The following is a 115,343-nucleotide window of genomic DNA, read 5'->3' on the forward strand; positions in this document are numbered from 1 at the left end:
AAAATCTCCGATTCTGAATGAATTGGCTGTCTGATTACCAGCTTTAATCATATTAACAAGGTCTGTATTTCCTTTCCCGCTTTGAATATGATAACGTCCTGCTTTGAAATTAGCAATCAGGCCCTTGTCTTTAGCCACCACTTCAAAAGATTCACGGTCTTTGATATATGGAGCAATAGAATCCATGATCTGATTAAAGTTTGCCTTATGAGGGATCAAAACATAACCGTCCTTTTCTACATTGTTTCCGAAATACTTATTATAAAATCTCAATCCAAAAAATCCTGCTACTACAAAAACAAGCAGAATGATAATGAGAATAGCTTTTTTCATTCTTATATTATTGATTAAAAGTTTTTGATTTTAAAGAATATCTACTTTACCTTTAAAAACTTGCTTTGCAGGACCTTCCAGCCAGATGTTGCAGAAAGAATCACCACTTTTTTCAGCATATACTTTAAGATTTCCACCTAAAGTTTTAACTTTTACGGAAGTTAGATTGTCTTTTTGTAGAAAAGTTAAAGCAGAAGCTGTAACTCCTGTTCCACAGCTGTAAGTTTCATCCTCAACGCCTCGTTCATAGGTTCTTACAAATATCTCATTGTCTGAAATTTTTTCTACAAAGTTGACATTAATCCCTTTTTCTTTATAATTTTCTGAATTTCTGATGCCGTGTCCTTGGGTATAAACGTCATAATCTGCAATATTTTCTACATATTTTACGTAATGAGGAGAACCGGTATTTAGAACAGCGTCATTTCCATCATATGAAACGGTGTCTACATCAATCATTTTTAGTTTAATGATCCCGTTGTGAATTTCTGCTTCGTGCTCACCATCTATGGCAATAAACTTACACTTATCTTCAAAAACGTCAAGGAAAAAAGCAAAAGCTACAAGACATCTTCCGCCATTTCCACACATTGTACTTTCTCCGCCATCAGAATTATAGTATACCATTTTAAAATCATAATCAGGATCGTTTTCCAGTAGGATAAGCCCATCGGCACCTATTCCGAAACGTCTGTCACATAGTTTTTCAATGATGTTTTTGTCTTTAGGAAACTGAAGGTCACGGTTATCTACCATTACAAAATCATTTCCCGTTCCCTGATATTTATAAAATTCCATATTGTTTTTTGTCTAAATAAAGAAACAAAATTAATATATTAAAACGAAAAACGAACAGTGTTAACTGTTCGTTTTCTTATTTATAATCGTTATTTATAATTGTTTTATCTAAAGCCACCACTGCTCTGTTGTCTCACTGAACCTGAGCTTGAATTGGAGCTAGAACCTGAGCTTTGGCTGCTGCTTGAGCCACTTCTGAATCCACCATTTGATGATGATTCCACTCTTCCAGTGTTACTGTTTCCTGAACTTCTGAAACCACCAGAGCTTGTTCCTCTGTTTTCAAAGGTGCTGTTCTGATTTCTGAACCCGCCACTGCTTTGATTATTCTGATTTCCTTGATTGTTCTGATAACCGTTGTTAGAGTTTCTGAACCCACCATTGCTGGTATTGTTTGAATTTCTGTTACTATTGTTATTGTATCTTCCGTTATTATATGAATCACCATTATTACGGAAGCCATTACTTGGTCTCTGCGAAGTAACTGTAGTTTTTCTTTCTACATATACTTTTCTTCTTGAATTATTATAAGTGTCATAATAGTAAGGAATACCATTATCATAGTAATAATTAACGTTGTTTCTATAATAATAGCCATCATTACCATAATATCCGCCACTACCATAATATCCGGAAGGGGCATAGTAATAACCATTGTTATAATATGGATCACCATAACCATTGCTGCCATAACCATCTGTGTAGGCAAGACAGGATGTTAAAGTGCTTATAGCAAAGATACTAACTGCTATTTTAAATAAATTTTTCATAACTTTATTGTACTTTTTTTTCTTTAAAACTTTTTTTCCAACTAAGGTATCCTAAGATAGCCATTATAGTAAATACCAAATATTGAACCGAAGTGATACCAAGACCCTTAAAAATCATCATAGGCATGCAAATAAAATCTCCGATGATCCAGAAAATCCAATTCTCAATACGCTGTTTAGCCATAAACCACATTCCTACTAAAAATATTGAAGTGGTGAAAACATCCATCCAATTCGCCCAATCTAAATGATATAATCCAAGGTTGGTTCCCTCCATTGAAAAATGATTATCAATATAAGGTTTATAATAATAAATAAGAGTAACCAGTCCCAGACTCAGAATAAAAAGAATGATGGCGTAATTCCATTCCTTTTTCGTAGCCCACGTAACATCTACGTGTATATGATCTTCCGAGTTTTTAGCCCACAAAATCCAACCATAGACACTCATTACCGTATAGTATACATTAATCAGGCAGTCTCCCAGCAATCCGAAGTTGAAAAGAATATATACGTAGATCAGGGTTGAAATAATGCCGGTAGGGTACACCCATATATTTTTCTTAATGGAAAAATATACGCTCAAAGTTCCGAAAATGGCACCAGATGCTTCCAGCATAATCTGTAAAGAATCGTAGCTTTCATAAGGCTTTACAAAAAGATCATATAAATTCATGCGATCAAAAATAAGCAAAAATATGGACTTTTTAAAATGAATTAAATAATGTGTTGTTCAGGTTTTTAAATACTTTAATGTAAAATAAATGATGAAAGTTTACCGATAAACGTGGGAGTTCCTAAATTTTTTATATTTTCGTAAATCCTTAATAAATAAAAAAACATGTCGAAAATTTGGGTTAAAAAACCACTAAGTGCCTATGAGGCAGATATGAAGAAAAGTGAGCTGAAAAAAGTCCTTGGAAAATGGAGTTTAACAGCAATTGGAGTAGGTGCTATCATTGGAGGTGGAATCTTTGTTCTTACGGGAACAGGAGCCTATTACCATGCAGGGCCAGCACTTGCAATATCCTTTATTATAGCAGGAATTGCCTGCGTTTTTGCAGCGTTATGCTATGCTGAGTTTGCATCCATTATTCCTGTAGAAGGGTCTGCTTATGCTTATGCATACGGAACAGTAGGAGAAATTTTTGCATGGGCCATGGGGTGGTGTCTCATCCTCGAGTATGCCATGGCAAGTATGGCGGTCTCCGTGAGCTGGTCCGGATACTTTAATAAATTTTTGAAAATTTTCAATATTCATTTGCCCGCTTATCTTACATCAGATCCGTCAAGTTATACAGGAGACGGTTTTTCAATGAACCTGCCTGCGTTTATTCTTGTTCTTTTGATTACCGCGTTATTGGTAAAAGGAACGAAAGAAGCAGCAGGAGCCAATAACCTGATCGTTTTGATGAAAACGTCTGCCGTTATCTTTGTAATTATTGCAGGGATATATATTATCTTTTCTAATACTGATCTTTATAATGCAGTAGATGGTGTTAAGAACTGGAAGCCTTTTATTCCGGATCAGGTTAAGATTAAAAATTCTGAGGGAGATCTGGTCTCGGCTTATGGTATTAAAGGGATTATTTCCGGAGCAGCAGCTATTTTCTTTGCTTATATTGGTTTTGATGCTGTTTCTACGCAGGCTGGAGAGGCTATTAACCCTAAGAAAGATGTGCCTTTTGCAATTATCGCTTCATTATTGGTGTGTACGGCTTTATATATTTGTGTATCTCTTGTATTAACAGGGATGATGCATTATACAGACTTTAACCCGGAAGGTAAATATCCTGATGCGATCAAAGCTCCTGTAGCCTATGCTTTTGAAATTGCAGGGAAACACTGGGCTAGTAATGTGGTAACAATTGCTGCTACTGTAGGATTAATTTCAGTAGTAATGGTAATGATGATGGGACAGTCAAGAATCTTCATCGGAATGGCAAAAGACGGATTGATTCCTAAATTCTTCGGTGATCTTCATCCAAAAACAAAAACACCTTACAAAGGAATCATTTTGTTGGGAATTGTTGTAGCATTAATCGCTGCATTTACCCCTATTTCAACATTGGCTGATATGACAAGTTTCGGAACCCTGTTTGCCTTTACACTGGTTTGTATTGCCGTTTGGGTAATGAGAAAAAAAGAACCTAATTTGATCAGACCTTTCAAAGTTCCTGCTTACAAAATAGTTGTGGCACTGGGAGTATTTATCAATATTTATTTGATATTTAACTTAAGTGCTCATGCATTGGAGCTTTCGGCTGTATGGTTATTCTTAGGTGGTTTAGTATATTTCCTTTATGGAAAATCAAATAGTAAACTTAATAATCCTGAAAAATATCAGAACCAAGATTAATAATAATATAAACCGCTTCGGCGGTTTTTTTTGTCTTACAATATGTCTATGAAAAAGATTTTCTCCATTGCATTCCTTTCTGTAGGAATGGTTGCATTTTCACAACAGGTGGAAAGCATTGAAACAATTTTTAATGATAAAATTAGCATCAGAGCTCTTGAGTTATATGATAATAAAGTTTGGTACAGTGGCTCGGAGTCTAAATTCGGGTTTGTAGATCTTAAGGATGCTAAGAATCAAAAACAAATTAAGCTTTCTGATGATAAGCTTGAGTTTAGAACTCTGGCACAGGATAAAACCTCCTTCTATGCGATCAATATCGTAAGCCCGGCTCGCTTTTTTAAAATTGATAAAAGGGATTTAAAATCACAGATTGTTTATAAAGATTCTGCAAAAACGGCTTTTTATGATGCTTTACATTTTGTGAACAGTAAATTGGCTTATACCTTCAGTGATTCAGACAGTGATCTGTTATTAAAGTTAGCCGTTTATAAAGATGGCAAATGGGGAATGTTTAAAAATAATATAAAGCTGAATGAGGGAGAAGCGGCTTTTGCAGCCAGTAATACCAATATTTCTTCCACGAAAAAAAATCTTTGGATTGCTACAGGAGGGAAAGCTTCAAGAATTTTAAGACTGAATCTTAAAAGTGAAAAACTGGAAGTTTTCAAAACACCTTTTATTCAGGGAGAATCTTCACAGGGAATGTATTCCATAGATTTTAGTGATGACCAATTCGGAGTTGCAGTAGGAGGTGATTATACCAAGCAGGATGCTAATATTAATAATATTGCTACTACACATGATGGTGGAGAAACCTGGCAGATTCAGGCTTCAGGGCAAAATGCAGGATATATGACTTGTGTGAAAATCAAACCCGGTTCAAAAGGGAAGGAAATGATTGCTGTAGGTGATCAGCATATCAGCTATTCTTCAGATTTTGGAAAGACATGGAAGAAAATTTCTGATGAAAAAGGATTGTATGTTGGGCAGTGGATTGATGGGAATAGAGCAGTCTTTGCGGGAAAGGATAGGATTGTGGTAATGAAAATAAAATGAGAGATAGTATTTCTTAATGGATATCAGATTTCGGATCAATAAAATAAATGGTACTGATAGAATTTATCATTATTTCCGTAACAGGTTTAAATAGTGTATTTAGACTCATTCTAAACTATAACCTAATATAATTCATAGGCAGAAATTCATAACTAATGGTTAATTTTGTAGGATGGAATTTTAATAATGTTAAACTTCCTCACCTTATAAAATTTTTTATTCAAAATGAATTCTTTAATAGATAAGTATAATATTCCCGGGCCACGTTACACGTCTTATCCTACGGTTCCATATTGGGATGAATCTACATTTTCACCGGAAAGTTGGAAGGAGAGTGTAATCAGGTCGTTTCATGAAAGCAATGCAGAGGAGGGGATTTCTATTTATATCCATTTGCCTTTCTGCGAGGCATTGTGTACGTTCTGTGCATGTCATAAACGTATTACGAAACAGCACAGTGTTGAAGTTCCGTATCTGGAAAGTGTTTTAAAGGAATGGAAACTTTATCTTAAGCTTTTTAATGAAAAGCCAAAACTGAAAGAATTACACCTTGGAGGTGGTACTCCTACATTTTTCTCACCTGAAAATCTGAAAACTTTGTTGGAAGGGATCTTTTCAACGGTGGAGATTGCAGAACACCCTGAATTCTCATTTGAAGGACACCCGAATAATACCACGAAGGAACACCTTCAGACTTTATATAACCTCGGATTCAGAAGAGTGAGCTTCGGAGTTCAGGATTATGATCCTAAAGTACAAAAAGCCATCAATAGAATTCAGCCTTTTGAGAACGTGAAAAACGTAACGGAATGGGCTAAGGAAATTGGATACAGAGGAATCAGCCACGATTTGGTTTTCGGACTTCCACACCAGACTTGGGAAGCAATGGAGCATACCATCAGAAAAACAATGGAGCTGAAGCCGGATAGGCTTGCATTTTACTCTTATGCACACGTTCCATGGGTAAAAGGAGTTGGACAGAGAGGTTTTGATGAAAATGACCTTCCTAGTGGAGAAGAAAAACGCCGTTTGTATGAAGATGGTAAAAAACTGCTTCAGGATTTGGGATATATTGAGGTAGGAATGGATCACTTCTCTTTAGAACATGATGATTTATATCAATCTCTGATTCATAAAAAACTTCACAGAAACTTTATGGGATATACTTCAAGCAATACTCAATTGATGGTAGGACTTGGAATGTCTGCAATTTCTGATTCATGGTATGCTTTTGCTCAGAATGTGAAAACGGTGGAAGAATATCAGACGATGGTAGAGGAAGGTAAAATCCCTGTTGTGAAAGGACACGTTCTGAATGAAGAAGACCTGATTGTAAGAAGACATATTTTAAATCTGATGTGTCAGCTTGAAACCACTTTTACTATAGATAATTCTTTCCCTGAGCTGGATAATGCATTAGACATGCTGAAGGAAATGGAAAATGACGGGTTGGTTGAAATTTCAGGTAAGGAAATTAAAATTACAGAAGCGGGTAGAGCTTTCACCCGAAATGTAGCAATGGTTTTTGATCTCAGAATGATGAGAAATAAACCGGAAACAAGAATTTTCTCAATGACGATATAAAACAAAAAGCGATTCAACACTGAATCGCTTTTTTATTTGTTTAAAGTTGTATTTTACTTTTTGCTATAAAGTAATAAAGCTTACATAGTTTCCAGTTTTTTAACGCATTGCTCGTAGAGGTATTTCTACGTTATGTAGTATTTTTTCGTTCGCAGAGGCACTTCGTTTAGCAAGGGTTGTCTTGGCTGAGTGTAACGTCCTTGCGAACTTTTTGAAAAGTATTATTGTTAAAATACTTAGTGCTCTTTAGCGTTAAAACCAACTGTTTCTACTTAATAACAATTTTCTGGCTGTAAGATGTATAATTTCCTGATTTCAGATTGATAAAATAAACCCCTGGAGTAATTCTGGAAATATCAATTCCTTTTTCATTAGTAATGTGGTTTGTTTCTAAAACCCTTCGTCCCTCGGCGCTAATGATCTCTGCCGTTACCTTTTTATCTTTAATTCCACTGATGAAAATTTCTTTTGAAGCAGGGTTTGGATAAATTTTTATCGTTTCTGAAAGGAGATTTTCTTGGGTACCCAATGATCCTGTTGTAATTTTGAAAATCTTCCCGGTATTCAATGCGGCAACATAAAGTTCTTTTTGGAGATCCTGTCCGAAAGAAGAGAAACCGTTTCCACTGTAGGCAGATGTCCATGTAATAGAATTATCAGCATTCAGTATGCCTATCTGGTCAGAACAAAAGTCTGCAAAGAAATATTTTCCCTGAAGTGATGGGTAGAGTGAGCCTCTGTAAACATAGCCACCGGTAATAGAGCATTTTCCACCGGAATGATCATATACGGCAATAGGAAATGTCATTGAAGATTGAGGCGGACATCCTGTAGTCGTATTGTAAAGAGTATTTCCTTCATAACAGCGCCATCCGTAATTGATTCCTGCTTGTGAAAGTGGCATTCTGTTAATCTCTTCAATTGCTCCTTGACCAACATCTGCAATCATGGCATTTCCGGTAGTGAGATCAAATGAGAACTTCCATGCATTTCTTAGACCATAGGCCCATACTTCATCAGCTCCGTCAACACCAGCACCTGCAAAAGGATTGTCGGATGGAATATTGTATGGGGCTGGATCTGTGACATTCACATCTATTCTCAGCATTTTCCCTAGCAATACATTTTTATTCTGAGCATTGTTATTAGGATCTCCGCCGCTTCCACCATCTCCTGTTACCACCCAGAGTTTTCCATCAGGTGCAAAATGAATACTTCCACCGTTATGGTTGGCAAATGGTTTGGGAATATTCAACAGTATCTTTTCAGAACTGGAATTAGCAACGTCCGGATTGGTTGAGCTAACGCTGTACCTTGCCAGGATAATATTTCCTGCGGTGTTGTTATAATACACAAAAAAATACCCATTGGTTGAGTATTGCGGATGGAATGCGAGTCCTAAAAGACCTCTTTCTCCATTAAAAATAATTTTTGAAGAAATATTAAGGAAATTAGTTGGGTTAATACTCCCATTAGGCTGAATTATTTTTATCATTCCGTCCTGTTGAACCACAAATAACCGGCTGTCATTGGCGTTTGTTATCTCGACGGGACTGGTAAGTCCACTGGCAAATTCTTCCAAATTAATACTTTGAGCATTAACGAATAAAGAAGAAAAGATACTTAGGGTAAAAAGTAATTTTTTCATAATATTTTGATAGTTAAGGTGTTGAAATATGAATGAAAATTTTATACCAATTAAATTTTGTAAACTTCACTAAGATACCCTAAAATAATTGTTAAATCTTAAATAGAACTCAGAATACTGATATATCTGAAAATAAACCATTTCTGTTGTTAAAAATTCATAAAATACAAGAAAATCATTATATTTGCCGACTTAATTTAACGTAGTTATAACAAAATGCAAGGAAAAGGACTTATTACAATTGTTGCTATTGTCCTGGGGTTGATTTGCTTAAACGAGCTATTACCAACCTGGTACGCCAGCAAAATTGAATCGCAGATCGAAGCTGCGAAAGGAAACGAGAAAGAGATCAAACGAATCAAGGAGGATACTCTTAATCTTGGGTATACGAAGCTTTATTATTCAAAAGCTAAAGACAAGGAAATGAAATTGGGTCTTGACTTAAAAGGAGGGATCAACGTTCTATTGGAAATCAACCAGAGAGATTTGGTAAATGATTTAACCAATTTTTCTACAAATCCTGTTCTTATTGAGGCTTTAAATAAGACTGATGAAGCTCAGAAAAACTCAACAAAATCTTACATCGACAACTTCTTTGAACAGTTCGATGCGGTTAACAAAGCAAAAGGTACAAACCTAAAGCTTGCTGATCCGGAACTTTTCGGGAACACAAACTTATCTGAAATCAAGTATAATACTACTGATGAGCAGGTAAAAAGTATTGTTAAGAGAAGAATTGATCTTTCTGTAGGAACAGCTTTCGAGGTAATCAGAACGAGAATTGATAAACTTGGAGCAATCCAGCCAAACGTTCAGAGAGTACCTGGTACAGCTAGAATTTCTGTAGAGATGCCTGGTATGAAGGATATCGACAAGGTAAAGAAAATGCTTCAGACTTCTGCAAAACTTCAGTTTTGGGAAGTACAGCAAGTACCTGAAGTGGCTCCTTATTTCCAGACATTAACAACTATGGTTGCTGCAAAAGGAGATTCTATGGGAGTTGCAAAGAATGTAAACTTCATGAACCTTTTACAGCTTGACAAATTAAGAAGTAATGGTGTTGCTAACGTAAAATTGTCTGATACTGCTGCTGTAAACAAAATCTTGAACAGCAAAGTAGGAATGGCATCACGTCCTGCAAACATTAAATATACACAGTTCATGTGGGGTTACAAACCTGAAGCTACAAGTCCTGATGATTTAGTATTGTATGCAATCAGAAGTAACATCAACCAAAAAGCTCCGGTAGACGGTGCTGTAGAAACTGCAAACATTAGCTACGACGAACTTGGAAGAGTAGTGGTAGACATGCAGATGGATTCTAAAGGAGCTAAAGAATGGAAAACTTTAACGGAGAAAAACGTTGGAAAACCAGTAGCTGTAACACTTGATAACAGAGTATATACTGCTCCAAACGTTGTAAATGCTATCCCTAACGGTAGAACTCAAATCTCTGGTAACTTCTCTCAGGAAGAAGCTAAGGAATTGGTTGACGTTTTAGGTGCTGGTAAATTACCTGCAGGTGCTAAGGTAGTTCAGGCTACTCAGGTAGGTCCGTCATTAGGACAGGAATCTATCAACGCTGGTATGATTTCATTTGCAATCGCATTCTTAATTATCATTGTTTATATCATTTTCTATTACGGAGGTGCCGGAGTGTACGCTGTAATTGCGATGGTAATTAACCTTTTCTATATTTTCGGAATTATGGATTCCGGAGACTTCACACTTACGCTTCCTGGTATCGCGGGTATCGTGTTAACGATGGCCATGGCGGTAGATACGAACGTAATTATCTATGAAAGAACGAAAGAAGAATTATTTGCTGGTAAGAGTATCTTAGAAGCTTATAAAGACGGTTTCAAACACGCATTAAGCGCAATTATTGACGGTCACTCTACTACGTTACTTACGGCGGTTGTATTGTTCTTCTTCGGAACAGGACCTATTAAAGGGTTCGCATTGACATTGATGATCGGTATTATCATGACATTGTTTACTTCTGTATTATTATCAAGAGTAATGATCTTCAGCAGACTGAACAAAGGTAAGACCCTTTCTGTATGGACTGCTCCTACGAAGAACTTATTCAGAAATACATGGATTGATTTTATCGGAAAGAGAAAATATGCATACATAGTCTCAGCTGTATTAACAGTAATTTGTGTTGTTTCTATTGTAACTCACGGATTCAAATATGGTATCGACTTTACAGGAGGTAGAAACTATGTTGTAAGATTTGATAAAGAAGTAAATGCTAATGATGTTGAAGAAAAATTAGTAAAACTATTCAAAACTGAAGATGGTAAGAACTCTTCAGTAGAAGCTAAAACTTTCGGAAACTCTAAGCAGTTAAAAATCTCTACTGATTACCTTATTGAAGATGAATCTTTAAAAGCTGACCAGACTATTGAGCAGAAATTATATGAAGGATTAAAAGGAGATCTTCCTGCTAGCCTTTCTTTAAATGAATTCAAATCTGCGGATAAAGATCACGCTGGTATTATTTCATCTGAAAAAGTAGGACCTACGGTTGCTGATGATATCCAGACACATGGTATTCTAGCTGTAGTAGCTGCTTTAGGAGGTATTTTCTTATACATCTTATTCAGATTTAGAAAATGGCAGTTCTCTTTAGGTGCAGTGGCAGCATTATTCCACGATGCGGTAATCATTTTAGGAACGTATTCATTACTTCATAAATATATGCCGTTCAACATGGAGATCAATCAGGATTTCATTGCTGCAATCCTTACAGTATTAGGATACTCTATTAACGATACGGTAATTATCTTCGACAGAATTAGAGAATACCTAAGAGAGAAGAAATCTTTAACGTTAGCTGGATTATTTGATGACTCTATTTCAAGTACGTTGGGTAGAACATTCAACACTTCATTCACTACGATTTTGGTAATCCTTGCGATCTTCATCTTCGGTGGTGATAACCTAAGAGGATTCATGTTTGCTATGTTAATCGGTATTGGATTCGGTACTTATTCATCCATCTTTATTGCATCGGCAATTGCTTATGACTTCCTTAAGAAAGGAAAAGAAGATGAAGTACACGGAAAAACAACTTCCAATAAAGAAGAAGTACTTGCTTCAAAATAATACAAACTACAATAAATTAGTAAAAGCCTTTCGAAAGAAAGGCTTTTTTTATTTCCGGCTTTAAGATGTTGGAAATAATATAAAAACTAAAGGTTTTTTAATATGATTCTATCAGTTAGTGTTATACTTCTTTAATATTGTATAATTTATAATCATTATTTTTAAGATTTGATTAATTTTGCAGTATCATGGAAAATTCAAAGAAAAAAGCAGCTATAGGCTTTATATTTATTACTTTACTGATTGATATTACAGGATGGGGAATCATAATTCCTGTAGTTCCTAAATTAATTGAAGAGTTGATTCATGCAGATATCAGTGAAGCCGCAAAATATGGTGGCTGGCTGGGTTTTGCCTATGCATTTACACAATTTATTTTTTCTCCACTGGTTGGAAACCTGAGTGACAAATATGGACGTCGGCCTATTATTCTGATTTCGCTTTTTGGGTTTGCCATAGATTATATTTTTCTGGCATTGGCTCCAACCATCTGGTGGCTGTTCCTGGGAAGAATTATTGCCGGGATCACAGGGGCAAGTGTAACCACTGCGAGCGCTTATATTGCAGATATTTCCACGGATGAAGACAGAGCAAAAAACTTTGGACTGATAGGAGCTGCCTTTGGTCTAGGATTCATAATAGGCCCGGTTCTGGGTGGTGTGTTAGGACATTATGGAGCAAGAGTTCCTTTTTATGCAGCAGCAGCTTTATGTCTTCTTAATTTCCTTTATGGCTATTTCATCCTTCCTGAAAGTTTAGATAAAGATAAAAGAAGAGCGTTTAACTGGAAGCGCGCCAATCCTGTGGGTTCGTTCAAGTTTTTAGGAAAACATCCGGAAATCTCAGGACTTATTACTGCTTTGATTCTGATCTATATTGCAGGACATGCTGTACAGAGTAACTGGAGTTTCTTTACCATGTATAAATTCAACTGGACCGAAAGAATGGTAGGTATTTCATTAGGAGTGGTAGGCTTACTTGTTGGTTTGGTACAGGGACTTTTAATAAGATGGACTACACCCAGATTAGGGGAGCAGAAGAGCATTTATTATGGTCTTACCATGTATGCTATAGGATTGTTACTGTTTGCTTTTGCTTCAGAAGGGTGGATGATGTTTGCCTTTTTAGTTCCGTATTGTTTAGGAGGAATCTGTGGTCCTGCCTTGCAGTCGGTGATAACGAAAAGTGTACCTGCTAATGAACAGGGTGAACTTCAGGGAGCGTTAACGAGTTTAATGAGTGCTACTTCAATTATTGGTCCTCCTATGATGACTAACCTGTTCTACTTCTTTACGCATGATGAAGCACCGTTTGAGTTTTCAGGAGCACCATTCTTCCTTGCGTTTATTTTAATGGCCATTAGTGTAGTTATTACTTATTCTGCTTTTAAGAAAAAAGGAAAGATTTAATAAACCTGACTTTTAGCTGGATGAGAATTCAAAACCATTATTTTTAAGATATGGCTTGTATTGCTGAATACAGGCTGAATGAGTTTATTTCAAGCAGAAGGGTAGAAGTATGAACGTAAATCCCTGAATAGATCATAAGTTTCCAGCAATTGGATTGGCGTAAAAAAATATATTATTGGATTTTCTTTCTTCATATAAATTTTTATCGTAATATTGCGATATAATTATTCAAACTATGGGAGCAACTAAAACAGACCATTTCACCGATGAGCAAAACAAGATTGCTACAATTGCAAAAGCATTAGGGCATCCTGCCAGAGTTGCTATTATTGAATACCTGCTAAAGGTAGACACTTGTATATGCGGTGATATTGTTAATGAACTTCCATTGGCACAAGCAACAGTTTCCCAACATCTGAAAGAATTAAAGAATGCAGGTTTAATCAAAGGAAATATTGAGGGGACGGCCATCTGCTATTGTATTGATGAAAATACCTTTGGAATATTAAAAGATTATTTTTCAAAAATAATAGTGACTGTTTCCAATCAGAAATGCTGCTAAGCATTTTTTTTTAATTTACATCTATCGTAATATAGCATTTAACCAATAAATAAAAAGACAATGAAATTATCTGAAATCAAAGCAATTTTACCAACATTAGCTAATGTTGAATTTCAATTAGAAAACGGAGATTTTGTTCCGGAGCATTTTCATGTTACAGAAGTAGGAATTGTAACAAAACATTTTATTGATTGTGGTGGGAAAATCCGAAATGAAAAGGTAATTAATTTTCAGTTATGGAATGCCAATGATTTTGAGCACAGATTAAAACCTGGAAAGCTTTTGCATATTATTAACCTTTCAGAAGAGAAATTGGGGATAGCAGATGATGAAATTGAAGTGGAATATCAAAATACAACCATTGGGAAATATGATTTAGAGTTTAATGGAAAAACCTTTGTTCTTAAAAATAAGACAACAGCTTGTTTAGCTCAGGATGCCTGTGGAATTCCTGTAGAGAAACAGAAAGTGAGGTTATCAGAACTATCTTCAAATCAAACTTCTTGCTGTACACCAGATTCCGGATGTTGCTAAAACTGAATAACTCAAAACAAACAAACAATGTATTCCAAACTATTAGAAACAATAGCGTTATTAAAAAGTCAAGAAATTAACGAGGATAGAAAAGCTATACTGAAACCATTAATTGATTTTATTCAGGAAAATCTTGACAACAAGAAAACCATTGATCTTAACTTTATCTGTACCCACAACTCGAGGAGAAGCCATTTATCACAAATTTGGGCACAGGCTGCAAGTATATATTTTGATATCCCAAAGGTGACCTGTTATTCTGGAGGAACCGAAGAAACGGCAATGTTTCCTAAGGTTGCAGAAATATTGATGGAACAAGGTTTTTTTATCATGAAAATTTCAGATACGGAAAACCCTGTATATGCTATCAAGTATGATGAAGATCTGCATCCCATTATAGGGTTCTCTAAAAAATATGATAGTGTATTTAATCCCACAAATGGTTTTGCCGCAATTATGACCTGTTCTCAGGCAGATGGCGGATGTCCTTTTATTCCAGGAGCTGACAAACGTATCCCTATTACTTTTGAAGATCCCAAAATTTCAGACGGAACTCTTGAACAAGAAAAGATTTATCATGAAAGAAGTTTACAGATAGGTGCAGAAATGTTGTATGTGTTTTCACAAATAAAAAAATAAAATGAAAATAATTTCTATTGATAGGGATCATTATCAATCCATTTCCAATTAATGAAAAGAAGAAGCAAAGTACTAGGAACAGATTAAATACATATTATGCAGCCAAAATTAAAATTTCTGGATAGATTCCTTACGCTTTGGATATTTTTAGCCATGTTTTTAGGAATAGGATTAGGCTATTTCTTTCCAGAGATCTCAAGTATTACCAATTCTTTGTCTGTTGGAACTATAAATATTCCGCTGGCAATAGGTTTAATAGTCATGATGTATCCACCATTAGCAAAGGTTGATTATTCCTTATTACCAAAAGTTTTTACAGATAAAAAAGTTATAGGCATTTCCTTGTTGTTAAATTGGATAATAGGGCCGGTATTAATGTTTGTATTGGCTATTGTTTTCCTCAGAAATGAACCGGATTATATGATCGGTTTAATTCTCATTGGCTTGGCAAGGTGTATTGCAATGGTACTTGTCTGGAATGATTTAGCAAAAGGTAATCGAGAGTATGGAGCATTATTAGTTGCCTTGAATAGCATATTTCAAGTATTTAGTTACAGTTTTATGGTTTGGCTTTTCATCAACATTCTGCCAGAAAAATTAGGTTTGGCTAATTTTAATATATCGGTATCAATGAAAGAGGTTACAGAAAGTGTATTTATATATCTGGGTATTCCTTTTATAGCAGGTTTTTTAAGCCGTTATTTATTAATCAGATTAAAAGGTCTGGAATGGTATAACAGGAAATTTGTTCCTAAAATTTCTCCACTCACTCTGTATGCTCTTTTATTTACAATTGTATTAATGTTCAGCCTGAAAGGAGATAAGATACTGGAGTTGCCATTAGATGTTTTAAAAGTAGCCGTGCCTTTAATAGTATACTTTGTTTTGATGTTTTTTGTAAGTTTCTTTATCAATAAATCATTCAAAGTTCCTTATGATAAAAATGCTTCCATAGCTTTTACAGCAACAGGGAATAATTTTGAATTAGCTATTGCGGTGTCTATTGCGGTATTTGGAATTCATTCTCCACAGGCATTTGTTGGAGTGATTGGGCCATTGGTAGAAGTACCAGTTTTGATAGTACTTGTAAAGATAAGCTTATGGTTAAAAAAGAAATGTTATTAGAAAAAAGGAATAAGTTCTCTCAAGTCTCAGGAAATGATTGATTTACTCTATTAATAATAATGATGTGAATTTCTAAGAAATTTTCTCAGACATTTGCTAATATAAAATAATAAAAGTCAAAATCATGAATGATTTAAAATTAGAAAAATACCTCAAAAGGATTCATTATTCCGGAGATTTAGGAGCGAATATGGAGGTTTTAAAAAAAATCCACCAGCTGCATCCTCAATATATCCCTTTTGAAAATATAGATTCTTACACGGGGAAAGTTCCATCACTGGATCTGGAAAATGTTTTTCAGAAACTGGTGGTAGAATCCAGAGGCGGATATTGTTATGAACAGAATCTTCTTTTAAGCGAAATATTGACATATCTTGGCTTTAAGGTTGAATTGCAGTTGGGAAGGGTATTGTGGAGAAAGGACGAAAATAGCACTGCCGCCAAAACACATCTATTGCTGATTGTAGAATTAAATAATCAAAAATATCTTGTAGACTGCGGTTTTGGAACCGCAACACTTACAGGACCTTTGCTTCTGAATGAAGAAGCTGCGCAGGACACCCCGAATGAACAGTTTAAAATTTCGCAGAAAAATGGAGCCTACACACTCTGGACCTGGAGAGAAAAGTGGTTGCCAGTGTATCGTTTTGACTTGGAGTATGTAGAACCTCTTGATCTTGAAATCTGTAATTGGTACCTGACTACTTACCCGGAATCTAATTTCAGAAAAAATCTGGTTTTTTCAAAGGTAGATGAAAATACACGGTACACCTTTAGCAATCATACATTAAATGTCAGAAAAACAACAGGGGGAAAAGAATCTGTTGCTATTGAAAATGATGTTCAACTTTTCCAAATGCTGAAGGATGTATTTGGTTTGAACGAAAATGCTATTGAACTTTTGAAACAGAAAGCATAAAAACAAATGATCATCATTGATTGTAATGATACAAATAAAGGGAAGCTGCTAACAGACTTCCCTTTATCATTTAAAAAATTTTATATTCTATGAAACTAAGGATATAATGATTTGTATCCATTGCTAACCATATTACTCCCCAATCCTGAGAACGAAACAGAAAATTTGCTGGCATTAAAGCTTAAAGATCCTGTTGGAGTACAAAGTCCCAATGCGTATTGACATTGTCCGTAAGCCCCTGTTTTTTTAGTAATCTTACTTTCACTTTTTGCTTTTCCTAAACTGATGTTGGACCAGTCGTTAACATCTGCGTTAGATACAGATGAACCAGTATAATAGATGGTAATCTGATATCCCATTTCACCTCTTTTAGATCCCCAAAGCCAGTTGGCTGTCCACCATTCTTTATACCATTTTGAGACTACTTTTGCAGCTGCTGTATTTGAGTTTTCTACAGTTCCTCTTGTATCCATCATAATTAATCCTCCAAGAACATTATCCCAGATAATTCCGGAATCATTATAAAAGCAAAGTGTTGTAAATTTTCCGTTTTTGTTGCTCCAGATTACTTCCATAACGTTGGTTCCTGTTTTTATTTCTTCAGTCACCATTTCTTTTAATCCGGTTTGAGCGATGCTAAGATCATCACCTGCATAAAGATCACCAATTCTTCCTAATTTTACAGTAGAAAGGTCCATAAGATTCCCCACAGCAATAAACTGGTCCTTGTCAGATATAAGACTTTTTGAAATTTCAATTCCTTTTTGTGTCGAAATTTGTCCAATCACTTTCACACCAGCCATTTGTATATCACTTTTTAGATATTTTTCAAGGCTTTTTTGTGATTCATCTAACTGGGCCTGTACAGTGCTGGGAACAGCTTGTGAAATAGAAGTAGTTTCTTTTTGCAAATCAGCAGTGGTGATTTTTGTCTGGACAGCTTCCTGTTTGGAAATTTCATTGTTCTCATCACTACAGCTGCTAAGTGATAATACCGATAAAACGGCCATCAATTTAAAGGCAGTAACTAATTTTTTCATAATATATTTAATTTAGGTTGTGCGTAGTAAATATACTTAAACCTTGTGTAATTCTCAATATTTTGAATTAATTATTTGTTAATTTGCAATCATAAAGTGGTGAATAGGAGGGATTAGAGAAAATAAATTAAGGTATGAGAAAAACTACTCATTTTATACGGTTAATAGCACATTGTAAGCCTTTAAACCTGCAATTTTTAGCTGAGTTCTCACCAAAATCTTAAAATTTGTTTAAATTTTTAGTTTACAGCAAATAAATGTATAATCTTTTGTAATTTTACAGCATGGAATTAAGCATTGGAGAAATGGCACTGATTGCAATCGCAATCGTTGTATTATTCGGCCCGGATAAACTGCCTCAAATTGCACGTGACTTGGGTGCAGGTGTTAGAAAAATGCGTGGTGCAGTGGAAGATATCAAAACTGAAATCATGAAGGAAACAGACAACCCTGTTTCTGAGATTAAACGTGAAATTGAGAAAGTGAAAGATGCGGCGAAAGATTTCAACCCAATGAAGGATATTGAAAAAGATGTTCTTACAGAACCTGCTTCTACTACTCAGGAACCTCCAAAACCAAAGCCTGCCGATGATGAAACTCACGAAGGACCTGTAAGCAGATAATGTATGGAGGAGATCATTCAGGAAGATAAGCAGGTATTTCTATACCTTAATAATTTGGGAGACCCGGCCTTTGACCAGTTCTGGATGCTGATATCCAGTACATGGATTTGGGTACCTCTTTATATTATATTCCTTTATTTTTTATACAAAAATTACAAACTAAAATCTTTAGTTTTTATCCTTATATTTTTAGCACTTGGAGCAACGGTTTCAGACCAGCTTGCAAGCGTTTTCAAATATGGAGTGGCAAGGTTAAGACCATGTCATGATCCCAGTTTGGAGCATTATATGAGAATTGTGAAGTGTGGGGGGCAGTATGGATTTTATTCAGCACATGCGTCAAACACATTCTTTTTAGCCGCCTTTTTAAGTATTTTGCTTAAAAATAAACTTAAATGGTTTCCTTATGCTATATTTGTATGGGCTATAGTGGTTTCCTACAGCCGAATATATTTAGGAGTGCATTTTCCAATTGATATTTTGGTGGGGGCGTTTGTTGGATCTTTATTGGGAGTGATATTTGGTGCACTCGCCAGAAAAGTGATCAACAAACAAAATATAACTTCATGAAAAAATCTTTATTAGTTTTAGCTTCCCTTAGTTTCTCATTAAACATCTTTGCCCAGGATAAAAAAATGGCTGAAGAATGTTTTAAAAAAGCAGATTATAAATGTGCTGAAGAACAGTATTCCAAACTGGTAGAGAAGGAGCAGATCCGAAAAATTCAATCAGAATATTATAATTATCTCGGAACAGCGCAAAGAAGATTAGGAAAAACCAGTCTTGCTTTTAAATCATATGATATGGCCTTAAAAACCAATCCGATGTCGGTTTCTATCTATGAAAATCTTTCTTCATTATACAGTCAGAAAGGAGATAAGAAAAAAGCATTGGAATATATTGAAAGTGGGCTTAAAGTGGATGATAAAAGCCCTGATTTATATCTTACCCGTTCCAAAATCTATGAAGCTCAGGACAAAAAAGATTTGGCTAAAGCAGATCTTAATCATATCCTGACTTTTGCCCCAGATAATATTTTTGCCAAAACCGGTTTAGCCAATCTGAAAAAAAATAATGGTGAGCTGGAAGATGCCTTGAAAGATTATAATAAACTTATTTCCGAAAAACCTGAATCTTTACTGTATAGCGGAAGGGCAGATGTTTATTTGAAAATGAAAAGAAATAAAGAAGCAATTGCAGACGTTAATAAAGCAATTTCTATTGATCCGAAATTTGCCCAGGCGTATGTAACGAAAGCACTGATCTTATTTAATACAGCGAAACCAAAAGAAGCTTGTGAAACCCTTGACAAAGCCGTTAATTTTGGCTATGAAAAAGCTATATTAGCTGAGTACTATACTAAATGTGCTAAAAAATAAGATAAATTACATCATTTACCTGCCAACAGGTTTTTTTGTATTGAAATCATCATTATTAATCATCAAAAAAAACAGCTGAATACTGCAATATGCTTACTTTTAGCTGTTTTTATTTATATAAAAAATATACATGTTAAATGTCGTTCTTGTAGAACCCGAAATCCCAAATAATACAGGGAATATCGGTCGCTTATGTGTGGGAACAGAATGTAAACTGCACTTAGTTCATCCCTTCGGATTTATAATTAATGATAAAAATCTGAAACGCTCAGGATTGGATTATTGGGTACATCTTGATGTTACTGAATATACCAATGTTGAAGAATGGATAAAAAGCATCCCAGACCCGTCACGAGTGTTCTTAATGAGTTCCCATGCAGATAAATCATATCTGGAAAACGATTTTCAAGATGGTGACTGGTTAGTTTTCGGAAAGGAAAGTGTAGGGCTGAGTCAGGAGGTTTTAGAACAATTTGAAAACCATTTAACCATTCCGATGTCTAAGCTGATCCGAAGCTTTAATATCGCCAATTCTGTAGCTTTTGTAGTAGGAGAAGCCAAAAGACAGATTGGTTTAAAAGGATAGACTGCTATTTACAGTTAAACAAATAAGTGACTTTTAATCATTATGATAAGGCTTTCCCTGAAGAATCTGATCTGCACGGTAAAGCTGTTCCACAATAAAAAGGCGGATCATCTGATGAGTAAAAGTCATTTTAGATAACGACATTTTTTCATTGGCCCTGTTATACATATCTTCTGAAAAACCGTAAGCACCGCCAATAAGGATATGTACTTTTTTTACCGAAGAATTCATCCATGTATCGATTTTCTGAGAAAATTCACGGCTGGTAAACTGTTTCCCTTTTTCGTCAAGAATAACAACCAGATCGTTTTTGTCAATATGATTAAGAAAAAGCTTGGCTTCCTCTTTTTTAAGAAGATCCGATGATAGGTTTTTGGCATTTTTAACATCAGGAATCTCAGTAATTTCAAAATTCCAGTGCTTGGGAAGGCGGTTAAGGTAATAATTAATCAAAGATGTAATTTCCTTATCATCTGTTTTGCCGATACAAAGTAAGCTGATTCGCATTAGTAAAAAGTTTCAGGCGGCAAAGATAGTGATTTTTACTGGTTAGGATTGGCTCATAAATATCTCAAATCCCTATCTAAAGACTATAGATTTTCTTTAATCAATCAAATTACCCTTGTATTTATTTTTGTAATCAATAGGAGTTAGGCAGGTTACTCGTTTGAATAGAGTTCTAAATGTTTTCAGGTTACTGTAGCCAATGTTATAAGTAATATCAGCAATATTAGATTCTCCGGTTTCCAATGCTTTTTTGGCTGCTTCTACCTTTACCTTCTGAATGTATTCTATAGGATTCAGTGTGGTGGCATTTTTAAATGTTCGGAACAAACGAAGTTTGTTCATATTAATCCGACCGTCAATCTGGTTTATGGGAAATATCGATATTTTTGTTTAAAAGGATTTAGACCATCATTTGCGGTAGTTTAATGTATAGCGGTCTGAACACATTTTTAATTATTTTAATAGTCTGCCGTAATTTAAAAAAGGGTCATAACGATAAGAGGGAAATGGTCAGGATTTTTATGATGAAAGTCAATAAGTCTTCATTCTATATAATTCACATGAAGGAGCAGGAGAGGGAAAATGTTTATATTTGTAAGAGATAGAGAAAATATCTATAAAAACTCATCATTTGGGTTTGGTATTTGATCTTTTGACTAATCACGAAATTGCAGCATTAGATGAGTGTAAAAGTTCCCAGATTTATCCTGAAGGTTCAGGAGTTTTTTGATAACATCCATATTCCTGTTTTAGGAATATCGCTTTGGCAGATGTTTCAGATTTATATATCGGGGATTTTTAAAGGAAAGATAGGACGAAAAGCCGCTGCTATTTCCTGGAGTTTTACCATAAGTTTATTTCCATTTATACTCTTTTTGCTTTCGGTCTTGCCTTATATGCCGCATTATGATAAACTTCAGTTCTATATTTTTGATGTTCTGATGCATAATGTTTTCCCATCTAATATGGAAGGCGACGTGAGAGGCTATATTGAAACCAATATCATTCCCAATATGAAAGGGATCAGTAATCTTACCATCGTACTGGCACTCATTTTTGCAACGAATGGAACTTTCTCCCTGATTAACGGATTTAATGAGAATACAGAAGAAAAACTCAGCGATGTAAAAGAGTTTATCCTTTCATTCTTTATTACGATAGGCTTTATTACCATTGTATTTTTAGCCCTTTTCGGAGTCTATTATGTAGAAGTTGTCATGAAGCTTTTTACACCTGCTTATGACGTAAGCTGGCTGGTAGATAATCTTTCCAGTATCATCGGGTTTGTCTCGTTTCCGCTGTTTTATTTTATTCTTTTAACCTTATTCTACTGGTTGGGAACAGTGAAAATTACAAGATTCAGACAGGCGGTTCCGGGAGCAATTCTTACCACCGTATTATTTGTGCTTACTACCTATATTTTTGCGATTTATGTGAAAGATATTGCCCGCTACAACGTGCTTTACGGATCTATTGGAAGTATGATCCTGCTGATGGTTTGGGTGAATGTAAATGTTTATCTTTTACTTTTTGGGAATGAGCTGAATATGGCGATCAGAAAGCTGAGAATAGAGAAGTTGTTGTCTGATGAAATTCAGAAGGAAACAGTTCACTATCATACTCTGATCACAGAGCCGGATTTTGACAGTGATGAACAACATCGTAGAAAGCTGGAAGACCAGAAGAAGAATTAATCTTCCTCCGGTTCCATATTTCCTTTAGAACTTAGACTTAAGATCGTAAATCCTAGAATGGCTGCAATAAAAGACGCAATCAGAATCGCAAATTTAGCTTCATCCTGAATGACAATTTCTCCTTTAAATGATAATAAGGCAATAAAAATGGACATCGTAAATCCGATTCCGGCCAAAAGACCCACCCCAATCATCTGAGTCCAGTTACTGTTTTGAGGTAAAGAACTAAGTTTTAATTTGATAGCGATTAAAGAGAATAAATTAATCCCAATCAGCTTCCCAAGAATCAATCCGCAGATAATTCCTAATCCTAATGTACTTGTAACACCTGCTACCATTTCACTTGAAAAAGTAATATTGGTATTGGTTAAAGCAAAAATAGGCATGATTAAAAAGCTTACCGGAATATGAAGCTGGTGTTCCAGTTTTTCCAATGGTGAAATTTCTACATTAGAAGCATTGGTAGGAATTGAAAACGCCAGTAAAACTCCTGCTATAGTTGCGTGAATTCCGGAATGATGCAGGAAATACCATAAAAACAATCCCGGAATAAGATAAAATATAGTTTTGGTTACTTTTAAAAAGTTCAAGATAAATAACAAGGCTGTTACTGCAAAAGAGAGTAGAAGATAAATCCAATGGATTTGGTCTGTATAAAAAATAGCAATCACGAGAATAGCTCCTAAATCATCTACAATAGCTAATGCAGCTAAGAAAATCTTAATCGAATTAGGTATTTTTTTTCCCAGCATCGAAATAATCGCCAAAGAAAAAGCAATATCAGTAGCCATCGGAATTCCCCAGCCATTGCCGTATTCCGTTCCGGCATTGAAAATGCTGTAAATAACTGCAGGTACCAGCATTCCGCCTACTGCAGCAAAAATAGGTAATGAAGCATTCTTGAAAGAAGAAAGTTCGCCTTCTACAAGCTCCCTTTTAATTTCCAGTCCTACCAAAAGGAAGAACACGGCCATCAAGCCATCGTTAATCCAGATGCTGACAGGATAGTTCAGATCAAACAAATAAGTTCCTACTTCCTTGTCTAAAAAGTTCTGAAAACTTCCGGCAATAGAAGAGTTCGCAATAAGTAACGAAATAAGCACACAGAAAATAAGAATGATTCCTGAGGCTTGACTGTTGTTAAAAAATTTTTTAAAATAAAGTGATAAATTCATGTTTAAGATTGTAGTCGTCTCACTCTCGAGACTCCATTAATATTCTTGAGCTTCTTGAAGGTTTCCTCCAATTGCCCCTTATTCTTGACTTCAAGATTGATGTTTCCGGTGAAGACTCCGTTGTTGGATTCAATAGACAGGCTCTTCATATCCATTCCCATACTTCCACTGATGACCGTAGTAATATCGTTAATCATTCCCATTCTGTCAAGGCCTTCAATCTCTATTTTTACTCTGTTCTTGAAGCTTTCTTCATTCACCCATTTGGCTGGAATGACACGATAATCATATTGTGCTCTAAGGTTGATGGCATTCGGACAGTTGTCGCTGTGTACTTTAATTCCATCGGAAATGGTAATGAACCCGAAGATTTTGTCTCCCGGAATTACTGTACAGCATTTTGCATAGCTATAATTCAGCTTTTCCTCATCTTTTCCAAAGACGATCATGTCGAGGTTTTGCTCTTTCGGCTCCTCATAATGAGTATTTTTGGATGGAGATTTCCTGAATCGGGAAAGTAAGTTGTTGAATACGTTTTTACTTTCAATATATTTTCTTAAACTACTGGCATCCAGTTCGTTGGTTTGGAATTTAAGAAATAGTTCCTGTGATGATTTTAAATTAAAGAACTTTTGTAATTTATTAATTTCTTCATCATTAAAGTTGATTTTCGCATGACGAAGTTTTCTCTGTAAGGTTTCTTTTCCTTCCTCCACCAGCTGGTTTTTCTGAGAATTCAGGTAACTTTTAATCTTGGATTTGGCCTTAGATGTTACTACAAATTCCAGCCAGTCCGATTTAGGTTTCTGATTCTGAGAAGAAAGAATATCTACTTGATCTCCATTTTGAAGAACATAGGAAATAGGCACCAGCTTTCCGTTAATTTTAGCTCCCAAACACTTCATCCCAAGGTCGGAGTGAACTGAAAATGCAAAATCCAGTGCTGTAGCATTGGTAGGTAAAATCTTGATTTCTCCTTTTGGAGTAAATACAAATACTTCTTTTGAATAAAGATTCAGTTTGATATTATCCAGAAGCTCGGAAGTAGAAAGGTTTTGCTGTTGTTCAAGCACTTCACGGATCTCTGTAACCCATTTTTCAAAATTACGGTCATCTGAACTTTGTTTATAGCCTTCTTTGTATTTGTAATGCGCTGCAACCCCTTTTTCAGCAATTTCATCCATACGTTCGGAACGAATCTGTACTTCAATCCACTTTCTATCAGGGCCTAAAACTGTCAGGTGTAAACTTTCATATCCTGTAGAGCGGGGCTGAGTGATCCAGTCACGCATTCTTGACGGATTACTGTGATAAACATCCGTTACGATAGAGTAGATCTTCCATGCCAGGAATTTTTCGTTTTTAGCATCCGATTTATAAATAATTCTGATGGCATAGTTATCAAAAACTTCTTCAAAGGAAACTCCCTGCTTCAGCATTTTTCTGTAAATAGAAGAAATAGCCTTTGCACGGCCTTTGATTTTAAAATTTAAACCTTCTTCATGAAGTCTTTCAGAAGCTTCTTTTTTAAATTCTTCAATATACCTTTCACGGCTTTCTTTGGCCAATTCCAATTTCTCCGTGATTTCATTGTATACTTCCGGATTATTGTATTTTAAAGAAAGGTCTTCCAGCTCGGATTTGATATTGTACAATCCAAGACGGTGGGCCATCGGAGCATAGATATAAACCGTTTCTGAAGCAATTTTTTTCTGCTTGTCCGGAGCCATGCTTTCCAAGGTCCTCATATTGTGAAGACGGTCCGCAATTTTAATCAGAATAACCCTGAAATCTTCAGACAGTGTCAGCAGCAATTTTCTGTAGTTTTCCGACTGTACAGAGATGTTCTGGTGGTTCATGATGGATATTTTTGTTAATCCATTCACGATACTGGCTATTTTTTCACCAAAGATCTTTTTCAGATCCTCATAGGTGTAGTCAGAGTCCTCAATCACATCATGCAGCAATGCACAGGCAATAGAAGTTGCCCCCAAACCAATTTCCGTCGCTACAATTTTGGCTACAGCGATAGGGTGGTAGATGTAAGGCTCCCCGGATTTTCTCCTTTGGTCTTTGTGAGCATCCAATGCAATATCGAATGCTTTCCGGATAAGTTTGTTGTTTTCCTCATCCAGAGTCCTGTATGTATTAGAAATCAGATCCTTATACCTTGCAAGAATCTCTTTGTTCTCTTGTTCTAAATCGTAACTCATTTGTGCAGATGCCTATATTTAGACGAAAATACGAAAATTTTTACTTTTTTCAAACATAAAAAATCCGTAGCACGCACTACGGATTCCCGGTTATTTAGTTTTATGTTGATTAGAATTTCACCTCTGAATTCATGCCGTCGCTTGCGGTCTTAATTTTAATATCAGGACTGTTGTGAATCTCTGCCCTGTTTCTGGCATCAATGTACTTTTTAATCGTATCATAATTGGCCTGATCGATGCTCATATTTTCGAATAAATAAGTTTTTATAACTGCATTTTGTGAAAAAATGCTCCGGACACTATCCACCTGGTCATTATCCTTTACCGCCACACTTGCCAGGTATTGGGCGTTACTTGCTTCACTGTTAAGGTATACAATGTAATCAGAACTAGGGATTCCCGAATTTTCTAGATCACTCTCAAGCTTTTTGTAATCGCTATGGTGCTCAAATAGCCCAGCTAATATATTTGACATAATTAATGGGTTTTAAAGTTGTTATTAAAGATAATAATAATTTTCTTATTTATTTGATATAAAGTCAATAAAATTTATCTATTAATATTTTATCTATAATATAATGTTAAAATGTTTAAAAATATCTATTGAACATGTGTTTAAATTTATAGATTTACTAATTTTTTTTTAAATTCTCAAAAACAATTAAAACTCATCAATCCCTCTGATAAAAGTAGTTGCCAAATTTTCTTGTTATTTAACTCTAATTTTTTTGATTTTGATTAATGTATTGCCCACGCAGATTTAGCAGATCACGCAGATTAAATAATGGGTAGATTATATTTTGTCTTCTGTCATTCTGAATGGAGCAAAGCGGAGTGAAAAATCTCTTAGATTCTTCAATATCATTGATTTGAACTTGTGAATATTCTTAAACGCAAAGGTTTTAAAATAAAGCAGTGGAAATATATTTCTTTGCGTTTATTTTCATCTCGCGGATTTTGCAGATGAAGCAGATTTAATAACTAACTTGTGTTCACTATAATCTATTTCGTTGGTTACAGCACAATCATCTGCGTAATTTGCGAAATCTGCGAGATATTATTTTAAGGATGCAAGAGAATTCAAAATCCTTACATAAAAAAAGAAGAGATCATTTCCAAGCGAAAATGATCTCTTTATCTTACAATTTGAAATTAAATTTAAATTCTTTCGTTTTTAATTTCCTCTACAATTTCCGGGTTCAGTAAGGTGCTGATGTCTCCGAAGTTGCTAAAGTCTCCTTCTGCAATTTTTCTAAGGATTCTACGCATAATCTTACCGGAGCGTGTTTTCGGAAGCCCTGAAACGAACTGTATCTTATCCAGTTTGGCAATAGGTCCGATCTGATCTGAGATCAATTGGTTAATTTCCTTTTTAAGATTCTCCTTATCACGGCCTTCTCCGCTTTCTTTAAGCATCACATAACCATACAAAGCGTTCCCCTTAATATCGTGAGGATAGCCTACAATAGCAGATTCTGCAACGGCAGGGTGTTGGTTGATGCTATCTTCAATAGGAGCGGTTCCCAGATTATGTCCGGAAACGATGATCACATCATCTACGCGTCCTGTAATTCTATAATAACCTACTTCATCTCTCAAAGCGCCATCTCCTGTGAAATATTTTCCGGGAAAAGCGGTAAAGTAGGTTTCCTTATATCTTTGATGGTCGCCCCAGATTGTTCTTGCGATTCCCGGCCATGGAAAACGGATGCATAAGTTTCCGGTTACCTGATTTCCTGTAATTTCATTACGCTTATCATCCATCAAAACAGGCTGTATTCCTGGTAGAGGAAGAGTTGCATAAGTAGGTTTGGTAGGCGTAACGAAAGGAAGTGGCGAAATCATAATTCCTCCTGTTTCTGTTTGCCACCAGGTATCAACAATAGGACATTTTTTCTTTCCAACATGATCGTTAAACCAGTGCCATGCTTCATCATTGATAGGTTCTCCCACAGATCCAATCACTTTCAAAGAGCTCAAATCATGCTTATCTACCCATTCTGCACTTTCTTTAGCTAAAGAACGAATAGCGGTAGGAGCAGTGTAGAACTGAGTGATCTTATGTTTTTCAATCACTTCCCAGAAACGATCCGGTTCAGGATATGTTGGAACTCCTTCGAAAATAACTGTAGTGGCTCCATTCAATAAAGGGCCGTAAAGAATGTAGGAGTGGCCGGTAATCCAGCCAATATCTGCTGTACACCAATAAATATCATTTTCCTTATAATTAAATACATTTTTGAAAGTATAGGCAGTGTAAACCATGTATCCGGCGCAAGTATGAAGCATTCCCTTTGGTTTTCCTGTAGAACCTGAAGTATAAAGGATGAAAAGCGGATCTTCAGAATCCATAATAACGGTGACGAAATCCGCGGAAGCTTTTTCATAGAGGTCAGTTAGCCAGTGATCTCTTCCTTCTTTCATTTTGATTTCGTTGTGAGTTCTTTTAACAACCAAAACCTTTTCAACGGTTGGAGTCTTTTCCAGGGCTTCATCAACAATGCTTTTAAGGTCCAGAACTTTATTTCCTCTGTAACTTCCATCTGATGTAATCACCATTTTGGCTTCACAGTCATTCACTCTTGAAGATACGGCAGAAGCTGAGAAACCTGCAAAAATAACAGAATGAACGGCTCCAAGTTTAGCACATGCCAGCATGGTAATAGCAAGTTCCGGGATCATGGGAAGATAAATGCAGACTCTGTCTCCTTTTTCAATCCCCATATCTCTTAAAACGTTGGCTGTTTTATTGACACGGGTGTATAGTTCGTTGTAGGAAATATGCTGAGCTTCCTCCTTCGGATCGTTCGGTTCCCAGATAATGGCTGTTTTATCTCCTCTTATAGCTAGATGTCTGTCTAGGCAGTTTTTGGTAATATTAAGTTTGGCATTTTTGAACCATTCGATTTTAGCTTCATTCATATCGTACTTAACAACCTTGCTCCATCTCTGATACCAAACAAAATTTTGATCGGCTACCTTGTCCCAGAATTTCTTCGGATTTTTGATAGACTTTTTATAATCTTCAAAATATTGTGGTAAATCTTCTATTAAGTAATTTCTCATATCCCTTTTATTTTTTTGAAATTTGAATTGTATTGATAGTTTGTTTTTGATTGTAAGTTTTGGTGGTAATTTAAATCAAAATGATATTTAAATATATGTTTAATTTTTCGGTTAAGCCCTATATTCACTAATCTTTTCCTGGATTTCCCCGATGATTTTTTCGTCATCAATGGTAGATGGAATCTGAAAATCTTTTCCGTCCAGTAATGTTCTGATCAGCTTTCTTAAGGTCTTTCCCGATCTTGTTTTAGGTAAGCGTTTGACAACCATTACGTTTTTCAGAAAAGCTACAGCGCCAATCTTTTCACGAACCATTTGGATGATATTCTTTTCAATTTCTTCTTCGGTAATGGAGGTTCCATTTTTTAAAACAACGGTTGCAAAGGGAACCTGACCTTTTAAATCATCATCAATTCCCACAACAGCACATTCTGCAACATCAGGATGTGAAGAAACGATCTCCTCCATTTCGGATGTGGAAAGCCGGTGGCCGGCTACATTGATAACGTCATCCACTCTTCCTGTGATGAAAATATAACCGTCTTCATCCTGTATGGCTCCATCCCCGGAAAAATAATAGCCTTTGTATTGTGATAAATAACTGTTTTCAAATCGGTCATAATCATTCCATATTCCCAGCATGGCTCCTGGGGGAAGAGGAAGCTTTATAACTAAATAACCTTCATGATGTGGATTGAGCTCCAGTCCGTTTTCATCAAAAATTTTAATATCATATCCCGGAATAGGTTTTCCGGCAGAAGCTCTTTTGATTTTGTAGTTTTCATCAAAAGTTAATAACCCAAGCATTGGCCATCCGGATTCTGTCTGCCACCAGTGATCGATAGCGGGAACCCCAATATGTTCTGCAAACCAGTCTAAGGTAGCTACATCACATCGTTCACCGGCAAGAAATTGTTTTCTGAAATTCGATAGATCATATTTTTTAACCAATTCACCGTTGGGATCTTCTTTTTTAATTGCTCTGATGGCTGTTGGAGCTGTAAACATAACTGAAACCTTATATTCTGAAATGATTCTCCAGAAAGTTCCCGCGTCAGGGGTCATGATAGGTTTTCCTTCAAAGACAATTGTTGTATTTCTGTTGAGTAGAGGTCCGTAAACAGAAAAACTATGCCCAACGGCCCATCCAAAATCAGAAGCAGCCCAATAGGTTTCACCCGGTTCAACACCATACATGTATTTCATGGAGAACTTTAATGCGGTAGCGTAACCGCCAGTATCACGAACAATACCCTTAGGTTTTCCTGTTGTTCCGGAGGTGTAAAGCAGATAGAGTGGGTGAGTGGATTCTACAGGAATGCAGTCGGCAGGTGTTGATGTTTGAACCAGTTCTTCATAATCAATCAATCCGTCAAACATTTCATCCTGATTATCTACCAATTTCCTGTTGTAAACAATAATGTTGTCTACTTTATCCTGAGCCAGTTCGATTGCTTTTTCAACCAAAGGAAGGTAGGGGATTCTTTTGGCAATCTCTATTCCTGCTGTTGCTGTGATTAAAACTTTAGGTTTGCAGTCGTCAATTCTTACAACCAGTTCATGAGGAGCAAATCCCCCGAAAACCACATTGTGAATGACTCCAATTCTTGCACACGCAAGCATAGCAAAAAGAGTCTGTGGAATCATAGGCATATAAATAACAGCAGTATCTCCTTTTTTTAAACCTAAAGAAGCTAATCCGCCTGCCAATTTCGATATTTCTTCTTTAGCCTGATTGAAAGTGTATATTTTCTTTTGAGCTGTTACTGGTGAATCATAAACAATGGCATTCTGATCTCCGAAACCGTCCTCAATATGCTTGTCAATGCATAAATAACACATATTTAATTTTCCATCTGCAAACCATTGCGGATAATCATTGGTATCTTTTGAAAGGATCTTTTGTGGAAATTCAAACCATTGTATTGCAGTAGCCTGTTCTTTCCAGAATTTTTCTTTGTCTTCTATGCTTTGTTTAAATAGAGTATCTGTATTCATGTCAATAGTGTTGTGTTTGGTGTTTTTACCCTTGTCAAGGTTTAAAACCTTGACAAGGGTAATCAAGGATAATTTATCTCTAAAACATCTCCTCAATCTGCTGCATCAGTTTTTTAATGGAATAGGGTTTTGTTACATACGCGTCAGCTCCCATTTCAAGACCTTTTTCAATATCTCTCGGATTATTTTTGGCACTCAGAAATATCACTTTTGTATTTTTTAGATTTTCATCCTGTTTAATGAGGTCTAGGGTGCTGTATCCATCAAGATTAGGCATCATGATATCGAGTAGGATCACATCAGGAATCATTGTTTTTAAAAATTCCAGAACCTCCGTTCCGTCACGGGCAATGTAGACATCGTAACCGTTCTTTTTAAAACTGTATTCCAGTGACATTAATATTTTATGTTCGTCATCCGCAATGATTATCTTTTTCATAAAGGCTTTTTAAAGGTGTTCAACTTCATTTTTAATCTCGTTTATTATTCGGTCAGGAAGGCTGATGGTAAAAGTTACCCCGAGACCGCTGTTTTCAGCTTTTATACTTCCGTTGTGGGCTTGTATAATTTTTTTTGAAATGGCAAGTCCAAGTCCGCTTCCTGTAGGTTTTAAAATATTTTGATTTTTGGATTGATAAAATTTGTCAAAAATCATTTCCAGATCTTCTTCAGGAATGTGTTTCCCGGTATTGAAAATGGTAATTGTTAATTGATTTTCCCTTTCAAATAATTTGGTTTGTATCGTTCCTTGTTCATCCGTGAACTTTAAAGCATTTCCCCATATATTCTGAAGGAGCTGGATCATTCTGGCTTCATCATATTCAAATATAACCCGATTCAGGAGATTGACTTCACTTAAATGAATGTTTTTCTGCTGTATCAGATGAAGGAGAGGGTTTAGTGCTTTTTTATAGGTTTCAAGAATGTTATTTTGTTGAATACTTAGTAAGATCTCTCCATGCTGAAGCTTGTCAAGATAAAGAATATCGTTGATGATTTCACTTAATCGGTCAGATTCTGTGATGATATTGTTTAAAAACTCCTGTTTGATATCAAAAGGAATGTCATCGTCGTCAGCTAGGATTTCTCCGGCAGAACGAATCGCAGTGATTGGAGTTCTCAATTCATGGGCAACAGAATCAAGAAAATCATCCTTTTGACGGTCTTTAACGATCAGGTTTTCATTAGCATTTCTGAGGTCATCAGAAAGTTTCTGTAATTCTTCAGACTGTTCCGTAAGTCTTTTATTTAAGCTGATGTTTTCCTTTGACTCTTCAAGGATGTTTAAAACTTCCTTCAGAGAAATTTTATCTTCTTTGGTAACTCCTTCAATCAGAATTTTAGCGGAAGCAGTTCCGATTCTTCCTGCCAGAAGGTTTTCCGAGAACTTGATGAATCTTGAATCGGCGGTCTCTGTTTTAGAATCAATATTGTATTTTAAATTGAAAATTCTCAAGGCCTGTTCGGTCTTGTTTTTGCCTAAAAATCTTTCCAGAATATTTTGAATATCTGAAATATAGGCAGTTCCTCTCCAGATGAATGCATTTTCATGATTTTGAATGTATTTATCAATGTCTACATACAGTTCAGCAAAGTTTCTTTCACGGTAATTTCCTTTAGTGCTTACTGAAATAATGGTGAATAAACTGGTATTCACAAGAATCGACCAGAAAAAGATCTGTGGAATTCTTGCCAGATAAGGAATCGTAAAGAAATCGAAAGAGTTGTACATATCTCTTAAAACCCCTTTGAATTCCTGATTATATGAGAAATAATACTGTGGGATAATCAATCCGAAATAGCAGATGGCTAACCCGGCAATAAGTCCAATCACAGCGCCTTTGTAACTTCCTCTTCTCCAGAATATAGCTCCGAAAAATGCTGGTGCCAATTGTGCAATCACCACAAATGAAATTAATCCTACAGAATCCAGTGATGTTTTTAAAATGAAATATTTATAAAAAGCAAATGCCATGATAATCAGTGCGAAAATGCTGAATTTTCTGATGTTGGTGATGCTTCTTGTATTTTGTGCTTCATTTTCAGACTTCAGTTTTCCAAGCAAACCATAAGGAATGATGAGGTTATTGGAAAGCATGATGGATAAAGTAATAGCGGAAATGATAATCATGGAAATACATGAACTCAATCCACCGAGGAAAACCAAAACGGTGATTAAAGTATTACCAAAATGCTGCGGAATTAAAATAGAGTAGAACTCCGGATTTACTTTTTCGCCATCAAAAATTAATCTGCCGCCCCATGCAATCGGAAAAATGAATATGGTGAAAATCAATAGATAGAGTGGGAAAAACCAGATGGCTGTTCTGATATGCTTTTCCTGTCTGTTTTCAACAATTGCTGTATGAAACTGTCGGGGCAATATGCAGATAGCTGTAGCTGAGATCATGCATAAAACCATCCAGTTCATCGCGCCTTCAATACCGTTGAAGGTGTTTTTTTGTTTAAAATCTTCAAAACGACTCGCTTTCTGGTAGATGTCATTGAATCCATCAAAAACATAATAGATTACAAAAAGTCCAAGAATAATGATGAAGAAAAGTTTTAAAAAACTCTCCAGTGCAATGGCAGAAATAATACCCAGTCGTTTTTCCGATGCGTCTACATACCTTGTTCCATAATAGGAGGAAAATAAAGCAATGAGAATAACAACAAATGTTGCATTATCAGTCAGAATATCTTTAGACATGGGAGTTTCTGTTACCAAGTGAAAAGTTTCAGAGATCGCTTTAATCTGTAATCCGATATAAGGTACAATGGCAAGAAGACAAACAACTGTGATAATGGCGCCCATGCTTCTGCTGTTTCCATATCGCAATGAGATAAAATCTGCAAGGCTGCTTATTTTATTCACTCTGGCAATTCTTACAATTCTGGTATTGATATAAATCCAGGCAGGAATAATCATCGCAGGGCCAATATAAATCGGCAGGTAGTTTAATCCGCCTGTAGCAGCTACACCAATGCTTCCGTAGTAAGTCCAGGCAGTACAATACACAGCCAGTGACAATGCATAAATGTAAGGATTGTTGATCCAGAACTTACTTCTTTTCTTCTCTGCCAGATGGGCAACTAAGAACAGAAGAGCCAGATAAAACAAAACCACGAAAAATAATGCGAAGCTACTCATTGTACTTTTTTACAATTACAAAGGAAATTACGATGGAAATCATCCAGACAGCGAATAGATAGATCAGAATCATTGGGTATCCGAAAACTTCCCGCTCACTATTGAAAAGTAGTGAAATAGGAATGCTGAAAGCAATCATCAGTCCGATGCTCAGGATAACCAGTTTTTGTTCGTGTCTCTTTTTCATAAATGATGATCGATAAAAGATAATTGATGAACATACACTATTCATCAATTATCATTCAGCTCTTATTAACTATATTTTTTCGTCAGAATACTCTCCTTTTAAGGCGTAGTAACCAAAAATCGCCATTCCGCCTGATATAATTGGCATTAGTACAAACAGAATGATGATTCCGAAAACCAGATCTTCCTGCTTTCCTGAGGTGATCTTGGGAATTCCCATTACTGTAATTCCAAAATATCCTACGATCACTGCTATTGCGATCCAGAGGATGCCTAATATTTTTTTTAGTCCGTTCATTTTAGTAGTTTTAAAATTAATAAAAATTTGAGTGATTCAGTGATTAATCGTGAAGATTATTGTTCTTATTTTTAAGATAAATTAATCCGATAACCAGACATACTGCAGCCACTCCGATCGGATACCATAATCCTTCCAGATACCATGTTGCATGTCCCGCTTCTTTTCCGGTAGTCACCAGATAAGTAGCTACAGCAGGAAGAAGTCCTCCAAATACACCATTTCCAATGTGATAAGGCAAAGACATAGACGTGTAACGGATTCTCACCGGGAACATTTCAACAAGGAATGCTGCGATTGGCCCATATACCATTGTTACGAAGATAACCTGTATGAATACTAAGAAAACCAGATACCATTTTGTATTATCACTCACTTTTACAGATTGTGAAACCTTTGGTTCTTCAGCTTTTCCGTCCTTCATAACCGGACCGTTTGGTGCCCAATGAACGATGCTGTCTTTTTTAATCAGCGTTCCGTCTGTGAAAAGAGTTTCTTTATGGAAAGTAACAAGGCTGTCCGTAGCAATATCTTTATGGATTTTTGCGGTTCTTTTTTCTGTAATTCCGCTGGAGGCTACTGTTTTATTTTCAAGGCTGACACTTTTGAACATGCTATCATAAATAGGTCTGTAAGCTAAAATAGCGACTAGCATTCCGGTCATCATAACAGCTTTTCGTCCTATTTTATCAGATAGCCAACCGAAAAATACAAAGAAAGGAGTTCCTAAAAATAATGCGGTGGCCATTAAGTAATCTACCTGAGTAGAATCAATATTCATTACTTTCTGCATGAAACTCATAGCGTAAAATTGTCCTGTATACCAGATTACCCCTTGTCCCATCGCAGCTCCGAAAAGGGCAAGCAAAACAAATTTAAAATTAAATTTATTACCGAAACTTTCCTTCAAAGGATTTTTAGACGTTTTCCCTTCACTTTTCGCCTTTGCAAAAAGCGGAGACTCTTTCATGTTCTTTCTGATAATATAGGAAACCCCTACCATTAGAATCGAAATCCAGAAAGGGACTCTCCACCCCCAGCCATCGAATTCTTCAGGAGAAAGTGTACTCTTGGTGATTAAAATAACGATCAGTGATATGAAAAGTCCTGCGGTAGCAGTAGTTTGAATCCATGAAGTCCAGTAGCCTCTTCGATGAGGCTGTGCATATTCTGCTACATAAGTGGCAGCGCCTCCATACTCACCTCCAAGAGCAAGGCCTTGTAATAATCTCAGGATTAAAACTAAAACCGGAGCCATGAATCCAATGGTTTCATAACTTGGGATACATCCGATAAGAAAAGTGGAAAAGCCCATGATCAATAAAGTAACAAGAAAAGTATATTTTCTTCCGATAATGTCACCCAGTCTTCCGAAGAATAGAGCTCCAAAAGGTCTTACCACAAATCCCGCCGCAAAAGTAGCCAGTGTAGATAAAAATGCTGCAGTCGGATTATCTGCCGGGAAAAATTTAGTTGCTAAAACAATGGCTAAACTTCCGAAGATATAGAAGTCGTACCATTCTATCAATGTTCCGAGTGATGAGGCAGTAATAACGCTCCAAATGGTGCGGTTTTTCTGCTTGTCGGTCATATTTTCATAGCTTTCGTGATGATTTTCGCTCATATTGATTAGTTTTTGATGTTAATGGAAGAATGGGAAGCTTTGTTCGTAATAGAACTTAACTTAACTCATCTTACAATTTTTATTACCTTAATGTGTTTAGATTATAAGTAGATTTGGAACTGTACAATGAATTCTCCTTTTGAAGACGGTTTTTCAGTAGGATTGGTATAAACCGGTCTTGTAGAGTATTGTGTAGTGATTTTTGCGTGATGCCCATCGATAAACCAGTTCGCTCCAATATCAAACTGAGAAGATGATTTATCAAAAGCCTCGAAGTTTTTGTGAGTATAAGCTGCAAAGGGCTGTATTCTGATTTTTGGCTTTTCTGCCTGACTTGGTAATAGTAACCCAGCCTGTGCGTAGATAATATTACCTGTTCCGATGGTTGGCTGTAGATTTCCTGGTCCTGCAATGGCTTTATTGCCGATAAAGTTTGGATCACTTGCTGCAATATTCATTGTTCCCAGATTTCTTACATAGTTGGGGCCGAAATTGTAGTTATAATATCCGGCGTAAGCAGAAACTGCCATTTTGTTTTTTGCTTCTCCCAGTGGAATATCTGCAAAAGCATCTACTGCGAAAAGAGTAATGTCATGTTTTTCAACATTTGAGTTTACGGAAGTTCGGGTTCCGTCTGCCTGATGATAAAATCCGGCTCCCACATTGAAAACTTTCTTCGTTCCCAGATAAGATCCTACTTTGAAAGGTAGGGTGTTAGATTCCTCGTCAAGAAATTGATATTCAACATATCCGGCCTTTGAAAAACTTGGATTTCCATTGTTGTCTACTGCGACAGCCTTTGATGGATCGGTTACATTCGCAGGAGCAAGGTCTGTAGCAAAAGGTTTGTTTAAGCTGAAACGGTATTCCAGTTTTCCATATTTACCCTTGGCAAACATTCCGATTTGTCTTCCAAACTGATCCGAATTATCAATCAGGGGCCAAGAGAATACCGGAGAATCTACAGTAAGAAAGTTAAGAGTAGAAGCCATGGTCATACGGGAAAGTCCCATATAATAGTGAAGTCCTGCCCCTAAAGATAAACTGAATTTTCCCGCTTCTCCAGGTAAAATAACTGCGTATTCATTCCATGCATCATGAAAAAACATCTGGGTTTTCTTACCATTTCCATAACCTCCTGTTCCTGAGGTGCCTGAAGCGCCGCCGTTAATAAACGTTTGGTTATTGATTCCAAAATGAAGAAGAATCATATATCTTTTGGAGATCTGTGCATACGTTAAAGCACGTAATCGTCTGTTTCCCAGATTCCAAGTATTGTCTGTAGGTTCATTTCCAACCATACTTCCGGGATTCATGGCACTATTTCTTAGCCAAAGTTGATCCCATAAAATAAATCTGATGAATTTGTCACCCTCAGGATTGAGGTTTATTTTTAATCCACTGCCGTAATCCGGAGAACCCTGCGAATACATAGATCCGCTAATTAAGGCTACTCCAATGAATGTAAGTAATTTCTTCATAAATTATCAATTTTTGGCGTTGTTTTTTGTGAAAGCCAAATTGGAATTAATAATTTGTTTATGAAAATTTAATATATATTAGTGGTAATAGTATAGGTATAATTTGTTACGAGGTAGGAGTTTCGTGTTTTCTTGTCTGGTGTTTTGAATTTATTTAATTTTTAATCTATTGATATTTAGTTATTTGTTGTTTATTTTTTACATTTCTCATCCCGTATTCCATAACTTGCATCTCGACCCCTGTATCTCGATCTATTTCTTGAACCTTTCCCATTTAATCAACATATACTTGTCGGCAAACTGAGTAATGATAATCCCGGAATTTTTGATATTCTCTTCTTTAGCGATATACTCAATTAATTCATTTTGTTTCAGTATTTTATAAACAGGATGGAATTCAGAATGAGGTGGTCTTATGATATTGTATTTTTTGATCCATGAGCTTATGGTGACATGCGAAACCCCAATAATTCTTTCAATTTCGCGGAAGCTTAACCCTTCAAGATATAGTTGTAATGCCTTGGTGACATAATAATCATCAATCTGTTTTCCCAGTTTTTTAACGGTAAAATAATAGTTGCAGCTTTTGCAGTGAAACCGTTGTTTCTCATTAACAATACCGCTTTTAACCACTTTGTTACCCTTGCATTTAGGACATGTATTTTCCATAGCTATATTATTTTAGCAAATATATAATAAATTAGCAAATATATATTTTCGGATAAAGATAATTTTACCTGTATAATTTTTTAAAACAAAAAAAATATCTTTTTAATTTGGTTTTTAAAGAAAATATATTTTAAATTTGCCAAAAAAATTAGATAAATAAATGGAAATAGAAATTTCCTCATGCGAACATCTAATGTATGTGAGTGAAATACAGCAGGAAATGTACGATTCTGCACAGCGTAGAGGAACGGGGATCGCAAAACGTTCCATCGAATATTTGAGTAAGAAGATTTCAGAAGGCAATGCTGTGGTTGCTACTGAAAACGGTGAATGGGTAGGTTTCTGTTATATAGAGACCTGGTCACATGGGAAGTTTGTGGCTAACTCGGGATTAATTGTATCCCCCAAATTCAGGCATGGTGGAGTGGCTACTCAAATTAAGCATAAAGTTTTCCAGTTATCTAGAGAAAAATATCCGGAAGCAAAAGTATTCGGATTAACTACAGGTCTTGCGGTCATGAAAATCAATAGTGATTTAGGGTACAAGCCAGTAATTTATTCTGAGCTTACTCAGGATGAAGAGTTCTGGAGCGGTTGTAAGAACTGCGTGAACTATGAGATTTTAATGAAAAAGGAACGTAAAAACTGCTTATGTACAGCGATGTTATTTGTTCCGGAAAATATGAAAAAGAATGAGGCTGTAAACAATCAGCCTGATCATAATAAAATAAACAGTGTTGTGAATACGCAACCAGAAATTAAATATAGCAATGAACAAGAAAGTCATCTTAGCGTTTAGTGGAGGTTTAGATACTTCCTACTGTGCAAAATATCTTAGTGAGACACTGGGGTATGATGTGTATGCGGTTACTGTAAATACCGGAGGTTTTTCCAAAGAAGAAGAAAAAGAGTTGGAGAAAAAAGCTTTAAACCTTGGGGTGAAAGAGTACAGGTGCGTAGACGCTCAGGAAGATTATTACAATTCTTGTGTGAAGTATTTGATTTTCGGGAATGTTTTGAAAAATAACACCTATCCTCTTTCTGTAAGTGCTGAACGTACTATTCAGGCGCAGGAAATTGCAAAATATGCCATTGAAGTAGGAGCAGGTGCTATTGCTCACGGAAGTACAGGGGCAGGAAACGATCAGGTTCGTTTTGATCTGATTTTCCAGGTGATGTGTCCTGATATTGAGATCATCACGCCGATTCGTGATATGGCTTTATCCCGTGAAGAGGAGATTGAGTTTTTGAAGAATCATGGGTATGAAATGGAATTCCATAAGGCACAATATTCAGTGAATAAAGGACTTTGGGGTACTTCAGTAGGAGGAAAAGAGACTCTAACATCAAGAAATTATCTGCCGGAAGAAGCGTTTCCATCTCAGGTTCAGGAAACTCAACCTTCAGAATTGGAAATTGAGTTTAAAAATGGAGAAGTGGTAGCAGTAAATGGAGAAAGTTTTAATCATTCTGTATATGCTATTCAGAAAATAGAAGCACTTGCTTCCGCTTACGGAATTGGTCGTGATATCCATGTAGGAGATACCATTGTAGGAATTAAAGGAAGAGTAGGATTTGAAGCGGCAGCAGCCTCAGTGATTATCAAGTCTCACCATTTATTGGAAAAACATACACTTTCAAAATATCAGCAAATGATGAAGTCACAGTTATCCGATTGGTATGGAAACTGGCTTCATGAAGCACTTTTCTTAGATCCGGTAATGAGAAATATTGAATCTTTCTTAACGGATTCTCAGAAAACAGTGACCGGGAAAGTATTTGTAACCCTTCATCCGTACAGATTTGTTTTAAACGGAATTGAATCCGATCACGATTTAATGTCTGATAAATTCGGAAGCTATGGAGAAGCTAACAGAGCATGGACGGGAGATGATGTAAAAGGATACACAAAAATTGTAAGCAACTCCTTAAACATATACCACCAAATCAACCAAAATATCAACTAAAGTTCCGAAGGAACGATTTACCCCAAGATAGGACGCAGTCCTATTAGTTCAAACATGAAAAAAACAGTAGGAATAGTTGGAGCCAACGGTTATACAGGAAGTGAATTAATACGCTTACTGGCTTTCCATCCCCATGTGACATTGAGTTTTTTATATAGTCGTTCGAATTCGGGAACAAGAATTTCTGATCTGTACCCGGATTTAACGACAGTTTGTGAGCAGGTGTTGACAGATCAACCGGAAGAAGTAGACATTCTTTTTCTGTGTCTTCCACATAAGGAAAGTCAGAATTGGTTAACGCAAAATTCAGTTAAAGAAGAAATATTGGTTATTGATTTAGGGAATGACTTCCGTTTGGATGGAAATTTTGAAAACAGAAATTTTATCTACGGATTGCCGGAAATCAATAAAAAACAACTGTCGGGTTCAAAAAGCATTGCCAATCCGGGATGTTTTGCCACTGCGATTCAGTTAGCATTATTGCCATTGGCAGAAAAAGAGGTTTTGGATGAGGTTTTTACCACAGGGATTACTGGTTCTACAGGAGCTGGACAGTCTTTACAGGCAACTACACATTTTACCTGGAGAAATGATAATGTATCGGCTTACAAAACTTTAACTCATCAGCATGTAGATGAAATTTTACAACAAATAGTTTTGTTTAATCATAAAGAGGTCAGCTTAAATTTTGTTCCATGGAGAGGCGATTTTGCAAGAGGGATTTTTACAAGTTCTACGGTGAAAACAGATTTGGGACTTTCTGACATCTATCAATTGTACCAGGATTTTTATGCAGAGGCACCTTTTGTAACGGTAAGTGAAAAAGCAATTGATTTAAAGCAGGTTGTCAATACCAATCGCTGTGTGATCCAGATTGAAAAGAGTGGAAATGTTGCCGTTATTCACTCAGCGATTGACAATTTGTTGAAAGGAGCTTCAGGTCAAGCTGTACAAAACATGAATATAGCGATGGGCTGGGAAGAAAATACAGGTTTGAATTTGAAACCAATAGCATTTTAAATTCAAATAGTTAATAAGTCAATCATAAGTTTTAAAAACTAGAATTAAATCTGACTTAGGAAAATGGAGCGGTAAGAAAATTATTTCTATGAACGTTAAGAAAATTCTACTGTTTGAAGCGCGAGGAAAATATCGATTCGAAAAGTCAATTTCAAATTCGCGCAAGTTTTAGAATTTTTAGAGAATAGAACTAATTTTTAGCGGAAGTTTCCAGGTCTTGAACTTTTGTTTCTTTTGTTTTAAGACAAAAGAAAAATAAAAAAACAAAAAAATGAATTTATTCAACGTATATCCACTATTCAACATAAATCCAATTAAAGCTCAGGGGTCTTTCCTTTGGGATGATAAAGGAGAACAATATCTTGATTTTTATGGAGGTCATGCCGTAATCTCTATTGGGCACAACCATCCACATTATCAAAACAAACTGAAAGAACAGTTAGAGAAGATTTCTTTCTATTCCAACTCAGTTCAGAATGAATTACAGGTAGAACTGGCTGATAAACTGGGGAAACTTTCAGGATATGAAGACTACAATCTTTTCCTGTGTAATTCAGGTGCTGAAGCCAATGAAAATGCATTAAAATTAGCTTCTTTTCACAATGGAAAAAGTAAGGTGCTTTATTTCTCAGGATCATTTCACGGAAGAACTTCTGCAGCAGTTTCAGTAACGGATAATCCTAAGATTGTTGCTCCAGTGAACTTTTCAGAACGATTCATTAAATCTGAATGGAATGACATCAAGCAACTTGAAGAAACCTTTGCAGTACATGGAAATGAGATTTCATCAGTCATTATTGAAGGAATTCAGGGTGTAGGAGGAATTATGATCCCAACACCAGAGTTTTTGTCTAAAATTAAAGAATTGTGTGAAAAATATGACACTGTTTTGATTTTGGATGAAGTGCAGTCTGGATATGGAAGAAGCGGATATTTCTTTGCTCATCAGGAATTCGGAGTTGAAGCAGATATTATCACTACAGCCAAAGGAATGGGAAATGGATTTCCGGTTGGTGGAGTTCTAATTCATCCTAAATTTCAGGCCAGCAATGGTTTATTGGGGACAACGTTTGGTGGAAATCACTTAGCTTGTGTGGCTTCTATAGCGGTTCTGGATGTCATGAAAGATGAAAATCTTATCGAAAACGTTCAGCAAATGGGCGAGTATATTGAAAATGAAATTAAAGGTTTACCACATATTAAATCCATCCGAAGGAAAGGGTTGATGATCGGAATAGAACTCGATAGAGACTGTTCAGAAGTAAGGAAAAGCTTACTGTTCGATCATCATATCTTCACCGGAAACTCTAATGATAAAACAGTGTTGAGGATTCTTCCGGCACTGAATATCAAAAAAGAGGAAACAGATCTTTTTATCAATGCTCTGAAAACAGTATTGGAAAGCATTGAAGATTAAAAAGGAGACGGACTAGGGGTGCGTTTGTCATTCTGACGAAGGAAGAATCTCCCTCTTATTTATTAGAGATTCTTCATTCCACTGCGTTTCATTCAGAATGACAAAAATGTGTTAACAAAAATCTTTAAAATCAATTCAAAATGAAAAAATTTACCACTGTAAGTGATGTAGAAAACTTACAGGAAATCATAAAAAAAGCTTTAGAAATAAAAGCAAACCCACTGTCGGAAACAGAAAAGGGAAAAGGAAAAACAATAGGACTGGTATTCTTAAACTCAAGCTTAAGAACCCGTTTGAGCAGTCAGATCGCTGCACAGAACCTTGGTTTGAATGTATTGACATTAAATGCAGCACAGGAAGCATGGAATCTTGAATTTGCTGATGGAGCTGTGATGAACGGAGATACAGTAGAACACATCAAAGATGCTATTGAGGTTTTAAACCAATATTGTGATATCATCGCGGTACGTTGTTTTGCAGGAATGAAAAGTAAAGAAGATGATGTGAATGAAAGCATATTAAGTCAGTTTGAACAGCATGCGAAAGTTCCTGTTATCTCTCTGGAATCGGCAACCCGTCACCCGTTACAAAGTCTGGCAGATTGTATTACCATTACAGAAAACTGGAAAAAAGACCATAAGCCAAAAGTAGTTTTAACTTGGGCTCCACATATCAAACCGATTGCTCATGCTGTAGGAAATTCCTTTGCAGAATGGATGCAGGAAATGGATGTTGAGCTGGTAATCACCAATCCGGAAGGGTACGATTTGGATTCGGCTTTTACAAAAGATACAAAAGTGATTCACAATCAGGAAGAAGCATTAAAAGATGCAGACTTTATTTATGTGAAAAACTGGTCTTCTTTTGATGATTATGCTGCAATGCCTGAAGTAAAAGAAGATTGGATGCTTACCAATGAAAAACTGGCGAATACCAATCAGGCAAAAGTAATGCACTGTCTTCCGGTTCGTCGTAATGTAGAATTGAGTGATGAAGTAATGGACGGAGAAAATTCAATCATCTACCAACAGGCAAAGAACCGTATTTTCTCAGCACAGGCTGTCTTCAGCGAAATTTTAGACGAATTGAAAGCTGAATAGTTATTTAAATCAACCATGTCAAGGTTTTAAACCTTGACATGGTAAACAATACAAACAGAGTACCGAAGGGACGATTTAATTTAGGATTGGAATGTATTCCAATCAATTTAAAATATAACCCGAAAAGGTAATTTAACCCAGGAATAGGAATAGATTCCAATCAATCCTACCAATACAATAAATGTAAAAAAATGAAACAGAAAATATACATCATAAAAATAGGCGGAGCGCTCATTGATGATGAACGATTACTGGATCAGTTTTTAGATCAGTTTTCCGAAATTAAAGAAAAGAAGATCCTTGTGCACGGCGGAGGAAAGTTAGCGAATACGCTGGCAGATAAACTTGGCATAGAGCAGAAAATGGTGAATGGAAGGAGGATTACGGATAAAGATACATTGGATATTGTAACGATGGTGTATGCTGGTGGAATCAATAAAAATATTGTTGAAAAATTACAGCAGAAAAAATGTAATGCCATAGGGTTTTCCGGAGCAGATGGAAATCTGATTAAAGCTAAGAAAAGAGAACATCCTGAAATTGATTTCGGATTTGTAGGTGATATTAATAAGAAGAGTGTGAATAAGAAGCTTGTTTCAAAATTCATTAAGTTAGACCTTATTCCTGTCTTTTCTGCTATTACTCACGATAGAAAGGGGAATCTTTTCAATACCAATGCAGATACGATTGCTTCTGTGATGGCACAAGCGTTGTCGGAGAAATATGAAGTAGAACTATTGTATTGTTTTGATAAACAGGGAGTGTTGGAAAATGTAGATGATCCGGAATCTCTCATCAAAAGTATTTCTGAAGACGATTTTACAACGTTGAAAGAAGAAGGAAAACTTCACAAAGGGATTTTACCCAAACTAGAGAACGCTCTTGGAGCGATAAAGAATAATGTAAATAAAGTGTTTCTGATTAAAGAAACAGAACTGAAAAACCATATAGAGAATCATCATGCAGGAACTGAAATCTGTTTATAATAAAGAAGAATTGTTGAATAATGCTGTTGAGCTGCTTAAAAAGCTGATTGAAATTCCTTCATTCAGTAAAGATGAATTCAATACATCGGTGGAGATTGAAAGCTTTTTCAAGAAACACCAGATCCCAACTAAGCGTTTTAAAAACAATATCTGGGCGGTGAATAAAAACTTTGATGTCTTTAAACCGTCAGTTTTACTGAATACACATCATGATACAGTAAAGCCTAATAAAGCTTACACATTGGATCCCTTTGTACCGGTTGAAAAAGATGGTAAACTCTTCGGATTAGGAAGCAATGATGCCGGAGCTTCTCTGGTTTCTATGGCGCAGGTTTTTTTACATTTTTATGATAAAGAAGATTTAGAATATAATTTAGTGATTGCGTTGACAGCAGAGGAGGAGATTTCAGGTTTTGACGGAATCGAGGCTCTGTTTCCACAGTTACCCAATATTGAGCTTGCCATTGTAGGAGAACCCACGCAGATGAATCTGGCAATAGCTGAAAAGGGACTGTTGGTAATTGACGGAGAGATGAAAGGAACTCCTTCTCATGCTGCTCATCCTAATGACGATAATTCCATTATAAAGTGTATGCAGGATCTACAGGGAATTTTAAATTTTAAATTTCCGAAGGTTTCAGATTATCTGGGTGAAGTAAAAGTGACTCTTTCAGGAATTCACGCCGGTGTACAGCATAATGTTGTGCCGGAGTCTTGTCATTTCACTTTGGATGTAAGGGTGACGGATGAATATTCCAACAAAGAAGCCTTTGAAATCATCCAGTCTCAGATGAAATCAACGCTTACGGCAAGGTCTTTCAGGTTGAATTCATCAAAAATAGAAATGGATCATACGTTTGTAAAAGCAGGTTTGGAAATAGGAAGGACAACCTATGGTTCGCCAACATCTTCAGATCAGGCTATCATTCCATGTACATCTGTAAAATTGGGTCCTGGAGACAGTAGGCGCTCGCATACAGCAGATGAATTCATCTATATTAATGAAATAGAAGAAGGAATTGATATCTATATCCAGATTTTGGAAAAGGTGTTATAAAGGATGGAAGCGGGAAGAAGGAAGAAAGGAAGTTGTTCCGGTTTGTTATTAACTTCCAGCCTCCAGCTTCCTAGCTCAATATATATTTTGACTACGCTCAGCAGGCATTAAAGTTTCGTTTTTAATAAAGATTTATGCAAAAAATATCATTAGAAAAGAACTTTAAATATTAGGGAAATGTTTTTTTATAGTTATAATAATAAGGATCGCCTTGCTGGGCTTGTCAAAATCAATCAAATATTTTAAATCGGGCTGTGATGAAATCGCTAAACGATGCATGCAGTCTTAGAAAATCAAAACTTACTTATGAAAAAAATATGGCAAAAGGACGACCTGGCCACCAATATATTAGTCAATAACTTTACTGTAGGAAAAGACCTTGACTTTGATGAACGTTTAGCGAAATATGATGTTAAAGGTTCTATGGCACATTGTAAAATGCTTGCAGAAACCGGAATTATCTCTCTTGAAGAATCCGAGCAGATGCTGGCGGTATTAAACGATATTTTACAGGAAATTGAAAGCGGAAATTTTGAAATTGATAAAGAAGCTGAGGATATCCATTCTCAGGTAGAAGCCATCCTGATTACAAAATTAGGAGATACCGGAAAGAAAATTCATACAGCAAGATCAAGAAATGATCAGGTTTTACTGGACATTAAACTGTATTTATTGGATGAGATCCGTGAAATTACGGCACTTACCGATGAGTTTTTCCAGATTTTGATCCAATTGGCAGATCAGCATAAAAATGTACTGCTTCCGGGGTATACCCATTTGCAGATTGCTATGCCTTCCTCTTTCGGATTGTGGTTTGGAGCATATGCAGAAGCTCTTTTAGATGATGTGGAGATGTTATTTTCAACCAAAAATATCATTAATAAAAATCCACTGGGATCAGCAGCAGGGTATGGTTCATCTTTCCCGATCAACCGTGAGAGTACTACTTATAATCTAGGATTTCAATCTATGAATTATAATTCGGTATATGCTCAGATGACTCGTGGGAAGTCTGAAAAATTACTGGCAATGGCAATGGCAACATTAGCAGGAACACTTGGTAAATTTGCTTATGACGTTTGTTTATATCTGAACCAGAACTTTAATTTCATCAGCTTTCCAAAAGAATTTACAACGGGAAGTAGTATTATGCCTCATAAAAAGAACCCGGATATTTTTGAATTGGTTCGTGCACGATGCAACAGAATTCAGGCGCTACCCAATGAATTGATCTTATTGACGAATAATCTTCCTTCAGGATATCACAGAGATGTTCAATTAACAAAAGAAATTCTTTTCCCGGCAATTGATTCATTAAAAGAATGTCTGGAGATCTTAAGTTATACCTTACCAAATATCGAGGTAAAAGACGGAATTCTTGAAGATGAAAAATATAAATATCTGTTCAGCGTAGAGAAGATTAATGAAGAAGTGAAAAGCGGAAGCTCTTTCCGTGATGCCTATGTAAAAGTAGGGCAGGAGATAGAAAACAATGAGTTTGAATTCGAGCCGGGTGCTTTGGATCATACTCACCAGGGAAGCATAGGAAACCTTTGCCTGGATAAAATAGAATACCAGTTTAATAAACTGAAGAATAAATTATTAGGTTAAAATCTGAACCATTAAGATCATAAAGGCTTAAGCGAACATAAAAATCTAAAAATTACTTTAGAATCGCCTTATGTTTTATCGTTGTGAAATCCTTAAATCTTAATTGCTTAAGCGGTCTTAATGGTCGGATTTTATTTTGATCTTTGAATTTGATGATTGTGATAAAACCACAAAGGTTCTTGAAAGAACTTTAAGATAAGATGAGTTAAGAAAAGTTTGAAATATAACACATGGTTTTATCATTCGCCTACGAATATTCTTAACTTTTCTTAATTATTTAAAGTTTCTTAATGGTTTAAAATTGAAAACTATTCAAGATCAATCTTGAACTTAGTAGATTTTTTCACCTCATGAAGAACGATGGAACTGTGGTACTGTCCGATATTAGGAATGTTTGAAATAACACTTACAGCAAATTCATTATAAGAGTTAATATCTTTTGCGATAATTTTCAGCATATAATCGTATTCGCCAGAGAGGCTGGTGATTTCCTGTACTTCATCGTACTTTCCAATATGCTTCTCAAAAGTCTCCAATACTTTCTTTGATTGTTCTTTAAGACGTACGTTACAATAGACTACAATGTTCAAACCCAGTTTCTCACGGTTTAAAAGACCTACATACTTTTGGATGATCCCCTGCTTCTCCAATTGTTTGATTCTTTCATACGTTGGAGTAAAGGTAAGACCAATCTTTTCCGAAATTTCTTTCACTGATAAAGTAGAGTCTTCCTGTATAATGCTGAGAATCATTTTGTCTTTTAAATCCATAGAATAATGTTGTGTTGTAACAAAAATATTAATTTTAAATGAGAATAAGGAATGACTAAAGGTTTTAATTTATTTTAAACTTTGTTTTTGTAGTTTCATAAAATTGCTGTATCTTTGCACCTAATGAATAAAAAAGCATTTATATCATTAGATTTACCGGGCGAAAGCGCCCTTTACGATATTTATTGTTATTAGCGAAGATAGTTGTCTTCGCTTTTTTTATGCTTAAAAATTAAGATTATGTTTACGATTACAGAACTAAGTACCGAGAAAATCAACAGTATACTGACAGAAGCACTGGCTTTCAGGAATGGAAAAACTGCTAAAATTGAAGGCGAAGTTTTTTGCTCCAATCTTTTCTTTGAAGATAGCACAAGAACAAAGACAAGCTTTGATATTGCAGAAAGAAAATTAGGATTGCAGGTTGTTCCTTTTGATGCTTCACACAGTTCTGTAAATAAAGGAGAGAGTCTTTATGATACTGTTAAGACAATTGAAAGTCTGGGAGTAAATCTTGTAGTGATCCGAGATAAGAAAGATAGATATTTTGAAGATCTGAAAAATATTAAAATTCCTGTAATCAATGGTGGAGATGGAACAGGAAACCATCCTTCACAATGTATGCTGGATCTGATGACCATCTATCAGGAATTCGGAAAGTTTGAAGGATTAAAAATAGGAATTGTAGGAGATGTAAAACACAGCCGTGTTGCCAACTCAAACGCTGAAGCATTAAGAAGATTAGGTGCTAAAGTATATTTCTCAGGACCTGAACAATGGTTTGACGAAGGAGCATTAATCAACGGAACTTACCTTTCTGTAGATGAGTTGATCGCGGAAGTGGATGTTCTGATGTTATTGAGAATCCAGCATGAAAGACACGATGACGCTATGAGCTTCACAGCTTCAGATTATCACAGAAAATATGGTCTGACTAAAGAAAGAGAGCAAGCTATGAAAAAAGAAGCAATCATCATGCACCCAGCACCAATCAACAGAGGAGTAGAAATTGACTCAGATTTAGTAGAATGTGAACGTTCAAGAGTCTTCAGACAAATGGAAAACGGCGTTTTCGCCAGAATGGCCATTTTAAAAGATGCTTTGGAAGAAAAAGGCTTTACCTTTAAGTAAAAGAACCAAGCTAAAAGTAAAAAGTATGGCGAGCTCCGTAGGAGCGACCTGTTAATAGATAATAAAGATAATAGTTGTGTAAGCCCTGTAAGGGCGGTCTATTAATAACCATGGGTGAAACCCTTGGAAAATATGAAGACAACGATTATGTAAGCCCTGTAAGGGCGACCTGTTAATAACCACGGGTGAAACCCTTGGGATATAAAGAAAGAAAAGCCTCGCAGAGGCAACGTGTTAATAAAAAAGAAAATCTAAATAGAAAAAATGAAGAAAAAATTAATACTGGAGTCCGGTGAAGTGTTTCATGGAGAAGGTTTCGGAGCAGAATTGGAAACTGCAGGTGAAGTAGTTTTCAATACCGGAATGACAGGGTATCAGGAATTGATCTCTGACCCATCTTACTGTGGTCAGATAGTTTGTATGACCTATCCGCTTATCGGAAATTATGGTATTAACCGTGATGATTATGAAAGTATTGAGCCGGCAATTAAAGGACTTATCGTAAAAGAACTTTGCGATCTTCCTTCTAACTTCCGTACTCAGATTACTTTAGATGAATTATTTAAGAAGAAAAACCTTTCAGGAATTTCAGGAATTGATACAAGAAGACTAACAAGAATTCTTCGTAACTCCGGAGTGGTGAAAGGAAAAATCGTGAATGCTGATGCAGATGAAGCGGCAACTGCTGCAGAATTAAAAACAACTACTTTCCCAATCAATCAGGTGGAAGAAGTTTCTACTAAAACACCTTATGCGAATCCTAACAGAGGTTTCAAAGTAGTATTGGTAGATTTTGGTGCTAAATTAGGAATCATCAGAGAGCTATCTCAAAGAAACTGTGATATCATTGTGGTTTCTCACGATACTACAGCAGAAGATATCCTATTGATGAATCCAGACGGAATAATGCTTTCAAACGGTCCTGGTGACCCGGAAGATGTACCACACGCGTTAGATATGATCCGTGGATTATTAGGAAAAGTTCCAATCTTCGGAATCTGTTTAGGACACCAGTTAATTGGTCTTGCTTGTGGAGCAAAAACATTCAAACTGAAGTTCGGACACAGAGGAGGAAACCACCCCGTACTGGATTTAGCGAAAAATACAGTAGCCATCACCTCTCAAAACCATGGGTATGCAGTAGATCAGGAAAGTTTAAAAGGAACAGACCTTGTTGAAACACACATCGCTTTGAATGACAGAACAAACGAAGGATTAAAACACAAAATCCACCCTTGTTTCTCAGTTCAGTATCACCCTGAAGCGAGCCCAGGCCCTGAAGATGCAAACTACTTGTTTGATGAGTTTATCCAGATGATGGAGGACTTCAAAAAATAAGATTGTGACCTGTCATTCTGAACAGAGCGAAGGCGGAGTGAAGAATCCCAATAACGAAAGTATAGATTCTCCGGAATGACAAAATACAAACATAAGTCTGATAAAAGTAAAAACTACAAAGTTTAGAATCTTGATTCTCGACTCTAATTAAAAAGAAAAATGGCAAAACGTACAGATATAAAAACAATTTTAGTAATCGGTTCAGGACCTATCATCATCGGGCAGGCAGCTGAATTTGATTACGCAGGAACGCAGGCTTGTCTGTCTTTGAAAGAAGAAGGCTACAAGGTAATTTTGATTAACTCAAACCCTGCAACAATCATGACAGATGTGGAAATCGCTGATAAAGTATATATCGAGCCGATTTCATTACAGTTTGTAAGCCACATCATCAGAAAAGAACGTCCGGATGCATTACTACCAACCCTTGGAGGACAAACAGGTCTTAACATGGCGGTAGAACTTGAAAAATCAGGAATTCTTGAAGAATGTAAAGTGGAAGTATTGGGAACTAAGCTTTCTGCGATCAACAGAGCAGAAGACAGAGACCTTTTCCGTGAATTAATGAGAGAATTGAATGAGCCGGTTCCTGAATCTGATATCGTAAACACAGTAGAAGGAGCATTAGCATTTGCTGATGAAATTGGATATCCTGTAATTGTTCGTCCTGCCTTTACGATGGGAGGAACAGGTGGAGGTATCGCTTCCACTGAAGTAGAATTGAAAGAGATTGCTGAACTGGGACTAAAACACAGCCCGGTTACCCAGTGTCTTATTGAAAAATCAATCGCGGGTTTCAAAGAAATTGAGTACGAAGTAATGCGTGATGCAAATGACAATGCGATTGTGGTTTGTAACATGGAAAATATTGACCCGGTAGGAGTTCACACAGGAGACTCTATCGTGGTAGCACCTTCTCAAACGCTTTCAGACAGAGAGTATCAGTTATTGAGAAATGCTTCTTTAAAAATCATCAGAGCATTAGGAATTGAAGGTGGATGTAACGTACAGTTAGCTTTAGATCCGCATTCATTCGAATACTATATCATCGAGGTAAACCCTAGAGTATCCCGTTCATCAGCTTTAGCAAGTAAGGCAACAGGATATCCGATTGCAAAAATCGCTGCGAAAATTGCAGTAGGATTAACGCTGGATGAAATCATGAACCCGGTAACAGGAAAAACATACGCATGTTTCGAGCCTGCTCTGGATTATGTAGTTACTAAATTCCCAAGATTCCCATTCGATAAATTCGAAACAGCAGACAGAAGACTTTCTACTCAGATGAAAGCCACTGGGGAAGTAATGGCAATCGGAAGAAACCTTGAGGAATCTTTACAGAAAGCAATCCGTTCACTAGAAACAGGAATCAAGCATTTAGGATTAAAAACAAAGCAGGCTCAGGCACTTACTGCTGAAGAAATCGAAAGAAGAATCAGAGTATGTGATGATGAGAGATTATTCATCATCGGAGATGCTTTAAGAAGAGGGTACGACTGGGAACAAATCGTAGAATGGAGCAAAATTGATAAATTCTTCATCTGGAAACTTAAAAAACTGGTTGACTTCGAAAAAGTTATTGCTGAAAACAAATTTGATAAAGAAACATTAATCGAAGCTAAGAGATTAGGTTTTGCAGATATCAATATCGCAGTTCTTTGGGATGTAAAAGAGCGTGAAATTTTCAACTTCAGAAAAGAAAACGGGATCATGCCGGTGTACAAAATGGTAGACACCTGCGCCGCTGAATTTGAGAGTGAAACTCCTTATTTTTACGGAACTTACGAAGAAGAAAACGAAAGTGTAGTTTCTGATAAAGAAAAGATCATCGTTTTAGGTTCAGGGCCTATCAGAATCGGACAAGGTGTTGAGTTTGACTACGCAACGGTTCACTCAGTTTGGGCGATTAAAGAAATGGGTTACGAGGCGATTATCATCAACAACAACCCTGAAACAGTTTCTACAGACTTCTCCATCTCAGATAAATTATACTTCGAGCCTTTAACGGAAGAAGATGTAATGAACATCATTGAACTTGAAAAGCCTAAAGGAGTGGTGGTACAGTTCGGTGGACAAACAGCGATTAACCTTGCAGATAAACTAGCTTCTCACGGAGTACAGATCTTAGGAACTTCATTAGAAGACCTTGACAGAGCTGAAAACAGAGATAAATTCGAAAAAGCATTACAAGAGCTTGGAATTCCTCAGCCAAAAGGAAGAACTTCAACCTCAAAAGAAGAAGCGATAGAAATTGCCAATGAAATCGGTTATCCGGTATTGGTACGTCCAAGTTATGTTTTGGGAGGTAGAGCAATGGAAATTGTGTATACCGAAGCAGAACTGGCACACTATATGGAATTTGCAGTAGAAGCAAGCCCTGAGCATCCTATCCTTGTTGACAAATACATGGTAGGTAAGGAAATTGAAGTAGATGCAATCTGCGACGGTGAAACAGTAGTGATTCCAGGAATTATGGAGCACATCGAAAGAGCAGGAGTTCACTCCGGAGACTCTATTGCAGTATATCCGCCACAGAATATTTCTCAAAGCGAAATTGATACTTTAGTAGATTATACTCAAAGACTTGCAAAAGGACTGAAAGTAATTGGATTAATGAACATTCAGTACGTACTTTTCGAAGGAAACGTATATGTAATCGAAGTAAATCCGCGTTCATCAAGAACAGTTCCTTTCTTATCTAAAATCACAGAGGTTCCAATGGCGAATCTTGCTACAAAAGCGATCTTAGGACAGAAATTAGCAGATCTTGGGTACAAAAACGGATTGGTTCCAAATAAAGAAGGAGTATTTGTAAAAGTACCGGTATTCTCTTTCTCAAAACTAACAAAGGTTGACATCTCTTTAGGCCCTGAAATGAAGTCTACAGGAGAAGTTATGGGGAAAGATACTACTTTAGAGAAAGCCCTTTACAAAGGATTGGTAGCAGCAGGAAGAAAAGTTCCTATGCACGGTTCTATCTTGTTCACAGTAGCAGATAAACATAAGGAAGAAGCAGCAGATTTGGCAGCAAGATTCCACGAAGTAGGTTTCAGAATCTGGGCTACAGAAGGTACTGCGAAATTCTTCGAACAAAAAGGAATCCCTTGCAAAATAGGATACAAAATAGGAGAAGAAAACGTAAATCTTATCGACCTTATCCAGAAAGGAAAAGTTCAGTATGTGGTAAATACGACTACAAAAGGGAAACAAGCAGAAAGAGACGGATTCCAGATCAGAAGAATGAGTGTGGAAAACGGTGTTCCTTGTTTAACTTCAATGGATACAGTAGAAGCCATTCTAAAAGTAATCGAAAGCATGAGCTTCAAAATGGAGACGATGTAATTTCGAAAAACAAATATCTAAGATCCCGCAAGTTTTCTTGCGGGATTTTTTTATTGGAAAAACTTCTCAATCAAAGTATTCTATTTATTTTTACAAAAACCATCTCAACAGAAATACAATGAGTATAAACTCAATTACAATAGGATTCTTAAGTTTTATTTTCGTTCTGCTATTTTCAGGGTGTTCTTATTTAACTGATTTTTACATTCAAAACCTAACTGGGACTAAAAAAATAATAACAATCAAGTATAATTACCTAATCTCACAGGCCATTAAGAATGATCCTGCCAAGTTCAGATTTAATTATGAAAATGGAATATTATCTCCCAAAGATTTTCAAAAAATCAAAAGCCTGAAGTCTATTGAAAAAATAGAAGTAAAAGATTCTGCTATTGTTCTGGAAGTTCAGCCCAATTCAACAACAAGGATTAATAGAAGCCATAATGGAAGATGGAGGTATATGATTAAAAGTGTTGAAGTTGACGGAAAAAGCTTCAGCACTGAAGAGTTACAGAGAAAAACTAAGTTTATCAGTAATGATTATGTTTATAGAATTGAGTAAATATTTTGTGAGATATAATTTCTTATTAATTGTTGAAAATAAACCTAACAGGTTTTTAAAACCTGTTAGGTTTAGAATATAAATATATGAATCTCTTTACAAAATATTTAAGAACAACCGGAGAACACTATTTAATTATATTCGAAAACAATCATATAAAATCTATCCAGAAGAATGTTGGACATTGTGATTGAAAAAGATTGAGTTCACTTGTTTGATATCTATTGTCAGCAACAATTTATGATATCAACGGTAAGCCCTCAAATCTATTATTGATATAAAATAATGAGATAAAAATACTTTAAATTGCTGCCTACGTCATATATTAGCATAAAAAGATGTATACACCATGAAATACCAATATTTAGTTTACATTCTGTTATTAACGATTATTTCCTGTAATAAGTCTGAGAAAAAAGTTGAAGCCTCTAATGCTGTACCTCAAAAAAGTTCAGTCACTTTGGCATCTGTGAAAAATCAAGTCGGGAAAGAAATATACTGGAAAGGATTTGTGAATGGGAAAGCTCCTGTGTTTATTCATTATCAGATTGATGATAATGTCATTGTTGGTGAAATCACCTACCTGAATACTAAAAATAAATTGCCTATAACGCTTTTAGGAACCGTTGAAGATGATAATAGCTACAGAATTTTAGAATTTGAAAAATCAGGAAATGTGACGGGTGTGATTACCGGAAAACCATCAGAGGGTACTTTTACAGGAAGTTGGTTTTCACCAAAGACCAGAAAGGAGCTTGCACTTAATCTTGTAAAGAAGGATACTGCTCTCGCTTCAAAGGAAACAGAAACGAATGTAGAAAATCTGTTCGGACGTTATCATTACCAGTATAGTGAAGCAGGATATCAGGGAGATTTGGAGATTAAGAGATTGCCGGGCTCAAAAGCTGTTTTTGGGATAACATCAGTTACCGGAGAACCGGCGAGAAATCTTGCACAGGTAGATGACGACACTATTGATCTTAAAACAACCCATTTTACTTATAAATTGGATGATACAGAAGAATGTGAATTTAAAGTGAAGTTCTACAAAGGATTTGCTGTGGTTCATTATACCAAGGGAGTTTGCAGCAGCCAATTCGGAATGAATGCCACCATTGAAGGAATATATCTGAAAACAAAATAAGCAATAGTGTTTTAACTATTTATTGCCTGGAAGATGAACAAAAAGTAGGGAATATTATGATCGATAATAGATGGACAAAAAAGCAATACAGATTTTACTCAAAACCATAAAAACCTCTCAGAATGAAAGCTTAAGAGATTGGTTTTATTGGGATTCTTACATGCAGTATATCACCAAAGATGATTTTGAATATGCAAAGGATCACTTTGTAATGTATGAACAGGAAAATATCAGTCATGACGAAATTTGCAGAAGAATTAAAACTGCTGTAGCTAAGATTGAAAAACAGGAGGTTGTAAACGCTTTTCTTTTCAGTTTAAGTACAAGACAACTGGAATATCGTTCCTTTCTATCAAGTTATTGTATAGCAAGATCATTAGCGGAACATCGTTTTACGGCCAGTCCAGAGCCTAATGAAAGGATTTGTGCCATTTGCGGACTTCATACTTATGAATTTGAAGAACCTATTGAGTTTAATACAATCAATTATTTTAAATATAAAGACGGACCTTGCTTTGATAATTTAATTCAAGTATTATTTGATGTAGAACAGTTTTCGAAACTTCCAGCTGTTACCCCTAATGAAAATGATTTTAGGATTCTCAGTGATCTGAAAATAATAATGGAAGCGGCAGAGCCTAATGATAGAATTTCCCAGCTCAAAAAGAAGATCTCTAAAATGATCAAGTCAAATGATGAAGAGCGATTAGGTTTGCTAGAAATTTTTGGGGTAATTGGCATTCTGCATGATGATGAATACTTTGGATATGCCGATGAATATGCAACTTATCCGGAAAGAAAACATAGACCCATCAGAAATGATGATGTTGGGTATCCGGCACGCTGGTGGGAGGGGAAATTTGGAATTGATAACGAAAAATGGAAGTACTGGTTTGGAAAGAATGGATATAAAAACTAAACTCGTTAATTTTTTTTTGCTGATTTATGTAAGAGGTTGTAAATTAGGGGATCATAAATAAATTATTCCAGAATTATTATAAAACTGATTTAATTTCACCAAACTATAAAACAACCATGGCAGAATATTACGCAAAATCCAGCAATTCTTTATCTTTTGAACTCGTCAATGATAATAAACTAACAGGGAAAATTACCTATAAAAGTTGGTTTAATTTTAATGCTGTGATTGAGCTGGCAGACCATAAAAGCCTTCAGGTTGAGCCCAAGGGGTTCTGGGGAACAACCATTGAATTGAAAGATAATGAACAGGTTCTTTTAAAGTTCAGAATGAACTGGAATGGTGAAATTATAGTGCAAACCTATTTTGATGGAGTAAAAGAAAGTTTCGTATGTAAACATAGAGGGGTTTTCAAAGATTCCTTTGTCCTTACTGATAAAATGGGGATAGAACTCTTAGTAATGAAACCTCAGTTTAAATGGAACCTTCTGAATTATGAGTATCAGATTACTACTTCCGACGACTTTGAAAAATATTCCAATAAAGACATCCTGTTGCTTACTTCATTACACTGTGCCAACTATTATATGTCTATGATGGTTGTGGTATAAAAAATTGATATTAATAATACAAAATATATTAAAAAAATATAAACTTTATGAAAACAATTTTTCCAGGTTACTATAAAAAGAATGAAATAGAAATTAAACAGATTTGGGATAGTGGATTGATCTTATTTGATGCGAATGTTTTACTTAATTTATATAGGTATTCTAATACCACCAGAGAGACCATCATAGATCTAATTGGAAAATTTTCAGATAAAATTTATTTACCACATCAAGCTGCACTTGAATATAATAGGAACAGATATGAAGTAATTGCAGAGCAGGAAAAAGCCTATAAAGAATTTTTAAATAAAATTTCTCAAATTCAACAGGATTTGCAATCAACAAATAAACATCCCTTTCTTTCTACAAGTATTGACCAACGATTAAATGAATTGTTTCAGAATGTTAGTAAAGAAGTTGAAGAAAATATCAAAAGATATTGTGATTTTTTAAAAGAAGATCCTATTTATGATAAGTTGGCGGAATTATTTGAAAATAAAATAACATCTGAATCCTCAAATGAAGAGTTAGAAGATATTTATAAGGAAGGAGAAAGAAGATATGTTGCTAAGATACCTCCAGGGTTTGAAGATGGAAAAACAAAAGAAGGTAATCGTAAGTTTGGAGATTTAGTTCTATGGAAGCAAATAATAAAACTTGGTAAAGATTTTCAAAAGGACATAATCCTAATTACTGATGAGAGGAAAATAGATTGGTGGTGGAAAATAAAAGATGGTAGAAATATGGGGCCAAGGCAAGAATTAGTGGAAGAAATTTATCGTGAAGCTAACGTTAAATTTCATATGTATTCTTCTGAGCGTTTTTTAAGTTATGGGCAAACATACTTGAAAGAGCAAATTGATAAGAAAGCTTTGGACGAAATTCAAGCAATGAAGTCTGCAGATTTAGAAATTCTAAATGAGTTGGAAAGTATTTATAGATCTAGGCGGAATTTTAAAGATATCAATCCTATGTATGAAAGAATTGAAGAAATTGATTCTATAATTGATAATAAAAACACTTTAGATTTATATTCAAAAAATCTTAATAAGAAAGAAAGTCTAGAAGAGTTTATAGCTAGTTATCATGACTATCTCGATTCTTTAGTAAGAGAGAAAAATGCTATAAAAGAAAGAATTGACCTTTCTAACAAGTATCAGTACTTAAATGTTAATAGACATCTTAATAATGAAATTGAAAGAAAAGGTGATGATCTCATTAGTATTTTAAGAAATGATTTATAATAAATAGAGGCTAGTAATAAAATTACAATACTGAAATATTATCATTTGATAAAATAAAGGGTTTTTGATTATTCGAAAACCCTTTATTTATGGGCTTTTTTGTTAACAAAATTTTATGATTTCCATCATGTTTTTATTTAGAATCAATAAAAATAAAGTAATTTTGCGACACTAAGCTTAATTATAAAAATGAAAAAAACTATTATTTCTGCATCATTATTAGCAGTTACCATGTTAAGTGCACAGGAAAGTGATACCTTAAAAGTAGCTGAGATCCAGTCTGTATCCCTTCAGGGTACTCATAATTACAGAACCAAAAAATCAGAATCCGTAGCAAGACTTCCTCTGGAAAACCTTGAAAATCCAACGGTTTACAATCTTGTTCCTAAAGAAATCATCAGTGAAATGAATGCTACTGACTTCAATACGGCAATGGCATCGGCACCGGGAGTGGTGGTTAGCAATAGCGTTAACGACAGTGGTAATGATGTTTTCCTGAGAGGTTTCAGCTCCAATGCCAGCTTCAGAAACGGATTAATTCAAAACCCAAGAGTACAATCGGAAATTGCTAATATTGAAAGAGTAGAAGTAATTAAAGGGCCATCTGGAACATTATTTGGCGGAACTTTGGCTAATTATGGAGGTGTTGTGAATGTTGTGACCAAAAAACCACAGGAAAATTTCGGGGGAATCATCAACTATACCACCGGAAGCTGGGGGATGAACAGAATAACAGCCGATGTAAATACCCCATTAAATAAAGAGAAAACAGCATTGGCAAGATTCAATGTTGCAGCGTATTCCCAGGATTCTTTCCAGGATGCAGGATATAATAAAGGAGTATTCTTCTCAGGAAGTATTTTATATAAAGTAAGCGATAAAACTACTGTAACCTTAGATACAGAATTCCATGCACCGGAAAAAACGCTTAATGCTTATGTGAGAAAATCAGAAGACTTAACATTGCATTCAATGAAAGACCTTGCAGCCATTCATGGCAGGTCATTTACCAGTAACGATGTTGGATCGAAGAGAACCAATTTTGTAACCATGGCTGAAGTTACCCATAAATTCAATGATCAATGGACTTCCAGAACATCATATCAAAGAGGAGAAGCTAATGAGAAAGAATCTATTTTTTTGGTATTAAATTATAAGGATAATAATACAGTAAGCAGAAGTATTCGTCCTTTTGACAATTATAAAATTACAACAGATAATATTCAGCAGAACTTTATTGGAGACTTTAAAATTGGGAATTTAAGAAACCGTTTGGTAGTAGGAGTGGATTATTTCCAGCAGACCAGCAAAAACCAATATCCAGTATATAAAGTAGGGAAGAACTCATCTTCAGCATTCGTACCCTATCCTTTAGACGGTATCATTAATCCGGATAAAAGCAAACAGGAAGATGATGTTGTTATTTTAAATTCTACATCGCCATGGGCTCCTATTTCACGTGATATTATCAAATCACTTCCGAGAAATGGAACCATGTTCGACATCAATAAAGTGACTACATTTAGTGTATATGCTTCAGATGTATTGAATATTACGGATAATTTATTGGTGATGGCTAGTCTAAGAATGGATAACTACAAGAATGAAAACATGATCAGTAACGGAGCAGAAAAACAAGGTGAGTACAAACAAACTCAATTTGCTCCTAAATTCGGATTGGTGTATGAAATTGTTAAAGAGAAGGTTTCATTCTTTGCCAATTATGTCAATGGATTTAAAAACGTAGCTCCTCAAAGAGATCCTAGAGATAAAAACGGAAATACTTTTATTGAATATAAACCTGAACAAGGAAATCAATTTGAAGCAGGATTTAAATTAGATTTATTAGGTAAAAAATTACTGACAACGGTAAGCTATTATAATATGAAAATTAAAGACCGTTTGATTGCAGATCCATCAGGAATTACCGGACTATATATTCAGGACGGAAATATTAAGAACCAAGGTTTTGAAGTAGATATTGTTGCAAATCCAGTTAAAGGATGGAATATTGTTGCAGGATATGGTTTCAACGATAATAAATTTGATGATAGAAGTCCGGATGCAGGGAAAAGAAGTGCTTGGACTCCTAAACATGTTGCCAATTTCTGGACTAGCTATAAAATTATGGATGGAGCTTATGAAGGCTTAGGTTTCGGAGCAGGATTTAATTTTGTAGATAAAACGTATATCAATATCAAAAACCATTTCCTTGCACCGGCTTATACAACGGTAGGAGCTACAGTATTCTATGACAAGAAAAAATACAGAATCGGTGTGAAAATGAATAATGCGCTGAACCAAACCTACTGGAATTTCTATGGACAGCCACAAAAACCAAGAGAATTCCTGGCCAACTTCGCATTTAAATTCTAATAACCTTTAAAAACAAAAATAGGTTGCCTCAAACTTAGATTAAAGTTTTTTTGGAAAAAATGAAGACACAGGTATAATCTAAAATACTGTTTTGCCACGAATGAACTAATAAAATAATTCGTGCATTCGTGGCTATATAAAAATAGTTTATCGAAGATGAAATTTTAAAGAATAGAATATAATCTCCCACAGATTTTACTGATCATTAGAATGGATGGGTCGTTATTATTTCTAAGCTGAAAACCTTTGATTTTATTGCTCGTTAAAAGCAGTATAAATTTTACCTCTTTGCGTCTTCCAACAACTTTAATAAATGATTGGCAACCCATGATTTAGATATGGAAAATAAAAAAACTAACCCCAAGAAAAAACAGGGAAAATCCCTAACCAAAAGAATTACAGGATGGCTCCATCTCTGGCTCGGACTTGTTTCCGGGATTATTGTACTTACCGTTACACTTTCCGGAACGGTTTTCGTGTTTTGTGATGAGATTGTTGATCTTTGTGCCGGAAGTGCCAAATATGTTCAGGCTCCCGCTCATGCTAAAAAGATGACACCGGAAGAATTACTTGTTAAATTTCATGAACAGGTTCCGGACAGAAAAGCTTTCTATTTTGATACTTACAGGGAAGCAGACAGAACTTTTCGTGTAGCGTCTGCTACCAAACCGCCCAAAGATAAGAATGCTGAAAAAGTGGAGAAACCCAAAGGCAAAGGTCGTGGCCCCAGAGGTATTTTTGCTTATCATTACCTTGATCCTTACACCGGAAAAGTAATGGGCTCTACAAAAAGCTATGAATTTTTCTATGTGGTAGCGCATATTCATGCCCAATTGCTGGCCGGAAAATTCGGAAAAACAGTGGTGGGAGTAGCTTCCATTATATTTTTCATTCAATTAATTGGCGGCTTAATTCTTTGGTGGCCAAAAAAGTGGAATAAAACAACAAGAACCACCGCATTTAAAATTAAATCAGGAACCAAATGGCGTAGAAAAAACTACGATTTTCATAATGTTTTTGGGTTTTATTCACTGTTGCCAGCTGTATTTATTACCATTACCGGACTGATTATGGCCTATAAAGTTTTAACAGATCTTACTCAGGTTACTTTTGGAGGAGTTCCCGATGCCCATAAGATTGCAGAAAAATATGATCCGGTATATGATCCTGATAAAAAGGCACTGGCTTTTACAGATTTTATAGACCGCAGTTTTAAAGAGATTCCTCAGGCACAGCAAGTCAGAATGAGTGTTCCACGCAAAGATTCTGCAACCGTTTACAATGTGGTAGCTGCTAAATTTATAGGCTTAAAAAGTATTATTGATGGAAAAAGCAAGGAAGTCAATAAGTATACTGGGGACGAAATTAATTACCCAAAAGAAGTGGTCATGCATGAAGTGATTGAGCACATGAACTTTGATCTTCACGTAGGATATTGGGGCGGAATGTTCGGAAAGATCTTCACATTCGTTATCGGAATTATCTGTACCAGTCTTCCTGTGACAGGATTTTTGATCTGGTGGGGAAGAAGAAACAAGTCGGGTAAAAAAGGAAAAGAAATTAAACATATTCATCAACACAGAAAAGAATCGCATCATGAACAATTGGTTTAAAATTTTATTTTTATTGGTATTTTCATTCTTTATATTCGGAAATGCTCAGGAAAAGCTTACAATAGGAGAGAAGCAGACCTTATTTTCGAAGGTTTTAAATGAAAACAGGGAAATTTGGGTTCATCTGCCTAAAACGTATCATGATACCACCATCAACCCTGCAAAATATCCGGTTATCTATCTTTTAGATGGTGAAATCAACTTTGAATATTATACCGGATTGTCGGATTTTATTGCCAGAACTCCTTATGCAGATATTCCGGAATGTATTGTGGTAGGAATTAAAAATACAGAACGTACAAGAGATCTTACCCCTACAAAATCTCAGAAGAAAAGTCCGGTAAATCCTGCTCTAACTCTTTTTGCAGACAGTGGCGGAAGTGAGAACTTTGTGAAATTTATGCAGGAAGAATTGAAGCCTTTCATCAGTAAAAACTACAGAACACAGGAATATTCAGTTTTGGTAGGACATTCATTCGGAGGTTTATTTGCCATCAATGTTTTGCTTACTCATCCGGAATATTTCAATGCTTATGTGGCTAATGACCCAAGTTTATGGTGGGATAATGAAGTAACCATTTCAAGAACAAAAGACTATCTGGAAAAGAATAAAAAGTTTCCGGCTAACAAATCCTTATATGTTTCTCAGGCAGACAATGAAGAACAGCAGAAAAACTGGAATTCAGATATGACTCAGGCTATTGAGAAGTTTAAAGGAATTGTGGAGAAAAATGAGACCTTGAATTATAAACACAGCTTTTTTAAAGGTGAAACTCATGGAACGGTTTCCTATCCCGGAAATTATGAAGCTTTGAAATTTATATTCAAAGGGTTCAGAACAGATATTAAGCAGCTAGCGAAAAATCCAGGCTTACTGGAAACAGAATATAAAACATTCTCAGGAAAGATGGGGTCAGAATTCAATCCTTCAGAATCTTATCTGAATGTGGTTCTTAAATTCATGAAAAGCAATGACTTCAAAGAAACCGAAACTTATTTTATAAACCTGAAAAACAAACTTTATCCTAAGGTTAAATAATTGAAATAGGCTATAAATAGGATGTAATTGGGGGTAGATTGATATGATTCAATGTACCCCTTTTTTTGTAAATATTGAAAGCTAAATCCCGGGTTTCATAAAGTAAAGGCATACGAAATTGAAAAATGCTAAAGGTATCCAGAACGGAGATGCCAGCACTGTCGCAAAAATAAACATAGGAATTACTCCTTTTAATCCGGCTGTTATTATGGTATCTGTTGGTAATCGGCTACCCATTGAAGTAAAAATGCAGGCGATTAACAAGGCAGATAGGCTTAAGATTGCTGAAATTCCAGCCAATTTCCATCGTTCATATTTTTTAGAAGTTAGGTCCAGCTTATAAAATACAACTCCATAAATAATGAATACAAACAGTGAAATAATAATATTGTAAAGGAAAAGTAAATCCGGAAATATAATGATTAATACAATGTTGCCAATCAGTAAGTTGATGAAGATGCAGAGTGTAAACAGAAGTATATTTTGTTTCATAATTGTGTTTTTGTGCTTCGATAAAATTACGTTATTTTTTGATTCAGTAAACTTTCTATACAAAAAAAGCAAACCTGTACATTACAGATTTGCTTTTGAGGGTATTTCCTTACAAAATCTCTAGCCGTTGCACCAGAGATTTTCAGTTCAGGAATTTAATGTCTGTTATCACAATTAATACTAAGCTCTGTTCTTTCTTTATCTAAAAATGTAATAGCTCGACATCCGAAAGAAGGAGAGGTAAAATTAAAGACTACCGGTGCTTTTCCTTTAAAAAGTCTACCCGTCCACTGAGCATAATAATTGGTTTCCTCATTGGGCATTTTTTCAAGAGGGTTAAATTCTGCACCATCTTCAATGGTGAATGTTTTCTCAAACACTTTTTCTTGATGATCGTTAATAACTACCAGTTTGCGTTCCTGAGGTCCATATTCTTCAAGAAGATCCTGTACATAATACGTCAGCTTTTCATATGTATATTGATAAGTGCCGCCGTATTTAAGAGTTGAACCGGAAAAATATTTTTTCTGAATATCAGCACCCGCTTTTTCCCATTTAATCATTTTCATCTCATTTTCTACAAATGGGCTTTTACTTCCGAAATAGGCAATCACATTCGTATATTGATCAAAAATATCGTTCCCTTTTTGCGTGTCAATTTGGAATCCTATCATGTAGGATTCAGGATCAATCTCATCTCCTTCACCCATATAAGGAGAAAGATAGGCCACTGCTTTTAATTTACTTACAGGGATTTTTTGCAGTTTATTCTTTTCGTAATTGTAAAGATATAACGAATCATTTTCAGTAATGTGAATGCCATCCAGCATTTTTTTTCTGTACGTAGGATCCAGCTCAATATAAGTCATCTTTTCAAAAGGAACTTCCTTTTGTTTCTTTAGAAAGTCTGTCGGAATAGTATTTTTACCATTGTAGATGTCCGATACGGAGATAAAAGTATCCATAAGATCCTTACGCTGCATGGTGGAAACATTGAAAATGTTGAAATTCTTAAAATCTATTTCCTCTTCCGTTGTAGCCGTTTTTACAGAATCGTTTACAATAGCTGGCTGATCCTGAATTGGTTTTTTCTCGTCCTTTTTACAACTGATAATCATCAATTGTGAACATAAAAGCACTAAGGCTGTGTTAATCTTCATTATTAAGAATGTTTTGAATATTTTGAGTTTAATTTATTTTATAGTAAGGCTCAGAATAATATTGACTAGGTTTAATGTATGCCATTTTCCTGTCAGCATCAAAAACCCAGATAAATCTTCGCATCATGTCTGCTCCAAAATAACTCACGTGTTGAGTTTTAAGCTCTCCTGCAAAAAATCCTACAGGAGCATCCTTGAAAACAAAATCACCAATTTGGAAAGATGGCAGAATTCCTTGTTTAATCATCAGAAGCTTATTACTGGAGTTTTTCAGCGTTTTTTCTCCAATAATCTTTAGTTTTTTGTTGAGATCATATTTTTCAGCAAAATCATTACTGTACAATATACCTCCGGAATAGCCGGATTGAAGCGCAAAAGAAGTTTCCTGCTGTTTAGCACCATCCAAAACATTATCTCCGAAAATATGGAAAACTTCGTTCTCAAAAGTAACTTTAATAGGTTGAAATCCTTTCAGATCAGGTTTTTGATCATAGATTACAAATTGGTTGCTGTCATAATCAATCTTAAAGGTCTTACCTTCAAAAAGTCCTGTTCCAATTTTTCCATCAGATTCCAAACCGGACAGCTGATTATCTGTAAACGTAAAGTCTCTCCAGCTCATACTGCCAATATCTACCGTATTATGTTCACTTATTTCCTCTTTATTGAAAACGATGTGATCTGCTTTCCGCTGTCGTTCCGGAGAAATAGCACCATCCTTCATCGCAATTTGAAACATAAGATCTAAAGAATCCTTTTTGTTTACAAGTGTTTTCACGATGATATTATTATATTTTGTAACCCGGAAAGGAATGGTTTGCTGGGCTTTTATGCTGATAAATCCGACGGAAAGAAGCAGTAAGAAACCTGTTTTTTTGAGCATTATTCGTGATTGGTATTTAAACCTTTAAAATTACCCATTATCTTTGGAACTCCAAATAATAAAATGATATGATTGAAAAGGTACTTCAAAGCGGAATTCATTGGGAACATAAAGAATTTAAAAGGAATGAATTTCTGAAGACCTCAGGAAGTACAGATACTCATATTTATTTTATTGAAAAAGGAAGTGTGAGGATCTTTATGACAGATGAAAATGAAGAAAGGATCATCCGTTTCGGATATACCGGAAATATTATTGTCTCTCTGGATTCTTTTCTTTCCGGGAAGCCTTCGGAACTTTATATTCAGGCCATCAAGAAAACAACGGTAAAAGTGGCTTCAAAAAAGGATTTCTATGAATTTATTCAATCCAATGAAGAACATATGAAATTTTGGATGACTGTTTTGGAAGATCTTGTATTGCAGCAACTGGAAAGAGAGAAAGATTTACTGATAAATGCTCCGGGTGAACGTTTTGAAAGAGTTTTAAAGAGAAGTCCGAAGCTGTTTCAGGAAGTTCCCAATAAATATATTGCCAATTATCTCAGGATGTCTCCGGAAACCTTGTCCAGGCTTAAAAAATCTTGAGTTCAATCAAGATTTAAGAATAAAGCAATTCGGAAATTTGCAAAAAACAGTAATGAAAATCTCAACCGAAGTATTATTAGACGAATTAAAAAGCAGAACAGAACACCATTTGCAATATGCTGAAACTCTTTTGCTGAAACCAGAAAATGAACTGAATTTCAGAATAACTTCTGATAGCTGGAGTACTTTGGAATGTCTGGAACATCTCAACCGCTACGGAGATTTTTATATTCCCGAAATCTCACGCAGAATTTCTTCTTCTAAAACACCCCCAAAATCTGATTTTAAGCCGGGAATTCTAGGGAACTATTTTGCTAAAAGCATGCTCCCCAAAGAAAAGCTGAATAAGATGAAGACGCTTAAAACTATGAATCCAATTCATAGCCAGTTAAATAAAGAAGTGGTGAATGAATTTATAAAACAGCAGCAGCAATTACTGGATCTACTGGAAAAAGCAAGATATATAGATCTGGAAAAAACGAAAACTGCTATCAGTATTTCAAAATTAATAACCCTGAAATTGGGAGATACTTTTCGTTTTGTCATCTATCATAATGCAAGGCATATGGCTCAGGCAGAAAACGTTTTAAAGAATATATAAAAGAGAGGGTATGAATTCCGGAAAAATAGTAATTTTAAACTAATGGAAATCATACACCAAAAAACAATACAGACTCCATTGGGAGAAATGATAGCTTGTGCAACAGACAAGGGAATTTGCCTGTTGGAATTTACGGATAGAAAGAATATAGAGAAACAGCTCAAAGCTCTATCAAAGCAATTGAAATCTGAAATTGTAGAGAAGGAGCATATTCACTTTCAACAGCTGGAACTGGAGTTAAAAGAATATTTTGAGGGGAACAGATCTAAGTTTGAAGTCCCTTTATTTACGACAGGTACAGAATTTCAGGAAAAAGTATGGCAGCTGCTTCGCGAAATACCGATGGGAGAGATCAGAACCTATAAGCAGCAATCTGAATTTCTGGGAAATCCAAAGGCCATCCGTGCCGTAGGAACAGCCAATGGAATCAATAAAATTGCTATTTTAATTCCATGTCACCGCGTTATTGGCTCTAATGGTGAATTGGTAGGCTATGCAGGCGGAATCTGGAGAAAACAAAAGCTCTTAGAGCTGGAAAGAGCCATTTTATTTTAACTTCACCATTATAATCAATCATCATTTATTAATTATCATTCATCTAAAAAATGCTTGTTCATTTTTCGGTTGCAGCCACCTGAACAATCTTCCTACTTTTGAATAAAAAAAGATAATGATCAGTTTCAAAAGTTTACATCAGGAAGAAGAGCCTTTATTATTAGGAAATGTATGGAATGCACAGAGTGCAAAAGTGCATGAAAATTTAGGATACAAAGCCTTGGCAACTTCAAGTTCAGCAGTGGCGATGAGCTTAGGATACGAAGATGGAGAACAGATGAGTTTTGAAGAGTATTTTTATATCATCAAAAGGATAAAAGCATCCGTTTCAATCCCTTTATCTGTAGATTTGGAAGGCGGATACGGAAGTACTCCTGAAATAATTGTTTCCAATATTATAAAACTGTTGGAAATAGGAGTAGTAGGAATAAATCTGGAAGATACCCATATTGTTGATGGAGAAAGACGGCTGTTAAGCAGAGAGGTGTTTTTTGAAAAATTAAGGCATATTCTGACGATGCTGAAAGAAAGAAGGAGCGAAATCTTCATCAATATAAGAACCGATCCTTTTTTATTAGGAATAGAAAACGCATTGGAAGAAACCATAGAAAGAATTAAACTCTTTGAAACATTGAATGTGGATGGAATATTTGTTCCCGGAATGACCCACATTGAGGACATTCAAACAGTAGCAAACGCAACATCTCTTCCCATTAATGTGATGGGCTTACCTGATCTTCCGGACTTTGAAACCTTGAAATCCGCAGGAGTAAAAAGAATTACTTCAGGAGCCTTTTTAAACAGGCATATTTACCGCGAGCTCGAAAGAATCAGCGACACCGTTACAAATAACAAAAGCTTTGCAGCACTTTTCATCTGATTATGGAACTTACAGAACAAATTATGTATGATGCTTCTTTTCGTAAAGATTCTTCGTTTGAAGGAATTTTCTGGATGGGAGTTAGAACAACCGGAATATTCTGTCGGCCAACCTGTACTGCCCGTAAACCCAAATTTGAAAACGTAGAATTTTTTTCCAATACAAAAGAGGCTATGTTGAAAGGGTATCGCCCGTGTAAAGTTTGTAAACCTCTGGAAACTATGAATGTGACCCCTTTGTATATCAAGGAATTGTTGCAGGAAATTTCTGATGACCCTACTTTAAAACTTAAAGATTATGATTTGGTGAAAAGAGGGCTGGAGCCGGCAACAATACGCAGATGGTTTCTGAAACATCATGGAGTCACATTTCATGCTTTTCAGAGAATGTCTAAACTGAATATTGCATTTAAAAAACTTCAGCAAGGAGAACTTGTTACAGAAGTGGCTTTTGATTCAGGGTATGAAAGTTTGAGTGGCTTTAATGAAAGCTTTAAAAATATTTTCGGAGTATCACCAGGCAAGAACAATACAGAAAAGATCATTGATCTGAAAAGAATTGAAACCATGCTGGGAACCATGGTTGCCTGTGCAGATGAACATGGAATATGTCTTCTGGAATTTGCTGACAGAAAGGCACTTCCTACAGAGCTGAAGAATATTTCAAAATCCTTTAATGCTAATATTGTGCAGGGAGGAAATCCTCATTTTATAACGCTGGAAAAAGAACTCTCCGAATATTTTAAAGGAAAAAGAACTCAGTTCACAGTTCCTCTTTCTCCGGTAGGAACTGCTTTTCAAAAAGAAGTTTGGGAGATCCTGCAGCAAATTCCTTACGGCGGAACAAGAAGTTATCAGGAGCAGGCGGATATTCTCGGAAATCCTAAGTCTGTTCGGGCCGTAGCCAATGCGAACGGATTAAATAAAATATCCATTCTGATTCCCTGTCATAGAGTTATTGGAAGCAATGGACAGTTAACAGGCTATGGAGGCGGAATCTGGAGAAAACAAAAATTATTGGAGTTAGAGAAAGCTATTTTATTTTGATTTTCGTAATTTTAAACAAAAATTTACACGTGAAAAAGTTATTAGCAGCAGTTTGTATTTCAGTTTCAGCGTTCACTTTTGCACAGGATTATTCTGTGCCAGCGGCAAGTCCGCGTCAGAAAGTAGAACAGCAGTTTTCTATGTCTAAAATTTCTGTCGACTACGGAAGACCGGGAGTAAAAGGACGTAAGATTTTTGGAGAATTGGTTCCTTATGGCCAGATTTGGAGAGCAGGAGCTAACTCATCTACAAAAATTACATTTGGACAGACCGTTAATTTTGGCGGGAAAAATGTTCCGGCAGGTACTTACGGATTATTCATTGTTCCTACTGAAAAAGATTGGAAAGTAATTCTGAACAAAGATTTCCAACAGTGGGGAGCATATACTTACGACCCGAAACAGGATGTAGTAGATGTTACAGTACCGGTAAATAAACTGGCAGACAAACAGGAATGGTTTGAAATTACCCTGAACCCAACAGATGAAAACTCAGGAAATCTTGTGATTAAATGGGATATGAATCAGGCTGAAATTCCGTTGAAACCAGCGAAATTAGATACCGTAATCAAGATTTCTGATAAGTTGAAAGAAATCCAGAGAATAGAATCAGACTCTAACAAAAAAGGCTAAGCATGAATTTTTCTGTTCAACCTGTTTTAGAGAATGAAGAATTTCAATTAATCCCCTTACAGCAAGGGGATTTTGAATCTTTATATGAAGTAGCATCAGATCCTAAAGTATGGGAACAGCACCCTAACAAGGACCGTTATCAAAGGGAAGTTTTTGAAAATTTCTTTAGAGGAGCAATAGAAAGTAAAGGAGCTTTTAAAATTGTTGAGAAGGCAACAGGAGATATACTGGGAAGCAGCCGTTATTATAATTTTGATGAAAAGGACAGCCATATTTTTATCGGTTATACTTTTTATGGAACAAAGTCTTGGGGGAAAGGAATCAATCCCAAGGTTAAGAAACTGATGTTAGATTATATCTTCCAACATGTAGATAAAGTTCATTTTCACATCGGAAAAGAGAATTTCCGTTCACAGAAAGCATTGGAAAAGCTTGGCGGGATCAAAATTGCGGAAGAAGAAGTTGCTTATTTTGCAGAACCCACAAGAACCAATTTTGTATACGAAATCAAAAAAGATGATTGGGCATGAAAAAGTATAAAATACAACAATCTCCCTTTGTAGTTCCTACTACAGACGGAAAACTGATTGAAGAACATTGGGGAAATTCTACAGGAAATTCTAATGTTTCCATTGCCCACATGGTAGCTCCTCCGGATTGGAGTGAGCCTCATCAGACTCCCGAATTTGATGAGTTTACTTACATCATTTCAGGGAAAAAACAATTTGAAATTGATGGAGAAACTGTTGTTCTGGAAAAAGGCAGCAGTATTCTTATTGAAAAAGGAGCCAGAATCCGTTACAGCAATCCGTTTTCGGAACCTTGTGAATATCTTGCGATCTGTCTTCCTGCTTTTTCTATGGAGCTGGTGAACAGGGAAGAGGAAGGAGTGTATTAATACAATATATTGATGGCTACACAGATTTGCCCTGAATGTAAAGAGAATTCTTTTACATGGTATATAGATGATGAACCTGAGGTAACCCATTGGGAATGTTATTCCTGTGGATATCATGCTTTAGAAAATGAAGCCGATGAATGTACCTGCAATAATTGTGGCAATAAATCAAAATCCAAGCTGAAAGACCCTTCAAAAGAATATTGGTGGTGCTCTCGCTGTAATACAATACAAAAAATAGAAAAGCTGTCTCAAAACTGAGATGGCTTTTTTGTTTTAAAACCTGATTAGAATATTTCAATTAAAAACACTAAAAAAATATTTTAGAGATCAGTAAGTTATCTTTTTGATAAGAATATTGTCATTTCTTGATGCCGATTGTTATTAATTATTTTGTAAGTTCGCGCGCCGGAAAAAATCGGCATATTTAACTTTTTAATAAAATATATGAAAAACAATCTATCCATTGTGTTATTGCTAGGCATCGCGCTTTCCACAACTTCTTGTGCAACCATTTTTACAGGAACTAATGATAAAATTACTTTCAACTCCACTCCTGAAGGAGCCAAAGTAATTCATAACGGAAAAGAAAAATGTGTGACCCCTTGTACAGCACCTATTTCTAGATCTTTAAGTAAGCAATTTGTTACTATTGAAAAAGAAGGCTTCGATGCACAGAAAGTAAAACTGGATAAGTCATTTAATGCAGTAACGCTTCTTAATATCCTTTTTGGAGGGGCAATAGGCGTAGGAATTGATGCTGCAACAGGTTCTCTGACAAAATATTCTACTAAGAAATATGATATTGAATTAGAAGCTAAGCCACAATAAAATAAAAAACAATGTACCAATGACTGATTCACACCACAGCATTGGTACATTGCTATACTATTATATTGCTACATTGTATTTATTTCAGGATCTCCTTCAGAAATAGTAAGGTATGATTCCAGGCTCTTTTAGCCATTGTTTCATTATAATCCGGAGATTTAGGATCTGTGAAAGTATGTTTGGAATGAGCATAAGTAATAATCTGCCAGTCTGCATTTCCGTCATTCATTTCTTTGATGAGGTTGCTGTAATCATCAGGCGTTACCCCTTTATCATCTGCTGGATTTTCAACCAGTATTTTAGCATTTAATTTTTCATTTTTTCTGCTTTGATCTCTTCCCAGACTTCCATGAATAGAAACTACTCCGGCAACAGGTAAATTTCCTCTGGCAGATTCCAGTGCACCTGTTCCTCCAAAACAATATCCGATAACGACTGTTTTATCAGCAATGGCACCATTTTTTTTCAGCTGTTCTAATGCCAGTGAAATTCTTTTTTGATATTCCGAATAATTCTTTTTGTAATATCCTGAACTTTTGGCTGCTTCTTCGCTATTGGTAGGGATTTTTCCTTCCCCATAAATATCTGCAATGAAAGCAATATAGCCTTGTTTTTGGAGTTCAAGAGCTGCTGTTTTGGCTTCTTCATCAATGCCTTTCCAGGCAGGAAGAATTAGCACTCCCGGAAGTTTTTTTCCTGCATTGGAAGTTACTAATCCGTTTAGCTTTTGTGAACCGTCTTGATAGGAAACCGTTTTAAGGCTTTGGCCAAAAAGGTTTCCTGAGGCCATAATACATGTGGTTAATAAGATTGAACGTATCATATTTTATAGGGTGTTATAGATTACATCTTGGGCAGCCATAGTTCTCAATAGGTCCTGTTTCATTAGGACATTTATCAAGATAAAATAAGAGACTGTCATTATCTTCATCCGAAAGACATATCTTTTTATTGAACTCCTTGCGGCACTTTTTGAAAGCTAACTTATCTTCTATATTCTGAGCCTGAACATAAGTTCCGGCAAATACCAGAAAAAAAATGATTTTACTCATGTTTGTTTAAATGGTTATCTAAGTTAATAAAAAATAAATTGCTAGATGTTTTTACTCTTTGAGCAATTTCCAAGTGCTATTTTTATATTCATATACTAAATTGCTCAGGTAGTTGCTGACTTTGATTTTATGAGGAGTAATGAAATCAACTCGGATATTAACAGGAAGTTCAAGGGTACTTCTTTGCTTTCCTGTTATGATGATCTTATTTGTTTCTGAATCATAATATTTCATCATGTAGCTGAATGATTTCTCACCAATCATTTTACGATAGATGTCAGGATTGTACGGAGATAACATTTTTGAAAGATAAATATCCTTACCATACTTTTTCCGTGCATATTCAAGAACATTCTGATTCCAGAATTTGGTGATCAGAAGATTGTACCCTGGTGAAGTTCCGTCATCAGGTGTATTGTTATCAATATAAGAATTGTTGTCTATATACTGTATGATAAAAAAAACTTTTCGGCTGGCTAAATCCTTTTTAGGAAGTTTTTGAACAATATGATCCAGTACCTTTTTATTAATCAGGTTATAGATTTCCTCAATATTTTGAATATCTGTATCGAATTTTTCCATATGAATTTGAGGGTCAAAACCAAATGTACAGGAAATTACAGGACATCCGTTGGAATGGGCAGGGCCTGGAACAGTGGGGCATCTATCATCTTTATCTAAAATTCCATCACCATCCGTATCTTCCCATGGGCAGCCTTTATTTTCTACAGGGCCGGGTACAGTGGAGCAGATATCATCTTTATCTATTACACCATCTTTATCAGAATCAGGCCACGGACAGCCAAGGTTATCTGTAGGACCAGATTCGGAGGGACATTGATCAAGGTAAAAAGGGATGCTGTCTTGATCTTCATCCGCAAGACATATCTTTTTATTGAATTCCTTTCGGCACTTTTTTAATAATTCTTTATCTTCAGTATTTTGAGCATAGGTATAAGTTCCTATAAATGCCAGCAAAAAAACGATTTTCTTCATAGTGAGTTAAAAATTATTCTGTATAAAATAAGCTGTCTGATTATTTTTTATTGGATTCCCATTGGCCATTTTTATATTCGTAGATTTTAGGGCTGGCAGAATTTACAATTTCAATTTTATAAGGGGTTATGAATTGTATATAGATAGGAATATAGTTTTCAGGTTTTTGGGAGGTTTTGGATGGAATGATGATACTGTTATTATTTTTATTAGAATATTGAAGAAGGTATTGAAAGGTGTCCTTGCCCATTAATTTTTCTAATTCAGGATTAAAATATTTATCAAAGTACATTCTTCTTATAAGAATTTCCTTGTTGTATTTTTTTGAGGCATATTCAAAGATATCTTTATTCCAAAATTTTGAAATCAGATAATTCTTGATCTTTGTAGGGTTGGGATCATCACAGCCGCCATCAGGTGCAAGAGAGAACTGGATATATCCGAAACTTATTCCAAAATTATTATTCAGCATATCTTTTTTACGAAGATTAAGAGCATCTTTCAGAATTCTTTTATTGAGAAGACTATATATTTTTCCAATATCTTGGTGTTCTGTCTGGAACTGCTCATATTTTATTTGTTGCTGTTTATAAAACTTTTCACAGTCATCTTGTTTGGTAGAAGGAGGGCAGCCATTGTTTTCCGGTACTCCGAATATTGTGGGACATGCATCATCCTTATCTAAAGTACCATCTTTATCTGTATCTGGCCATGGACAGCCATGGTTTTCTACAGGCCCTATTTCATTAGGACATTTATCAAGATAAAATAAAAGGCTGTCATTATCTTCATCCGAAAGACATATCTTTTTACTGAACTCCTTGTGGCACTTTTTGAAAGCTAACTTATCTTCTATATTCTGAGCCTGAACATAAGTTCCGGCAAATACCAGAAAAAAAATAATTTTACTCATGTTTGTTTAAATGGTTATCAGGATTAATGAATTTATTTTTTACCTGCAACCTTTCATGACTATAGGAGGACATCCGTTATTGTCCTGAACACCTCTTACTGTTGGGCAGGCATCGTCTTTATCCAAAACACCATCCCCGTCAGTGTCCAGCCAAGGGCATCCCTGATTTTCCTGAGGGCCAGCTATGTAAGGGCATTTGTCATCTTTGTCAATCACTAAATCTTTATCGGTGTCAGGCCATGGGCAGCCGTTATTTTCTACCGGACCCTCTTCTTTAGGGCATCTGTCGAGATAAAATAAAATACTGTCTTTATCTTCATCCGAAAGACAAATTTTTTTGTTAAATTCTTTGCGGCATTTTTTGAATGCTTCAGGGTTTTCAATACTTTGGGCATGAAAGCTTGTAACAGCAAATAAAAATAGAAGTAAAATTTTTCTCATATTCATAAAAAATCCTCAACCAAATTAATGAAAATAACTTAATTGAGGATTTTTATTATTGATGAGGTGAAGAATTAGATTTCAACGCCTAAATGAGCCAGTTCCTGCTTCAGATCTGTATCCGGCTGAATATGAATGGTATTGAATCCCAGCGCTTGTGCCATTTCGATATTCTTAGAATTATCATCAATGAAAACGGATTCTTCGGCATGGATGTTATACCTTTCCAGTAAAACGTGCCAGATTTTAGGATCCGGTTTAATGAGTTTTTCTGTTCCGGAAACCACAATTTTTCCATCAAAAAGTTGGAAGAAATCATAATTTTCCAATGCATAAGGAAATGTTTCAGCGGACCAGTTTGTTAATCCAAATAATTGATAATCTGTATTTTTAAGTTTTCTTAAAATATCAACATTCTGTGGGATGTCACTCTTCAGCATCACGGTCCAGTTATCATAAAAGGCTCTGATTTCTTTTTCCCATTCCGGAAATTTTTTCACCTGAATTTCAGTTCCTTCCAAAAGACTTCTTCCTCGGTCCTGCTCAATATTCCATTCATCCTGAGCGATGTTTTCCAGAAAATATTCCATTTTTTCATCATCCTTGAAATAATCTTTAAAGAAATACCTTGGATTCCAATCCATCAAAACTCCTCCGAAATCGAATATTATATTTTTAATTTTCATATTGATAGTTGTTGTTTATTTTTTGCTCAAACTTTATTCAGGTTTATAAAACACATACTGCTCATTTTCATAGTAAGCATGAATGTGCTGTAAACCATTTGTTAAAACAATTTCTTTAGCTCCGATAATAGAATTGTATCGGGCCGTTTGTTCAAATGTTTTTTCCGTTAATTTAATTTGCGGGGCCTTACATTCAATCAGAATTACCGGTTCTGTTTTTTCGGTTACTAAAAGATCAATTCTTTTGGTTAAACCATTGAGCACAATCTTTTTTTCGGTGATTAATGCCGATGTAGAGTAGGATTTTACAGTAAGATAATAATGTATCCAGTGCTGCCTTACCCATTCCTCAGGAGTGAGCAGAAGATAAGTTTTGCGAACCAAATCATAAATAAAAAACTTATCTTTGTCTTTCTTGAATTTAAAATCAAAAGTTTCCTGAAAATTCAGTTTTGGAAGTTCCATTAATAAGATGAAAGAATTAGATTTAATCCTCAAAAATATTAAAAATAAAGAAGTTTTACCTATTTATTTTTTCCACGGAGACGAAGCCTACTTTATTGATGTTGCCGTAAAAGCCCTTGAACATAACTTTTTGGAAGAGGATGAAAAAGCCTTTAATCAAACCGTTACATACGGAAAAGATACTTCTTATCAGGAAGTTCTTTCTCTGGCAAGACAGTTTCCTATGATGGGAGATAAACAGGTGATTATTGTAAAAGAGGCTCAGGATCTGAAGTTTAATGAGGAAGAAAACAGAATTCTGGATGCTTACGTTGAAAATCCCGTTCCTTCTACCGTATTGGTTTTTGCTCATAAACATAAAAAATTAGACAGCAGAAAAAAAGCAGCTAAAGCTTTAGATAAAGCCAATGCTCTTTTCCTTAGTGAATCTGTAAAGGAAAGCAACCTTCCGAAATGGATTTCCGATGAATGTATAAAGCTGAAAATTAAAACAGCTCCCAATATTTCTCATCTTTTAGCAGAATATCTTGGGAACGATCTTTCAAGAATTGCCAATGAACTGAATAAGCTGAAGATTATCCTTAAAGAAGGAGAAGTTCTGGACGGAACTATTGTTGAAAACCATATCGGGATCAGTAAAGAGTACAATATTTTCGAACTTCAGAAAGCTTTAGGAACAAAAAATGCCAATGCAGCCTTTAAAATTGCCCATTTCATGGGTAAAAATCCCAAGAATAATCCTTTTGTGATGATGCTGGCAAGTCTTTATAACTATTTCTCCAATGTGATTATTTATCAGACAATGGCAGGCCAGCCGCCGCAAACCATAGCTTCTCAAATGGGAGTGAATCCTTATTTTGTTAAAGATTATGCAGAGAGTGCAAGATTATATCCTTTAAAACATGCCACAAGAGTCATTTCTATCCTGAGAGAGTTTGATATGAAAGGAAAAGGTCTTGGAGCGGTGAATATGGGAGAAGCAGAACTCATTAAGGAACTGGTGTATAAAATTATCAATGTAGATAAGATTAAAATGAAGGTCTAATTCCATGGTTGAGGATTGGAAAGTAGAAGATTGATGCCGGGGGAATTGGTGAAATGGATGAGATAAGAGACGAATAGATAATAGGCAGGGGAGCGAGTCTTAAAAATTAATTGTAAGCTTTAAACCTTGTATCTCGTACTCTAAACGCACATCTCGTAGCTTCATTGACAATCGGCATATCTCTTATTGACAACTATCATTAAAATAACTTTAAAAAGCCGACAAAAATTACGAAATTAGCAGTCTTAATTTAATTACATCTTTTTTCGAACAAGTAAATTATGGAGCAAAATATTTTAGATTGTGTGATCGTTGGATCTGGACCTTCTGGTTTCACAGCTGCTATCTACGCAGCAAGAGCAGACTTAAAACCTGAATTGTATACAGGTTTGGAGCCGGGCGGACAATTAACTACAACTACTGAGGTTGATAACTTTCCAGGATATCCAGCAGGGATTACAGGCCCTGAAATGATGATGGATCTGCAAAAGCAGGCAGAAAGATTTGAAACTAAAGTACATTACGAAATGATCACTAAAGCTGAATTCTCAAAAGAAGTTGGCGGTGTTCACAAATTATACGCTGGAAATAAAGAGATTTTGGCTAAAACTGTGATTATTTCTACAGGAGCAACAGCAAAATATTTAGGTCTTGAAGACGAGAAAAAATATGCAGGAGGTGGAGTTTCCGCTTGTGCTACTTGTGACGGATTTTTCTACAGAGGAAAAGATGTAGTGGTGGTAGGAGCTGGAGATACAGCAGCTGAAGAAGCTACTTATCTTGCTAAACTTTGCAGAAAGGTAACATTATTAGTGAGAAAAGATGTTTTCAGAGCTTCAAAAGCAATGGTACACAGAGTAGAAAATACTCCAAATATTGAAGTGAAGTTTCACCATGAACTGATTGGAATTGAAGGAGAAAACAGCTTAGTAGAAAGAGCAGTAATTATCAATAACCAGACTCAGGAAAAATCTACTGTAGATGTTGAAGGAATCTTCATTGCTATTGGTCACAAACCAAATACAGATATCTTCGTAGGTCAGGTAGATCTTGATGAAAACGGATATATCATAACTGAAAAAGGTTCTTCAAGAACAAATCTTCCAGGAGTTTTTGCTGCTGGTGATGTTCAGGATCATATTTACAGACAAGCTATTACAGCTGCGGGAAGCGGATGTATGTCAGCAATGGATGCAGAAAAATATTTAGCTGAATTACACTAATTATTTAGCTTTCAATTATACAAAGCGTACCCAATGGGTGCGCTTTTTTGTTATTAATAACGAAGTGCTTTGGTTGGAAAACGCGAAGGGGGCACAAAGAATTAATAATATAGATTGCTTTTAAGGTGCAATAGAATCAAAGATTCTCAGTCAAGAAAATACTTTCAAATGATTATCCTTTCTAAGAAAATTATTCGTGCATCCGTGGCTATTATAAAAGTATATTCTAGCAGTATACAATTTTATCGAAGATAAAATCCTTGCGCCTTAAAACATACGCTTTCGCTTTATTTTGCGTCTTTGCGATTTCCAACGATATAAACTTATGAATGATTTGTTGGAAATCGCAAAGGCGCAAAGAATTAATAGTGTAGATTGCTTTTAAGGTGCAAGAGAATCAAAGATTCTCAGTCAAGAAAATACTTTCAAATGATTATCCTTTCTAAGAAAATTATTCGTGCATCCGTGGCTATTATAAAAGTATATTCTAGCAGTATACAATTTTATCGAAGATAAAATCCTTGCGCCTTAAAATATACGCTTTCCTTCATTTTGCGCCTTTGCGATTTCCAACGATATAAACTTATGAATGATTTGTTGGAAATCGCAAAGGCGCAAAGAATTAATAGTGTAGATTGCTTTTAAGGTGCAAGAGAATCAAAGATTCTCAGTCAAGAAAATACTTTCAAATGATTATCCTTTCTAAGAAAATTATTCGTGCATCCGTGGCTATTATAAAAGTATATTCTAGCAGTATACAATTTTATCGAAGATAAAATCCTTGCGTCTTAAAACATACGCTTTCGCTTAATTTTGTGCCTTTGCGATTTCCAACGCTGTAAACTTATTAATCCTTCAAACAAAGTAGAGTAATGTAATGAAAACATTAATATATTTGTGAAGTTTCAAAATGACTGAATATAAAACTTAGTAAAACAATAGGCATGAAAAAAGTAACCGCAATTGGAGGTATTTTCTTTAAATGTAAAGATACAGAACAGGTAAACGATTGGTATAAAACCCATCTTGGTGTAGAAACCAGTCCATACGGAGCCAAATTTGACTGGAGAGAAGCAGAATCTGATAAAAAAGGATATACACTATGGAGTCCGTTTAAAGAATCTACCCAATATTTTGAACCTTCAGAAAAGGATTTTATGATCAATTACCACGTGGCAGATATTGAAGCCTTGGTAGAGGAACTTAAGAAAGAAGGTGTTACAATCTTGGATGAAATTGCAACGTATGAATATGGGAAATTTGTTCATATTATGGATCCTGAAGGAAATAAAATTGAACTGTTTGAGCCGGCAGGAGAGTAGAAGCCTGTTATATCATAAAATAGAAACTGTTTCTGAGTGAAACAGTTTTTTTGTTTTTAGGAATTTCAATCTATTGTGAAGTAATAAACCATTGCGTATATTTGATGGTTAGTGATATTTTACGAAAAATCATTGTAAAAGAAAATGCAGGAAATTTTTAAAACATTCAGACCCAAAAGCTCCATTGTCAGCAAGTATGTGGAGTATTATTATCTGGACATTAAAAATAATAATGTGCTCTATGAATTTGAATGTTTTCCGCACTTCAATAACTCAATTTCACTTTATAAATCTCATATCCGGTTAGAAACTAAAGAGGTGATTTATGATGAAACAGCAAAACCGTGTCAGATTTTCACGCCCGTTCGGGAAAAAGTTCTGCATGTAAGACAATCTGGAAAAGTGTATCGGATTGTAGTTGTATTTAACCCTTTGGGAATTCAACAGTTCTATGAGAACTTAGATTTTTCCGATTATATTACAGATTACGAATTTTTTACTCAGGATGAATTAAACGAAATCTTTTCCACCACAGAAACCGACATTCATACAAGCCTATTGGACAGTTTTCTTGAGAAAAGATTCAAGCCTTTTGAACATTCCATTCTTGAAAAATCCATTCATTATATTTTCAATCATTACGAAGATTTTTCTGTTGAAGAAGTTTCTAAAGAGCTTGGTGTCAGCAGACAGCATTTAAACCGGCTTTTTCAGGCTCATTTAGGAGTTTCTGTTAAGAAATTCAATGAAATTGTTCTTTTCAGACAAACCATCAAGGAGAAACTTTTTGAAAATCCAGACCGCAGCTTTACAGAACTGGCTTACGAGTTTAATTTCAACGATCAGTCCCATTTCAATAAGACGTATAAAAACCTTACTAAAAACTCTCCGAAATCTTTTTTCTCAAAGGGAACGGTTCTGGGGCAGGAAGATACTTTCTGGCATTTACTGCCTTCCATCATCATGTTCCATTTTTACAATTTTTTCTAATTTTCTCTTGTTAGTTTTGTCTCATAAATTGTATTGATGAAATATGATAATGATGCTACTGATTCTTTTTAGTTTTTAGTAGATCAACCGATAAGGATTATTATCCGCTAAACGCAAATGATGATTTTTCAAGACTGATGAATGAAATACAGACTGATTACCCAGGATTTCGTTTTAGTGGATTGGCACATTGGTTTCCTCAGTTTGATGAAACTATATTTTGACAAAAAAATAAACTATAACCATGAATACTTACTTGAGAATTTTTTAAATACTCAGGACCGGGAGCAAGTCTGGATTAATTATATTGATATAAAAATATAATACCTCTATTGATTTCCGTGAAAGTAAAAACCTGTTTCGAAAGAAACAGGTTTTGTTTTTATGTATATTGAAACCTCATTACTCTAAAATATAGATTTTCTTTTCCTTAAGATTAAAGCCCAGTTTCTTACCCAGCCAGTTAATACTTGTTTTTCCCTCGTAAATTAATCCCTCAACGAAAAGAACATTAGGTTTTTCCACTTTTGCAAACGAATTGGAAACAGTGTTTACACTTCCTTTGTAGAACTTATTGGTAATTGCCGGATTGAACTCACTTTTCTTTTCAATAAGTTGAAGCCCTTCTTTTTTAATGCCTAAAGTACTCATAAGACGCTCGCTCAACCAGAAAGAATCATTACCAGCTCCAGAATCCAGAAGAACATTGATCTTGATATCGTTTACATTAATATAAGTGGTGATATCCAGAGACTGGTCTGCATTGGTAGATAATTGGATATCTAGAACTTTCTTTCCGCTTAATTTCTCTTTTGGAAATACAATTTCTTTAGTGGTATAATCTATAATGAACTCTATATCATAAAGCATCGGCAGGGAGATAAGTCCATCAATTCCCTTGATCTCCATGGTATGGGTAGCGTACCAAGTGTCTTTAAATTTTTTCCCGTTAAAAACAATCTCTTTTGATTTGAACATGGGTACAGTCATCTGTTCTCCGGTAGCACGAAAAGCAGTAAGAAAGTTATAAGATTCCTTTTGGCTAAGGTCTTTGTAGAAATTGCCCAGAAAAAGATTAACACCACCACCGGTATCAAGAATGAAATTTCCTTTTTTACCTTCTACTTCTGCCTGTACAATAAGATGACCTGATGGTAATATATTGATGGGTGATTTTTGTGCGAATGCAGTTGCTGAATATAGAAATACAGATGCGGTAAGGATTGATTTTTTTAATGATTGATTGAACATTGATAGTGTAGTTATTGTTTTTAATACCATTCATCATTAATTGATGAATGTTGCAAATATAATGTATTCTTAAAGTAAAGCAGAAAACCTAAATGTTTATAAGAACTTTTATACTCTCTGGTGCTTCTTGAGGGGCTGGTGATACTTGTTGAACGGTCTCTACGTACTTACTAAAGCCCCTGAAGGCTGTTTCTATACTGTCTTCAGCCATTTCAGAAGAGGATAACACCCCTTATGGAAGTGGTTTTACCCCCTTGGGTAAGGGGGTATCGGGACTTCTGAAGCCCCTCCGAATACTTATAGAAGTGTTGAGAGAGGGTTATGGAAAAGGGTAGCGGCTTTTTGGGCTATACTAAAAGAGAAACGGCTGCCATTTGGCAGCCGTTTCTGTATATTTTTGCAAAGATTATTTCTTTTTTAATTTAGCATTTTCAGCTTTTAAAATATCAATTTGTTCCTTCAGAAGATTAATATATTCCTGTTGATTTTCTAATAGATAAGTTGGAATATTGCAATATTGATTGTAGTTTCCAGATTGATTATTTGTACTACTGTCATTAAAAGTAAGATTCTGTACCACTGTTGCAGATTTCTCTTCTTTAATTTCTTCTACGGCCACATCTAAGGCTTTAGCCAGTTTTTCCCATTCCTCATCATATATTTTAACATCTCCATTCTCTTTTCTGCTGTAGTTGGAGACATCGGTTGCGAGAATATCAGCAATCTGTTGCTGTGTATAACCTTTCTGTTTTCTTATACTTTTTAGTTTTTCCATTACCATAGCGGTGTGCTTTTTACAAATATAGAAAAAATAGCGGTAAGAGGTAAGAGGATAAAATTATTTCTTGACCTCAACCGCTATTTTTTTGTTGTGAATATCCTTCAAACTGTGATACGTCCCAACATACTACTTGTTGTTCAGGAATGGAAAGGAGTTGTTAGTACCCTTCAAATTGTGATATGTCCCAACACGATCCTAAAACACAAATGATTATTGTGAATTGTGAATACCCTTCAAATTGTGATATATCCCAACTTGATTATTAGTTTTAAATCCGTAGCAGGTTGTGAATACCCTTCAAAATATGATACGTCTCAACTGCAAAGGCTCAGATCTTACCGAGGATATTGTTGTTAGCACCCTTAAAACTGTGGTACTTCCCAACATTACTAGCACATGGAGGGGATCCAAAAGAGTTGTAATTATCCATAAAACTGTGACATTTCCCAACTCAATTCCAGAGATAAAAGAAAAGATTGAGGTTGTTAGTACCTTTCAAATTATGATACGTCCCAACTAAGTAACTCTTTGCAACAAATTGCAATGCGTTGTTAGTACCTCTCAAATTATAATACGTCTCAACCGGTTTTTACACCGCAATTTATATAATCCCGTTGTGAGTACCCCCTCAAATTGTGATACGTCTCAACTTGATAAGAGTTGTGCCCATTGACACCACTATGTTGTTAGTACTCTTCAAATTATGATATGTCTCAACAAACATGATGCTAACATATAGGTAATATGTGTTGTTAATATCCATCAAACTGTGATACGTCCCAACTTTACGTCAAATTTTAAAAAATATAACAATGTTGTTAACCCCCTTCAAATTGTGATACATCCCAACCAATATCAATTCGTAATTGCTAAACTTGATTGTTGTTAGTACCCTTCAAACTGTGATATGTCCCAACCCGCTTTACAACTACTGTGCAATTTTTGAAGTTGTTAGTACCCTTCAAACTGTGATATGTCCCAACAAAAAAAGTGATTAGAATAATGCCATCTGGGTTGTTAGTACCCTTCAAACTGTGATATGTCCCAACCTTCTATTAACGAGCAATTTAATTTTATCTGTTGTGAGTATACCTCAAATTGCTATACGTCCCAATAAAGCCTTTTAGAAAATAGAAATATAAATGTTGTTAGTAATCTTCAAATGGTACAATGTTTTCCAACATTATTTATTGTCTGTTTTTTTTTTATAATATTTATATGTTAATTTCAAAGATCATTAAAATAATAAACTAGCTATTGTCTTTCAGTTTTTGAACAGCTAATTTTATCAAGTTCAGGTATAGTTCTGCTACAGTATTATTTTGTATTTCCGGATAGTTTTTCCTGATGAAATTGTAAAACTGTATTTCCGGCAATTGGTTATGAGCAAACTGGTTTCTAATCAGTATGACCAGAAAAAGGAGCTGTACCATTTCAGATTTTGTTTCAAGTACTTCAGAAGGAAGCGTTTTAAAGTCATTTTCCTTAAGGCTTTCAAGCCAAAAGTCTTCGTCTTCCTTATAGAGATTAATGTTTTTTCTTAGAATGCCATTCACTAAATACATTTTGAAGTTAGGATGCCGGGTATTCTTTTGGTCTTCCATTTCGAATTCTCTGGGATGGTTTATCCCATCCCAAGACCAGTTGGATAGGATCTGCAACTCCAGATTCTGAATTTCTTTAAAAAGCTTTTCTCTTCGGATTACTTCATAGGAGTTTTCACCTATAGAAAGTTCTCTTTCCAATTGTTCTTTATTCCAGATCTTATTTTTGTCATAAGATAATAGCTTTGAAGCTTTACTTTCTTCATCATCAAGTACAAAGCGATTAAATTTTCCTATGTCTTTAAGTTTAATAGCAGGTTCGTAGATTTGTTTGCTTCTAAATGCTATTGTTTTGCTCCAAATAAAGTCGTCTTTTATAATGTTTGGGCTGTTGTCACCTTCTTCTCTCAGGCTTTGTGCAAGAGCAATTCTTTCTTTTTCTGCTCTTTCTTCCTGTGTCAAATAAAACTCATCGAGCGAAAGCGTTGTTGGATAGTTGAACACATTTTCAAATAGTTTTTCCGCAATCCTTTTCAGAAACAGATCTTGTATTTTTATTTTTTTTATTTTCAGATCCTGTTTTAGTTTTATAAGGTCTAGCTGGCTTTCTCTGTTATAGTATATACTGTTCTTTGCAAAACTATTACCTTTTTGTAGTTCACTATCCAAAAGCTCATTATAGTCTCTTTCCCAGCCATAGAAATGCTGGAAGACATGTTCTGTTTTGTATCCATAGCTATACCATTCAGCAAAAAGCTCAGGATTTTCAGTTACTTTTACTCCTTTTATAAATGTAGGGTTGTTGTCAAACAAACCTCTGGAGAAAACAAGAGGTTTAGATAAAACTTTATTTTTTTCTGTTTCTAAATCTTTTAATATATAGTGCCTTTTCGGAAACAGATCTGCGGGCATTTGCTGTTTTATAAATTTGCGAAGAAACTTAGTGTTATGAGTATGTTGTTTTATATTTCCAGCCAGTTCAGAAAAATATTTAACTCGTTTCATTAGATAATTTTTATAAAACTTCTCAAAGTGGTTGTTTTCTAAAAAACTATTCATAACCCAATTGTTCCAATAGGAACTTCCATCTGAGGTATCCCATCCTTCTTTCAGAAGTAGAAATGCTTCTTGTGGTCTTTTTTCAAAATATGCAAGAGATTGTTGTAACTGGCTATGCTGGTAGCCTTTCCAGTTTTTTCTTTGCTCTGCAGGCATAAAACGTTTAATATCATCAGCCAACCATGCGGCTATACGGCCAAGGTCACTATTAGAAAAAATAGACCTCTGAGGTGTATTTCTTCTCTGTTCCTTTTTAGCTTTCAGTCGTTTTTCTTCAATAGAACTTAGCTTAGTTTCAGTGTTTTCAATTTCTCTTTCTATTAAAAGAGAAAGTTTTTCTGCATTTAAGGCTTCCTGCCCTTTTGCAGTAGTGTTGTTTCTTAGTCTTTTGCTTATTTGTGAGGCCGGAGCAGGAGTTTCAGGATCGTAATTTTTTATTTTTTCAAATCTTTCTGTCAGTTTGTTTTTTATAATCAGCTCTATATCTTTCGGTGTGGCTCCTTTTTCTAGTATTTGATAGAGTAGTGCCGGGATTTCGTTAAGAGATAATAAGGCAAGAGGCTCATCTATTCTGAGCTTATCTTTACCTTTTGCCTCTTTGTAAATCATGCTTACAATATTATACTTACTTATTTTTCCTTTCCTTTTTTGCAATTCTTCCGGCTGTTCTTTTCGCCTTTTATCTTTGAAAAGTTCAATCCCTTTTTTTGTAGCTTCATCAGCTAATACATGTATTGGAACATTGTTGTCTATAAATATATAAGAAGGATTTGGAAAAATTTCCCATCCATTACTATCATTTGGTAGTTCTAATTGTTCTTTTATGTAATCTGCTTTAAGGTTACTTATATTTGAAAGTCTGCCAAAAACTTTTATTCTGTCTTTTACAATTCTTTCTGTCTGGAAGCCTGTTCCGTTTATATGTTTTACCCTTCTGTCATGAACATAATTTCCAACATGAACCTGAAATTTCAGTGAAGTAGAACTCAAATATTCATCTAAAAATCTTATAGCGAAGTAATTAAATTTATTTTCATAACGTTTTCTGATGACAGGATGAATGACTTTAGAATCTTCAAGGCTGAGATCTGCATTTCCTTCTTTCATGTATTCATTAATGTCCTCTAGAAATTTTTCTTTTGTTTTTGAATCAAAAGCAGAATAGACTTCATCCGGAACCTTACTTAGCTCATCAATGATTTGTATAAGTAAAGTTTCTTCATGAAACTCTGTAGAAAGCTTTTGTTTTATGCCTTTAAAACATAGATAAGAGAAAACCCAATGGGTCGCCATAAATTTCAAACCACTTATTTGTTCTTCTCCTTGTTTTATAATTTTTGCTTTAAAGCCTTTTACTCTGCTTTTTAAATCTTCAGTTTCTTTTCTTTCCAGAAACATACTTAGTAAAAACAAAATGCTATTTTGTGAGAGAGATATGCCATTTTCTGCAGGATCTGGTTCAGAATAGGAAGATTGATAAAGGCGTGAAGGTTTAACGTTTTCTCCGTCTCTATAAATTAGATGATTGAAAGCGGCGTTGAAAACCCCATTTCTGATAGCTGTTTCATCTGTAAGTGATACTCTTTTCCCTTGTGCCTTAAGTTCTTTTAATCTTTCAATCTGTTGTTGGTATCTGATGTCGTATTCTTCCGAAAGATTTTTATTAAGAAGCTGCTGCGTCTTATCATCCTTTTTTTTGAGCTTCTTGATTTCACTGGTGGTTTTTACGAAAATATCATCAAGTAGTTCAAACAATTCAGAAGGAAATTCTATTGATTTATGATAATAATGAGTGTAGAAGTTTCTTAGTTCGGAAATAGTCTTTAGAAGTAGAGCAAACTTTTTTTTGAAACCTGCTTTATCATTATCGGAGGTTAAAAAGCCTATTACAGGAAAATGTATTCTTAGAAACTTGTTTTTTTTCTGGAAATCTGAATCTGCATCGTTGTCTTTAAAACATATATCTAGAAACTGAGCTATGTTTATGTCTTTATCTTTTCTTTCCGGGAAGAATTTTATTATAAACGCTTTAATAACGTTATCTATATTGTTTTGTGCAAGGTTGAAGAATCCACCGAAAAAGTATTTATCCTGAAGTTTTGTATGATCGTAGTAAATGCCCAAGCCAGTCTGAGTTTTTTCCATTGGTGTTTTTAGTTTATTATTAAAATTTCCCCAATATAAGAATTAATGGGAAGACAAGAAAACGGGAAACCGGAATAAGTAATTGCTGTTTGTGTTTTTATGATCTTGTCATAAGGCAAGCCGAACAACAAATCAATTTAATAGCTTTACTCAACCAATTGAAACAAAAAGGATTAAATATGAGCATCCCATTTGAAGCAGGAATTAATATCGCCATTAAAATTCCGAAAAGTAAATATGAGAAGACCGTAGCTTTTTACAGAGATGTTTTAAAATTACCTGTGGAAGAAAAGAAAATTAATAACCCTACAGTCTCCAGAACCCATGAAGTGAAGTTCGGGAACAATATCATCTGGTTAGACTGTGTGGATAATTACACGCATTCAGAAACCTGGTTACAGCTTACCGTTCCTAATGTTGAAGAAGCAACACAATATCTGCAATTGAATGGAGTAGAGACCTGTGATGAAATTGAAGAGCTTCCGGAAAATATGCACTGGATTACAGATCCGGCAGGTACGGTGTTTAATGTACAAAAAACTCCATTCTGAGATAAAAATCAGATGTCTTACAAATACAAGAAAAACCTACTGTAATGAGTAGGTTTTGTTTTTATAAAAGAAGAAAATTTTTATGTTTTAATACCTTTCCAAGTCAGAAAAACTTAGATCCTGAATGTTGGGTAAGGCTTTTATTTTAATCTTTTGAGTTTTTTTAATGGTTTGGCGTATAGGTGATTCGATTGTATTATTTATCGCTCACCTAAAGGGATATCTATTAATCTCTCTTGTTTCATTGTAAACTCAGCTTCGTTAATCGGTTTATATACCACTTCAGCACTCACGGGATACTTTGCAAGAAGACTTTTGGGCCGGATAGGACGTTTTTCTAATCCGCCGCCGCAGTTTGGGCAAACATTTTTAAAAATTTGGTCAACACAATCTTTACAAAAAGTACATTCAAATGTACATATCATGGCTTCAGGGGAATCATAAGGTAAGGGTTTCTGGCAATTTTCGCAGCTGGTTCTGATCTCTAACATGTATTGAGTAGGTATGATTATTTGAAATACGAATTTAACTTAAATTTGGGAGAGATAAAGGTATTTTTGTGAATATTGGTTTTGTTTATTCTGATGAATCCCTATGAGTTGTATAGCTAAGTTTATTCCCAAGCAATACTACCCAAAGTATCTTACTTGAGCGCTGCAACAAATCTCCTCATTTCATCAAGAGTTCCAATGGTTATTCTTGTCCATTTTCCGTCTTCCTCATAAATTCTTGTTCCTTGAATCTTGTTCTTTTCCAAATTCCCAAAGTAGTCTTTTGGATAGTTTAGCAGGGAAAAATATAAGAAATTTGTACCTGAAGGAATACATTTGATATTCAGATTAGTTAGTTCTGTGATGGTGAATTTTCTCACATTTTCATTCAGTACATAGCAGTCATTAATAAATTTGTCATCTTTTATAGAAGCTATTGCAGCTAATTTTGATAAAACGCTTACACTATTATTGGTATTGGATTGTAGATTTCTTAATGTATCCAAGAGGCTTGAGTCAGCAACCGCATAGCCAATTCTAGCGCCTGCCAGGCCATGAATTTTTGAAAATGTTTTGACTATAATCAGATTGGGGATTGACTTAATAAGTTCAGTGAGTGTTTTTTCTTTTGTATATTCCAAGTAAGCTTCATCAACTAAAATGGTAACATTTCTGGGAGTCTTTTTTATAAGGGTAACAAGCTGATCTCTTTCGCAGATGGTTCCTGTGGGATTGTTGGGATTGCAGATGTAAATGAGTTTTGTATCTTGATTGATAGAGTCAAACATTTTTGATAAATCAATTTTTTTATCCGCTGTTAATGCTACTTTTATTTTATGGACTCCAAGATTATCCATTGTTTTTGTCCAATAGTCATAACTGGGATCAGCTATAACATAATTCGATTTTTCTGCTGCAATATATTTCGCAACCAAATCCAAGATTTCCGTTGAGCCTGCACCAAGCAAAATATTATTTTCTTCTACACTATTTTTCTTTGCCAATTCAGCGATTAATTCTGGTGCAATATCCCAATTATATCTGTTGGTTAACTTAATATTGTTTGAAATAGCTTTTAAAGCAAGAGGCGATGGTCCGTAAGGATTTTCATTTGAGCGCAGAATAATAGGTAAGTTGTTGTTGTCTTGCTCCTGAAATAAAATAGAATTTGTAATGGCATTCACTTGTAAGGTGGGAATACTTGCACCAACAATGCCAAGACCAATTTGTTTCAGCCAAACTCTTCGATTTGTTTTCATATCATGGATTTTATGTTTTTTTAAATGGTGACTAATGGAAAAGTATCAGCAAAGTATAAACAAGAATGAACTGAGAACCAGGCTTCAAATAAATTAAGCCTATATTTTTCCATAAAACTAAGCTAAGAAAATAATATGGAACTGAAAGTAGTCTTGATGAAAGTTATTGTGTTTTTTTAATCCAGATAAGATAAATCAATGTAAATAGATTGTAAATTCGACTGTTTGTTGTCAATTTGGCAAAGGGAGTGTTGGTTTGAATTTGTTTTAAAAAGCAAATAAGCCGCCCGTTTATATGGGCAGCCTATTTGTATATATCTTTCTTTGATACCGATATCAAAGAAAACTTGCTATTGCTTCACTAAAACAATCTCTCTCGGAAAATTAAGAATCGCAGAATTTGTTCCTTGTCTAAGATCCTTTACTTTAGAACATTTTGCTTCATCAAATGCCGTTGGGGATCCAAGACTAAGCAAATCACTTTTCGAACTTAATGAAAGCTTAGTTTTTTCAGCGTTTAAAAAGTTGACATCTAAAATAACATAAGCTGTACACATATCTTTCGGATGGAACTCTAATAGTTTTGTTTTTTTGTCTTTCCAGCTGGTAAATGGACCAAAGAATTCGGCGTCAGTTTGACTAAAATTTGTTATTCTGTCTACAATAACGCTGCCATTAGCAGTAACTATTTTCCTTTCTCCAAAAATTCTGTCGGTATAGGTGGTCTTGCCGCTTTTGCTGGTTAGGGGCTCTTTTATTTTACGCAGTTCCAGATAGATGGTTTTATCTCCCCAGCTTCCTTTCCAGGTGCCTATATAAGGGCTAAGTTCATTATCTAAATCTTTATAGTAAGTACCATCAGAAACACGCGCTTCATTGGAGTGTAGCGGGAGTACTTTCTGTGCGTGAGCTGATATGGTTAAGAGGGTTGTTATTGAGATTAAAAAAGTTTTCATTTGTTTACATTTATTTTAGTTAGGACATGGAGTAGGTGTACCATTTTCATTAAGCTGTTTGCTGTTTCCATTTTCGTCAACAGTATATAATTCCATTCCCGGAATGTTCATATTTTCTTTCAGGAAATCCATAAACTTTTGCTGCAGACTCTCCGTAGAAATATTGGCATTGCCTAAGCTTTTTGTGTAAGTGTCATTTAGAGCGGTAATCTGGGCATCTGTGTACATATTTAAAGCATCCACATTCATACTGTTATCTCCTCTTAATTGGTAGGTCCCACTTTCGGTGACTACTGAAACAAATACAAGATTCAAAGGTATATTATTATTTTTTGCATTTTTTAGCAGTTGAATATACAAATTTACATCTCCTGGGGAAAAGATAGGAATCAATCCATTGTAATGCGAATGCATAATTCCAAAAGTTGTATTGAATATTTTGAAATCCAACTGATTCGTACCTGGTGTATTGCTAAGCTGTTGATATTGACTTGATGCTTGCCCTGAACCCGGTACAGGAAGTCCAACTCTAAAACCACTTTCGCTGGTATCATTCAGTTTTGTTTTCAGATAGCTTTCGCTGGACTGATATTTATAATCCTCTTTTTGGTCTTTTAATCTACTGCATGGGTCTGGTGGTGGTAGCGTAGGAAATGCAGGGGTGCCACTGCCGCCACCGCCTATAGGATCTATACATTGTGCAGGAGGTAATCTGCCAAACAGACTTTGTGGAGCAGCCATTCTATAGACTTCAGAACAGGTAGGCTCACTGCCTCCACCACCTCCGGAACCGGAACCACCGCCAAAGCCGCCACTCCAGCCTCCGCCGTGATTAGGATTCCAAGGGATAACAACAGGATCAATTTCATGTATTGTACCTCTTGCTGTCTGTACATTTAAATTTTTGTGAATCCGTTCATCCAGAATTTTAAAAATATCTGCATACTGAGCCATATTCTTATCCACGAGATTAACTCCTAATTTCTTCGCATCTTTATCAATGGATGCGATAAGAATATCTGTAGTTTTCGAGTTTTTAACAACAGGAAATAAAACAGCATAACCGCCTTCTGGCAAGGCTACTGTTTGGGAAAATACATTAAAATCTACATAAGTGCCATCGCTTTTAGGTTTTACCCCATAGAGTTCCTTGCCTGAACTTTCGCCATAATCTTTAAGAACCTCTTCAAATGCTTTTGCGAAGTCTACAGTTTTGGTTTGATCCGTTGTCCAAAAAGCAGCGAATCTTTTTTCTTCAGGAGGAGTATTGCTTTGGACAAAATCATCTTCCACTCGACATGAAAATAGGAAAAATAATGAAAGAGCTCCCAGCACAGAAGTTGAGAAATAGTTTTTTTTCATAGGCTAATAATAGTCTTTATTTAATATTAAAGGAATTTTTTTCACAATTCCCGCGGCAAAGATATATTATAATCTACTAAATTTATAGACTAATAAAACTGAGTTTTATCAGGGTATAGTGATCTATTTTTACTTGTGAGTTTTTCCCTATTTTAGTAAGGGAAGAATGGATTAAGCAATCATTCTCAAATAGGAGAGAAGGAATTGTTTATTGACAACAAAGAGAGCCTTTTAATAAAAGATCTTCCTGGCAGGGATAGAGGAAGTGGAATCGAATATTGAACTTCCATCTTAATATGTTTGTGTAATATGAATAGTTAAAACATAAAATAAATTTTATGAGAAATTTATAAAATAATTTCATTTAACTTGATGAAAATTGATTAATTTAGATTTCCATTAAATCTAAATATTATGAAAAATTTAAAAAAAATCCAAAGACAGGAAATGAAAACAATTAAAGGAGGGATTAACTGCCCTGGTGGTCAAATATGCTTGATTAACGGAAAATGGCAATGTATGCCATACGATGGATGTGGTGGCGGAAATCAGCCCTAAATTGTAAGTGTAATCCAACTTGACCTGACTATGAAAAATCGTGAAAAAATTTCAAGAGATCAGCTGAAGAGCATCCATGGAGGTGCCGTAAGCTGTTCGGAAGCATGTTGCCCACCTCCGGGAATAAAAAGATGTCCTTGGGTGTATTGTGTAGCACCATGTGATATAGTAAGCTAATAGCTTGTGTATCATTAGTAAATAAAAGCCTTGAATTAATTGATTTAAGGCTTTTTGTAGTGAAAGGGAAATATTCATACTGCTTTAACTCTATTTTATTTCTTTTATTTGTAATTTATTTCAGACCATTTACCACCCAAGATATATTGTTTATGGAAGACAACCTGAACTGTATTTATAAAGTCATCAATTTCATTGAGAAAAATTATGATCAGCAGATTTCTGTAAAAGATTTAGAAGAAGTATCAAATTATTCTTACAGAAATATTCAGCGTATCTTTAAGTATAGCTGTGGGGAAACAATAGGTGCTTTTCAGCAAAGACTAAAAGTGGAAAATGCTTATAAACGAATACTTTATACTCAGGAAAGTCTTACGTCTATAGGTGTTGAAGTAGGATTTTCTACTATAGCATCTTTTTCAAAAGCTTTCAAACAACATTTTGGTATATCTCCTAAAGAAGCGAAACTAAGTAAACAGCAGTTGCTTTGTGAGCCGGATCTGATTCCAGTAGCGTCTGATATTTTGCTGGAGCCAGAAATTGTATATCTTAAACCAATACAGGTGTATTATCAGAGTATTCAAACCTATTACAATAATGAGGAAATTGAATTGCTCTGGGACAACTTCATGCGTAATGACTTTCTAAGTTCTGATGCAGAATATTTTGGAATTATAGCAGATGAACCTTTAATTAAGACTGAAATAAACTGCCGATATGATGCCTGCTCAACGACACAGGTTCAAAATAAAAAATTACCCTCAAAACCCATATTGGGTGGTAGATATGCGCGGTTTATCCATTCCGGAACCTATGAAACAATAGATGATACGTATACAAAGATTTATTCCCGATGGATTTTTAATTCCGGACTTGAGTTTTCACATACTCCTATCATAGAGAAATATGAAAGGTATGCAGATGAAATGAATGATCAGGAGGAACAATTGACGTATATTTTACTGCCTTTAAAATAGATTGTCAATTTTGGACAACTTTGACACTGCTTATCGATCTAATTTTGCCCTATCAAAAATAGATCACCTATGCAAAAAAAGAAAATCATGTTATTATTGTTACCTGTTATTATGTTTTCCTGTTCTCAGGATGAGGTAACGGTTCCTCCCACTTCAGGTACGCCTGATCCCGCTTCTGTTGTTTACAAAATGCCTGAAGAATCAGCTCCACACGAAGGAACCTGGCTTCAATGGCCGCACAAGTATCAATATGGTAGTACTTACCAGTATCGACTTGATCCCACCTGGGTAGCTATGACTAAAGAGCTTGCGCAAAGTGAAAAAGTGCATATCATTGCTTATGATGGTACGGAAAAAGATCGTATTGTGGGATTATTAACCCATGCGGGAGTATCACTCAATAATATCGACTTTAAACTATATCCAACTGATGATTTTTGGGTAAGAGATAATGGTCCTATCTATGTAAAAGATAAAAATGGGAAGTTGTTTATTCAGGATTGGGGATTTAACGGTTGGGGGAATAAAGCCCAATATAATAAATGCAATACAATTCCATCTAAAATTGCTACAGACACCGGAGTTCCAAAAATAGATCTTAACTCAGTAATGATCAATGAAGGAGGAAGTGTTGAAATTGATGGAAACGGAGTGTTAATGGCTTGCAAAAGCTCTATTCTTAACGAAAATAGAAATCCTGGAATGACCCAGCAGCAGGCAGAAGCTATTTTTACTAAAAATTTGGGAATCACAAAATTTATCTGGTTGGATGGAAAAGCTAATCTTGACATCACAGACATGCATATTGACGGATTTGCCAGATTTGCGAATTCTACTACTATTATTACTATGAATACGAATGATCTGGATTACTGGCAGGTTCCAAGCAGCGATATGGGTAAGCTCTATAATGCTACGCAAAAAAATGGTTCGCCTTACCAGTTTGTGAAAGTTCCTTTAACGAAGTACGATGTAGTAACTACTTATGGGAAAAATGTAGGCAAAGCATCTTATATCAATTATTATATTGCTAATAATCGTGTACTGGTTCCTAATTATAACGATCCTAATGATGCAGTGGCTAATAATATCATTCAGCAGTTGTATCCTGATAAAAAAGTGGTTGGAATTGATTGCCGTAACCTGTTTGCCAATGGAGGAATGGTACATTGTGTAACACAACAACAGCCCAAATAAATCTCTTCATAACAACAAAAAAAACCTACTGGTATTCAGTAGGTTTTTGCTTGTTAAAATTTGATAGGTTAAGCAGGGTAGGGTGTTACAACACTAATGATTTTTATTCGGGTTCGTGCTAAGAACAAACTTTAGGTTCGCAAAATCTGTATTAGCTTCAACTAAAGTACAAATTCCGCTGCTGTATGTGTAAGTAGTCGTGTTTCCGTTGGGTAGATGGATTCTGTATCTTTTGGAATCAATCTTTTGGATAGGAATCATTTTCTGGAATTTTTCCGAAAAAACAGATTTTAGATTTCCTGGCTCATTAAAATATAGGCTTGCGGTAGAGCAGAAAATAGATTGCTGTAAAGAACCATTGGCACCATCTTTATCCGAAAGGTTATAAAAACTTCCATTCCAGGTAGCTGTATTGTTTACTTTTAGTTTCCCGTTCATTGTCCGGTAAAGTTTTGCCTGTTGTAGAATATTTTGTTTAAAAGTAACACCCATTTTGTCATAAATCTCAATGCTGTAGAGGATTTTTACTTTAGCTCGGGATTCAAAAAGATATTCAGCGATATCATCTTTTAAAGAACGTTCTATACGGATGTTACCAATGGTTTTATCATCTTTTATAATAGAATAATTCAGATATTCTTTGCTAATTAACTTTGCCATATTGGGTTGAAAATAACCAGGTAGCAATATTGAAAAAATTAGGAATGCTTTCATTGTATTTATTCTTAAAATAATTATTGATGTACGTTGAAGGTTCGAAATGGATTTTTGATAGGTATTTCTTTTCTGTATTTATATAGAATAGAAATATTTATAATGCAAAATTAGGCATGAGAAAATCCTGAAATGTTCTGTAAGATAAGTGCGAACCTATTAAATTAATATTTTTTAATTATTTGAAAATGAATTGTTTAAAATGAAATTACGTTCCGATTTATAATCACGAACATCTTTTATACTTTGAAGATGTTAAACGGTAATTTTTTAAAGAAAAACTAATGATGAATGTGGAATGAAAAAGTCCAATAAAAAAACCTACTGGTATTCAGTAGGCTTTTGCTTGTTTCAGCGGAGAGTGAGGGATTCGAACCCCCGGACCTGTTACAGTCAACAGTTTTCAAGACTGCCGCAATCGACCACTCTGCCAACTCTCCTTAAACTCCGATTGTATCGTTGTTTTCAGTGGTGCAAATATAGAACGATTTTTAATTTCTGCAAAACTTTTCCGCCATAAATTTTAACAAAACTTAATAATCGGCTAAAAATCAGATTAATTATTTTTGTTGATCCTTGTAAAATAATGAACATTTCTCTTTATTTACTCCTGTTTATCGAGTTTTTGAGTGAAAAGCTTTCAAGTTTTTTCAGAAATAAAGAAGCAAGGAGAGAATTTGTTCTCAAAATTTTTATTTGGTGCATTTTTTGCAATGCCTGTCTGGCTAAAAAAAATTAATTATTTATGAAATTATCTTATCTGGGAGCAGGTATTCTAAGTATTGCTTTAACATTCACTTTAGGATCTAATGGTGTTTTTGCAAATCAGCCTCTTCCAAGAACTATAGAGCATGTACAGAATGATTCTGATTCTATAAAAGTTGAGAATCTGGCTAAAGAACTGAAAAAGTTGAAGCCTATTAATACCAATGATTTTAAAAGCAAATTTAAAAAAGAAATTAACGGTTTTAAACTTACAGAAGTTACTGCTTTTGAAGATAAAGAAACGGGATCGTATGCTACAGCAAATTATGCAAAGGGATCTCAGAATGTGTATTTAATGGTAACAGATGGTGCCGGAGCGGGAGTTGAGCAGGTGAAAGGAAGTCTTTTGAGCTATTTGGAGCTGAAAGCAATAGAAGAACCCGGTGATAAAACCAATATTAAAAACTATAAAGGATGGTTTGTTTATTTTGATCACAGTATGTACGAAAACGATAAAATGACAAGCATCCAGTATCTGGAAGGAAACAGATATGGAGTAGTAGCTTCAGGAAATAATATCTCCCTTGAAGAACTGAAAAGTCTTTTAGATAACGTTAGTTTGTAAACGTTTCTTACAATAAAGTAGAGCTCTGATTTATAAAAATAAGTCAGAGCTTTTTTAATGGTAAAATGATGATAGCAATTAAGCATTCAATAAACCATTATTTATACATAATTCTGTCCGATATTTGGGCGTCTCAATCCCTATCGAAACATATCTGAAAATATTTAGATAGAGATTTTTTTTACATCTATTCTAAAAAAATAGATTTACATTAATGAAAAGCCTAGGTTTTATGGGCTTTTTAATGTAAATTAGAGCTGAATTTGTTCCTTTTTGTCAGAAATTTTATATTATTAAGTAGACGAAAATTAATTTAACTTTGCCAATTGAATAATATGTGGTAATTATTGAATTTTCATTAATAATATTATATTGTTTAAGACTAATAAAAGAGACTTGAGAAAACTGAAGATTAATTTACCTGGCAGTAGATATGAAATATAAATTCTTAAATTTTAAATTGAGGAAGGTTGTTCATTACTCGTTGATTATATGTATCTTGTTGATACAGGTGATTATAGGTGTATTTTTTTACAATGAGTTTGTGAATGAAAAAAAGCTGCAGTTTATTAAGACGCAGCTGGAGGAAAGCAGGGCACTAGGCGGGCTGACGGATAATTCAAGAAAGGATTTCATGGATGCGCAGGAGCATCTTCAGAGGTATATGATGAGCCAGGATAATAAGGATCTGCAGCTTTATTTTGAGTCATTAAGAAAACTTAAAAAGAATTTTGATAAGATTGGGGAGTATGAAAATACAAGCCCAAGACTGAAAAATACACTAGCTCAGAAGAAAATGGATACCATGAAGGTAACCAAACTGAAAACCCTTATAGACTCTGTATACGAAACCTCTTTGAAACCTCCTTCAAAGATTGAGGATCAGAAGTATGAGCCTGCAAAGTATAAGAATGACTTTGAGAACTTCAATGTACAAACCCGAACCTACGCTGATACTATTAAGAAGAAAGGTTTTATGGGACGTTTGAAGGATGCCATCACAGGAAAGGTAAACGTTCAGAAAGAAAGTACTGTAATTACTTTAACGAATAATAAGACTATAGACATTTCTAATGTAAAAACTGAAATGGATAAGGCTATAAAATCCATGGATAAGCATTATGCTGCGGAAGTAAAGAAAGCACAGCAATATGCAATCAAAAATCAGCGCGAGAATATACAGTTTTACAGCAATTTCAGTAAACTGTTGGTGTACAGTAACAGCTTGATTGATGTGTATGAAAATGCCATTAAAGATTTCAAATCTGAGCTTGAAAAAGAATACACCAAACAAAGCTCCGACAATAATAAAATAAGAAGGTATCTGGTACTTGGGTTGATGGTCTTAATGTTCATCGTATCCATTCTCATCATGTACTTTACAAGAGTGGCCTTCATCTACGAGAGAAAACTTGATGCAGCCAATAAAGAGATTAAGAACAACCTAAATTTCAAGAACAGAATATTGGGGATGCTGAGCCACGATTTAAGATCGCCGCTGAAGATCATTAATATATTTATTGATAAGATTTACAGATCTACAGGGGATGAAACCATTAAAGATTATCTAAAATCAATTAAGTTTACAAACAGTACCTTACTTCTGCAATCTAATCAGATTCTGGAATATACAAAGAATCAGGAGGCTGAGAAGAAACTGATAAAGTCTGTATTTAATCTTAAAGAAGAAATAGGTTCTATTGTAAAAGTAATTTCTCCTTACCTGGAAACAAGAAATAATAAATTTGCTGTAACGGATAGAATTCCTGAAGGAGTTGACGTTTTCTCAGACAATATCAGAATTAATCAGATCTTTATGAATATTCTGGGGAATGCCAACAAGTATACAGAAAACGGGAAGATTGATCTTGTGATGACAACTGAGCCGTTAGGAAATGATAAAATCACTTTGATTACAACAGTGGGAGATACAGGAGTAGGAATTTCAGAATCTGATTTGAAGAAGATTTTTGATCCTTATTATCAGGGAACTGTTTCAGATGAGGTAGATAATCTTGGGGTAGGATTAGGATTGAATCTTGTAAAAGAAATTGTAGAATTGTTTGATGGAGAGATTTCTGTTTCCAGTAAGCTACATAAAGGAACGCAGGTGACGTTCAGAATCAATTTAAATATCAATAATAAATAATGGAAATGCCAATTGAAAACAGGGAAATCATATTCCTTTTAGCAGATGACCACAGTATTGTAAGGCAGGGAATGGAGATTGTTATTAGTGATATTGCTCCCAATGCTAAAGTGTATCATACTTCATCTTTACAGCAAGCTGTAGAGCTGATAGAAACAAAGGGAATTGAAATGGCTATTATTGATGCTCATTTCCCCGAAGGAAACAGCCTGCATGTTTTACCTCAAATGAAAAGTGTAAACCCGGATATCAAGATCCTTATCTTTACAGGACTTGAAGAAGATCTGCATGCCCTGAAATTTATAAAAGCCGGTGCTAATGGATACCTTAGTAAGCTGAGTGAAGAGGAAGAGGTAAGAGAAGCTCTTTCTCAGTTTATCCAGAAAGGTGAGTATTTTTCTGATCTGACAAGAAATTTATTGGTACAGTTTATTTATAACCCGAATGTAATAAGCCCACTAAGCACTTTAACAAAAAGAGAACTGCAGATTGCAGAACTGTATGCAGACGGATTTGGAAACCTGGAAATTGCGAATAATTTAAATATAAAGCAAAATACAGTAAGTACAATCAAAAAAAACATCTTTGAAAAGCTGGAAATAGAAAATATTGTAGAGCTGATTGATCTTATCAAGACACATCATAAAATATAGGATTTCCCACTTCTATTCCGCACTTCTTTATGAATCTAGTTATTTTATCGATAAATATCTATACCCCATCTGATATGTATCGATGGGGTTTATAGATGATATTATCCTGCGATGTCGTTACTTTGTAGTATAAAATTTACCAAATGAATTGCTAATGCTTTTTTTAGTTTTTTCACTTCATTTGAACCCGTAAATTGAAGTAACTATAAAAATAATAAACTATAGTTATGCAAAACACAAAACACAAGTGATGAAAAGGAATTAATACAAGTGATGAGATTAATATAGAAGTGTATGAATGACCTTAAACGTGGATTTCTTGAAAAAACCAAATGATAAGAAAAAAACACAAATTACTATAAGGAAATCCAAGGTGTGGTTACTAGTACAAGAGAAAAAGGGAGGCAATAAAAGCCTCCTTTTTTTATGATGATATATGATCTGTTTTCAACGTAAAACCAGTATCAATTCTTTTGCTTTTTATATAGCGTAAGCTTAGTATTCGTATTACGGTTAGGGTTAAAATTATCGTAATTATATGATAATTCAACCATTTGTGTTTCTGTTTCCCATATCGCTTTGGATGGGTTTTCAGAAACAGGTTCTCCCAATTTTTGTTTTAAGAAGGCGTGTAGCCATTCAAATTTAGGGGCAAAGATTTTGCGGGTATTCAGATTTTGCCAAACCTCAAAATTATCCTTGTTATAAATGGTTGCTCTTGATTGGGTTTTCCATTGGAATTCAATAAGCTTCAGTGATTGATTCTCCGGAGAATAAAAATAGGAGGTGATCAAATGGATGTACTTGCGCTCTATTTTCTGATAAACCCTTGGAATTTCATCACATGACGTACTACAGCAATCACTACAACAATCATCACATATAGAATATTGAGTAAGGTTCAATGCATTTTCTTTTTTTTCAATGCGATCAATCTGTTGGATAGATAAAGTATTAAAATGAGTGTAAAAATCCATGAAGTTCTTTTCAACCCATGATTTTGTGTAAGGTTCTCCCAATATGGGTTCCTGATATTTATTGTAGAGCGTAATTATATTGACTTTGTTTTTGTCTATTTCAATAATTCCAGATCGGTTAGGATCGCTGGTAGAAAACGGAAGAGTCTGGTATTCATTTCCTGGGACATAGTTCATCTTTGCATAAGGTGACCGGTAAGAACCAAACTCATCTTGATATCCCATATATGGAGAATAGTAATTTTTTTCATAAAGGGGGTGGTAAGGACGGATATCATCTTTAAGATCAAAAATATTGATCAAATTATCATCTTTTAAAACAACTATTTTAGTGGAGCCACCCTCCGAATACAGGTGATAGAGATTTTGCTTCACTACAAAAGATGTTGCCAGGGAAGATTGAAACATAAACATTTGAGAAAATTTATTTTGGTATAAAATTTCGATTCCCTTTTGTGGGTTATCATCAGAAGTTGGAGGATGATCAGCATTAAACTTTCCACTGGATTCAAGTTTCTTTGGATCTTGGATTTTGAGAATCATAGTAGGTGTACTGAGGTAATAAACATTATTAAGTTTATTGACTATCGCATTTTCTGTAAAGACTTCATATTGCTGTCCGGTCTTATTATCCTTAAACCACGTTTTAGAGCAGCAATCGTCTAAACTACGATTGAATACCGTATAATTTTGATCTTTGAAAATAATATTTAATGTACTTAAATCTCTTATCCATTTCTTTTTTTTCTCGTCAAGATAGAAAGAAGTATAGCTCTTGTAATTGGTGGTGAAAATAGTATCATTCCTTACCGTTAGATTGTAATCCGAAAACTTAATAGGGGGCGGCGGAATGGTAGCCTGAACTTTTCCACTCTCATCCAGAATGTAAAAGTCTACAATGGTATATTTGCCCAACGGATTGTCTTTTTCAAAATAACAGTAGTATTTTGATTTATGCTTTAGAGACGGTCCTAAAGTTCCCGGAATATTGATTTCTATTGTTTTAAAGCTTACTTTTAATTCATCTGACTGGCAGGATTGCAGTAATAAAAGGACCATAAAGGCCTGAAGAATATATTTCATGGATTGGTTTGAAGTCCTAACTTACGAAAAATACTACAAACCGTAAAGTAAATATGAAATTAGAAAGAAGCTGGAAGAGGGTAAAAGCTCATTATTGGAAACTATTACTGGATAAGAATTCCTACTTCCGGCTTCCTGTTTTATTTAAATTTCTGAATGGCTTCAGCGCTTACTGGAGTAAAAAAATTAATCAGATTTCCATCCGGATCACGAAATAGAAGAGAACGATTGCCCCAAGGCATAGTTGTAGGTTCTTGTATAATATGATCTGTCAGATTTTTAATCCTTTTATATTCACGGTCTACATCAGCAACCAGAAATTCTATAATGACATTATTTTGTCCTTTTGATTCTGCAGGGTGCTCCCCGCCAAACATTTTCATAGTACGTGTGCTTCCGATGGCTATAGTTATGGTGTTTGTACTAAGTTCAGCGAAGTCTTCTGTATACCATTGAGCTGTGAGTTCCATTGCTTTTTCATAAAACTGGACCGATTGCTTAATATCTTTTGTGATGATTCTTAAAGATGCTAATTTCATATAATTCTGTATTTAAAATAATTTGATACAAAATTAAGAGCAAGATATGACAACAGGATGTCAGTAGGGTTTTGAAACGGAAAGCTAAAATGATTAAAATGATCTCTTAGTAAAAATTAGCAATATGAATGAGCTGCTTAAAATCAAGAACACATATTTTTCGTCCTTCCGATTTGATTAATTTTTCCTGCTTAAAATCATTGAGTATGCGGGCCAGCGTTTCTCTCGCTGTTCCTACCATGTTAGCGAGGTCTACGCGGGATAGGGAAATTAATACCTCTTCTTCAGGGAAGTCATTAGATTTATATTTGTCATGAAGGATCAATAAGCTCAGGGCAGCCCTTTCTCTTACAGTACGATGAGATAGAACAGCAATAAGATTGGCCATTACGCTGAATTCATGGCTCAAAGACTTTAGCAAAAGACCTGAGAAAACCGAAGATTGGTTAAGGATTTCCAGAAAGCTGTCTTTTGAAATAAAAGAAATGACAGAATTTTCAAGAGTGGAAGTGGTGTCTCCATAAGATTCTTCGCTCAAAATGGCTGAGTATCCGAAAAATTCCCCGGAACTGTAAATGTAAATGATCTGTTCTCTTCCATCATTATCTACCTTATATTTTTTTATTTTCCCTTCATTCAGATAATAAATACCATTGGGTTTTGTGCCATCCGTAAATATAGCCTCGTTTTTACGGTAGTTTTTGGTTTTCATGGCTTTTAGAAGCAAATCCTTGTCGTATTCAGGAAGTTCATCAAAAAGATACTGATTGTTGAAAATAAATTTTGAGATCATAATTTTTCTACGCAGGCTATTGAATAAACGCTCAGTTTGTAACTTAAATCACATTTTAAAACGATATAAATCACCAGATTTTCTGCCTGAACGAATTAATTTTACAAAAGTAATAAAATAGATTTTGAATAGAGGCGCATAATAGTTTTGATCGCAATGAGTACTCCTTTAATCCCGATAAATAAAGACTAATGGTTGTTTTAAAAGGATGAGATCTATGGGTGGTATTGTGAAAATAATAATAAAAAAGAGTATAAAACTTTACTCATAATAAAGATGTAAAAGAGCACTGGATAAAAATTTAAGTTGACATGTTTTTCACAGCAGTTGCTGACATTTCTAAATTATTTTTTTTTACTTATTTATTTTATCCAGTTGTTTTTAAAGAATACTTTTCAGATTAGAGAAAAAAATAAGCGGTTATCCCAAAGTATTGGAATAACCGCTTTTATTATTATAGAAGAAAGCTTATTGAATTTGAAAAACAAGCGATCTTACAGTATGTGCAGAGAAATATCCCAACGCTCCGTTATTGATATTACTTGGTGGGTTGGCAGGGGTAACGCTGCCATAGCCGTCAGTGATCTGAAGAAGCGCACTGTAATAAGTGAAGATATTGGTATCAATAGATTGCATCTCAACACGGATATCGTCTCCAGGTACCACTTCATGATCTCTTCCCTTATTATCATCGTTAGGAAGACCTAAGCTCCATTGATTGGGTAGTCCATTGTTTAGATTGTCAGAAAGTACACTGATGTATTTTTTTGATAAATCATTGATGGTAATACTAAACAGATAACGGTTGCCAAGCTCAGCAGGGTCTGTAAAAACCGGAAGAATGGTATAGGTTGTTTTATCTCCCACTTTAAAAGAATCCTGTGCAAGACCTTCCAGTTCCACAGCTTGAGGCATGGTGCTTTGAGCTGTGTATTGTTTTCCTTCCGCTTGTACTTTGAGGGTGTAGGTTCTTCCGGGAACGCCCTTAAAGGTACTTGTTTTATATTCTCCACCACCTGTGTATTCCAGGGTTTCCGTTTGTCCTGTGTTATCACTTAAAATAACCTGGGCACCGGTAACAGCCGGATATTGGTTAGGCTGAGAAAAACCAACAGATTTTGTGATTTTCACAGTATATGATCCCGCAACATCAGTAACGTTTCCTTCAATAACAATATTCCCGCTTTGGTCGGAAAGATCAAGATCAATTTCCTTTTGACAGGAGTTTAAGGCGAACACAGATAATATGATAAAAAATGACTTTTTCATGAGTTAAAATTTGAAGTTGTAAGTGATGTTAGGAACCCAACGGAATAGGGAAGTCTGCATAGCGCGGGTTGTTCCCGGATTGTTCGGATTATCTTCGAAAGTAATGGTGTAAGCATTTTGACGGCCATACAAATTGTAAATTCCGAACGTCCATGAACCTTTGAAACGTTTGGTAGATTCCGGTTCGTAGGTAGCACTAATATCCATTCTGTGATAAGCAGGCATTCTGTCTGCATTTCTGCTGTTGTATTGGAATATGGTCTGCCCGTTCAGTTCATATTTTCCGATAGGGAAGGTTACCGCATTTCCTGTACTATAAAGGAATAGCCCAGATAGCGTCCATCTTGGGTTAAGCTGATAAGTTGCTACTACAGAAAGGTCGTGGGTTTTGTCCATTCTGGCATTATACCATTGGTTATCATTAATTCCGTCAATCTTTCTTTCTGTTTTGGATAGCGTATAAGAGATCCATCCTGTAAGCTTCCCACTTTTCTTTTTAGCGATAAGTTCCAGTCCGTAAGCTCTTCCCTTACCAAACAGCAATTCACTTTCTACATCTGCTGCAGTACTGAAGCCAATCTGAGCTCCATTTTTAAAATCAATCTGATTCTGCATAGATTTGTAATAGATTTCAGCATTCAATTCATAATTATTGTTATTGAAGTTCCTGCTATAACCCATACTGATCTGATCTGCAATTTCAGGCTTCACTGAATAGCTGCTTCCAATCCACTGGTCTGTAGGATTTCCACTGCTGCTGTTGCTCAAAAGGTGAAGATTCTGAGTGTTTCTGGAATATCCTCCTTTTATACTGCTCACTTCATTGATACGATAGTTGGCGGTAATACGGGGCTCAATATTGGTATATGTTTTTCCGAATTTTCCTTTTTCTAAATACTCACTTCCCGTAAGCACTCCGTTTTCATAAGTGTTGAAAGTATCTCCACCCAATACGCTGAATAGAGAAAGTCTGGCTCCGTAATTAATCGTCAATTTGTCTGTCGCTTTGAAATCATCATTAATATACAAGGCATTTTCCCATGAATATCTTGAATTCCTTGGGAATGAATTAACAATCGTTCCAGAAGCACTGCTTGGTGTCAGGGTGTGATAAATAGATTGCAGTCCGAAACGTACAGAATGTTTGTTTCCTGCAAACCAGGTAAAGTCCTGCTTAAGATTCCAGTCCTGTATCTTTGAGTTTAAGTTGAACTCACTTTCATTATTTTTCAGACCAATTTTATAATCATAATTGCTGTAAATAAAGGAAGTATTAGAAAACAATTTGCTGTTGATAATACTGTTCCATCGTAATGTCGCTGTAGTATTTCCCCAATCGGTATTGAATGTATCACCCAATCCTAATACATCTCTTCCGAAATATCCCGAAATATAAATACGGTTATTTTCATTAATCTGATAATTAGCCTTTAGATTAAGATCATAAAAATATAACTTGTTGTCTTTATAATCTTTAGAAGACTTAAGGAATAAATCTGCATAGGTTCTTCTTCCGGATACAATAAAAGAAGACTTTTCTTTCTGAAGAGGCCCTTCTACACTCAGTCTGCTGCTGATCAATCCGATTCCACCGTTGACGTTATAGCCTTTGTTATTACCGTCCTTCATTTTCACATCCATCACAGAAGAAAGACGGCCTCCATATTGAGCGGGGCTGTTTCCTTTGATAATGCTGGCATCCTTCAATGCATCACTGTTGAATGTACTGAAAAAACCAAGCAAATGCGAAGCATTATAAACCGGAGCCTCATCCAGTAAGATCAGATTTTGATCTGTAGCACCACCTCTTACACTGAATCCGCTGCTTCCTTCACCGTTACTTTTAATACCCGGCAGAAGCTGTATGGTTTTCATAACGTCCTTTTCACCAAATAATACAGGAAGCTTCTCTATATTTTTGATGCTTAAGGTTTCAGTTCCCATCTGGGCGCTTGAAAGGTTCTTATCCTTTTTAACTCCGGATACAACCACCTCATCTATCGCATTGGATTTTTGCTCTTCCTGGTTAAGGAAAAGATCCAATTTCATATTCTGTTCAACATTGATTTGTTGCTCAAAATCCTTGTACCCTGGATAAGAAATAACGATGGTGTGATTTCCTTCCGGCAGTGACAAGGAATAAAACCCATATTCATTGGCTACAACGTTAATCGAAGGATCATCGCTTACTTTTACCGTTACACCTATCAGCAATTCGCCGTTTTTTTTATCCTTTACTGTTCCGCTTACGGAGCGGGCTTGTTGTTGAGCCATCACCAAAGTGCTGAAACAGAGCGCAGCTGTGGCCGCGGTAATTTTGAAAAAAGATGTTTGCATTAGTTTTTTTTAAAGTAGTAGATCTTTTCTATAATTGAGCTGGAGTTTATTGTTTCCTGATGATTAGTTGAACGAATAGGAAATTAGTTACATTCGAAACCTTGATATTATTCATAAAATAACACTTTTCTTATTGTTAATCAGTGTTTTTGTAAACTTGAATATGAAGGATTATGAAAAAAGACTGTGGTAAATGTATTCATTTTAACGTTGTTGTGATTTTAATCAATTAAAAACAGATTATGGCAATGAAAAGCATAAGTGTATAAAATCATTGTTTTTATTTATTAATATTGATTTTTTTAATGATACAACGGGGGAAATTGTTTAATATTTCAATTTGAATATGTTAAAATGATAGATCAGAGGGAAAATATTTTTCCTTTTTAAAGCCTTTCCAATCCAAATTTTAAACTTATATTGCTTGGGAAGAATGATTAGAAGAATATGGGAAATCTGAAAAAGTGGATCATGAGTAATCTTTCCACGATATTGTTAACGGTTTTATTCATTATTATATTGGTTAATCCTGATGCCAAGGCATGGCTGATGAGACAGGTTGCATCTACAGGGATTCTGAATTCCAGCATTTCTGAAGCTGCAGAGAAACCAGGGACAGCCGCTTATACAGGTCTGATGCTTAAGAACGAAGACGGAACCCTTATTGATTCCTCTCATCTGAAAAATAAAGTTGTTTTTATCAACTTCTGGGCATCATGGTGCCCTCCCTGCCGTGCGGAGTTTCCATCAGTTGAAAAACTATACAACAAATACAAAACTAACCCTGATATAGTATTCCTTACAGTAAATCTTGATGATAATCCTGCTCTGGGAAAAACCTATTTAAAGGAAAAAGGATTTACAGTTCCTTTTATAACTCCTGCGGGGAATATCCCTGAAGCACTTTATAGCGGCTCATTGCCAACTACTGTTGTACTGGATAAAAATGGCGAAATCCGTCTTCATCATACCGGAGTTGCCGATTACAGCAAAGATTCTTTTTACCAGCAGATTGATTCATTACTGAAATAAAGCACAATAGATAATCACTTTGAGCACCCGAAAATATGAATTTGTATACCTTATTTTCCTTTCACCCGAAAGAAGAGTATTATTTCTCCGTGATTGATAAACAGGGAAGTATTTTTGATAAATTTCAGCTTCCTGAATGCCGGGAAATTCCAATCAGAAACAATATCATTCCTATTAAAGAAGAATTTAGCAAAGAGTATTCTCTGAATCTTGATGATTTTCTTAAGGATTATGATCTTTATACCTGCTATACCGGTGGTGTAGGAGATTTACTTTCGGAGAAGGCAGTGATAGCTTTAAAGGCGGAGCTTCAGGGTGAAGTTGAATTTCTTCCCTGTATGCTGAGAGGTAAGCCAATCCCAGTTTATGCTGCGTTATTCCTGAAAACAGCTTCTATTGTAAAAGATTTTGAAGGGATGGGATTTTCTTTTGAAAATACGCTGCTGCCGGATGTGAAATACGCCGTTCAGGATGAAAATAAAGGAATTAAGTTCGTTACTCAGACTTTTGTAGATCTCGTGAAAAAAAACGATTTGAAAATTGAGTGTAAACAGCAAACTGAAAATAAAGCTTAACAATGATTTCATTTAAAATACTACCCATTGAAGAAATACAGGTTGAGGTTTTAAAAGAAAAAAGAAACATACAGAGTTTCCCTAAAACCATTGATTTCCCCTTTCCTGAATATTATAAAAAGCTGGTTACTCTAATAAAAACAACAGAGATTTCATCAGAAGCTATTTTATTCAATGCCGTGGAAGCGGTGAATGAAAATAAAGAATTTGTACTGCTGGATTATTGGTGTTTTGCAGGAAACGGACAGGGAGACCGTTGGTTTCTGGATAGAACCGGAGATATTTTCTTCTATGACCATGATTATGATGAAAAATTAGAACCCATGAATATCAGCTTTGAACAGTGGATGCAGATGGCATTTGTTGTTAAGCAATTGGATCTGTACTTTGATGAACATGAGGACGTTTCAGAACCTGTAAGACAAAAATTTTATACAGCTCTGGATACCATTCATCCCGGATTAAGTAAAGTTTATCCTTTTACTGTTTAACTTTAGCCGAAATAGAGCCCTTATGATTGCAGAACCTTATAAAACCTGCTATTTTTGAAGTCAAAAGAAAGTTATTTACCCATGAATATAGACCAACTGAAGGAAAAAGCACAGCCTATGATCCGCAAAGCACAAGTATTTGTTTCAGCCCATGAGCCTGATGAAAAAACAGCTTATGCCAATGAAGATGAACCTCTTCGTTTTCTCGTGAAGCATTTAGATCAATGGATGGGGCTTATTGAAGATCAGGATGAATTCAAATTCTTACCTATTAACCTAGAATCAATTGATTTAAATAAATATACAGCGTTAAAGGAAAAAAATATAGAGATTTATCCGCCATTTGAAACATTAATGCATTACGGAGATGAAGAAATCCAGCAATGGATTGCTGAAAATGATGGGGATAAAGATGACCTGTGCAGTCTGTTGGCTTTTGCATCAGATGAATATACGGATATCTGGATGGATTCTCATCCTATCTATTTTTATGATGGGATTTTTGCTTATCAGGGCGGTTGGGCAATGACATGGCCGGAAGATGATGCCCCTATGCAATGGAATGAAGACCTGGAGTTTCTTTTTCAGATCGGATTACAGTATGAACCATTTGTAGAAGTATTCTATGATAAAAAGAATTCTTCTTATATCTGTATGGAACGCAATACATAGAAGAATGGAAGAAGTACAAAGTGTTTACTGCAATCAGCATGGGCAACAGGATCTGAAATTAATATGCAGCCACCTTCTTGCTGGTAGAAATGAACCAATAGGTTTTTATGAATGTGAGCCAGAGGATATGGCCTGGTGCAATGAATGTGAAAAAGCTCTGAGCAAAACGAGAACAGATGATGAGCAAGATCAGTGGTCCCAGGATTGCGATTATAAAATTGTATGTGCTGTATGCTGGGGTAGTATAAAAGAATCAAATCAAATTATAAAAAATCCAATGAATTTAACAGAATTAGAGCAGAAGTATACCATTCAATACCCTGAAGTCTATAGGCAGTTAGCTGAAAATAATATGCTGGATTGGGGAGTATCTGGATCAAATTGGTATCACGACACTTTTCCGAAATTAAAAGCAAACCCACCTTTACTTTTATTCGGATATGATATTGAAATCTGGAATGACCAGGAACTTGTTGAAACCTCCATTGATGAGATGTCTGATGAGGAAGATTACAGAAATATTCATCCGGATTATCAGTTTATTCCGTTTGCACAGAATGGAGCCGGAGATCTGTATGCCTTTCAGTTTGATTTGCAGAATAATGGGGAAGTACCAGTTGTTTTTATTCCCCATGATGATGAGGAAGCTGAGATATTAGCCGGAAATTTTCAGGATTTTATTTTCCGCCAGCTCCTGGAATCAGTAACGGAAATAGATGAAGATTCTATGTTTTATGAAGAGGAAGAAGAAAATCTGAAACAGAACCTCTTCAACCAGTTGAAAACCCATGAACCTTATCTCACAGCAAAGCAGATAGAAATTCTGAATACCATTTATCAACGTGATCTTTTTGAATATACCTATAAAGTTCCCAATGGCAGTTCCTTTGAAACAGAAGGATTGGTAACATTTGACGAGGTAGAAGAAATCATCAATCAGCAGCTCTCTTTTGAGCATTTGAACAGAAGGTTTAATTATACAGAATCTCCAAAACCGTAAGACAAGTATTTATAGCCATAAAAAAGCCTGTAGTTTTGATCTGCAGGCTTTTCTCTTGGGAAATGAACCGTGATTTTCTTCATAAAAAAACAGTATTTTTATGCTTTAAGAAATAGAATATGCCGGATAGGTTAAGAGCTCATATCGAAAAGATCCTTCCTCTTAGTGATGAAGAGTTTGATTTTATATCCTCTTGTTTTACTTATAAAAAATACAGGAAACACCAGTTTTTAATACAGGAAGGAGAAGCTGTGCCCTATAACTACTTTGTATTGAAAGGGCTCCTTAAATTAGTGTATACCAATGAAGCCGGAAAAGAACATATTGTAGGATTTGCTATGGAAGACTGGTGGGAAACAGATTTCTCGGCCTTTTATCAAAACCAAAAAGCAACCATGACCCTGGTGTGTCTTGAAGATACGGAAGTACTATGCCTAACCCTTGAGAATTACCGGAAAATCTGCAGTATTCATCCTAAAATGGAGCATTTCTTTCTGGAAAAGGCCTATATGGGATTTATTTCTGCACAACAACGCATTATTTCTACCATGACTACCGGAATAAAAGAACGGTATGAGCAGCTGTTGGAAAAATATCCGTCTCTCGTACAGCGTGTTCCCAAATCATTGCTGGCCGCTTATCTTGGCGTTTCCCGGGAAACTCTAAGCCGCTTACAATGATAAACTGTGATTTCCGTCACTTGATAATCGTGATTCCCATCACAGAGTTTTGCTATATCTATTCTGCAATTTTGCAAAGTAATCAATAACAAAATTCAACAGGTATAATGGAAAAAAGAACCGTAAACCCATGGAAATGGCAGGATGAACGCAGCTACTCACAAGCTGTGGAAGTAAGAAATGCAGAAGCTACTTTATATTGTTCGGGACAGGCAGCCATAGATCCGGATGGTACTTCTAGCAATAAGGATATGAAAAGCCAGCTGGAACAGGCAATAGCCAATCTTGAAGAAGTCATTACAACAGCAGGCTATGAGTGTAAAGGAATTGTAAGATTAAATATCTACACCACTTCAACACAGGAGTTATGGCCACATTTTCCCATACTTCAGGAGTGGATTGCAGTACATCATATAGAACAGGCGGTCACGATGCTTGAAGTCAATGGCTTATTTGAAACACTGAAAGTAGAGTTGGAAGCCACCGTGGTGAAGTAATCTTCATGATGGTATCAAATCAAGAGGTTGTTTCAAAAGTCAAAAAAAACAGGCTTTTGTCATTCTGAATATAGCAGCGCGAAATGAAGAATCTCAACAGAGTTAAGGTTCCCGCAAATCTCACAGATTACGCAGATTTTTAACCTTAATTATCTGCTCAATCTGCTTAATCCGCGAGATAAAAATAGGTTTTTATCATTCTGAATGTAGCAGTGCGAAATGAAGAATCTCAACAGAGTTAAGGTTCCCGCAAATCTCACAGATTACGTAGATTTTTTAACTTGCATTTATCTGCCTAATCTGCTCAATCTGCGAGATAAAAAAAACATGACCTCTGTCATTCTGAGCGTAGCGAAGAATCTCTGAACTGTATCCAGAATGACAACCTCTTTTTTCTTACCTTTATCTATCTAATTTGTAATCATATAGAGAGTATGAATATTCAACTTTTTTCAAAAAATGCACTGGTAGGCGGTGCTACGCAGGGAATAGGAGCAGGAATTGCCATTGAACTGGCAAAATGTGGAGCTAATGTTACGGTAGTGGCCCGCAACGAGTCAAAACTTAAGGATTTTATGGCTGCGTTGCCTATAGTGAATCCGGATCAGAAACATGAATATCTGGTTGCTGATTTTTCTGATTTTGAAAGCTATCAACAGATCATTACAGGATATTTTAATACCCATTCAATAGACATTTTGGTGAATAATACCAATGGCCCTGAGCCGGGACTTGCTGTTGATAAAAATATAACCGATTATCAGAAAGCTTTTGATCTTCTTTTCAAAACAGTGTGCGAAACAACCTTATTGGCTTTACCTTATATGATTGAACAGAAAAACGGACGGATCATCAATGTTTCTTCACTTTCTGTAAAAGAACCCATCGGAAGTTTGGCACTTTCCAATTCTATCCGTTCCGCTGTAATGGCGTGGGCAAAAACACTATCTAATGAAGTAGCTCAGCATCATATTACCGTCAATAATATTTTAACAGGATATTTTGATACAGCACGCATTCAGAATCTGATTCACCATGATGCTCAGAAAGCGGGTATATCTGAAGATGAGATCAAGCGAATGAGAGAAAATAAAATCCCAATGAAAAGATTCGGAAAACCTGAAGAATATGGTAATCTGGTAGCTTTTCTCGCTTCAGAATATGCTTCTTACCTTACTGGAGCCAATATTCCTTTGGATGGCGGACTGAATAATACATATTAAATTATAGGAAAGGAAACTGGAGGCTTGAAGCAGGAAATGGTTGAAAGACAACTTGTAGATAAGCTATTGAAATTTTCTAAAGATCATTTCCATTAGTATTAAATCCAACAGTAACTTCCAGTCTCCCTCTTCCAGCTTCCAGCCTAATCTGTTATTTTATTAAAAAAGTCACAGATTGATGTAATATTCCTTCCTTATCAGTTGTCATACTAATATTGGAAAATATTATATGAAAAACTGGTCTTTTAAAAAATGGAACACCGTACTGGGATGGTTCCTTTTCACTATTGCTTTGATTACTTATTTCTCCACTATGGAGCATTTCCTGAGTTTTTGGGATTGTGGGGAATATATTTCTTCAGCAGCCAAGCTTGAAGTAACCCATGCTCCCGGTGCTGCTTTATTTCAGATTGTAGGGGCAGTGGCCAGTATATTTGCATTCGGAAATAGCAGCAATTATTCTATAGTGATTAATGCCATGTCAGCACTTTTCAGTGCATTTACCATTTTGTTCCTGTTCTGGACCATTACTCACTTTTTAAGAAGACTTTTACATAAAGATATTAATGAAATTACGAGGCCTCAGGAGATTTCAATTCTGTTTGCAGGGGTCATTGGTGCTTTATGTTTTACATTTTCAGATACGTTTTGGTTTTCAGCGGTAGAAGGAGAAGTATATTCTATGGCTTCTCTGTTTATTGCACTTTTGGTATGGCTTATTACCAAATGGGAAAATGAACATACTGCAGTAGATAACGAAAGATGGATTATTCTTATTTTCTTTGCTATCGGGCTTTCGGTGGGAGTTCATATGATGTGTATGCTAGCCATTCCGGCTATATGTCTGGTGTATTATGCCAGAAACTATACGTTTACCTGGAAGAGCTTTATTCTGGCCAATCTGATAACACTTGGTGTGTTGGCATTAGTCTTTAAAATTATTTTCCCGTTAATTATGACGATGTTCGGGCAGCTGGAGATCTTCTTTGTGAACGGACTAAGTCTTCCTTTTCACTCAGGAACTATTGTCGCTTTTATTATCATGGGGGCCATTTGTTATTTGATGATTAAATATGCTAGGAAGTTAAAAAAGAATATATATCAGACCATTGTTTTATCTGTTGTGTATATGGTTATAGGTTTTTCGTGTTGGCTGGTGATTCCTATCCGGGCCAATGCCAACCCGCCCATGAATCTTAATGACCCTGATACAGCCATTGGGATGAAAGATTATTACAACAGAGAACAGTATGGAGACTGGCCAACAATATATGGCCAAAATTATACGGCAGCTCTTGATAAAAAAGGATTGGAAAAAAATGAAGATGGAAGTTACAAAAGGAATGTAACCGGAGAAATGTATGAAAAGGATGAAAAGACCAAAACGTACAGGAAAACAGGAGAAAGGTTTAACTACGTCTACAACAAATCTCACCTAAGTTTTATGCCGAGAATGTTCAGTGAAGATAAAGAGGTGATGGCCAATTATATGTCTATGTACGGAGCTCCTGATTTTACATTCAATTATGATAA

The 115,343-nt window shown here is 35.4% G+C and carries 106 protein-coding genes, 1 tRNA gene and 4 pseudogenes (2 of these 111 only partly in view); 66 read left to right on the forward strand and 45 right to left on the reverse strand.

Annotation, left to right across the window (positions count from 1 at the left end):
* The 4 genes from mltG to pnuC form a co-directional block, all read right to left on the reverse strand.
* Positions 1 to 333: the 5' portion of an endolytic transglycosylase MltG gene (gene mltG / locus BLS98_RS02810; protein ID WP_089733384.1), read on the reverse strand. The gene continues 693 nt to the left of window position 1, outside the view; 333 of the gene's 1,026 nt are visible here — the first part of the coding sequence; it begins with the start codon at positions 331 to 333; its stop codon lies beyond the left edge, outside the window.
* A gap of 30 nt (positions 334 to 363) precedes the next feature.
* Positions 364 to 1,131 (reverse strand): diaminopimelate epimerase, encoded by a 768-nt coding sequence (gene dapF, locus BLS98_RS02815; protein ID WP_089733386.1) that lies wholly within the window; start codon positions 1,129 to 1,131, stop codon positions 364 to 366.
* Between the two features lie 104 nt (positions 1,132 to 1,235).
* Complete coding sequence (locus BLS98_RS02820) at positions 1,236 to 1,901, reverse strand: hypothetical protein (RefSeq protein ID WP_089733388.1); 666 nt, start codon at positions 1,899 to 1,901, stop codon at positions 1,236 to 1,238.
* Positions 1,902 to 1,905: 4 nt separating this feature from the next.
* Positions 1,906 to 2,577 carry a nicotinamide riboside transporter PnuC gene (gene pnuC, locus BLS98_RS02825; protein WP_089733390.1) on the reverse strand — a complete coding sequence of 224 codons (672 nt, stop codon included), beginning with the start codon at positions 2,575 to 2,577 and terminating at the stop codon, positions 1,906 to 1,908.
* Between the two features lie 165 nt (positions 2,578 to 2,742).
* Between pnuC and BLS98_RS02830 the strand changes: the two genes are divergently transcribed.
* The 3 genes from BLS98_RS02830 to hemN all read left to right on the forward strand — a co-directional run bounded on the left by BLS98_RS02830 (position 2,743) and on the right by hemN (position 6,903).
* On the forward strand, positions 2,743 to 4,260 hold the full coding sequence (locus BLS98_RS02830) for an amino acid permease (RefSeq protein ID WP_089733392.1): 1,518 nt from the start codon (positions 2,743 to 2,745) through the stop codon (positions 4,258 to 4,260).
* Positions 4,261 to 4,308: 48 nt separating this feature from the next.
* Positions 4,309 to 5,319 carry a WD40/YVTN/BNR-like repeat-containing protein gene (locus BLS98_RS02835; protein ID WP_089733394.1) on the forward strand — a complete coding sequence of 337 codons (1,011 nt, stop codon included), beginning with the start codon at positions 4,309 to 4,311 and terminating at the stop codon, positions 5,317 to 5,319.
* 225 nt (positions 5,320 to 5,544) lie between these two features.
* Positions 5,545 to 6,903 (forward strand): oxygen-independent coproporphyrinogen III oxidase, encoded by a 1,359-nt coding sequence (gene hemN, locus BLS98_RS02840; RefSeq protein ID WP_089733397.1) that lies wholly within the window; start codon positions 5,545 to 5,547, stop codon positions 6,901 to 6,903.
* 268 nt (positions 6,904 to 7,171) lie between these two features.
* Here hemN and BLS98_RS02845 read toward each other — a convergent pair whose 3' ends face one another.
* Positions 7,172 to 8,551: a PQQ-dependent sugar dehydrogenase gene (locus tag BLS98_RS02845; protein WP_089733399.1), complete on the reverse strand. Its 1,380-nt coding sequence runs from the start codon at positions 8,549 to 8,551 to the stop codon at positions 7,172 to 7,174.
* Between the two features lie 216 nt (positions 8,552 to 8,767).
* Between BLS98_RS02845 and secD the strand changes: the two genes are divergently transcribed.
* From secD to BLS98_RS02880, 7 genes are all read left to right on the forward strand, one after another.
* On the forward strand, positions 8,768 to 11,665 hold the full coding sequence (gene secD, locus BLS98_RS02850; RefSeq protein WP_089733402.1) for a protein translocase subunit SecD: 2,898 nt from the start codon (positions 8,768 to 8,770) through the stop codon (positions 11,663 to 11,665).
* 188 nt (positions 11,666 to 11,853) lie between these two features.
* Positions 11,854 to 13,074 (forward strand): TCR/Tet family MFS transporter, encoded by a 1,221-nt coding sequence (locus BLS98_RS02855; RefSeq protein WP_089733404.1) that lies wholly within the window; start codon positions 11,854 to 11,856, stop codon positions 13,072 to 13,074.
* Positions 13,075 to 13,309: 235 nt separating this feature from the next.
* Entirely contained in the window at positions 13,310 to 13,636 is a 327-nt protein-coding gene (locus BLS98_RS02860; RefSeq protein WP_089733406.1) for an ArsR/SmtB family transcription factor, read from the forward strand.
* Between the two features lie 60 nt (positions 13,637 to 13,696).
* On the forward strand, positions 13,697 to 14,170 hold the full coding sequence (locus BLS98_RS02865; protein WP_089733408.1) for a DUF6428 family protein: 474 nt from the start codon (positions 13,697 to 13,699) through the stop codon (positions 14,168 to 14,170).
* Positions 14,171 to 14,197: 27 nt separating this feature from the next.
* On the forward strand, positions 14,198 to 14,809 hold the full coding sequence (locus tag BLS98_RS02870; protein WP_089733411.1) for an arsenate-mycothiol transferase ArsC: 612 nt from the start codon (positions 14,198 to 14,200) through the stop codon (positions 14,807 to 14,809).
* A gap of 96 nt (positions 14,810 to 14,905) precedes the next feature.
* Positions 14,906 to 15,934: an ACR3 family arsenite efflux transporter gene (gene arsB, locus BLS98_RS02875; RefSeq protein ID WP_089733412.1), complete on the forward strand. Its 1,029-nt coding sequence runs from the start codon at positions 14,906 to 14,908 to the stop codon at positions 15,932 to 15,934.
* A gap of 124 nt (positions 15,935 to 16,058) precedes the next feature.
* On the forward strand, positions 16,059 to 16,853 hold the full coding sequence (locus BLS98_RS02880; protein ID WP_089733414.1) for an arylamine N-acetyltransferase family protein: 795 nt from the start codon (positions 16,059 to 16,061) through the stop codon (positions 16,851 to 16,853).
* A 95-nt stretch (positions 16,854 to 16,948) separates the two neighbouring features.
* On the opposite strand, the gene BLS98_RS02885 is transcribed toward BLS98_RS02880, so the two are convergent.
* Positions 16,949 to 17,893: a hypothetical protein gene (locus BLS98_RS02885; protein ID WP_089733416.1), complete on the reverse strand. Its 945-nt coding sequence runs from the start codon at positions 17,891 to 17,893 to the stop codon at positions 16,949 to 16,951.
* Positions 17,894 to 18,177: 284 nt separating this feature from the next.
* On the opposite strand from BLS98_RS02885, the gene BLS98_RS02890 reads away from it, so the two are divergent.
* From BLS98_RS02890 to BLS98_RS02905, 4 genes are all read left to right on the forward strand, one after another.
* The gene (locus BLS98_RS02890; RefSeq protein ID WP_089733418.1) at positions 18,178 to 18,516 is read left to right on the forward strand and encodes a Sec-independent protein translocase subunit TatA/TatB; all 339 of its coding nucleotides are present in this window, start codon (positions 18,178 to 18,180) and stop codon (positions 18,514 to 18,516) included.
* A gap of 3 nt (positions 18,517 to 18,519) precedes the next feature.
* Positions 18,520 to 19,086 (forward strand): phosphatase PAP2 family protein, encoded by a 567-nt coding sequence (locus BLS98_RS02895; RefSeq protein WP_089733421.1) that lies wholly within the window; start codon positions 18,520 to 18,522, stop codon positions 19,084 to 19,086.
* Complete coding sequence (locus BLS98_RS02900; protein ID WP_089733423.1) at positions 19,083 to 19,895, forward strand: tetratricopeptide repeat protein; 813 nt, start codon at positions 19,083 to 19,085, stop codon at positions 19,893 to 19,895. Before BLS98_RS02895 ends, BLS98_RS02900 begins: the two co-directional genes overlap by 4 nt.
* Before the next feature lie 130 nt (positions 19,896 to 20,025).
* Positions 20,026 to 20,481 carry a tRNA (cytidine(34)-2'-O)-methyltransferase gene (locus BLS98_RS02905; RefSeq protein WP_089733426.1) on the forward strand — a complete coding sequence of 152 codons (456 nt, stop codon included), beginning with the start codon at positions 20,026 to 20,028 and terminating at the stop codon, positions 20,479 to 20,481.
* Between the two features lie 33 nt (positions 20,482 to 20,514).
* Here the strand turns inward: BLS98_RS02905 and BLS98_RS02910 are convergent, their stop codons facing one another.
* Together BLS98_RS02910 and BLS98_RS02915 are read right to left on the reverse strand one after the other, a co-directional pair.
* Positions 20,515 to 20,988 carry a 23S rRNA (pseudouridine(1915)-N(3))-methyltransferase RlmH gene (locus tag BLS98_RS02910; RefSeq protein ID WP_066698205.1) on the reverse strand — a complete coding sequence of 158 codons (474 nt, stop codon included), beginning with the start codon at positions 20,986 to 20,988 and terminating at the stop codon, positions 20,515 to 20,517.
* Between the two features lie 96 nt (positions 20,989 to 21,084).
* Entirely contained in the window at positions 21,085 to 21,330 is a 246-nt protein-coding gene (locus BLS98_RS02915) for a helix-turn-helix domain-containing protein (protein ID WP_089733427.1), read from the reverse strand.
* Between the two features lie 338 nt (positions 21,331 to 21,668).
* On the opposite strand from BLS98_RS02915, the gene BLS98_RS02920 reads away from it, so the two are divergent.
* Complete coding sequence (locus tag BLS98_RS02920; RefSeq protein ID WP_089733429.1) at positions 21,669 to 22,682, forward strand: YihY/virulence factor BrkB family protein; 1,014 nt, start codon at positions 21,669 to 21,671, stop codon at positions 22,680 to 22,682.
* Here the strand turns inward: BLS98_RS02920 and nhaA are convergent.
* From nhaA to BLS98_RS02980, 12 genes are all read right to left on the reverse strand, one after another.
* Positions 22,679 to 23,857, reverse strand: coding sequence for a Na+/H+ antiporter NhaA (gene nhaA / locus BLS98_RS02925; RefSeq protein WP_089733431.1), 1,179 nt, complete (start codon positions 23,855 to 23,857; stop codon positions 22,679 to 22,681). The genes BLS98_RS02920 and nhaA overlap by 4 nt on opposite strands.
* 2 nt (positions 23,858 to 23,859) lie before the next feature.
* Positions 23,860 to 26,070, reverse strand: a complete 2,211-nt coding sequence (locus BLS98_RS02930; RefSeq protein ID WP_089733433.1) for a RelA/SpoT family protein — start codon at positions 26,068 to 26,070, stop codon at positions 23,860 to 23,862.
* A gap of 109 nt (positions 26,071 to 26,179) precedes the next feature.
* Positions 26,180 to 26,545, reverse strand: a complete 366-nt coding sequence (locus tag BLS98_RS02935) for a hypothetical protein (protein WP_089733435.1) — start codon at positions 26,543 to 26,545, stop codon at positions 26,180 to 26,182.
* Between the two features lie 683 nt (positions 26,546 to 27,228).
* Positions 27,229 to 29,169 carry an acetate--CoA ligase gene (gene acs / locus BLS98_RS02940; RefSeq protein ID WP_228425239.1) on the reverse strand — a complete coding sequence of 647 codons (1,941 nt, stop codon included), beginning with the start codon at positions 29,167 to 29,169 and terminating at the stop codon, positions 27,229 to 27,231.
* A 78-nt stretch (positions 29,170 to 29,247) separates the two neighbouring features.
* Positions 29,248 to 31,134 carry an AMP-binding protein gene (locus BLS98_RS02945; RefSeq protein ID WP_089734413.1) on the reverse strand — a complete coding sequence of 629 codons (1,887 nt, stop codon included), beginning with the start codon at positions 31,132 to 31,134 and terminating at the stop codon, positions 29,248 to 29,250.
* A gap of 79 nt (positions 31,135 to 31,213) precedes the next feature.
* On the reverse strand, positions 31,214 to 31,573 hold the full coding sequence (locus BLS98_RS02950) for a response regulator transcription factor (RefSeq protein ID WP_089733440.1): 360 nt from the start codon (positions 31,571 to 31,573) through the stop codon (positions 31,214 to 31,216).
* Between the two features lie 9 nt (positions 31,574 to 31,582).
* Complete coding sequence (locus BLS98_RS02955; RefSeq protein WP_089733442.1) at positions 31,583 to 34,285, reverse strand: ATP-binding protein; 2,703 nt, start codon at positions 34,283 to 34,285, stop codon at positions 31,583 to 31,585.
* Entirely contained in the window at positions 34,278 to 34,472 is a 195-nt protein-coding gene (locus BLS98_RS02960; RefSeq protein WP_089733444.1) for a hypothetical protein, read from the reverse strand. Before BLS98_RS02960 ends, BLS98_RS02955 begins: the two co-directional genes overlap by 8 nt.
* Before the next feature lie 69 nt (positions 34,473 to 34,541).
* The gene (locus BLS98_RS02965; RefSeq protein ID WP_045495376.1) at positions 34,542 to 34,769 is read right to left on the reverse strand and encodes a DUF6814 family protein; all 228 of its coding nucleotides are present in this window, start codon (positions 34,767 to 34,769) and stop codon (positions 34,542 to 34,544) included.
* A gap of 43 nt (positions 34,770 to 34,812) precedes the next feature.
* Positions 34,813 to 36,393: an MFS transporter gene (locus tag BLS98_RS02970; protein WP_089733446.1), complete on the reverse strand. Its 1,581-nt coding sequence runs from the start codon at positions 36,391 to 36,393 to the stop codon at positions 34,813 to 34,815.
* 101 nt (positions 36,394 to 36,494) lie between these two features.
* Positions 36,495 to 37,874, reverse strand: a complete 1,380-nt coding sequence (locus BLS98_RS02975; protein ID WP_089733448.1) for a porin — start codon at positions 37,872 to 37,874, stop codon at positions 36,495 to 36,497.
* A gap of 252 nt (positions 37,875 to 38,126) precedes the next feature.
* Entirely contained in the window at positions 38,127 to 38,543 is a 417-nt protein-coding gene (locus BLS98_RS02980) for an IS1/IS1595 family N-terminal zinc-binding domain-containing protein (RefSeq protein WP_089733450.1), read from the reverse strand.
* A 160-nt stretch (positions 38,544 to 38,703) separates the two neighbouring features.
* Here BLS98_RS02980 and BLS98_RS02985 point away from each other — a divergent pair, with 160 nt between their 5' ends.
* From BLS98_RS02985 to argH, 8 genes are all read left to right on the forward strand, one after another.
* Complete coding sequence (locus tag BLS98_RS02985; RefSeq protein ID WP_228425127.1) at positions 38,704 to 39,342, forward strand: GNAT family N-acetyltransferase; 639 nt, start codon at positions 38,704 to 38,706, stop codon at positions 39,340 to 39,342.
* Positions 39,314 to 40,510: an argininosuccinate synthase gene (locus tag BLS98_RS02990; protein WP_089733451.1), complete on the forward strand. Its 1,197-nt coding sequence runs from the start codon at positions 39,314 to 39,316 to the stop codon at positions 40,508 to 40,510. The genes BLS98_RS02985 and BLS98_RS02990 overlap by 29 nt, the downstream gene beginning before the upstream one ends.
* A gap of 54 nt (positions 40,511 to 40,564) precedes the next feature.
* Positions 40,565 to 41,530, forward strand: a complete 966-nt coding sequence (gene argC, locus BLS98_RS02995; protein WP_089733453.1) for an N-acetyl-gamma-glutamyl-phosphate reductase — start codon at positions 40,565 to 40,567, stop codon at positions 41,528 to 41,530.
* Positions 41,531 to 41,801: 271 nt separating this feature from the next.
* Positions 41,802 to 42,947 carry an aspartate aminotransferase family protein gene (locus BLS98_RS03000; protein WP_089733455.1) on the forward strand — a complete coding sequence of 382 codons (1,146 nt, stop codon included), beginning with the start codon at positions 41,802 to 41,804 and terminating at the stop codon, positions 42,945 to 42,947.
* A 140-nt stretch (positions 42,948 to 43,087) separates the two neighbouring features.
* Positions 43,088 to 44,047 carry an N-acetylornithine carbamoyltransferase gene (locus tag BLS98_RS03005; protein WP_089733457.1) on the forward strand — a complete coding sequence of 320 codons (960 nt, stop codon included), beginning with the start codon at positions 43,088 to 43,090 and terminating at the stop codon, positions 44,045 to 44,047.
* Positions 44,048 to 44,238: 191 nt separating this feature from the next.
* Positions 44,239 to 45,033 (forward strand): acetylglutamate kinase, encoded by a 795-nt coding sequence (gene argB / locus BLS98_RS03010; RefSeq protein ID WP_089733459.1) that lies wholly within the window; start codon positions 44,239 to 44,241, stop codon positions 45,031 to 45,033.
* The gene (locus BLS98_RS03015) at positions 45,008 to 46,090 is read left to right on the forward strand and encodes a M20 family metallo-hydrolase (RefSeq protein WP_089733460.1); all 1,083 of its coding nucleotides are present in this window, start codon (positions 45,008 to 45,010) and stop codon (positions 46,088 to 46,090) included. The genes argB and BLS98_RS03015 overlap by 26 nt, the downstream gene beginning before the upstream one ends.
* 306 nt (positions 46,091 to 46,396) lie before the next feature.
* Complete coding sequence (argH, locus tag BLS98_RS03020) at positions 46,397 to 47,701, forward strand: argininosuccinate lyase (RefSeq protein ID WP_089734415.1); 1,305 nt, start codon at positions 46,397 to 46,399, stop codon at positions 47,699 to 47,701.
* Between the two features lie 308 nt (positions 47,702 to 48,009).
* Here the strand turns inward: argH and BLS98_RS03025 are convergent, their stop codons facing one another.
* A complete protein-coding gene (locus tag BLS98_RS03025; protein ID WP_089733463.1) occupies positions 48,010 to 48,471 on the reverse strand; it encodes an Lrp/AsnC family transcriptional regulator in 462 nt (153 codons plus the stop codon).
* A 240-nt stretch (positions 48,472 to 48,711) separates the two neighbouring features.
* Between BLS98_RS03025 and BLS98_RS03030 the strand changes: the two genes are divergently transcribed.
* From BLS98_RS03030 to BLS98_RS03080, 11 genes are all read left to right on the forward strand, one after another.
* Positions 48,712 to 49,602 carry an aspartate carbamoyltransferase catalytic subunit gene (locus BLS98_RS03030; RefSeq protein ID WP_089733465.1) on the forward strand — a complete coding sequence of 297 codons (891 nt, stop codon included), beginning with the start codon at positions 48,712 to 48,714 and terminating at the stop codon, positions 49,600 to 49,602.
* 264 nt (positions 49,603 to 49,866) lie between these two features.
* A complete protein-coding gene (locus BLS98_RS03035; RefSeq protein WP_089733467.1) occupies positions 49,867 to 50,940 on the forward strand; it encodes a carbamoyl phosphate synthase small subunit in 1,074 nt (357 codons plus the stop codon).
* A gap of 159 nt (positions 50,941 to 51,099) precedes the next feature.
* Complete coding sequence (gene carB / locus BLS98_RS03040; RefSeq protein ID WP_089733469.1) at positions 51,100 to 54,282, forward strand: carbamoyl-phosphate synthase large subunit; 3,183 nt, start codon at positions 51,100 to 51,102, stop codon at positions 54,280 to 54,282.
* 118 nt (positions 54,283 to 54,400) lie between these two features.
* Positions 54,401 to 54,844: a hypothetical protein gene (locus tag BLS98_RS03045; protein WP_089733471.1), complete on the forward strand. Its 444-nt coding sequence runs from the start codon at positions 54,401 to 54,403 to the stop codon at positions 54,842 to 54,844.
* Between the two features lie 349 nt (positions 54,845 to 55,193).
* The gene (locus tag BLS98_RS03050) at positions 55,194 to 55,988 is read left to right on the forward strand and encodes a hypothetical protein (RefSeq protein WP_089733473.1); all 795 of its coding nucleotides are present in this window, start codon (positions 55,194 to 55,196) and stop codon (positions 55,986 to 55,988) included.
* A 70-nt stretch (positions 55,989 to 56,058) separates the two neighbouring features.
* Positions 56,059 to 56,907, forward strand: coding sequence for a hypothetical protein (locus BLS98_RS03055; protein ID WP_089733475.1), 849 nt, complete (start codon positions 56,059 to 56,061; stop codon positions 56,905 to 56,907).
* A gap of 116 nt (positions 56,908 to 57,023) precedes the next feature.
* Entirely contained in the window at positions 57,024 to 57,518 is a 495-nt protein-coding gene (locus BLS98_RS03060; RefSeq protein WP_089733477.1) for a hypothetical protein, read from the forward strand.
* A 47-nt stretch (positions 57,519 to 57,565) separates the two neighbouring features.
* Complete coding sequence (locus tag BLS98_RS03065) at positions 57,566 to 58,762, forward strand: PIN domain-containing protein (RefSeq protein ID WP_089733478.1); 1,197 nt, start codon at positions 57,566 to 57,568, stop codon at positions 58,760 to 58,762.
* A gap of 189 nt (positions 58,763 to 58,951) precedes the next feature.
* A complete protein-coding gene (locus BLS98_RS03070; protein ID WP_089733481.1) occupies positions 58,952 to 61,138 on the forward strand; it encodes a TonB-dependent siderophore receptor in 2,187 nt (728 codons plus the stop codon).
* 338 nt (positions 61,139 to 61,476) lie between these two features.
* Positions 61,477 to 62,751, forward strand: a complete 1,275-nt coding sequence (locus tag BLS98_RS03075; protein WP_089734417.1) for a PepSY-associated TM helix domain-containing protein — start codon at positions 61,477 to 61,479, stop codon at positions 62,749 to 62,751.
* Positions 62,735 to 63,790, forward strand: a complete 1,056-nt coding sequence (locus BLS98_RS03080) for an alpha/beta hydrolase (protein WP_089733482.1) — start codon at positions 62,735 to 62,737, stop codon at positions 63,788 to 63,790. The genes BLS98_RS03075 and BLS98_RS03080 overlap by 17 nt, the downstream gene beginning before the upstream one ends.
* Before the next feature lie 81 nt (positions 63,791 to 63,871).
* On the opposite strand, the gene BLS98_RS03085 is transcribed toward BLS98_RS03080, so the two are convergent.
* The 3 genes from BLS98_RS03085 to BLS98_RS03095 all read right to left on the reverse strand — a co-directional run bounded on the left by BLS98_RS03085 (position 63,872) and on the right by BLS98_RS03095 (position 66,325).
* Positions 63,872 to 64,282, reverse strand: a complete 411-nt coding sequence (locus BLS98_RS03085) for a hypothetical protein (protein ID WP_089733485.1) — start codon at positions 64,280 to 64,282, stop codon at positions 63,872 to 63,874.
* 155 nt (positions 64,283 to 64,437) lie between these two features.
* A complete protein-coding gene (locus BLS98_RS03090; RefSeq protein WP_139166066.1) occupies positions 64,438 to 65,442 on the reverse strand; it encodes a hypothetical protein in 1,005 nt (334 codons plus the stop codon).
* A gap of 28 nt (positions 65,443 to 65,470) precedes the next feature.
* Positions 65,471 to 66,325 carry a hypothetical protein gene (locus BLS98_RS03095; protein WP_089733489.1) on the reverse strand — a complete coding sequence of 285 codons (855 nt, stop codon included), beginning with the start codon at positions 66,323 to 66,325 and terminating at the stop codon, positions 65,471 to 65,473.
* 68 nt (positions 66,326 to 66,393) lie between these two features.
* On the opposite strand from BLS98_RS03095, the gene BLS98_RS03100 reads away from it, so the two are divergent.
* From BLS98_RS03100 to BLS98_RS03145, 11 genes and pseudogenes are all read left to right on the forward strand, one after another.
* Positions 66,394 to 66,912 carry a Crp/Fnr family transcriptional regulator gene (locus tag BLS98_RS03100; RefSeq protein WP_089733492.1) on the forward strand — a complete coding sequence of 173 codons (519 nt, stop codon included), beginning with the start codon at positions 66,394 to 66,396 and terminating at the stop codon, positions 66,910 to 66,912.
* Positions 66,913 to 66,964: 52 nt separating this feature from the next.
* Positions 66,965 to 67,513, forward strand: coding sequence for a DinB family protein (locus BLS98_RS03105; protein WP_089733494.1), 549 nt, complete (start codon positions 66,965 to 66,967; stop codon positions 67,511 to 67,513).
* A gap of 42 nt (positions 67,514 to 67,555) precedes the next feature.
* Complete coding sequence (locus BLS98_RS03110; protein WP_089733496.1) at positions 67,556 to 68,068, forward strand: methylated-DNA--[protein]-cysteine S-methyltransferase; 513 nt, start codon at positions 67,556 to 67,558, stop codon at positions 68,066 to 68,068.
* Positions 68,069 to 68,183: 115 nt separating this feature from the next.
* The gene (locus BLS98_RS03115) at positions 68,184 to 68,948 is read left to right on the forward strand and encodes an isocitrate lyase/PEP mutase family protein (protein WP_089733498.1); all 765 of its coding nucleotides are present in this window, start codon (positions 68,184 to 68,186) and stop codon (positions 68,946 to 68,948) included.
* A gap of 23 nt (positions 68,949 to 68,971) precedes the next feature.
* Positions 68,972 to 69,460: pseudogene (locus BLS98_RS23640) on the forward strand (bifunctional transcriptional activator/DNA repair enzyme AdaA); the annotation flags it as partial.
* Between the two features lie 54 nt (positions 69,461 to 69,514).
* The gene (locus tag BLS98_RS23645; RefSeq protein ID WP_262487348.1) at positions 69,515 to 69,994 is read left to right on the forward strand and encodes a methylated-DNA--[protein]-cysteine S-methyltransferase; all 480 of its coding nucleotides are present in this window, start codon (positions 69,515 to 69,517) and stop codon (positions 69,992 to 69,994) included.
* A 29-nt stretch (positions 69,995 to 70,023) separates the two neighbouring features.
* Positions 70,024 to 70,626, forward strand: a complete 603-nt coding sequence (locus BLS98_RS03125) for a DUF2911 domain-containing protein (RefSeq protein WP_089734419.1) — start codon at positions 70,024 to 70,026, stop codon at positions 70,624 to 70,626.
* A 2-nt stretch (positions 70,627 to 70,628) separates the two neighbouring features.
* Entirely contained in the window at positions 70,629 to 71,156 is a 528-nt protein-coding gene (locus BLS98_RS03130) for a GNAT family N-acetyltransferase (RefSeq protein WP_089733502.1), read from the forward strand.
* Positions 71,153 to 71,524 (forward strand): cupin domain-containing protein, encoded by a 372-nt coding sequence (locus tag BLS98_RS03135; RefSeq protein ID WP_089733504.1) that lies wholly within the window; start codon positions 71,153 to 71,155, stop codon positions 71,522 to 71,524. The genes BLS98_RS03130 and BLS98_RS03135 overlap by 4 nt, the downstream gene beginning before the upstream one ends.
* A 12-nt stretch (positions 71,525 to 71,536) precedes the next feature.
* Entirely contained in the window at positions 71,537 to 71,785 is a 249-nt protein-coding gene (locus tag BLS98_RS03140) for a hypothetical protein (RefSeq protein ID WP_089733506.1), read from the forward strand.
* Between the two features lie 186 nt (positions 71,786 to 71,971).
* The gene (locus tag BLS98_RS03145; RefSeq protein WP_089733508.1) at positions 71,972 to 72,355 is read left to right on the forward strand and encodes a PEGA domain-containing protein; all 384 of its coding nucleotides are present in this window, start codon (positions 71,972 to 71,974) and stop codon (positions 72,353 to 72,355) included.
* A gap of 79 nt (positions 72,356 to 72,434) precedes the next feature.
* On the opposite strand, the gene BLS98_RS03150 is transcribed toward BLS98_RS03145, so the two are convergent.
* The 7 genes and pseudogenes from BLS98_RS03150 to BLS98_RS03180 form a co-directional block, all read right to left on the reverse strand.
* On the reverse strand, positions 72,435 to 73,178 hold the full coding sequence (locus BLS98_RS03150; protein ID WP_089733510.1) for a dienelactone hydrolase family protein: 744 nt from the start codon (positions 73,176 to 73,178) through the stop codon (positions 72,435 to 72,437).
* A 13-nt stretch (positions 73,179 to 73,191) separates the two neighbouring features.
* Positions 73,192 to 73,407 carry a hypothetical protein gene (locus tag BLS98_RS03155; protein ID WP_089733512.1) on the reverse strand — a complete coding sequence of 72 codons (216 nt, stop codon included), beginning with the start codon at positions 73,405 to 73,407 and terminating at the stop codon, positions 73,192 to 73,194.
* A 621-nt stretch (positions 73,408 to 74,028) separates the two neighbouring features.
* A pseudogene (locus BLS98_RS23530) lies at positions 74,029 to 74,283 on the reverse strand (thrombospondin type 3 repeat-containing protein); the annotation flags it as partial.
* Positions 74,284 to 75,010: 727 nt separating this feature from the next.
* Positions 75,011 to 75,196 (reverse strand): annotated as a pseudogene (locus BLS98_RS23535) (OmpA family protein); the annotation flags it as partial.
* A 186-nt stretch (positions 75,197 to 75,382) separates the two neighbouring features.
* A pseudogene (locus BLS98_RS23540) lies at positions 75,383 to 75,637 on the reverse strand (thrombospondin type 3 repeat-containing protein); the annotation flags it as partial.
* Positions 75,638 to 75,831: 194 nt separating this feature from the next.
* Complete coding sequence (locus BLS98_RS03175; protein ID WP_089733518.1) at positions 75,832 to 76,443, reverse strand: HAD family hydrolase; 612 nt, start codon at positions 76,441 to 76,443, stop codon at positions 75,832 to 75,834.
* Between the two features lie 33 nt (positions 76,444 to 76,476).
* Positions 76,477 to 76,908 carry a type I restriction enzyme HsdR N-terminal domain-containing protein gene (locus tag BLS98_RS03180; protein ID WP_089733520.1) on the reverse strand — a complete coding sequence of 144 codons (432 nt, stop codon included), beginning with the start codon at positions 76,906 to 76,908 and terminating at the stop codon, positions 76,477 to 76,479.
* Between the two features lie 7 nt (positions 76,909 to 76,915).
* On the opposite strand from BLS98_RS03180, the gene holA reads away from it, so the two are divergent.
* From holA to BLS98_RS03200, 4 genes are all read left to right on the forward strand, one after another.
* Positions 76,916 to 77,953 (forward strand): DNA polymerase III subunit delta, encoded by a 1,038-nt coding sequence (holA, locus tag BLS98_RS03185; protein WP_089733522.1) that lies wholly within the window; start codon positions 76,916 to 76,918, stop codon positions 77,951 to 77,953.
* Between the two features lie 281 nt (positions 77,954 to 78,234).
* Positions 78,235 to 79,176: a thioredoxin-disulfide reductase gene (gene trxB / locus BLS98_RS03190; protein ID WP_089733523.1), complete on the forward strand. Its 942-nt coding sequence runs from the start codon at positions 78,235 to 78,237 to the stop codon at positions 79,174 to 79,176.
* A 944-nt stretch (positions 79,177 to 80,120) separates the two neighbouring features.
* Complete coding sequence (locus BLS98_RS03195) at positions 80,121 to 80,498, forward strand: VOC family protein (RefSeq protein ID WP_089733525.1); 378 nt, start codon at positions 80,121 to 80,123, stop codon at positions 80,496 to 80,498.
* 144 nt (positions 80,499 to 80,642) lie between these two features.
* Positions 80,643 to 81,488 carry a helix-turn-helix domain-containing protein gene (locus BLS98_RS03200; RefSeq protein ID WP_089733527.1) on the forward strand — a complete coding sequence of 282 codons (846 nt, stop codon included), beginning with the start codon at positions 80,643 to 80,645 and terminating at the stop codon, positions 81,486 to 81,488.
* 402 nt (positions 81,489 to 81,890) lie between these two features.
* Here the strand turns inward: BLS98_RS03200 and BLS98_RS03210 are convergent, their stop codons facing one another.
* The 3 genes from BLS98_RS03210 to cas13b form a co-directional block, all read right to left on the reverse strand.
* Positions 81,891 to 82,739: a pepsin/retropepsin-like aspartic protease family protein gene (locus BLS98_RS03210; protein WP_139166067.1), complete on the reverse strand. Its 849-nt coding sequence runs from the start codon at positions 82,737 to 82,739 to the stop codon at positions 81,891 to 81,893.
* Between the two features lie 406 nt (positions 82,740 to 83,145).
* The gene (locus BLS98_RS03215) at positions 83,146 to 83,514 is read right to left on the reverse strand and encodes a helix-turn-helix domain-containing protein (protein ID WP_317040603.1); all 369 of its coding nucleotides are present in this window, start codon (positions 83,512 to 83,514) and stop codon (positions 83,146 to 83,148) included.
* Between the two features lie 1,256 nt (positions 83,515 to 84,770).
* A complete protein-coding gene (cas13b, locus tag BLS98_RS03220; RefSeq protein WP_089733535.1) occupies positions 84,771 to 88,268 on the reverse strand; it encodes a type VI-B CRISPR-associated RNA-guided ribonuclease Cas13b in 3,498 nt (1,165 codons plus the stop codon).
* 179 nt (positions 88,269 to 88,447) lie between these two features.
* Between cas13b and BLS98_RS03225 the strand changes: the two genes are divergently transcribed.
* On the forward strand, positions 88,448 to 88,819 hold the full coding sequence (locus tag BLS98_RS03225; RefSeq protein ID WP_089733537.1) for a VOC family protein: 372 nt from the start codon (positions 88,448 to 88,450) through the stop codon (positions 88,817 to 88,819).
* 200 nt (positions 88,820 to 89,019) lie between these two features.
* On the opposite strand, the gene BLS98_RS03230 is transcribed toward BLS98_RS03225, so the two are convergent.
* From BLS98_RS03230 to BLS98_RS03245, 4 genes are all read right to left on the reverse strand, one after another.
* Positions 89,020 to 89,310, reverse strand: a complete 291-nt coding sequence (locus BLS98_RS03230) for a DUF1272 domain-containing protein (RefSeq protein WP_089733538.1) — start codon at positions 89,308 to 89,310, stop codon at positions 89,020 to 89,022.
* Positions 89,311 to 89,462: 152 nt separating this feature from the next.
* A complete protein-coding gene (locus BLS98_RS03235; RefSeq protein WP_089733540.1) occupies positions 89,463 to 90,569 on the reverse strand; it encodes a pyridoxal phosphate-dependent aminotransferase in 1,107 nt (368 codons plus the stop codon).
* 350 nt (positions 90,570 to 90,919) lie between these two features.
* A complete protein-coding gene (locus BLS98_RS03240) occupies positions 90,920 to 91,525 on the reverse strand; it encodes a DUF6705 family protein (protein ID WP_089733542.1) in 606 nt (201 codons plus the stop codon).
* A gap of 15 nt (positions 91,526 to 91,540) precedes the next feature.
* Entirely contained in the window at positions 91,541 to 92,887 is a 1,347-nt protein-coding gene (locus BLS98_RS03245; protein ID WP_089733543.1) for a hypothetical protein, read from the reverse strand.
* A gap of 414 nt (positions 92,888 to 93,301) precedes the next feature.
* Here BLS98_RS03245 and BLS98_RS23180 point away from each other — a divergent pair, with 414 nt between their 5' ends.
* From BLS98_RS23180 to BLS98_RS03255, 4 genes are all read left to right on the forward strand, one after another.
* Positions 93,302 to 93,445, forward strand: a complete 144-nt coding sequence (locus tag BLS98_RS23180; protein WP_167356161.1) for a bacteriocin-like protein — start codon at positions 93,302 to 93,304, stop codon at positions 93,443 to 93,445.
* 30 nt (positions 93,446 to 93,475) lie between these two features.
* Positions 93,476 to 93,622 (forward strand): bacteriocin-like protein, encoded by a 147-nt coding sequence (locus BLS98_RS23185; RefSeq protein ID WP_167356162.1) that lies wholly within the window; start codon positions 93,476 to 93,478, stop codon positions 93,620 to 93,622.
* A gap of 152 nt (positions 93,623 to 93,774) precedes the next feature.
* Positions 93,775 to 94,599 carry an AraC family transcriptional regulator gene (locus BLS98_RS03250; RefSeq protein WP_089733545.1) on the forward strand — a complete coding sequence of 275 codons (825 nt, stop codon included), beginning with the start codon at positions 93,775 to 93,777 and terminating at the stop codon, positions 94,597 to 94,599.
* Between the two features lie 69 nt (positions 94,600 to 94,668).
* Positions 94,669 to 95,796 carry an agmatine deiminase family protein gene (locus BLS98_RS03255; protein ID WP_089733547.1) on the forward strand — a complete coding sequence of 376 codons (1,128 nt, stop codon included), beginning with the start codon at positions 94,669 to 94,671 and terminating at the stop codon, positions 95,794 to 95,796.
* Positions 95,797 to 95,889: 93 nt separating this feature from the next.
* On the opposite strand, the gene BLS98_RS03260 is transcribed toward BLS98_RS03255, so the two are convergent.
* Complete coding sequence (locus tag BLS98_RS03260) at positions 95,890 to 96,456, reverse strand: DUF6134 family protein (protein WP_089733548.1); 567 nt, start codon at positions 96,454 to 96,456, stop codon at positions 95,890 to 95,892.
* Between the two features lie 409 nt (positions 96,457 to 96,865).
* Positions 96,866 to 96,950: transfer RNA gene (locus BLS98_RS03265), tRNA-Ser, on the reverse strand.
* Between the two features lie 305 nt (positions 96,951 to 97,255).
* Here BLS98_RS03265 and BLS98_RS03270 point away from each other — a divergent pair.
* From BLS98_RS03270 to BLS98_RS03280, 3 genes are all read left to right on the forward strand, one after another.
* Positions 97,256 to 97,840, forward strand: a complete 585-nt coding sequence (locus tag BLS98_RS03270) for a hypothetical protein (RefSeq protein ID WP_089733550.1) — start codon at positions 97,256 to 97,258, stop codon at positions 97,838 to 97,840.
* A 544-nt stretch (positions 97,841 to 98,384) separates the two neighbouring features.
* Entirely contained in the window at positions 98,385 to 99,989 is a 1,605-nt protein-coding gene (locus BLS98_RS03275) for a sensor histidine kinase (protein WP_228425295.1), read from the forward strand.
* Positions 99,989 to 100,642: a response regulator transcription factor gene (locus tag BLS98_RS03280; protein ID WP_089733554.1), complete on the forward strand. Its 654-nt coding sequence runs from the start codon at positions 99,989 to 99,991 to the stop codon at positions 100,640 to 100,642. Before BLS98_RS03275 ends, BLS98_RS03280 begins: the two co-directional genes overlap by 1 nt.
* A 464-nt stretch (positions 100,643 to 101,106) precedes the next feature.
* Here BLS98_RS03280 and BLS98_RS03285 read toward each other — a convergent pair whose 3' ends face one another.
* The 5 genes from BLS98_RS03285 to BLS98_RS03305 form a co-directional block, all read right to left on the reverse strand.
* Positions 101,107 to 102,702 (reverse strand): hypothetical protein, encoded by a 1,596-nt coding sequence (locus BLS98_RS03285; RefSeq protein ID WP_089733556.1) that lies wholly within the window; start codon positions 102,700 to 102,702, stop codon positions 101,107 to 101,109.
* A 140-nt stretch (positions 102,703 to 102,842) separates the two neighbouring features.
* On the reverse strand, positions 102,843 to 103,241 hold the full coding sequence (locus BLS98_RS03290; RefSeq protein WP_089733558.1) for a VOC family protein: 399 nt from the start codon (positions 103,239 to 103,241) through the stop codon (positions 102,843 to 102,845).
* A gap of 106 nt (positions 103,242 to 103,347) precedes the next feature.
* Positions 103,348 to 104,034 (reverse strand): Crp/Fnr family transcriptional regulator, encoded by a 687-nt coding sequence (locus BLS98_RS03295; protein ID WP_089733560.1) that lies wholly within the window; start codon positions 104,032 to 104,034, stop codon positions 103,348 to 103,350.
* 468 nt (positions 104,035 to 104,502) lie between these two features.
* The gene (locus BLS98_RS03300; protein ID WP_089733562.1) at positions 104,503 to 105,303 is read right to left on the reverse strand and encodes a DUF4249 domain-containing protein; all 801 of its coding nucleotides are present in this window, start codon (positions 105,301 to 105,303) and stop codon (positions 104,503 to 104,505) included.
* A 3-nt stretch (positions 105,304 to 105,306) separates the two neighbouring features.
* Positions 105,307 to 107,640 (reverse strand): TonB-dependent receptor, encoded by a 2,334-nt coding sequence (locus BLS98_RS03305; RefSeq protein WP_089733563.1) that lies wholly within the window; start codon positions 107,638 to 107,640, stop codon positions 105,307 to 105,309.
* 471 nt (positions 107,641 to 108,111) lie between these two features.
* Here BLS98_RS03305 and BLS98_RS03310 point away from each other — a divergent pair, with 471 nt between their 5' ends.
* From BLS98_RS03310 to BLS98_RS03350, 9 genes are all read left to right on the forward strand, one after another.
* Positions 108,112 to 108,672: a TlpA family protein disulfide reductase gene (locus tag BLS98_RS03310; RefSeq protein ID WP_228425297.1), complete on the forward strand. Its 561-nt coding sequence runs from the start codon at positions 108,112 to 108,114 to the stop codon at positions 108,670 to 108,672.
* A gap of 35 nt (positions 108,673 to 108,707) precedes the next feature.
* Positions 108,708 to 109,247 (forward strand): hypothetical protein, encoded by a 540-nt coding sequence (locus BLS98_RS03315; RefSeq protein WP_089733567.1) that lies wholly within the window; start codon positions 108,708 to 108,710, stop codon positions 109,245 to 109,247.
* A 2-nt stretch (positions 109,248 to 109,249) separates the two neighbouring features.
* Positions 109,250 to 109,738 (forward strand): SMI1/KNR4 family protein, encoded by a 489-nt coding sequence (locus BLS98_RS03320; RefSeq protein WP_089733569.1) that lies wholly within the window; start codon positions 109,250 to 109,252, stop codon positions 109,736 to 109,738.
* 54 nt (positions 109,739 to 109,792) lie between these two features.
* On the forward strand, positions 109,793 to 110,410 hold the full coding sequence (locus BLS98_RS03325; RefSeq protein WP_228425299.1) for a hypothetical protein: 618 nt from the start codon (positions 109,793 to 109,795) through the stop codon (positions 110,408 to 110,410).
* Positions 110,411 to 110,414: 4 nt separating this feature from the next.
* The gene (locus BLS98_RS03330) at positions 110,415 to 111,410 is read left to right on the forward strand and encodes an SMI1/KNR4 family protein (RefSeq protein ID WP_228425301.1); all 996 of its coding nucleotides are present in this window, start codon (positions 110,415 to 110,417) and stop codon (positions 111,408 to 111,410) included.
* Positions 111,411 to 111,529: 119 nt separating this feature from the next.
* Positions 111,530 to 112,090 carry a Crp/Fnr family transcriptional regulator gene (locus tag BLS98_RS03335; protein ID WP_089733573.1) on the forward strand — a complete coding sequence of 187 codons (561 nt, stop codon included), beginning with the start codon at positions 111,530 to 111,532 and terminating at the stop codon, positions 112,088 to 112,090.
* Positions 112,091 to 112,197: 107 nt separating this feature from the next.
* On the forward strand, positions 112,198 to 112,587 hold the full coding sequence (locus BLS98_RS03340) for a RidA family protein (protein WP_089733575.1): 390 nt from the start codon (positions 112,198 to 112,200) through the stop codon (positions 112,585 to 112,587).
* A gap of 434 nt (positions 112,588 to 113,021) precedes the next feature.
* Complete coding sequence (locus BLS98_RS03345) at positions 113,022 to 113,810, forward strand: SDR family oxidoreductase (RefSeq protein WP_089733577.1); 789 nt, start codon at positions 113,022 to 113,024, stop codon at positions 113,808 to 113,810.
* A gap of 229 nt (positions 113,811 to 114,039) precedes the next feature.
* Positions 114,040 to 115,343, forward strand: the 5' portion of a protein-coding gene (locus tag BLS98_RS03350; protein WP_089733579.1) for a glycosyltransferase family 117 protein. 2,182 nt of this gene lie beyond the right edge of the window; the window shows 1,304 of its 3,486 coding nt (coding positions 1-1,304); its start codon is at positions 114,040 to 114,042; its stop codon lies beyond the right edge, outside the window.

Origin of the sequence: Chryseobacterium jejuense (genome assembly GCF_900100075.1) — a bacterium.
In the GTDB taxonomy this organism is placed as follows: domain Bacteria; phylum Bacteroidota; class Bacteroidia; order Flavobacteriales; family Weeksellaceae; genus Chryseobacterium; species Chryseobacterium jejuense.

Coding starts and splice junctions, on each gene's coding strand:
- BLS98_RS03340 (WP_089733575.1), top strand. CDS start 112,198: ATGGAAAAAAGAACCGTAAACCCATGGAAATGGCAGGATGAACGCAGC.
- carB (WP_089733469.1), top strand. CDS start 51,100: ATGGCAAAACGTACAGATATAAAAACAATTTTAGTAATCGGTTCAGGA.
- BLS98_RS02950 (WP_089733440.1), bottom strand. CDS start 31,573: ATGAAAAAGATAATCATTGCGGATGACGAACATAAAATATTAATGTCA.
- BLS98_RS03075 (WP_089734417.1), top strand. CDS start 61,477: ATGGAAAATAAAAAAACTAACCCCAAGAAAAAACAGGGAAAATCCCTA.
- BLS98_RS03285 (WP_089733556.1), bottom strand. CDS start 102,702: ATGAAATATATTCTTCAGGCCTTTATGGTCCTTTTATTACTGCAATCC.
- BLS98_RS02945 (WP_089734413.1), bottom strand. CDS start 31,134: ATGAATACAGATACTCTATTTAAACAAAGCATAGAAGACAAAGAAAAA.
- BLS98_RS03240 (WP_089733542.1), bottom strand. CDS start 91,525: ATGAAAACTTTTTTAATCTCAATAACAACCCTCTTAACCATATCAGCT.
- BLS98_RS03230 (WP_089733538.1), bottom strand. CDS start 89,310: ATGTTAGAGATCAGAACCAGCTGCGAAAATTGCCAGAAACCCTTACCT.
- BLS98_RS03235 (WP_089733540.1), bottom strand. CDS start 90,569: ATGAAAACAAATCGAAGAGTTTGGCTGAAACAAATTGGTCTTGGCATT.
- BLS98_RS03035 (WP_089733467.1), top strand. CDS start 49,867: ATGAAGAAAAAATTAATACTGGAGTCCGGTGAAGTGTTTCATGGAGAA.
- BLS98_RS03115 (WP_089733498.1), top strand. CDS start 68,184: ATGATCAGTTTCAAAAGTTTACATCAGGAAGAAGAGCCTTTATTATTA.
- BLS98_RS03070 (WP_089733481.1), top strand. CDS start 58,952: ATGAAAAAAACTATTATTTCTGCATCATTATTAGCAGTTACCATGTTA.
- BLS98_RS03245 (WP_089733543.1), bottom strand. CDS start 92,887: ATGAAAAAAAACTATTTCTCAACTTCTGTGCTGGGAGCTCTTTCATTA.
- pnuC (WP_089733390.1), bottom strand. CDS start 2,577: ATGAATTTATATGATCTTTTTGTAAAGCCTTATGAAAGCTACGATTCT.
- BLS98_RS02835 (WP_089733394.1), top strand. CDS start 4,309: ATGAAAAAGATTTTCTCCATTGCATTCCTTTCTGTAGGAATGGTTGCA.
- BLS98_RS02910 (WP_066698205.1), bottom strand. CDS start 20,988: ATGCGAATCAGCTTACTTTGTATCGGCAAAACAGATGATAAGGAAATT.
- arsB (WP_089733412.1), top strand. CDS start 14,906: ATGCAGCCAAAATTAAAATTTCTGGATAGATTCCTTACGCTTTGGATA.
- BLS98_RS03065 (WP_089733478.1), top strand. CDS start 57,566: ATGAAAACAATTTTTCCAGGTTACTATAAAAAGAATGAAATAGAAATT.
- BLS98_RS03225 (WP_089733537.1), top strand. CDS start 88,448: ATGAGCATCCCATTTGAAGCAGGAATTAATATCGCCATTAAAATTCCG.
- BLS98_RS03000 (WP_089733455.1), top strand. CDS start 41,802: ATGAATTTATTCAACGTATATCCACTATTCAACATAAATCCAATTAAA.
- BLS98_RS03085 (WP_089733485.1), bottom strand. CDS start 64,282: ATGAAACAAAATATACTTCTGTTTACACTCTGCATCTTCATCAACTTA.
- BLS98_RS02890 (WP_089733418.1), top strand. CDS start 18,178: ATGGAATTAAGCATTGGAGAAATGGCACTGATTGCAATCGCAATCGTT.
- BLS98_RS02935 (WP_089733435.1), bottom strand. CDS start 26,545: ATGTCAAATATATTAGCTGGGCTATTTGAGCACCATAGCGATTACAAA.
- BLS98_RS03315 (WP_089733567.1), top strand. CDS start 108,708: ATGAATTTGTATACCTTATTTTCCTTTCACCCGAAAGAAGAGTATTAT.
- BLS98_RS03130 (WP_089733502.1), top strand. CDS start 70,629: ATGAATTTTTCTGTTCAACCTGTTTTAGAGAATGAAGAATTTCAATTA.
- nhaA (WP_089733431.1), bottom strand. CDS start 23,857: ATGAATTTATCACTTTATTTTAAAAAATTTTTTAACAACAGTCAAGCC.
- BLS98_RS02855 (WP_089733404.1), top strand. CDS start 11,854: ATGGAAAATTCAAAGAAAAAAGCAGCTATAGGCTTTATATTTATTACT.
- BLS98_RS02990 (WP_089733451.1), top strand. CDS start 39,314: ATGAACAAGAAAGTCATCTTAGCGTTTAGTGGAGGTTTAGATACTTCC.
- BLS98_RS03095 (WP_089733489.1), bottom strand. CDS start 66,325: ATGCTCAAAAAAACAGGTTTCTTACTGCTTCTTTCCGTCGGATTTATC.
- BLS98_RS03155 (WP_089733512.1), bottom strand. CDS start 73,407: ATGAGTAAAATCATTTTTTTTCTGGTATTTGCCGGAACTTATGTTCAG.
- secD (WP_089733402.1), top strand. CDS start 8,768: ATGCAAGGAAAAGGACTTATTACAATTGTTGCTATTGTCCTGGGGTTG.
- BLS98_RS03345 (WP_089733577.1), top strand. CDS start 113,022: ATGAATATTCAACTTTTTTCAAAAAATGCACTGGTAGGCGGTGCTACG.
- argC (WP_089733453.1), top strand. CDS start 40,565: ATGAAAAAAACAGTAGGAATAGTTGGAGCCAACGGTTATACAGGAAGT.
- BLS98_RS02975 (WP_089733448.1), bottom strand. CDS start 37,874: ATGAAGAAATTACTTACATTCATTGGAGTAGCCTTAATTAGCGGATCT.
- BLS98_RS02960 (WP_089733444.1), bottom strand. CDS start 34,472: ATGAAAAAGAGACACGAACAAAAACTGGTTATCCTGAGCATCGGACTG.
- cas13b (WP_089733535.1), bottom strand. CDS start 88,268: ATGGAAAAAACTCAGACTGGCTTGGGCATTTACTACGATCATACAAAA.
- BLS98_RS02820 (WP_089733388.1), bottom strand. CDS start 1,901: ATGAAAAATTTATTTAAAATAGCAGTTAGTATCTTTGCTATAAGCACT.
- argB (WP_089733459.1), top strand. CDS start 44,239: ATGAAACAGAAAATATACATCATAAAAATAGGCGGAGCGCTCATTGAT.
- BLS98_RS02900 (WP_089733423.1), top strand. CDS start 19,083: ATGAAAAAATCTTTATTAGTTTTAGCTTCCCTTAGTTTCTCATTAAAC.
- BLS98_RS02905 (WP_089733426.1), top strand. CDS start 20,026: ATGTTAAATGTCGTTCTTGTAGAACCCGAAATCCCAAATAATACAGGG.
- BLS98_RS02860 (WP_089733406.1), top strand. CDS start 13,310: ATGGGAGCAACTAAAACAGACCATTTCACCGATGAGCAAAACAAGATT.
- BLS98_RS02920 (WP_089733429.1), top strand. CDS start 21,669: ATGAGTGTAAAAGTTCCCAGATTTATCCTGAAGGTTCAGGAGTTTTTT.
- BLS98_RS03300 (WP_089733562.1), bottom strand. CDS start 105,303: ATGAAAAAGTCATTTTTTATCATATTATCTGTGTTCGCCTTAAACTCC.
- BLS98_RS03015 (WP_089733460.1), top strand. CDS start 45,008: ATGCAGGAACTGAAATCTGTTTATAATAAAGAAGAATTGTTGAATAAT.
- BLS98_RS02970 (WP_089733446.1), bottom strand. CDS start 36,393: ATGAGCGAAAATCATCACGAAAGCTATGAAAATATGACCGACAAGCAG.
- BLS98_RS03305 (WP_089733563.1), bottom strand. CDS start 107,640: ATGCAAACATCTTTTTTCAAAATTACCGCGGCCACAGCTGCGCTCTGT.
- BLS98_RS02865 (WP_089733408.1), top strand. CDS start 13,697: ATGAAATTATCTGAAATCAAAGCAATTTTACCAACATTAGCTAATGTT.
- BLS98_RS02985 (WP_228425127.1), top strand. CDS start 38,704: ATGGAAATAGAAATTTCCTCATGCGAACATCTAATGTATGTGAGTGAA.
- BLS98_RS03280 (WP_089733554.1), top strand. CDS start 99,989: ATGGAAATGCCAATTGAAAACAGGGAAATCATATTCCTTTTAGCAGAT.
- BLS98_RS03090 (WP_139166066.1), bottom strand. CDS start 65,442: ATGAAGATTAACACAGCCTTAGTGCTTTTATGTTCACAATTGATGATT.
- BLS98_RS03195 (WP_089733525.1), top strand. CDS start 80,121: ATGAAAAAAGTAACCGCAATTGGAGGTATTTTCTTTAAATGTAAAGAT.
- BLS98_RS23185 (WP_167356162.1), top strand. CDS start 93,476: ATGAAAAATCGTGAAAAAATTTCAAGAGATCAGCTGAAGAGCATCCAT.
- BLS98_RS03100 (WP_089733492.1), top strand. CDS start 66,394: ATGATTGAAAAGGTACTTCAAAGCGGAATTCATTGGGAACATAAAGAA.
- BLS98_RS02930 (WP_089733433.1), bottom strand. CDS start 26,070: ATGAGTTACGATTTAGAACAAGAGAACAAAGAGATTCTTGCAAGGTAT.
- dapF (WP_089733386.1), bottom strand. CDS start 1,131: ATGGAATTTTATAAATATCAGGGAACGGGAAATGATTTTGTAATGGTA.
- BLS98_RS03025 (WP_089733463.1), bottom strand. CDS start 48,471: ATGGATTTAAAAGACAAAATGATTCTCAGCATTATACAGGAAGACTCT.
- BLS98_RS02830 (WP_089733392.1), top strand. CDS start 2,743: ATGTCGAAAATTTGGGTTAAAAAACCACTAAGTGCCTATGAGGCAGAT.
- BLS98_RS03180 (WP_089733520.1), bottom strand. CDS start 76,908: ATGGAACTTCCAAAACTGAATTTTCAGGAAACTTTTGATTTTAAATTC.
- BLS98_RS03135 (WP_089733504.1), top strand. CDS start 71,153: ATGAAAAAGTATAAAATACAACAATCTCCCTTTGTAGTTCCTACTACA.
- BLS98_RS03255 (WP_089733547.1), top strand. CDS start 94,669: ATGCAAAAAAAGAAAATCATGTTATTATTGTTACCTGTTATTATGTTT.
- BLS98_RS03105 (WP_089733494.1), top strand. CDS start 66,965: ATGAAAATCTCAACCGAAGTATTATTAGACGAATTAAAAAGCAGAACA.
- BLS98_RS03055 (WP_089733475.1), top strand. CDS start 56,059: ATGGACAAAAAAGCAATACAGATTTTACTCAAAACCATAAAAACCTCT.
- BLS98_RS23645 (WP_262487348.1), top strand. CDS start 69,515: ATGCTGGGAACCATGGTTGCCTGTGCAGATGAACATGGAATATGTCTT.
- BLS98_RS03320 (WP_089733569.1), top strand. CDS start 109,250: ATGATTTCATTTAAAATACTACCCATTGAAGAAATACAGGTTGAGGTT.
- BLS98_RS02895 (WP_089733421.1), top strand. CDS start 18,520: ATGGAGGAGATCATTCAGGAAGATAAGCAGGTATTTCTATACCTTAAT.
- BLS98_RS02885 (WP_089733416.1), bottom strand. CDS start 17,893: ATGAAAAAATTAGTTACTGCCTTTAAATTGATGGCCGTTTTATCGGTA.
- BLS98_RS03215 (WP_317040603.1), bottom strand. CDS start 83,514: ATGGAAAAACTAAAAAGTATAAGAAAACAGAAAGGTTATACACAGCAA.
- BLS98_RS03295 (WP_089733560.1), bottom strand. CDS start 104,034: ATGATCTCAAAATTTATTTTCAACAATCAGTATCTTTTTGATGAACTT.
- BLS98_RS02955 (WP_089733442.1), bottom strand. CDS start 34,285: ATGAGTAGCTTCGCATTATTTTTCGTGGTTTTGTTTTATCTGGCTCTT.
- BLS98_RS03200 (WP_089733527.1), top strand. CDS start 80,643: ATGCAGGAAATTTTTAAAACATTCAGACCCAAAAGCTCCATTGTCAGC.
- BLS98_RS03150 (WP_089733510.1), bottom strand. CDS start 73,178: ATGATACGTTCAATCTTATTAACCACATGTATTATGGCCTCAGGAAAC.
- BLS98_RS03140 (WP_089733506.1), top strand. CDS start 71,537: ATGGCTACACAGATTTGCCCTGAATGTAAAGAGAATTCTTTTACATGG.
- BLS98_RS23180 (WP_167356161.1), top strand. CDS start 93,302: ATGAAAAATTTAAAAAAAATCCAAAGACAGGAAATGAAAACAATTAAA.
- BLS98_RS02845 (WP_089733399.1), bottom strand. CDS start 8,551: ATGAAAAAATTACTTTTTACCCTAAGTATCTTTTCTTCTTTATTCGTT.
- BLS98_RS03060 (WP_089733477.1), top strand. CDS start 57,024: ATGGCAGAATATTACGCAAAATCCAGCAATTCTTTATCTTTTGAACTC.
- BLS98_RS03005 (WP_089733457.1), top strand. CDS start 43,088: ATGAAAAAATTTACCACTGTAAGTGATGTAGAAAACTTACAGGAAATC.
- hemN (WP_089733397.1), top strand. CDS start 5,545: ATGAATTCTTTAATAGATAAGTATAATATTCCCGGGCCACGTTACACG.
- BLS98_RS03290 (WP_089733558.1), bottom strand. CDS start 103,241: ATGAAATTAGCATCTTTAAGAATCATCACAAAAGATATTAAGCAATCG.
- argH (WP_089734415.1), top strand. CDS start 46,397: ATGAAAAAAATATGGCAAAAGGACGACCTGGCCACCAATATATTAGTC.
- BLS98_RS03045 (WP_089733471.1), top strand. CDS start 54,401: ATGAGTATAAACTCAATTACAATAGGATTCTTAAGTTTTATTTTCGTT.
- BLS98_RS03270 (WP_089733550.1), top strand. CDS start 97,256: ATGAAATTATCTTATCTGGGAGCAGGTATTCTAAGTATTGCTTTAACA.
- BLS98_RS03145 (WP_089733508.1), top strand. CDS start 71,972: ATGAAAAACAATCTATCCATTGTGTTATTGCTAGGCATCGCGCTTTCC.
- BLS98_RS03110 (WP_089733496.1), top strand. CDS start 67,556: ATGGAAATCATACACCAAAAAACAATACAGACTCCATTGGGAGAAATG.
- BLS98_RS03080 (WP_089733482.1), top strand. CDS start 62,735: ATGAACAATTGGTTTAAAATTTTATTTTTATTGGTATTTTCATTCTTT.
- BLS98_RS03210 (WP_139166067.1), bottom strand. CDS start 82,739: ATGTTCAATCAATCATTAAAAAAATCAATCCTTACCGCATCTGTATTT.
- BLS98_RS03250 (WP_089733545.1), top strand. CDS start 93,775: ATGGAAGACAACCTGAACTGTATTTATAAAGTCATCAATTTCATTGAG.
- BLS98_RS02965 (WP_045495376.1), bottom strand. CDS start 34,769: ATGAACGGACTAAAAAAAATATTAGGCATCCTCTGGATCGCAATAGCA.
- BLS98_RS03335 (WP_089733573.1), top strand. CDS start 111,530: ATGCCGGATAGGTTAAGAGCTCATATCGAAAAGATCCTTCCTCTTAGT.
- BLS98_RS03260 (WP_089733548.1), bottom strand. CDS start 96,456: ATGGCAAAGTTAATTAGCAAAGAATATCTGAATTATTCTATTATAAAA.
- BLS98_RS02870 (WP_089733411.1), top strand. CDS start 14,198: ATGTATTCCAAACTATTAGAAACAATAGCGTTATTAAAAAGTCAAGAA.
- trxB (WP_089733523.1), top strand. CDS start 78,235: ATGGAGCAAAATATTTTAGATTGTGTGATCGTTGGATCTGGACCTTCT.
- BLS98_RS02880 (WP_089733414.1), top strand. CDS start 16,059: ATGAATGATTTAAAATTAGAAAAATACCTCAAAAGGATTCATTATTCC.
- BLS98_RS03310 (WP_228425297.1), top strand. CDS start 108,112: ATGAGTAATCTTTCCACGATATTGTTAACGGTTTTATTCATTATTATA.
- holA (WP_089733522.1), top strand. CDS start 76,916: ATGAAAGAATTAGATTTAATCCTCAAAAATATTAAAAATAAAGAAGTT.
- BLS98_RS02980 (WP_089733450.1), bottom strand. CDS start 38,543: ATGGAAAATACATGTCCTAAATGCAAGGGTAACAAAGTGGTTAAAAGC.
- BLS98_RS02915 (WP_089733427.1), bottom strand. CDS start 21,330: ATGAACAAACTTCGTTTGTTCCGAACATTTAAAAATGCCACCACACTG.
- BLS98_RS03030 (WP_089733465.1), top strand. CDS start 48,712: ATGTTTACGATTACAGAACTAAGTACCGAGAAAATCAACAGTATACTG.
- BLS98_RS03330 (WP_228425301.1), top strand. CDS start 110,415: ATGGAAGAAGTACAAAGTGTTTACTGCAATCAGCATGGGCAACAGGAT.
- BLS98_RS03175 (WP_089733518.1), bottom strand. CDS start 76,443: ATGAAAATTAAAAATATAATATTCGATTTCGGAGGAGTTTTGATGGAT.
- BLS98_RS03050 (WP_089733473.1), top strand. CDS start 55,194: ATGAAATACCAATATTTAGTTTACATTCTGTTATTAACGATTATTTCC.